General features: G+C 36.4%; 113 protein-coding genes, 1 tRNA gene and 1 riboswitch. Of the genes, 75 read left to right on the plus strand and 39 right to left on the minus strand.

What is annotated here, in order from left to right; genetic code table 11:
* Positions 1-154 precede the first annotated feature (154 nt).
* Together B8967_RS15260 and B8967_RS15265 are read left to right on the plus strand one after the other, a co-directional pair.
* Positions 155-589 (plus strand): GNAT family N-acetyltransferase, encoded by a 435-nt coding sequence (locus tag B8967_RS15260; protein WP_084086659.1) that lies wholly within the window; start codon positions 155-157, stop codon positions 587-589.
* Positions 589-1,056: a GNAT family N-acetyltransferase gene (locus B8967_RS15265; protein WP_084086660.1), complete on the plus strand. Its 468-nt coding sequence runs from the start codon at positions 589-591 to the stop codon at positions 1,054-1,056. The genes B8967_RS15260 and B8967_RS15265 overlap by 1 nt, the downstream gene beginning before the upstream one ends.
* On the opposite strand, the gene B8967_RS15270 is transcribed toward B8967_RS15265, so the two are convergent.
* From B8967_RS15270 to B8967_RS15280, 3 genes are all read right to left on the minus strand, one after another.
* On the minus strand, positions 1,030-1,929 hold the full coding sequence (locus tag B8967_RS15270) for a LysR family transcriptional regulator (protein ID WP_047493969.1): 900 nt from the start codon (positions 1,927-1,929) through the stop codon (positions 1,030-1,032). The two genes, B8967_RS15265 and B8967_RS15270, sit on opposite strands and share 27 nt — an antisense overlap.
* A gap of 254 nt (positions 1,930-2,183) precedes the next feature.
* A complete protein-coding gene (locus tag B8967_RS15275) occupies positions 2,184-3,071 on the minus strand; it encodes an alpha/beta fold hydrolase (protein ID WP_228406211.1) in 888 nt (295 codons plus the stop codon).
* A gap of 365 nt (positions 3,072-3,436) precedes the next feature.
* Complete coding sequence (locus tag B8967_RS15280; RefSeq protein WP_084086851.1) at positions 3,437-4,183, minus strand: metallophosphoesterase family protein; 747 nt, start codon at positions 4,181-4,183, stop codon at positions 3,437-3,439.
* Positions 4,184-4,443: 260 nt separating this feature from the next.
* On the opposite strand from B8967_RS15280, the gene B8967_RS15285 reads away from it, so the two are divergent.
* From B8967_RS15285 to B8967_RS15310, 6 genes are all read left to right on the plus strand, one after another.
* Entirely contained in the window at positions 4,444-5,058 is a 615-nt protein-coding gene (locus tag B8967_RS15285) for an NAD(P)H-dependent oxidoreductase (RefSeq protein WP_047493965.1), read from the plus strand.
* A complete protein-coding gene (locus B8967_RS15290; protein WP_084086662.1) occupies positions 5,058-5,942 on the plus strand; it encodes an NAD-dependent epimerase/dehydratase family protein in 885 nt (294 codons plus the stop codon). The genes B8967_RS15285 and B8967_RS15290 overlap by 1 nt, the downstream gene beginning before the upstream one ends.
* A 2-nt stretch (positions 5,943-5,944) precedes the next feature.
* Positions 5,945-6,232 carry a putative quinol monooxygenase gene (locus B8967_RS15295; protein ID WP_084086663.1) on the plus strand — a complete coding sequence of 96 codons (288 nt, stop codon included), beginning with the start codon at positions 5,945-5,947 and terminating at the stop codon, positions 6,230-6,232.
* Between the two features lie 80 nt (positions 6,233-6,312).
* Positions 6,313-6,987, plus strand: a complete 675-nt coding sequence (locus tag B8967_RS15300) for a type 1 glutamine amidotransferase domain-containing protein (protein ID WP_084086852.1) — start codon at positions 6,313-6,315, stop codon at positions 6,985-6,987.
* 174 nt (positions 6,988-7,161) lie between these two features.
* Entirely contained in the window at positions 7,162-8,145 is a 984-nt protein-coding gene (locus B8967_RS15305; protein ID WP_047493995.1) for an aldo/keto reductase, read from the plus strand.
* A gap of 78 nt (positions 8,146-8,223) precedes the next feature.
* Positions 8,224-9,192 carry a cyclase family protein gene (locus B8967_RS15310; RefSeq protein ID WP_143330531.1) on the plus strand — a complete coding sequence of 323 codons (969 nt, stop codon included), beginning with the start codon at positions 8,224-8,226 and terminating at the stop codon, positions 9,190-9,192.
* Positions 9,193-9,458: 266 nt separating this feature from the next.
* Here B8967_RS15310 and B8967_RS15315 read toward each other — a convergent pair whose 3' ends face one another.
* From B8967_RS15315 to B8967_RS15325, 3 genes are all read right to left on the minus strand, one after another.
* Positions 9,459-9,902, minus strand: coding sequence for a carboxymuconolactone decarboxylase family protein (locus B8967_RS15315; RefSeq protein WP_047493948.1), 444 nt, complete (start codon positions 9,900-9,902; stop codon positions 9,459-9,461).
* Positions 9,903-9,909: 7 nt separating this feature from the next.
* Positions 9,910-10,338, minus strand: coding sequence for a DoxX family membrane protein (locus B8967_RS15320; protein WP_228406213.1), 429 nt, complete (start codon positions 10,336-10,338; stop codon positions 9,910-9,912).
* A gap of 63 nt (positions 10,339-10,401) precedes the next feature.
* Positions 10,402-10,974 carry a Crp/Fnr family transcriptional regulator gene (locus B8967_RS15325; protein WP_047493945.1) on the minus strand — a complete coding sequence of 191 codons (573 nt, stop codon included), beginning with the start codon at positions 10,972-10,974 and terminating at the stop codon, positions 10,402-10,404.
* 65 nt (positions 10,975-11,039) lie between these two features.
* On the opposite strand from B8967_RS15325, the gene B8967_RS15330 reads away from it, so the two are divergent.
* The 4 genes from B8967_RS15330 (at position 11,040) to B8967_RS15345 (ending at position 14,881) form a co-directional block, all read left to right on the plus strand.
* Positions 11,040-11,405, plus strand: coding sequence for a DUF1304 domain-containing protein (locus B8967_RS15330; protein WP_047493942.1), 366 nt, complete (start codon positions 11,040-11,042; stop codon positions 11,403-11,405).
* Between the two features lie 540 nt (positions 11,406-11,945).
* Complete coding sequence (locus B8967_RS15335) at positions 11,946-13,196, plus strand: quaternary amine ABC transporter ATP-binding protein (protein ID WP_084086665.1); 1,251 nt, start codon at positions 11,946-11,948, stop codon at positions 13,194-13,196.
* A gap of 1 nt (position 13,197) precedes the next feature.
* Complete coding sequence (locus tag B8967_RS15340; RefSeq protein WP_047493936.1) at positions 13,198-14,025, plus strand: ABC transporter permease; 828 nt, start codon at positions 13,198-13,200, stop codon at positions 14,023-14,025.
* Between the two features lies 1 nt (position 14,026).
* Positions 14,027-14,881: a glycine betaine ABC transporter substrate-binding protein gene (locus tag B8967_RS15345; protein ID WP_084086666.1), complete on the plus strand. Its 855-nt coding sequence runs from the start codon at positions 14,027-14,029 to the stop codon at positions 14,879-14,881.
* A 66-nt stretch (positions 14,882-14,947) separates the two neighbouring features.
* Here the strand turns inward: B8967_RS15345 and B8967_RS15350 are convergent, their stop codons facing one another.
* Entirely contained in the window at positions 14,948-15,337 is a 390-nt protein-coding gene (locus B8967_RS15350; protein ID WP_047493989.1) for a winged helix-turn-helix transcriptional regulator, read from the minus strand.
* A 169-nt stretch (positions 15,338-15,506) separates the two neighbouring features.
* Between B8967_RS15350 and B8967_RS15360 the strand changes: the two genes are divergently transcribed.
* Complete coding sequence (locus tag B8967_RS15360; protein ID WP_084086668.1) at positions 15,507-16,496, plus strand: quinone oxidoreductase family protein; 990 nt, start codon at positions 15,507-15,509, stop codon at positions 16,494-16,496.
* Positions 16,497-16,499: 3 nt separating this feature from the next.
* Positions 16,500-16,976: a cupin domain-containing protein gene (locus B8967_RS15365; RefSeq protein ID WP_084086669.1), complete on the plus strand. Its 477-nt coding sequence runs from the start codon at positions 16,500-16,502 to the stop codon at positions 16,974-16,976.
* A gap of 270 nt (positions 16,977-17,246) precedes the next feature.
* Here the strand turns inward: B8967_RS15365 and B8967_RS15370 are convergent, their stop codons facing one another.
* Both B8967_RS15370 and B8967_RS15375 read right to left on the minus strand, forming a co-directional pair.
* A complete protein-coding gene (locus B8967_RS15370) occupies positions 17,247-17,708 on the minus strand; it encodes a thioredoxin domain-containing protein (RefSeq protein WP_084086670.1) in 462 nt (153 codons plus the stop codon).
* Entirely contained in the window at positions 17,705-19,774 is a 2,070-nt protein-coding gene (locus B8967_RS15375; protein WP_084086671.1) for a TonB-dependent receptor plug domain-containing protein, read from the minus strand. Before B8967_RS15375 ends, B8967_RS15370 begins: the two co-directional genes overlap by 4 nt.
* A 123-nt stretch (positions 19,775-19,897) precedes the next feature.
* Here B8967_RS15375 and B8967_RS15380 point away from each other — a divergent pair, with 123 nt between their 5' ends.
* From B8967_RS15380 to B8967_RS15420, 9 genes are all read left to right on the plus strand, one after another.
* Positions 19,898-21,049 (plus strand): homogentisate 1,2-dioxygenase, encoded by a 1,152-nt coding sequence (locus B8967_RS15380; protein ID WP_047493917.1) that lies wholly within the window; start codon positions 19,898-19,900, stop codon positions 21,047-21,049.
* Positions 21,050-21,371: 322 nt separating this feature from the next.
* On the plus strand, positions 21,372-22,883 hold the full coding sequence (locus tag B8967_RS15385; RefSeq protein ID WP_047493914.1) for a succinate CoA transferase: 1,512 nt from the start codon (positions 21,372-21,374) through the stop codon (positions 22,881-22,883).
* A 199-nt stretch (positions 22,884-23,082) separates the two neighbouring features.
* Positions 23,083-24,357 (plus strand): acetyl-CoA hydrolase/transferase family protein, encoded by a 1,275-nt coding sequence (locus B8967_RS15390; RefSeq protein ID WP_047493911.1) that lies wholly within the window; start codon positions 23,083-23,085, stop codon positions 24,355-24,357.
* Between the two features lie 136 nt (positions 24,358-24,493).
* A complete protein-coding gene (locus tag B8967_RS15395) occupies positions 24,494-25,285 on the plus strand; it encodes a hypothetical protein (protein WP_084086672.1) in 792 nt (263 codons plus the stop codon).
* Positions 25,286-25,522: 237 nt separating this feature from the next.
* Entirely contained in the window at positions 25,523-26,653 is a 1,131-nt protein-coding gene (gene hppD, locus B8967_RS15400) for a 4-hydroxyphenylpyruvate dioxygenase (RefSeq protein WP_084086673.1), read from the plus strand.
* A gap of 70 nt (positions 26,654-26,723) precedes the next feature.
* Positions 26,724-27,185, plus strand: coding sequence for a hypothetical protein (locus B8967_RS15405; protein ID WP_084086674.1), 462 nt, complete (start codon positions 26,724-26,726; stop codon positions 27,183-27,185).
* A gap of 62 nt (positions 27,186-27,247) precedes the next feature.
* Positions 27,248-28,495, plus strand: a complete 1,248-nt coding sequence (gene fahA / locus B8967_RS15410; protein ID WP_084086675.1) for a fumarylacetoacetase — start codon at positions 27,248-27,250, stop codon at positions 28,493-28,495.
* A 98-nt stretch (positions 28,496-28,593) separates the two neighbouring features.
* Positions 28,594-29,010 (plus strand): GxxExxY protein, encoded by a 417-nt coding sequence (locus B8967_RS15415; RefSeq protein WP_228406215.1) that lies wholly within the window; start codon positions 28,594-28,596, stop codon positions 29,008-29,010.
* Positions 29,011-29,096: 86 nt separating this feature from the next.
* Complete coding sequence (locus B8967_RS15420) at positions 29,097-29,921, plus strand: flavin reductase family protein (protein WP_047493892.1); 825 nt, start codon at positions 29,097-29,099, stop codon at positions 29,919-29,921.
* Positions 29,922-29,981: 60 nt separating this feature from the next.
* Here the strand turns inward: B8967_RS15420 and B8967_RS15425 are convergent, their stop codons facing one another.
* A complete protein-coding gene (locus tag B8967_RS15425) occupies positions 29,982-30,497 on the minus strand; it encodes a hypothetical protein (protein WP_084086677.1) in 516 nt (171 codons plus the stop codon).
* A gap of 67 nt (positions 30,498-30,564) precedes the next feature.
* Positions 30,565-31,404 (minus strand): alpha/beta hydrolase family protein, encoded by an 840-nt coding sequence (locus tag B8967_RS15430; RefSeq protein ID WP_084086678.1) that lies wholly within the window; start codon positions 31,402-31,404, stop codon positions 30,565-30,567.
* 70 nt (positions 31,405-31,474) lie between these two features.
* On the opposite strand from B8967_RS15430, the gene B8967_RS15435 reads away from it, so the two are divergent.
* The 8 genes from B8967_RS15435 (at position 31,475) to tenA (ending at position 38,827) form a co-directional block, all read left to right on the plus strand.
* On the plus strand, positions 31,475-32,248 hold the full coding sequence (locus tag B8967_RS15435) for a HipA family kinase (RefSeq protein ID WP_047493885.1): 774 nt from the start codon (positions 31,475-31,477) through the stop codon (positions 32,246-32,248).
* Positions 32,235-32,618 carry a DUF3037 domain-containing protein gene (locus B8967_RS15440; protein WP_047493883.1) on the plus strand — a complete coding sequence of 128 codons (384 nt, stop codon included), beginning with the start codon at positions 32,235-32,237 and terminating at the stop codon, positions 32,616-32,618. The genes B8967_RS15435 and B8967_RS15440 overlap by 14 nt, the downstream gene beginning before the upstream one ends.
* Before the next feature lie 21 nt (positions 32,619-32,639).
* Complete coding sequence (locus tag B8967_RS15445; protein WP_084086679.1) at positions 32,640-33,671, plus strand: alpha/beta hydrolase; 1,032 nt, start codon at positions 32,640-32,642, stop codon at positions 33,669-33,671.
* A 210-nt stretch (positions 33,672-33,881) separates the two neighbouring features.
* Positions 33,882-35,723 carry a carbon starvation CstA family protein gene (locus B8967_RS15450; protein WP_179140069.1) on the plus strand — a complete coding sequence of 614 codons (1,842 nt, stop codon included), beginning with the start codon at positions 33,882-33,884 and terminating at the stop codon, positions 35,721-35,723.
* Positions 35,724-35,769: 46 nt separating this feature from the next.
* Positions 35,770-35,863: riboswitch (TPP riboswitch) on the plus strand.
* Positions 35,864-35,930: 67 nt separating this feature from the next.
* Complete coding sequence (thiM, locus tag B8967_RS15455) at positions 35,931-36,728, plus strand: hydroxyethylthiazole kinase (RefSeq protein WP_179140070.1); 798 nt, start codon at positions 35,931-35,933, stop codon at positions 36,726-36,728.
* Positions 36,725-37,360, plus strand: coding sequence for a thiamine phosphate synthase (gene thiE / locus B8967_RS15460; RefSeq protein WP_084086681.1), 636 nt, complete (start codon positions 36,725-36,727; stop codon positions 37,358-37,360). The genes thiM and thiE overlap by 4 nt, the downstream gene beginning before the upstream one ends.
* Positions 37,357-38,190 (plus strand): bifunctional hydroxymethylpyrimidine kinase/phosphomethylpyrimidine kinase, encoded by an 834-nt coding sequence (gene thiD / locus B8967_RS15465; protein ID WP_084086682.1) that lies wholly within the window; start codon positions 37,357-37,359, stop codon positions 38,188-38,190. Before thiE ends, thiD begins: the two co-directional genes overlap by 4 nt.
* Complete coding sequence (tenA, locus tag B8967_RS15470; RefSeq protein WP_084086683.1) at positions 38,177-38,827, plus strand: thiaminase II; 651 nt, start codon at positions 38,177-38,179, stop codon at positions 38,825-38,827. Before thiD ends, tenA begins: the two co-directional genes overlap by 14 nt.
* A gap of 72 nt (positions 38,828-38,899) precedes the next feature.
* Here the strand turns inward: tenA and B8967_RS15475 are convergent, their stop codons facing one another.
* Positions 38,900-41,677, minus strand: a complete 2,778-nt coding sequence (locus B8967_RS15475; protein ID WP_228406217.1) for a TonB-dependent receptor plug domain-containing protein — start codon at positions 41,675-41,677, stop codon at positions 38,900-38,902.
* Positions 41,678-42,158: 481 nt separating this feature from the next.
* Complete coding sequence (locus B8967_RS15480; RefSeq protein ID WP_047493862.1) at positions 42,159-44,489, minus strand: ATP-dependent helicase; 2,331 nt, start codon at positions 44,487-44,489, stop codon at positions 42,159-42,161.
* Positions 44,490-44,776: 287 nt separating this feature from the next.
* On the opposite strand from B8967_RS15480, the gene B8967_RS15485 reads away from it, so the two are divergent.
* The 3 genes from B8967_RS15485 to secG all read left to right on the plus strand — a co-directional run bounded on the left by B8967_RS15485 (position 44,777) and on the right by secG (position 48,791).
* Positions 44,777-46,090, plus strand: a complete 1,314-nt coding sequence (locus B8967_RS15485; RefSeq protein WP_084086685.1) for a M16 family metallopeptidase — start codon at positions 44,777-44,779, stop codon at positions 46,088-46,090.
* 7 nt (positions 46,091-46,097) lie between these two features.
* Positions 46,098-48,128 (plus strand): M16 family metallopeptidase, encoded by a 2,031-nt coding sequence (locus B8967_RS15490; RefSeq protein ID WP_084086686.1) that lies wholly within the window; start codon positions 46,098-46,100, stop codon positions 48,126-48,128.
* Between the two features lie 309 nt (positions 48,129-48,437).
* On the plus strand, positions 48,438-48,791 hold the full coding sequence (gene secG, locus B8967_RS15495; RefSeq protein WP_047493852.1) for a preprotein translocase subunit SecG: 354 nt from the start codon (positions 48,438-48,440) through the stop codon (positions 48,789-48,791).
* Between the two features lie 51 nt (positions 48,792-48,842).
* Here the strand turns inward: secG and B8967_RS15500 are convergent, their stop codons facing one another.
* Both B8967_RS15500 and recR read right to left on the minus strand, forming a co-directional pair.
* Entirely contained in the window at positions 48,843-49,682 is an 840-nt protein-coding gene (locus B8967_RS15500; RefSeq protein WP_143330540.1) for a glycosyltransferase family 2 protein, read from the minus strand.
* Positions 49,678-50,289: a recombination mediator RecR gene (gene recR / locus B8967_RS15505; RefSeq protein WP_047493845.1), complete on the minus strand. Its 612-nt coding sequence runs from the start codon at positions 50,287-50,289 to the stop codon at positions 49,678-49,680. The genes B8967_RS15500 and recR overlap by 5 nt, the downstream gene beginning before the upstream one ends.
* A 423-nt stretch (positions 50,290-50,712) precedes the next feature.
* Here recR and B8967_RS15510 point away from each other — a divergent pair, with 423 nt between their 5' ends.
* From B8967_RS15510 to B8967_RS15530, 5 genes are all read left to right on the plus strand, one after another.
* Positions 50,713-51,318, plus strand: a complete 606-nt coding sequence (locus B8967_RS15510) for an LURP-one-related family protein (protein WP_047493842.1) — start codon at positions 50,713-50,715, stop codon at positions 51,316-51,318.
* Positions 51,319-51,338: 20 nt separating this feature from the next.
* Entirely contained in the window at positions 51,339-51,830 is a 492-nt protein-coding gene (locus B8967_RS15515) for a hypothetical protein (RefSeq protein ID WP_047493839.1), read from the plus strand.
* Positions 51,831-51,955: 125 nt separating this feature from the next.
* Entirely contained in the window at positions 51,956-53,398 is a 1,443-nt protein-coding gene (locus tag B8967_RS15520) for an aminoacyl-histidine dipeptidase (RefSeq protein ID WP_084086688.1), read from the plus strand.
* A 79-nt stretch (positions 53,399-53,477) separates the two neighbouring features.
* Positions 53,478-54,059: an LOG family protein gene (locus B8967_RS15525; RefSeq protein WP_084086689.1), complete on the plus strand. Its 582-nt coding sequence runs from the start codon at positions 53,478-53,480 to the stop codon at positions 54,057-54,059.
* A gap of 120 nt (positions 54,060-54,179) precedes the next feature.
* Positions 54,180-56,330 carry a prolyl oligopeptidase family serine peptidase gene (locus B8967_RS15530; RefSeq protein WP_084086690.1) on the plus strand — a complete coding sequence of 717 codons (2,151 nt, stop codon included), beginning with the start codon at positions 54,180-54,182 and terminating at the stop codon, positions 56,328-56,330.
* A gap of 75 nt (positions 56,331-56,405) precedes the next feature.
* On the opposite strand, the gene B8967_RS15535 is transcribed toward B8967_RS15530, so the two are convergent.
* Both B8967_RS15535 and B8967_RS15540 read right to left on the minus strand, forming a co-directional pair.
* A complete protein-coding gene (locus tag B8967_RS15535) occupies positions 56,406-56,735 on the minus strand; it encodes a 2Fe-2S iron-sulfur cluster-binding family protein (RefSeq protein WP_084086691.1) in 330 nt (109 codons plus the stop codon).
* Between the two features lie 12 nt (positions 56,736-56,747).
* Positions 56,748-57,803 carry an NAD(P)/FAD-dependent oxidoreductase gene (locus B8967_RS15540; protein ID WP_047495207.1) on the minus strand — a complete coding sequence of 352 codons (1,056 nt, stop codon included), beginning with the start codon at positions 57,801-57,803 and terminating at the stop codon, positions 56,748-56,750.
* A 153-nt stretch (positions 57,804-57,956) separates the two neighbouring features.
* On the opposite strand from B8967_RS15540, the gene B8967_RS15545 reads away from it, so the two are divergent.
* Positions 57,957-58,727 carry a DUF3108 domain-containing protein gene (locus B8967_RS15545; RefSeq protein WP_084086692.1) on the plus strand — a complete coding sequence of 257 codons (771 nt, stop codon included), beginning with the start codon at positions 57,957-57,959 and terminating at the stop codon, positions 58,725-58,727.
* 270 nt (positions 58,728-58,997) lie between these two features.
* Here the strand turns inward: B8967_RS15545 and pheS are convergent, their stop codons facing one another.
* Both pheS and B8967_RS15555 read right to left on the minus strand, forming a co-directional pair.
* A complete protein-coding gene (gene pheS / locus B8967_RS15550) occupies positions 58,998-60,008 on the minus strand; it encodes a phenylalanine--tRNA ligase subunit alpha (protein ID WP_047495215.1) in 1,011 nt (336 codons plus the stop codon).
* Positions 60,009-60,135: 127 nt separating this feature from the next.
* Positions 60,136-60,795: a YceI family protein gene (locus B8967_RS15555; RefSeq protein ID WP_084086693.1), complete on the minus strand. Its 660-nt coding sequence runs from the start codon at positions 60,793-60,795 to the stop codon at positions 60,136-60,138.
* Positions 60,796-60,870: 75 nt separating this feature from the next.
* On the opposite strand from B8967_RS15555, the gene B8967_RS15560 reads away from it, so the two are divergent.
* Positions 60,871-61,806: a sulfate/molybdate ABC transporter ATP-binding protein gene (locus B8967_RS15560; protein ID WP_084086694.1), complete on the plus strand. Its 936-nt coding sequence runs from the start codon at positions 60,871-60,873 to the stop codon at positions 61,804-61,806.
* A gap of 319 nt (positions 61,807-62,125) precedes the next feature.
* Here the strand turns inward: B8967_RS15560 and B8967_RS15565 are convergent, their stop codons facing one another.
* Positions 62,126-62,470 (minus strand): zinc ribbon domain-containing protein YjdM, encoded by a 345-nt coding sequence (locus tag B8967_RS15565; protein ID WP_047495223.1) that lies wholly within the window; start codon positions 62,468-62,470, stop codon positions 62,126-62,128.
* Positions 62,471-62,747: 277 nt separating this feature from the next.
* On the opposite strand from B8967_RS15565, the gene B8967_RS15570 reads away from it, so the two are divergent.
* The 14 genes from B8967_RS15570 (at position 62,748) to B8967_RS15635 (ending at position 76,902) form a co-directional block, all read left to right on the plus strand.
* On the plus strand, positions 62,748-63,953 hold the full coding sequence (locus B8967_RS15570; RefSeq protein WP_047495226.1) for an RsmB/NOP family class I SAM-dependent RNA methyltransferase: 1,206 nt from the start codon (positions 62,748-62,750) through the stop codon (positions 63,951-63,953).
* Between the two features lie 169 nt (positions 63,954-64,122).
* A complete protein-coding gene (locus tag B8967_RS15575) occupies positions 64,123-65,790 on the plus strand; it encodes a GLPGLI family protein (RefSeq protein WP_084086695.1) in 1,668 nt (555 codons plus the stop codon).
* A gap of 319 nt (positions 65,791-66,109) precedes the next feature.
* Entirely contained in the window at positions 66,110-67,777 is a 1,668-nt protein-coding gene (gene asnB, locus B8967_RS15580) for an asparagine synthase B (RefSeq protein ID WP_047489066.1), read from the plus strand.
* A 325-nt stretch (positions 67,778-68,102) separates the two neighbouring features.
* Entirely contained in the window at positions 68,103-68,915 is an 813-nt protein-coding gene (locus B8967_RS15585; protein ID WP_047489069.1) for a hypothetical protein, read from the plus strand.
* Between the two features lie 141 nt (positions 68,916-69,056).
* Positions 69,057-70,463 carry an MFS transporter gene (locus tag B8967_RS15590; RefSeq protein ID WP_084086696.1) on the plus strand — a complete coding sequence of 469 codons (1,407 nt, stop codon included), beginning with the start codon at positions 69,057-69,059 and terminating at the stop codon, positions 70,461-70,463.
* A 263-nt stretch (positions 70,464-70,726) separates the two neighbouring features.
* Entirely contained in the window at positions 70,727-71,602 is an 876-nt protein-coding gene (locus B8967_RS15595; RefSeq protein ID WP_047489074.1) for a pirin family protein, read from the plus strand.
* Positions 71,603-71,851: 249 nt separating this feature from the next.
* Entirely contained in the window at positions 71,852-72,163 is a 312-nt protein-coding gene (locus tag B8967_RS15600; RefSeq protein WP_047489077.1) for a GNAT family N-acetyltransferase, read from the plus strand.
* A gap of 55 nt (positions 72,164-72,218) precedes the next feature.
* A complete protein-coding gene (locus B8967_RS15605; protein ID WP_084086697.1) occupies positions 72,219-73,118 on the plus strand; it encodes a pirin family protein in 900 nt (299 codons plus the stop codon).
* A gap of 24 nt (positions 73,119-73,142) precedes the next feature.
* Positions 73,143-73,682, plus strand: coding sequence for an NADPH-dependent FMN reductase (locus tag B8967_RS15610; protein ID WP_047489085.1), 540 nt, complete (start codon positions 73,143-73,145; stop codon positions 73,680-73,682).
* Positions 73,675-74,253, plus strand: coding sequence for a TMEM175 family protein (locus B8967_RS15615; protein ID WP_047489088.1), 579 nt, complete (start codon positions 73,675-73,677; stop codon positions 74,251-74,253). Before B8967_RS15610 ends, B8967_RS15615 begins: the two co-directional genes overlap by 8 nt.
* A gap of 1 nt (position 74,254) precedes the next feature.
* The gene (locus tag B8967_RS15620; RefSeq protein WP_047489091.1) at positions 74,255-74,473 is read left to right on the plus strand and encodes a (4Fe-4S)-binding protein; all 219 of its coding nucleotides are present in this window, start codon (positions 74,255-74,257) and stop codon (positions 74,471-74,473) included.
* Entirely contained in the window at positions 74,473-74,868 is a 396-nt protein-coding gene (locus B8967_RS15625; protein ID WP_047489096.1) for an OsmC family protein, read from the plus strand. Before B8967_RS15620 ends, B8967_RS15625 begins: the two co-directional genes overlap by 1 nt.
* Position 74,869: 1 nt before the next feature.
* Entirely contained in the window at positions 74,870-75,157 is a 288-nt protein-coding gene (locus tag B8967_RS15630; RefSeq protein ID WP_002984420.1) for a GNAT family N-acetyltransferase, read from the plus strand.
* Between the two features lie 185 nt (positions 75,158-75,342).
* Positions 75,343-76,902 (plus strand): sodium:solute symporter, encoded by a 1,560-nt coding sequence (locus B8967_RS15635; protein WP_047489099.1) that lies wholly within the window; start codon positions 75,343-75,345, stop codon positions 76,900-76,902.
* Between the two features lie 105 nt (positions 76,903-77,007).
* On the opposite strand, the gene B8967_RS15640 is transcribed toward B8967_RS15635, so the two are convergent.
* Positions 77,008-79,236, minus strand: coding sequence for a reprolysin-like metallopeptidase (locus B8967_RS15640; protein ID WP_179140071.1), 2,229 nt, complete (start codon positions 79,234-79,236; stop codon positions 77,008-77,010).
* A 331-nt stretch (positions 79,237-79,567) separates the two neighbouring features.
* Here B8967_RS15640 and B8967_RS15645 point away from each other — a divergent pair, with 331 nt between their 5' ends.
* The 3 genes from B8967_RS15645 (at position 79,568) to B8967_RS15655 (ending at position 82,027) form a co-directional block, all read left to right on the plus strand.
* Positions 79,568-80,086, plus strand: coding sequence for a hypothetical protein (locus tag B8967_RS15645; protein ID WP_084086855.1), 519 nt, complete (start codon positions 79,568-79,570; stop codon positions 80,084-80,086).
* A 108-nt stretch (positions 80,087-80,194) separates the two neighbouring features.
* A complete protein-coding gene (locus B8967_RS15650) occupies positions 80,195-81,049 on the plus strand; it encodes a transketolase (protein ID WP_262484699.1) in 855 nt (284 codons plus the stop codon).
* Between the two features lie 30 nt (positions 81,050-81,079).
* A complete protein-coding gene (locus B8967_RS15655; protein WP_047489107.1) occupies positions 81,080-82,027 on the plus strand; it encodes a transketolase family protein in 948 nt (315 codons plus the stop codon).
* A gap of 70 nt (positions 82,028-82,097) precedes the next feature.
* Here the strand turns inward: B8967_RS15655 and B8967_RS15660 are convergent, their stop codons facing one another.
* From B8967_RS15660 to B8967_RS15680, 5 genes are all read right to left on the minus strand, one after another.
* A complete protein-coding gene (locus B8967_RS15660; RefSeq protein WP_084086699.1) occupies positions 82,098-82,700 on the minus strand; it encodes an outer membrane beta-barrel protein in 603 nt (200 codons plus the stop codon).
* Positions 82,701-83,162: 462 nt separating this feature from the next.
* Complete coding sequence (locus B8967_RS15665) at positions 83,163-83,678, minus strand: hypothetical protein (RefSeq protein WP_228406220.1); 516 nt, start codon at positions 83,676-83,678, stop codon at positions 83,163-83,165.
* The gene (locus B8967_RS15670) at positions 83,653-84,135 is read right to left on the minus strand and encodes a hypothetical protein (protein WP_084086700.1); all 483 of its coding nucleotides are present in this window, start codon (positions 84,133-84,135) and stop codon (positions 83,653-83,655) included. Before B8967_RS15670 ends, B8967_RS15665 begins: the two co-directional genes overlap by 26 nt.
* A gap of 33 nt (positions 84,136-84,168) precedes the next feature.
* On the minus strand, positions 84,169-84,711 hold the full coding sequence (locus B8967_RS15675; protein ID WP_047489114.1) for a DMP19 family protein: 543 nt from the start codon (positions 84,709-84,711) through the stop codon (positions 84,169-84,171).
* Between the two features lie 41 nt (positions 84,712-84,752).
* The gene (locus B8967_RS15680; protein WP_084086701.1) at positions 84,753-85,286 is read right to left on the minus strand and encodes a DUF4303 domain-containing protein; all 534 of its coding nucleotides are present in this window, start codon (positions 85,284-85,286) and stop codon (positions 84,753-84,755) included.
* 607 nt (positions 85,287-85,893) lie between these two features.
* Here B8967_RS15680 and B8967_RS15685 point away from each other — a divergent pair.
* From B8967_RS15685 to gwsS, 6 genes are all read left to right on the plus strand, one after another.
* Entirely contained in the window at positions 85,894-86,088 is a 195-nt protein-coding gene (locus tag B8967_RS15685; protein WP_084086702.1) for a TIGR04139 family peptide modification target, read from the plus strand.
* Between the two features lie 94 nt (positions 86,089-86,182).
* The gene (locus B8967_RS15690) at positions 86,183-87,091 is read left to right on the plus strand and encodes a hypothetical protein (protein ID WP_084086703.1); all 909 of its coding nucleotides are present in this window, start codon (positions 86,183-86,185) and stop codon (positions 87,089-87,091) included.
* Positions 87,088-87,990, plus strand: coding sequence for a grasp-with-spasm system ATP-grasp peptide maturase (gene gwsG / locus B8967_RS15695; RefSeq protein WP_084086704.1), 903 nt, complete (start codon positions 87,088-87,090; stop codon positions 87,988-87,990). The genes B8967_RS15690 and gwsG overlap by 4 nt, the downstream gene beginning before the upstream one ends.
* Before the next feature lie 8 nt (positions 87,991-87,998).
* Positions 87,999-88,181 carry a hypothetical protein gene (locus B8967_RS15700; RefSeq protein ID WP_084086705.1) on the plus strand — a complete coding sequence of 61 codons (183 nt, stop codon included), beginning with the start codon at positions 87,999-88,001 and terminating at the stop codon, positions 88,179-88,181.
* Positions 88,182-88,336: 155 nt separating this feature from the next.
* Positions 88,337-89,209 (plus strand): hypothetical protein, encoded by an 873-nt coding sequence (locus B8967_RS15705; RefSeq protein ID WP_084086706.1) that lies wholly within the window; start codon positions 88,337-88,339, stop codon positions 89,207-89,209.
* A 255-nt stretch (positions 89,210-89,464) separates the two neighbouring features.
* Positions 89,465-90,535 carry a grasp-with-spasm system SPASM domain peptide maturase gene (gene gwsS / locus B8967_RS15710; RefSeq protein ID WP_084086707.1) on the plus strand — a complete coding sequence of 357 codons (1,071 nt, stop codon included), beginning with the start codon at positions 89,465-89,467 and terminating at the stop codon, positions 90,533-90,535.
* Between the two features lie 37 nt (positions 90,536-90,572).
* Here the strand turns inward: gwsS and B8967_RS15715 are convergent, their stop codons facing one another.
* From B8967_RS15715 to B8967_RS15725, 3 genes are all read right to left on the minus strand, one after another.
* Positions 90,573-90,950 (minus strand): hypothetical protein, encoded by a 378-nt coding sequence (locus B8967_RS15715; protein ID WP_047489138.1) that lies wholly within the window; start codon positions 90,948-90,950, stop codon positions 90,573-90,575.
* Between the two features lie 68 nt (positions 90,951-91,018).
* Entirely contained in the window at positions 91,019-91,489 is a 471-nt protein-coding gene (locus B8967_RS15720; protein WP_047489141.1) for an Lrp/AsnC family transcriptional regulator, read from the minus strand.
* Between the two features lie 134 nt (positions 91,490-91,623).
* Positions 91,624-96,414, minus strand: coding sequence for a translocation/assembly module TamB domain-containing protein (locus B8967_RS15725; RefSeq protein WP_084086708.1), 4,791 nt, complete (start codon positions 96,412-96,414; stop codon positions 91,624-91,626).
* 4 nt (positions 96,415-96,418) lie between these two features.
* Between B8967_RS15725 and tsaD the strand changes: the two genes are divergently transcribed.
* Genes tsaD through B8967_RS15740 form a run of 3 tightly spaced genes read left to right on the plus strand, consistent with a single transcriptional unit; the run spans position 96,419 to position 98,519 of the window.
* A complete protein-coding gene (gene tsaD, locus B8967_RS15730; protein ID WP_047489148.1) occupies positions 96,419-97,435 on the plus strand; it encodes a tRNA (adenosine(37)-N6)-threonylcarbamoyltransferase complex transferase subunit TsaD in 1,017 nt (338 codons plus the stop codon).
* On the plus strand, positions 97,432-97,827 hold the full coding sequence (locus tag B8967_RS15735) for a hypothetical protein (RefSeq protein ID WP_047489151.1): 396 nt from the start codon (positions 97,432-97,434) through the stop codon (positions 97,825-97,827). Before tsaD ends, B8967_RS15735 begins: the two co-directional genes overlap by 4 nt.
* Complete coding sequence (locus B8967_RS15740; RefSeq protein WP_084086709.1) at positions 97,824-98,519, plus strand: RsmE family RNA methyltransferase; 696 nt, start codon at positions 97,824-97,826, stop codon at positions 98,517-98,519. The genes B8967_RS15735 and B8967_RS15740 overlap by 4 nt, the downstream gene beginning before the upstream one ends.
* On the opposite strand, the gene B8967_RS15745 is transcribed toward B8967_RS15740, so the two are convergent.
* From B8967_RS15745 to B8967_RS15755, 3 genes are read right to left on the minus strand one after another with little or no spacing between them, the layout of a single operon-like run.
* On the minus strand, positions 98,516-99,370 hold the full coding sequence (locus B8967_RS15745; RefSeq protein WP_084086710.1) for a hypothetical protein: 855 nt from the start codon (positions 99,368-99,370) through the stop codon (positions 98,516-98,518). The genes B8967_RS15740 and B8967_RS15745 overlap by 4 nt on opposite strands.
* Positions 99,370-99,801 (minus strand): hypothetical protein, encoded by a 432-nt coding sequence (locus B8967_RS15750; protein ID WP_123863359.1) that lies wholly within the window; start codon positions 99,799-99,801, stop codon positions 99,370-99,372. The genes B8967_RS15745 and B8967_RS15750 overlap by 1 nt, the downstream gene beginning before the upstream one ends.
* A gap of 4 nt (positions 99,802-99,805) precedes the next feature.
* A complete protein-coding gene (locus tag B8967_RS15755) occupies positions 99,806-100,474 on the minus strand; it encodes a TrmH family RNA methyltransferase (protein ID WP_084086711.1) in 669 nt (222 codons plus the stop codon).
* Positions 100,475-100,555: 81 nt separating this feature from the next.
* On the opposite strand from B8967_RS15755, the gene B8967_RS15760 reads away from it, so the two are divergent.
* The 6 genes from B8967_RS15760 to B8967_RS15785 all read left to right on the plus strand — a co-directional run bounded on the left by B8967_RS15760 (position 100,556) and on the right by B8967_RS15785 (position 105,068).
* Positions 100,556-101,572: an asparaginase gene (locus tag B8967_RS15760; protein ID WP_047489167.1), complete on the plus strand. Its 1,017-nt coding sequence runs from the start codon at positions 100,556-100,558 to the stop codon at positions 101,570-101,572.
* A 55-nt stretch (positions 101,573-101,627) separates the two neighbouring features.
* A tRNA-Ser gene (locus B8967_RS15765) sits at positions 101,628-101,714 on the plus strand.
* A gap of 215 nt (positions 101,715-101,929) precedes the next feature.
* On the plus strand, positions 101,930-102,343 hold the full coding sequence (locus B8967_RS15770; protein ID WP_084086712.1) for a hypothetical protein: 414 nt from the start codon (positions 101,930-101,932) through the stop codon (positions 102,341-102,343).
* 337 nt (positions 102,344-102,680) lie between these two features.
* Positions 102,681-103,223, plus strand: coding sequence for a helix-turn-helix domain-containing protein (locus B8967_RS15775; protein WP_047489172.1), 543 nt, complete (start codon positions 102,681-102,683; stop codon positions 103,221-103,223).
* An 86-nt stretch (positions 103,224-103,309) separates the two neighbouring features.
* Complete coding sequence (locus B8967_RS15780; RefSeq protein WP_084086713.1) at positions 103,310-104,224, plus strand: hypothetical protein; 915 nt, start codon at positions 103,310-103,312, stop codon at positions 104,222-104,224.
* Between the two features lie 115 nt (positions 104,225-104,339).
* Positions 104,340-105,068 carry a hypothetical protein gene (locus tag B8967_RS15785; protein WP_143330532.1) on the plus strand — a complete coding sequence of 243 codons (729 nt, stop codon included), beginning with the start codon at positions 104,340-104,342 and terminating at the stop codon, positions 105,066-105,068.
* A 68-nt stretch (positions 105,069-105,136) separates the two neighbouring features.
* Here B8967_RS15785 and B8967_RS15790 read toward each other — a convergent pair whose 3' ends face one another.
* Positions 105,137-107,521, minus strand: a complete 2,385-nt coding sequence (locus tag B8967_RS15790) for a TonB-dependent receptor (RefSeq protein ID WP_228406222.1) — start codon at positions 107,519-107,521, stop codon at positions 105,137-105,139.
* Between the two features lie 420 nt (positions 107,522-107,941).
* Between B8967_RS15790 and B8967_RS15795 the strand changes: the two genes are divergently transcribed.
* Positions 107,942-108,745 (plus strand): DUF2490 domain-containing protein, encoded by an 804-nt coding sequence (locus B8967_RS15795; protein ID WP_084086715.1) that lies wholly within the window; start codon positions 107,942-107,944, stop codon positions 108,743-108,745.
* Between the two features lie 103 nt (positions 108,746-108,848).
* Here the strand turns inward: B8967_RS15795 and B8967_RS15800 are convergent, their stop codons facing one another.
* Positions 108,849-109,544, minus strand: a complete 696-nt coding sequence (locus B8967_RS15800) for a hypothetical protein (RefSeq protein WP_084086716.1) — start codon at positions 109,542-109,544, stop codon at positions 108,849-108,851.
* A 330-nt stretch (positions 109,545-109,874) separates the two neighbouring features.
* Here B8967_RS15800 and B8967_RS15805 point away from each other — a divergent pair, with 330 nt between their 5' ends.
* A complete protein-coding gene (locus tag B8967_RS15805) occupies positions 109,875-110,306 on the plus strand; it encodes a MoaF-related domain-containing protein (RefSeq protein WP_143330533.1) in 432 nt (143 codons plus the stop codon).
* Between the two features lie 29 nt (positions 110,307-110,335).
* On the opposite strand, the gene B8967_RS15810 is transcribed toward B8967_RS15805, so the two are convergent.
* The 5 genes from B8967_RS15810 to B8967_RS15830 all read right to left on the minus strand — a co-directional run bounded on the left by B8967_RS15810 (position 110,336) and on the right by B8967_RS15830 (position 115,245).
* Positions 110,336-111,868, minus strand: a complete 1,533-nt coding sequence (locus tag B8967_RS15810; protein ID WP_084086718.1) for a M20/M25/M40 family metallo-hydrolase — start codon at positions 111,866-111,868, stop codon at positions 110,336-110,338.
* Positions 111,869-112,010: 142 nt separating this feature from the next.
* The gene (locus B8967_RS15815; protein ID WP_084086719.1) at positions 112,011-112,889 is read right to left on the minus strand and encodes a hypothetical protein; all 879 of its coding nucleotides are present in this window, start codon (positions 112,887-112,889) and stop codon (positions 112,011-112,013) included.
* A gap of 4 nt (positions 112,890-112,893) precedes the next feature.
* Positions 112,894-113,709 (minus strand): hypothetical protein, encoded by an 816-nt coding sequence (locus tag B8967_RS15820; protein ID WP_084086720.1) that lies wholly within the window; start codon positions 113,707-113,709, stop codon positions 112,894-112,896.
* The gene (locus tag B8967_RS15825) at positions 113,703-114,953 is read right to left on the minus strand and encodes a radical SAM protein (RefSeq protein WP_084086721.1); all 1,251 of its coding nucleotides are present in this window, start codon (positions 114,951-114,953) and stop codon (positions 113,703-113,705) included. Before B8967_RS15825 ends, B8967_RS15820 begins: the two co-directional genes overlap by 7 nt.
* Positions 114,954-115,017: 64 nt before the next feature.
* Positions 115,018-115,245: a hypothetical protein gene (locus B8967_RS15830; RefSeq protein WP_084086722.1), complete on the minus strand. Its 228-nt coding sequence runs from the start codon at positions 115,243-115,245 to the stop codon at positions 115,018-115,020.
* Between the last annotated feature and the right edge of the window lie 98 nt (positions 115,246-115,343).

A 115,343-nucleotide genomic window follows, 5' to 3' on the forward strand; every position in this document is an offset into this window, starting at 1 on the left:
ATTCTATTTGATGAGACTTACTGAAAATCTTTGATTTTCTTGCGCCTTAAAAACAGTCCTGCTTATTAAATCTTTACGTCTTTGCGTTTTCCCAACACATTATAAACTCTTTTTCCTAACTTCTAATTTTCTATTTTTGCCTAAATTTTAAATCATGTCACATCAAATAAGGCTTGCCACTTCCGAAGATTATCCGAAAATCATGGAAATATGGGAATCTGCTGTAAAGGCTACCCACGATTTTCTTTCTGAAGAAGATTTTACGTATTTCAAAGAAGCCATTCCAAGGGACTATCTACCCAACCTGGAGGTCTATTTAATTATTGAAAATGGTGAAAGTAAAGGATTTTCATCTGTTGCTGAAGGTAATTTGGAAATGCTTTTCATCCATGATGAAGTCCGTGGGAAAGGCTATGGAAAGGTTCTTTATCAATTCATGAAAGAGAAAACAGGCCTTACCAAAGTAGATGTTAACGAACAGAACCCCCAAGCCATTGGATTTTATGAGAAGATGGGTTTCCAACCAGTAGGAAGATCAGAAAAAGATGGTTCAGGAAAGGAGTATCCAATCATTCATATGAGTTTGTAATGGAAAATTTCATTTTCACCCGCATTGAATCAGATTCGGAAATTCCCTATAAGCTGCTTTTATTAGCAGATGAAACTGTAGAAGCTATTGACCGATATATTTTCAACTCTGACATCTATCTTTTACAGGACGGCTTGCAGGATGTTGCTGTTATGGCATTGTACAAAAACAGTGATACCGAACTGGAAATTAAAAATATTGCTGTTGTAGACCCTTATAGAAACAAAGGAATCGGAAGTATTTTGATAAATAAGGCAAAGGAAATTGCAAAAGAATATTCCTATAAAACGCTGACTGTTGGAACCTCGGATACAGGCATCCAACAGATCAGATTTTATGAGAAAAACGGGTTCATCAAAAAGGGTATTCTCAAGGATTTCTTTATTGAAAATTATCCTGATCCTATTTATGAAAACGGATTACAAATGCGGGATATGATTTTACTTACCCATCATCTTGCGGAATAGTCCTTTAATATGTTCTATTTCCGATTGATAGTTGGTCTTTTTTCTGCATCCGAAATAGAGGGTATTTTCCAGCTTTTTCTTCCCTTCCCAAATAAGTTTTACATCTCCGCTCTCAATTTCATTCTTACATAAAAAATCAGGAATAACCGCTAACCCGGCTCCTCCTTTCAGACAGCGGATGATTGAATTTAAATTCGGAACAATGAAATTCGGGCGAAAATTTGGCTTATGCCCAAAGTTCAATGTCCAGAACTGGAATAGATGTTCCATATCTCCCGTGGTTCCATACCATTTTTCTTTTTTCAGCCACTCTTCTATCTGTTCCCCATCCTTTGTTTTCAAAATCTTTTTAAAACTATCTGTATCGACCTCTTTTCCCCCTACCAAAACAATTTGTTCAGAAGAAAAAGCCTCATGTTCTATATTAGGAGAAGATCCTTTTTTAGGAGTGATGATAAGATCTAATATTCCTTTATCCAGCTGGTCAAGCATTTCCGGATATTCTCCAAAGCTGATGATCAGATTAAAAGGCAAAGAAGAAACATATTGCTCCAAAGTCGTCTGAAAAGTTTCAAAACACATTCCCACACTGATGGTTGGAGTATGTTTTTCCGTAGATTTCTGAAAATTTTTCTCTACATCTTCCAGTTTGGTAATAGGCTCAGCAACTGCGTTGAATAATACTTTACCACGCTCTGTTGGAATCATCTTCCTACCCGTTCTGTCAAACAATTTATATCCCACATAAGCTTCCAGTGAACTTAAATGTAAACTCACCCCTGGCTGTGAAATGAATAAAGCATCAGCTGCCCCAGTCAATGTCCCGGTTTTATAGATCGCCTTAAAAGTACGATACCATTCTAAATTGACCATAATTTAATCTATTAATATTCTGATGTAAAAGTACAAAATAATTATAATACTAATTGCTATTTTAATAATATCAGGAAGCTTGAAATTGGAAGAGAGAAGCTCATATGCTTTCTAAACAATAATAACTGACTTTATTGATTTTACTGATCATTTAAATTACTTAACCCGATAACAACAATACATAATCTCTTCAATAGCAACTGCAAGCTTCACTCTCCCATCTTCCGCCCTTCAACTTTCCTCTAAAATTTTGATTACTTTAATACATGAATGATTGTATTCTGAAATTTTTCCGGTTCATCTTTATGTATCTGATGTCCTGAATTTTCGAATAAAAACAGATCTTTTCGGGGTGCTTTTACTTTTCTAAAATAGTCAGTTGTAATTCTCGTGGAAGTTTGAACATCGTTTTTACCCACAAAGAAATAAATAGGACAATCCACTTTTTTTAACGTCTTGGGCAGGTCAATATTCATCACTTCATTCCATGCAGGTGACCAGGTTTTTGACCATTGAAGAAATCCTTTTTTGAAATCCTCACCGGTTACATATTGTTTTCCGTCTTTATAAAAGAGCCATTTTCTTAAATAAAACAGGTCCTCATCTACCGTGAATGGAATATGTACACTTCCTAGCTCTTTAGTGGCAACAAGATCTTCTTTAAAATGATCTTTTAAAATCTGAAGCAATTCTTTCTCACTTGCTAACTGGCTTACAACAGGATTTACCGCAAAATAAGCATGCAACAGTTCAGGATGATTTCTGACGATGTAGAAACCTAAAGCGTTCCCCCATGAGCTTCCTAACAGATATATTTTCTCCTGTTTTAATTCTTTTCTCAGGAAATTGATAACCTGATAAGTATCTTTCCCCATCAATTCAACGGAAGGCTGGACTGGTGAAGGATTTAATTCCAGCGTTTTTCCGGCATCTCTCTGATCCCATTGAACAATAGTGAAACTGTTTTTTAAAAGGTCGGTAAAAGAATTTGCATTTTTCCGCATTGAGCTTCCGGGTCCTCCTGATAAAAAGAGCAGTATAGGTTTCCCGGAGTCATCTGTCTTAATATCTATAGCTTGTTTTATTCCGCCAATTTCCGGAGTAAGCAAAGTGTCTATTTTTCCTTTGTGTAATTGTGACATACAAAATACTGATAATAGTAAAAAAATAAAAAAGCTTGTTTTTTTCATGATTTCTAAATTTTAATTTGACACAAATATCCTTCAGAGAATTTTCAGAAAAGACCGAATAAAAAAAGTCGAACTGATTTTAATAAAAAAATGAGTTCGACTCCCTGCAAATCAAAGTTCGAATAATTACAAAACACTGTAAATCAAACACTAAAAAACATAATTAATCTTTACTTGACAGTTCCAAAAAAGCTCAGTATAATCCAATATTTTCAATCTATAAAATTTTATTATCCCTTTTATGAACCGGGAATGTCTCAATAGCACAAAAGAAATGTGGTTCTTCTCAGAACTATACACTGTATATTCAAAAAAAATTAAGACATTGATATCTGTTCATTTCTTAGAAATGAGGCATAATAATCCGGAATTTCACTTTCTTCAATCCGGCGGGCTGTTTCATCAAGCGGATAGCTGAGTTGTATGATCTCCGGAATAATCTTTTCTTCATCCAAAGTTAAAATTAAATAGGAAGCTAATCTGTTCTCTTCCTTAGAGCGCCCTACAGAGCCACAATTAAGAGCCCAGCTATTATTTTCAAACTGTTTTTTAAATGATAAATGGGTATGTCCCATTACAATAACATCAGATCTGGATTCTTCCAACATTTTTATAAAAACCTCATCGCTTTCAGATTCATACAGATAAGTATCATTACTCGATAAACTTGAGTGCACAAGTTGAATATTCCAGTGCTTCTCCCCTATCTTATAATTTAACTGCAAATGAAAAGGGAGCTCAGAAAGAAACTTCTTATTTGATTCCGTAATGTATTTTTTAGAGTGATCAATTGCAACGAAACGGGCAAAAGTTTCTTCTTCGGTATGCTTAGATAAGGGAACCACAGGAATATCGAAAGCAATTCTTTCGTCATGGTTTCCCATTAGACAGGGAATATTCAGGTCTTTAATTTTTTCAGTAACTTCATTTCCCCAGGGAGCAAAATCTACAAGATCTCCCAAACAGAATTTTTGACGGATTCCCCTTTTCTCCATATCCTCTAACACCGAATCCAACGCAGGAAGATTTCCATGCACATCACTAAAAACTGCAATCTGTATCATATTCATTCTGTTTATCATAACAAATGTACAAGAGAGAAAGGAATTTTGGCTCAGATAGGAGATGACATTTTACCATAAAACCATGAATGGTCAGTTTTGCTGCATAAATCCAATTGTGAATTTTTACACAACGAACAAAACCAATGAATCCAAAAAACTAAAACTATCATTATTATAATACTTCGGTATAATTTATACTATTTTTATTATACAACCATCCATCCTAACTTTGCATCATAAAATTTAAACAATCATAAAAAATGAAAAAAGTATTAATCATCAACGGAGGGCAAAATTTTGGACATTCCGGAGGAAAATATAATGACACTATCGCAGAAAATACATTAGAGGTTCTAAAATCATTTGATAACATAGAAGTACAGATCACCAACGTAAGTGAGGGTTATGATAAACATGAGGAAGTAAAGAAATTTGTTTGGGCAGATTATATCATTTACCACACTCCGATCTGGTGGTTTCAGCTTCCGAATGGTCTTAAAAAATATATTGATGAAGTTTTCACTGCAGGTCATGCAAAAGGAATTTATATGAGTGACGGGAGAAATGCAGAAAATCCGCAGATCAACTATGGTACCGGAGGAATGCTTGGCGGGAGAAAATATATGCTGACAACAAGCTGGAACGCTCCCGCAACAGCCTTTACACTTCCCGGAGAGTTTTTCAGTGAGAAAAGTGTAGACGAAGGACCATTATTTGGGTTCCATAGAATGAATGCCTTTGTTTCTTTAAAAAAAATGGAAAGCTTCCACTTTCATGATGTGGAAAAGAATGCCAATATAGAACGTGATATGAAGCTTTACAGAGCGCATGTTAAAAACGTATTTGAACAGGAACTAAAACCACAATTAGCCTAATGGAAAAAATACTCATAACAGGAATTACCGGTTATATTGGTGGTACTGTTGCAAAGAAACTATTAGAAAAAAACTACAGCGTAGCAGGGCTTGTCCGCAATGCAGCCGCTGCAGAAAAGCTACAGCAGTTAGGAATCGAACCTATTATAGGAAATATACATGACGAAGCCATTCTGAATGCTGCGATTTCTCATGTTGATGCCGTTATCCACACTGCTGATTCCGCTGATGATGCCTATGCTGCAGACAGTTTTATAAATGCTTTGGAAGGGAGTGGAAAAACTTTTATTTTCACCTCAGGCTCAGCCATTTTCGGAGGAAAAGAAAATGGAGAAAAAAATGACTTTATTTTTACAGAAGACTTCCCTCTGAATCCAAGGCTGGAAATGGCGTCAAGGGTATTAATCAATAATTATGTGCTTCAATCCGCCAAAAAAAATATAAGAAGCATAGTCATTGTACCGACCATGGTTTACGGAGAGGGATTAGGTCTGAAAAAAGACAGCATTCAGCTTCCGGCTTTAATCAATTTATCCAAAGAAAAAGGATTTGGAGTTTATTTTGGAAAAGGTGAAAATATATGGTCGAACCTTCACGTTGAGGATTTAGCCGATATGTATATACTTGCTTTGGAAAAAGCAAAACCCGGTTCAATATACTATGCAGAAAACGGTTCTTCAACAATCAAAAATCTGGCTGAGCACATAAGCCTGCACTATAAATTACAGCCTGCACAATCTGTCAGCATACAATCTGCTGTAGATCAATTTGGTCCCGCGGGTGGATATTTTGGATTTGCATCAAACAGTTTATGTAATTCCGATAAAGCAAGAACAGAATTGGGATGGACCCCTCAATATAAATCAATCGAAAATTTTATTTAATTATGAAAATTTACCTTACAGCAATAATAAAATCCAAAGAAGAGCATCAGGCAGAAGTACTGGAAGTTCTTCAGAATATGGTAAAAGAAACAAAAAAAGAAGAGGCTTGCGAGTTGTATACCCTTCATCAGGGGATTGAAGATAAAAACCAGTTTATTTTCTATGAAATCTGGAAAAGTGAAGAAGGGCTGGCACAGCATAATCAGCAGCCTTATATTCAGGCTTTCGGAGCTTTGGTTGATATAAAGCTTCAGGAGAAACCTCAAATTTATATCACGAATATTATTTAATTATGAAAAAGCTGGCACTTTTATGTCTTAGCCTGTTCATGATAGGATTTATTCAGGCACAACACCAAAAAACGAGTCATATGAAAAAGAAAATTTTATTTGTCGTAACCAGCCATGATAAGAAAGGCAATACGGGTGAAGACACAGGATACTATTTGGGAGAAGTTTCTCATCCATGGGAAGTTCTTCACCAGGCAGGTTATGAAATCGATTTTGTAAGTCCTAAAGGCGGAACTCCTCCGGTAGATGGATTCGATTTAAAAGATCCTGTCAACAAAGAGTTTTGGGAAAATAAAGAATATAAAAACAAGATTGATCATTCCTTGACTCCATCTCAGGTTAACCCTAAAGATTATTCAACAATCTTTTATGCAGGAGGACATGGAGCAATGTGGGATTTCGCAGATAATACTGAATTGGCAGATATCGCTTCAACTATTTATGAAAATGGCGGTATTGTAGCAGGTGTATGCCACGGTCCTGCAGGCCTGGTAAATATTAAGCTTAAGAACGGGAAGTACCTCGTTGACGGTAAGAAAATCAATGCTTTTACCAACGAAGAAGAATCTGAAGTAAAATTGACAGATGTTGTTCCTTTCTTACTGGAAAATAAACTGAAAGAAAGAGGAGCTAAATTTGAAAAATCAGGTCTTTGGCAGAATCATGTAGTAGCTGATCAAAGAGTGATTACAGGACAGAATCCACAATCTGCAAAAAGCGTTGGAGAAGCAATTTTAAAAGAATTAAATAAATAAGAACTCAGTTTTAATCCTCAAAACCTAACACTTAAGAAGTACTTAAGTACTCTCAAAAACCTTTACTACTGTCACAATTAAAACTGTAAGAGCTCTCTCTTCCTTAGAGGTGGTAAATCAAAGATTTGAAGGAGTGGTTTTAATAGGGATAAACAAAATTTTAAAATAAAAAAAATGGAATATAGAAAATTAGGAAATACAGATTTAGAATTATCAACCATCACACACGGGGCTTTCGCCATCGGTGGCAATATGTGGGGAGGTAATGAAAAACAGGATTCTATAAACTCTATTCATGCATCGCTGGATCACGGGGTAACTTCTATCGACACTGCACCATTCTATGGTTTCGGATTGAGTGAAGAAATGATCGGGGAAGCCATCAAAGGGAAAGACCGTTCAAAAATCCAATTACTTACAAAGTTTGGTTTAGTATGGGACGGAAGCAACAATGGCAAAGGAGAATTTTTCTTTGATGCTGAAGACGAAGGGAAAACAATCCCTGTTTATAAGCTAGCTTCCAAAGAAAATATCATCAAAGAAGTTGAAGAAAGTTTAAAAAGATTAGGTACAGATTATATTGATCTTTTACAACTTCACTGGCCGGACAGCACTACTGCGATCAGTGAAACAATGGAAGCCATGGAACTATTAATCCAACAGGGAAAAATCCGTTCTGCAGGAGTAAGTAACTACAGTGTAGCTCAGATGGAGGAAGCCAACAGAACTTTGAAACTGGCAAGCAACCAGGTCTCTTACAGTATGCTGAACCGTAGTATTGAAAATGATCTTGTTCCTTATTCTTTGGAAAACAATTCAGGAATTATCGTATACAGTCCTATGGAAAGAGGTCTTTTAACAGGTAAATATTTCAAAGAAAACAAATTAAAAGACAACGACCACAGAAACGGTTATTTCTCCCAATTTGATGTAAATAAAGTAAAAACGTTCTTAGAAAAAATAGAACCTATTGCTCAGGAAAAAGGAGCCAGCCTTTCTCAGCTGGTGTTAAGATGGACAACGCTGCAACCTGCAATCACCGTAGTATTGGCAGGAGCAAGAAATGCTCAGCAAGCTATCGAAAATGCAAAGACAATGTCTATTGATCTTTCACAGGAAGAATTGAACGTTATCAATTCTGCTTTGAGCGAAATATAATATAAAGCTGGAAGTACGATCAACATACTGATAAGAACTTCCAGCTTCATTTCTCTTACCTCATAAATCATAAAAAAAATGAAAAAGAATCTGATCAAAATGTTCGGATTAGTCACCCTATTGACTATAAACAGCGTAACATTACAGGCTCAAACCCTGGTCAATCCTGAAGATCAATCGTGGTACCCTTCTGCTTACGGGGCACAGGATGAAATAGGAGCCGCTAACCTGTTGACCCCTGAGGTAGTAAAACAAGCTTTAGGACTGGTAAAACAAGGTAAAACACTTGCTCTTGCTGTTCCTATTGATAAAAATCTTCCCGCTTTCAGACACAGAAGTTTCAATTTATACAATATCCAACCCGGAGAACAGGCCGGAAAAAGTATAGGCCCCAATAAATTCACCTTCAATGATGAACTGGTAAACGGCTGGACCGGAGTGGGAACACAGCTTAATGGTATTGGGCATATCGGTATTGACAATATCTACTACAACGGAAATAAAGCTACCGATTTTGTAAGTGTAGAAGGTGTAAAAAAACTGGGAGTCGAAAAAGTTCCTCCTTTTGTTACCCGAGGTATAGTCCTTGATATGACCGCTCATTATGGAAAATCAATCGTTCCGGGAGGTACAGAATTTACCGTAGATGATGTTCAATCAGTTTTAAAGAAACAGGGACTGAGTTTAAGAAAAGGAGACATCATTCTTTTCAATACCGGATGGCTTGAACTGATAGGTAAAGACAATAAAAAGTTTCTGGAAACAGAGCCGGGGATCGGGATGGAAGCCGCAAAATGGCTTGCAGATCAGGGAATCGTTGCTTTTGGTGGTGATACGTGGGCTTCAGAAGTCTATCCAAATCCAAAAAGTAAGGAAGAATTTCCAATCAACCAATTTATGCTCGCCAAAAAAGGAATCTACAATCTGGAACTGATTGACAGCCGCCCATTGGTAAAACAAAAAGTATGGGAGTTTCTGTTTGTACTGGGACAACCTTTATATGTAGGATCTACTCAGGTGAATGTAAACCCTGTAGCTATCTATTAAATTCATTACGTATTTCTCAGCAATAAAGGAACTTATAATATGCTGTAATAAACAGTGAGACAAAGTGATTCGTGTTTTGAAAAAATAAGACTAACCCATAGAATTTATTTTTAGAATTAATACCTGACAAGGACCACTCCGCCTCATTGTGTTTACATAAAAAGAGCTTTTCAGTTTTGAAAAGCTCTTTTACAAAGTAAACGACAAGCAGTGACACCGACCTCATGAACTTCCTTCTCCATGTTTCCAGCTTTCTTACTTTATTTCTATTTTGCAATCGGAAGATGAGTACTTACCGCAATTCTGTTCCATGCATTAATGGTTACAATAGCCATGATGATCTGTGCGATCTGATTTTCATCAAAAATTGACTTGGCTTTTTGGAAAGTCTCTTCTGTCAAACCTGCATGGCTGATCAAAGTGATCTCTTCTGTCATTTCCAAAAGTACCTGCTCTTCTTCTGTAAATAAATCTTTGGCTTCTCTCCACCCGTCAAGGATAAAAATTCTTTGAGGGGTTTCACCATATTTAATGGCATCTTTCGTGTGCATATCAAGACAAAAAGCACATTTATTAATCTGTGAAGCCCTGATTTTAATTAATTCTTTCTGAATGTGGTTTAAAGAAATAGTCTGTAGGTACCCTTCCAATCCCATCATCGCTTTATACGCTGCTGAATCTACTGTTGCAATATTTAATCTTGCGCTCATTATGATATTATTTTTTGGTTAATTGATCTATACTAAAGGAATATTGTTGCTGAGAAGCCAATAAAAATGCACCTGCACATCCTACCCAAACAGAATAGTCAAGAGGGGCTTTGATCCCCAATGCAATAGTCATTGACACCGCAAAAATCAACAAGAGAAAACCGCTTCCATATGCCGCAATTTTTGTTTTAAAACCTAAAATCAGCATCAGTGGAAATAGGATTTCCAAACATGTTGCAGCATATGCCGACACAGTACTTAAAGCTTCGGGAAGAAAAAATGTCAGTTTTCTTGTGTATGCCTCAAAATTGGCCATATTTCCCCATGCAGCGTTGGTACCCCAAAAACCCAATCTGTCTGCTATTGCAGAGAGCATAGTCACTGAAAGTGCTAATCTTAAAAATAACTGCGGAAATTGATTCTGTTGATCTGTCATTGTATTGGCTTTTAATAACATGACAAATTTCCAAATTATAAATGGTAAAAAACTTAAACTGGTTTAAGATCGTAATTTTGCTCTGATTTCGCTGAGATATTCCGGAGTAAGATTTAAAAAGGAAGCGATCAGATATTGTGGAATCCTTTGAATAAACCAAGGGTATAATGTACTAAAATGAACATATAATTCTTCTCTGGACATTTCATACAAATATCGTATTCTCCTCTCTGATGCAGCATAAGCTCTTTGATAAATCATTCGGAAATAGCGCTCCATAATAGGATGTTTCTGCAGTAACAGCTCCTGGTTTTCCAGATCAATGACCAAAATAGAAGAATGTTCCACTGCCTGAATAGAAAAATCAGACTGTATTTGTCTTTCATAAGCAAATGTATCTGTGATCCACCAGTTTTCTATAGCAAATTCAGTAGTTTGCTCTACCCCTTTTTCATTGATGAAGAATTTTCTTAGACAGCCTTTATTGACAAAATACATATGTTTGCAAATTTCTCCATTAAGCATTAAGTTTTGCTTTTTTCTGACTTCCAGTACCTTAAAAAAAGAAAGAATAGAAACATATTCCTCTTCGGTTACACTGATAAATTTGTCTAAATGTATCTTAAAACTATCCATCTTTAGATTTAAATACTCAAACTTAACTTTATTTTTTTAGTTTTACAATGACAAAATCGTAAATCATGGAACTCATTGCTAAAATTCTAATAGCAGTTGTTGCGTTAGAACATATCTATATTCTCTGGATGGAAATGTTTGCCTGGGAAACAAAAGGTAAAGAAGTTTTCAAAGCAGCACTGCCTGCAGAAATGTTTAAGCCGACTAAAGGGCTTGCAGCCAATCAGGGCCTGTATAACGGCTTTCTGGCTGCCGGACTCATCTGGTCATTTCTGATCAAAGACCCTCAATGGCAGGATAATGTGGCATTATTCTTTTTAGGATGTGTAGCTGTAGCTGGAATTTATGGGGCGATTTCTGCTACCAAAAAGATATTTTTTGTACAGGCACTTCCCGCAATACTGGCAATTATTGCTGTTTTACTGAAATAATTTCATCGCCCATATTCTAAAAAATTTTCTTAAAAATATTGATTCTGTAAGTGCTCTTTTATCTTGAATGATAAGGGTAAAATTGCTATGAATATCTTGTTCCATCATTAGACTTAAAACCAGCTTCTTAAGGCTCAAAAAATCCATTTAATATAAAATTTGTAAATTTGCACCGTCATAAGAAATTGATATACAGATTTTTTATGCTGATCTGCATTTTGATGGAATGTAGAAATTCAAGTTGTTCAGTACACATATCTTTAATTACTTCATCAATAATTTAATTGTAGAATCTATGTAAAAGATTAATTTCTTTTTACATGATACACTCTTTTTCTAGAGTATAATCTATTGACATATTTAAAATAAACATAAGGCCTGGGGTCTTTATGGTTTTATTTTTTTGTGAAAAGCTTCTATCACCAGAAGCTTATATAGATGTTTTTTACTATTACCATCAACAGAACAACTAAGATAAAGGCATAATAATAAATTGGTTTACAATTTCTTATATCATTTATTAATTGAAAAATTCTGAATATGGAAAAAAATGAAAACAGTAGAAAAGTAAAACTTAAAGTTGAAGATCTGACTATTATTTTTGGCAAAAACAAAGAAAAAGCACAGGAACTTTTAGACAAAGGTTTTTCCAAAAAGGAAATTCTTGAAAAAACAGGTTGCACGGTAGGAATCAACAAAGCCAGTTTTGAAATCTATGAAGGTGAATTCTTTGTGATTATGGGATTATCAGGAAGTGGAAAATCCACTTTACTACGCTGTCTTAACAGGCTGAATGAGCCCACTTCAGGAAAAGTATTTATCAATGAAGATGATATTACCGGTAAAAACAATAAAGAGCTTCTGGAAGTAAGAAGAACGGGAATGAGTATGGTATTTCAAAAATTTGGATTACTACCCCATCATACTATTTTAGACAATGCAGGTTTCGGCCTGGAAATCAGGGGAGAAAATAAAGCTTCCCGTGATGAAAAAGCTCAGAAAGCACTGGATATTGTGGGATTAAACGGCTTCGAAAACCAGTTTCCTTCCCAACTTTCAGGAGGAATGCAGCAGAGAGTGGGATTAGCCAGAGCTTTGGCCAACGACCCTGAAGTATTGCTGATGGATGAGGCTTTCTCCGCACTGGATCCTTTGATAAAATCTGAAATGCAGGATCAAATGCTTGAATTGCAAAATACATTGCAAAAAACCATTGTTTTCATTACACATGATTTGGACGAAGCCATTAAAATTGGAGACCGTATCGTCATTATGAAAGATGGTGTCATAGAACAAATAGGAACAGCCGAGGATATTTTAACCAATCCTGCCAGTGACTATGTAAAAGCCTTTGTAGAGAAAGTGGATCGTAAAACAATTATTACCGCTAAATCTTTGATGTTTGACAAAGCTACAGTAGTGCGTTTTAGAAAAGACGGACCTGAAGGTGCCTTAAGAAAAATGAGAGCAACAGGTTTAGAAAACTTACCTGTTGTAGATTTTCAAAATAAATTTCTGGGGTTTGTCACGCTTAATGATATCGTCAGAATTGCAAAGAAAAAAGAACCCACGGTAGAATCGGTTATCAACAGCAACGTTCCTTCCGTTTATCCGGAGGTGACTGTAGAAGAAATGTTACCGCTAATTTCCGGAAGTAAATCAGCCATTGCCGTGGTAGATGAAAACAATAAATTCTTAGGTCTTATCACCCAGCTATCTCTCATCATAGAAGCTACAAAGTTTAACGAAGAAGAGATCATTGAATTAAAAGAAATCGCAAACAATCAATAAGATGAATAAAACTATAGATATAGGTCAATATGTAGAAACTGCAATCAATTGGCTCACAGAAAATGGAAAACCTGTATTTGATATTATAAAACATGTAGGAAACTCCTCTATTATGGGGATTGAATGGGTTTTGGTAAACACTCCTTTTTATGTTATCATTCTCTTTTTTACGCTATTGGCATTATGGAAAGCCGGAAAAGGCATCGCTGTGGTGACTGTAGCTGGATTGAGTTTAATATTTTTAATGGGATTATGGAAAGAAACCATGGAAACCCTTGCCCTTATTTTTGTAGCAACTATTACTGCATTGATCATTTCAATCCCTTTAGGAATTTGGGCTGCCAAAAGCAAAATAGCCGCAAAAATTATCCGCCCATTACTGGATTTAATGCAAACAATGCCCGCATTTGTCTACCTGATTCCGGCTGTATTATTTTTCAGTATCGGTAAAGTTCCGGGGGCTTTTGCAACGATTATTTTTGCGATGCCACCAGCCGTAAGGTTAACGACATTGGGAATTGAAGCTGTTCCGAAAGATATTGTGGAAGCAGCGAGGGCTTTTGGAGCTACCAACCGCCAGATATTATTTAAAGTAGAACTTCCTTTAGCCATGAAAACGATTTTAACAGGGATCAATCAAACGATACTGTTATCCTTATCTATGGTCGTTATTGCAGGAATGATTGCTGCAGGCGGTTTGGGTGAAAAAGTACTGGAAGGAATCAATAATCTGGATATCGGATTAGGATTTGAAAGTGGATTATCCGTTGTGATTTTAGCTATTATCCTCGACCGGATTACTCAAGGATTTGTAAAGAAAAAACAATAAGATGAAAAATTTAAAATATATATTTTTTCCAATTTTAATGGGAATATGCTCTATATTGAATTCATGTGAAAATATAAAAAACTCTAAATATATCACCATCGGGATGGTAGATGGCTGGGCAGAAGATGTTGCCATGACGCATGTTGCCAAAGCTATTTTGGATCAGCAGGGATATCATGTTATTATTCAAAAAGCTTCTACAGATATGATTCTGGCTTCGATGAATAATGAAGATACGGATCTTTTTATGGGAGTTTGGCTACCTTACACGCACGCTAAAAAGGTAGCTAAGTTTCCGGGATTAGTGAATATAGGAACAAATTATGATAGCGGCCGTATAGGATTGGTAGTCCCGGAATACATTCCTGTTAATTCCATTGAAGAGCTTAATCAGCATAAGGATCAATTCAATCACAGAATCATTGGAATTGAGAAAGGAGCAGGACTGACATCCGGAACAGATCAGGCTATTATCGACTATACACTGGATTATAAACAAATCAACTCTTCTACCATTGCCATGATCACTGAATTACAGAATGCCATACAACGTAAACAATGGATTGTTGTAGCTGGATGGCAACCTCACTGGATGTTTGGAAAAATGAAACTTAAGTTTCTTCATGATCCTAAAAAGGTATTTGGTGAAGCTGAACAGATTAAAACTTACGCCAGAAAAAGCTTTGGTAAAGATCATCCGGAGTTGACCAAATTCTTTGCTAAAGTACATTTTGATGATGAACATATGGCTGATCTTTTACTCAAAATGGAACACAGTAAAAATAAGGAAGCCACTGCCATGAAATGGGTGGAAGAACATCCTGAACTGGTAAAATTATGGCTAGATAAAAAGTAACGGACCGGTACTATTACCCCATCTAAAATCCTCAACTCTTCAGGAGTCTGAGGATTTTTTTGTCATCTATGATTCAGAAGAATTCATGGATTCTTTGATCTTCTCCCGATGGAGTATTCCCCAATTAACCAATGTCTCCGTCACCGGAAATACCGATTTCCCATATTCGGTAACAGCATAAGTAACAGTGATGGGTTTTGTATCCTGAATCGTCCTCGTAATAAGAAGGTTGATTTCCATTTCTTTCAGTTCTTTGCTCAGCATTTTAGCAGAAATTCCTTCAATGCTGCGCTCCAGTTTTTTAAAATGAATTTTCTGATCAGGCCTGTTGGTCAGGTATCGCAGGATCATCAGTTTCCATTTTCCGCCTAATACATCCAGACTATCACGCATCGCGAACAATTCTTCCGTGCAGCTCGCTTCTCTTTCTATTCCGTTTTCAATGATTTTTGCCATAATAGTTTCATGAAGGTAACTAGTTACCATTTGTTAACTAGTAGCAAATATAAACTATTCCCTCTTTACATTTGTGTATCAAATGAACGGGGTGAAATCGCTATGATTTCTCAAATGCAAACAGATGATCTTGCGATTGCATATGACCTTAAAAAAAAAATATCAACATATGAAAGTAGTTATTTTAAATAAAAATTTCCAACTGGAAGATGGGAATATAGAAATACCACAGGTAAAAAGTAATGAAGTTTTAATTCAGATCAAAGCAAGTGGCTTCAACCCCATCGATTATCAGATGCTGGAAAATGAACTGGAGCGAAAACTGATCAGTTCACCAATATTGGGCCGGGAATTGTCCGGAGTTATTGTAGAAAAAGGAACGGAGGTCTCTGAATTCAATGTTGGAGATGAAGTTTTCTCAGGAAGTGGTTCTATGGGCAGCAACGGAACCTATGCAGAATATATCAGTGTTCCGGCAGCCATTGTTTCTCTCAAACCTCAAAATATATCCTTTGAACAGGCCGCATCTATCCCATCCGCTGGCCTTACATCTCTGCAGATCTTTAAACGGTTACAATTAAACCCCGAAAATACCATTCTTGTAACAGGCGCTACAGGAGGGGTAGGCTCTTTCCTGATCAAATTATTACTGGCTAATCATATCCGGAAGATCATTGCAACGGTTGGCAGTGAAGCCAACAGACAAATCCTTCTCAATATGGGGCTGGAAAGCCATCAAATCATCAACTATAAAGAGGAAAACCTTATTGAAAACCTTTTAAAAGCAAATAAGGGTCAGTCTTTCGATATTGGGATAGACCTGGTAGGCAATCATATGTCAGAAGTCACGGCCAATGTATTAAAGATCAACGGAGCTTATGTAGACGTTACCGCCCTGGTGACTAAAGAGGCCCATGAGCACCTTTTCAACAAAGGAAGTTTGATTATGAATATCTCCAATTACACCTACAGTATGGTGAAAGATTATGGATATTACAAAAATAGCTTGGAGGAAATATCAAAACTTATTGAGAGCGGAGCTATTCTTCCTCCGCAATATAAAACTATAGGGAATTTATCCTTAGAAACGGTCCTTCAGGCTCATTCTCTTCTTAAAAACAATCAGGCCCAGGGCCATAAACTCATTATGAAACATTAATTTATGAATAAAATACCAAGACGCATTGTAACAGGAATTCAAAGCGGAAAATCTGTTATTATCGAAGATCAGCCTGTAGCAAATGCAGTAGAACATTTCCCCGGACTTATTATTTCCGATGTATGGAATACCCAACAAACGCCGGCAGGCTTAGACTTTGAAACCCCAATTCCTAATACCGGATTTCCGCAAACGCCAAAGAATGGAACCTACTTTCGATATGTAGTGGTACCTCCGGATAAAGGTCTGGGGATAGAATGGAAAAAGAATGAACCTCATCCGATGATGCATCAGACACCGACACTGGATTATATTATTATTCTTTCCGGTGAACTCTACCTGATCATGGAAGAAGGCGAAACACTTCTGAAACCGGGAGATATTGTCATTCAGAGAGGAACCAATCATGCCTGGAGCAACCGCTCAAACGAACCGTGTATTCAGCTGGCAGTGCTAATAGATGCAAGTGCTCAGGGGTAGAATAATTGAAAGATTTAATTATTTAAAAATTGAAAGATTGAAGTAGTTCTCACTAATTTCAAAATACGTTAAAGAAAAAATCTGCGGGAAATGAAAAAAACTTTTAAGGTTGGGCAAACGCAAAGGCACAAGAAATCAAAGGTTTTCAGCAAGGATTTACAAATATAGTATTAGGAATATACAATTTTATCACAGCTAAAATCCTTGCACCTTAAAGCATAATAAAAAGAAAAAATTGCGCCCTTGCGTTTTCCAACAAAAACCACCCACTTACAAAGCAGAAATTTCCAACAGCTTCTGTTTCATTTTTTCAGCAGTAAACTGTCCCTCATGATAATAGACCAATTTTTGGTTTTTATCCAGAATGATCCACAGTGGATATACAGGCTGATCTTTATTTTTTGACAATGCCAGTACCAACTCATGGATTCCTGAGCTCCCATTGGCTAAATAATTAAACTCATGATCCTGAAAATAAATTTTTTCTTTTGTCTTTTCTGCTTCAAAATTGATAAAATAAAAATGGTCATTCATCATTGTAACAAGGTCTTTATCTTTGCTCAAACGGAAAGATTCAATTTTACAAACCGCACACCAGTCTGTATAAAGATGAATGACAGTAGGCCTGGCATCTTCTTTTTGCAAAACCTCTACTTCAGAAAAAGTGCCTGTCTTCATCTGAGACAGATAAAAACAGGGCACTAACATTAAAAATAAAGCTAATTTTTTCATTTCAAAGTATATTTTACTCCCAGGAACCCTCTGATACGCTGCATAGGAGCATACCCATAAGCCGTATCAAAAGTATAATGATTGGGATTGCTGATGGGATCATCAGCATGTTTATCAAATGGGTCAAACGGTCTCATTAAAGGATCTTTGGGAGTAAAATTGAATAAATTTTTCACTCCGCAATACACTTCAAAGCCGGATTTAAAGCTTTTTGAAACCTGAATATTGGCCAAAGAATAGAATGGTGAATATTCGGGACGGAAGTCGTTAGGTAAAACAGGAAGTCTCATGGGACCATAAAACTGCCCGGTAAAATCTACCGTCAGATTACTTGGGAATTTATACGTCAGGTTATAGGTTCCGCTCCATTTTGGAGCATGCAGTTGTTGTGTTTTCTGATTTTCATTATCAAATTTCTGATATACGTCAAGATAAGTTACTCCTAAGTTGACACTTAAAGGAAAGCTGAAGCTGAAATCTACATTCAGGGAAGCTCCTCTTGAAATTCCATATCCATGAAGATTATCATAAATAATTTTATCAGGATCAGAATCAAAATCACCTACAATTTTATTACTGAAATAGGTATAAAATGCAGAAGCATCAAGATTCACCATACGGGTACCCATAGGAATTTTCCAGATATAGTTCAGGTTTCCGTTAACCGACCTTTCAGGTTTAAGATCAGACTTTACGACCACTTCACGGGAACCCGTTAAGGCTGCATGATCTTCGGTAAACAAGTTCACAACCCTAAACCCCGTTCCAAAGTTGAAACGCAGAGTATGGTAAGGATTCGGTGAAAATTTCCATGCTAATCTTGGGGAATGCACCGAGTGATGTACTTTATCATAATCATATCGGTAGCCCAACAGCAGCGTATTTTTATCATTAATTTCCCACTGGTCCTGAATAAATGCTCCCCAGATCGGAGACTTCATCGGTGCATTGGTGATTCCGTCTGCTCCCAGCGTTCCCGGTGTATTATCATCGTAAAAAGTTCTTTTGAAGGTAAGTCCGGCCGTGATATCATGTTTCCCAAAACTTCTGTCCCAATACGTTTGTACAAAAGCCACTTTTTGAAGTGCATTAAATGGATTAGCTCCATAAAAAGAATTCTGGTCATGATAATTGTAAGAAAACTGAGTGACAATATGCTCTTTCATAGGCCATTCATACAAACCGAAAACCTCTGCTCTGTTGGTATAAATACTTTCTCCATATACTTCATCACTTCCCCGGTAGGATTTATTCCACTGCATTTCTCCTCCGAAACGGTCTTCATATAGATATCTCATAGCAAAGCTCGCCTGGCGGTTTTCTTTTCTTTTAAAATTCCATTTGTTAAAAACAGAAATTCGGCTCTGTAAAGTGGTATCGGTAAAATTATCTTTATTCTGATCTATTTTTTCCTGAAAACTGAAATAATTTAAACTTAGCAAGGACGCCGCGTTTTTCCCTACATTAAACTTTGTAGAGAGGTCCAGATTATTCTCACTCCATGTCGTAGTCATCAGATCCACGCTCAATTTTGGGGCTGTCAATGCGTTTTTGGTAATAATATTGATTACTCCGCCCATGGCTTCAGAACCATAAATAGAAGAAGCCGGACCTTTTACCACCTCTATCCTATCCACCAGGCTGTTCGGAATTCCACTTAGACCATATACCGTAGAAAGCGAACTTACTATAGGCATTCCGTCAATCAGAATCATGGTATAAGGACCCTCCAGTCCATTGATGTGAATATCCCCCGTATTGCAAACGGAACAGTTTAGCTGAGGTTTTACTCCATTTACCATAGCAATGGCTTCAAAAATACTTGGAGTAGGGTTCTTCTGGAAAAATTTCTGGCTGTAAATCTCTACTGCCACAGGACTTTTGGATCTGCTCATCGGTTTTATGGTTCCGGTAACCACTACATCTTCAATACTGCTGGTTTTAATTTCTCTTTTTGAAATTCTGGTTGAATCTATGTTTTTATTTTGATGTAAACTTAAGCTGTCTGTCTCCTGAGAGAAACAATAGGATGATAAAAAAGTAATAGAAAATAATATTCGTTTCATGAAATTATAATTGTTAGACAAATCTAACAATTATTTTTGAAACACGAAACACTATGTTGAATATTTTGGTTGAGTCAATTCGTGAAAAATGATTAAATTTGAGAAACTACATATAAAAGTAAAATGAGATATCATTTATCGGGAAACATCCCACCAAAAAGACATACCATCTTTAAGTCTCCGGAAGATAAATTTTACTATGAACAGCTTTTCGGAACAGAAGGCTTTCACGGTATCTCTTCTCTGCTATACCACATTCACCGCCCTACACAGATAAAATCAATTGGGGAGCCTAAGGATGTGACACCGAAAATTGCGGTAGAAAAAAATATTACCCCAAGAATGTTCAAGGGAATGAATGTCACTCCTGAAGATGATTTTATGGACAGCCGAAAGATCCTTTTGATGAATAATGACCTGAAAATGGGATTGGCAAAGCCGAGAAAATCAATGGATTATTTCTATAAAAATGCCGAATGTGATGAGCTTTTATTCGTTCATGAAGGAGCCGGTATCTTAAAAACATTTGTAGGAGATCTTGAATTCGTAACTGGTGATTATCTTATCATTCCGAGAGGAACCATTTATCAGGTGGAATTACAGTCTGAAAATACGGTGTTCTTTGTTCTGGAAAGCCACTCTCCTATCTATACTCCGAAAAGATACAGAAATGAATTCGGACAACTTTTGGAACACTCTCCGTTCTGCGAAAGAGACATGATTGCTCCTGTTTTCAAAGAACCTAAAGATGAAAAGGGAGAATTTTTAATTAAAGTAAAAAAAGAAAACCAGATTACAGACTTCATCTATGCAACACATCCATTTGATGTAGTAGGCTGGGACGGATATTTTTATCCTTATAAATTCAATATCAAAAACTTTGAACCTATTACAGGAAGAATTCACCAACCCCCACCGGTACACCAGAATTTTGAAGCTCATAATTTTGTAGTGTGCTCATTCTGTGCCAGAATGTATGATTACCATCCAATGGCTATTCCGGCTCCTTACAATCATTCCAATATTGATTCTGATGAGGTTTTGTTCTACACAGAAGGAGACTTTATGAGCCGTAACCACATTGACCTGATGGATTTCACTCTTCATCCGGGAGGAATTGTACATGGACCTCACCCAGGGGCTATGGAAAGAAGTATTGGTAAAAAATTTACTGAAGAATATGCCGTAATGGTAGATCCTTTCCGTCCTTTGAAAATTACAGAAGAAGCTTTGAAAGTGGAAGATCCGTCATACAAAACTTCATGGCTGGAATAATTGAAATGATTTTAATTCTTTAGGCTGAACAAGAAGAATAGCCCTTAAGTTTCATAAAAATGTTTAAAACACAGGTTCTGTGACTTTTAACCACGTTGAATCTTAAGTTTTGAGTTAAAAATTCTAATAGATGTATCTCATACTAAAGAGCCTAAACAATTTCATATAAAAAGTACTGCTGAATACATATAAAAGACCCTTTGAATGCTTTATTTAAAGGGTCTTTTTTCGTAAATTTGTGAGAGATGGTTAACATTTATAATCACCATTATTTTTCATAACGCATCCTAAGTAATGGTGGTTACCACAAAATCAAGATTACATGTTAGAAAGAATCAGATTAGAAAGTCTACACCAAAAAGTGACAACAGCTGAAAACGCTGTAAAAATGATTAAAGACGGTATGGTCATAGGATCTAGCGGCTTTACAAAAGCAGGTGACAGCAAAGCAATTTTGCCGGCATTAGCTGAAAGAGGAAAAACTGAAGATATTAAGGTCACTCTAATGACCGGAGCTTCATTAGGACATGGTACCGATGGCAAATTAGCAGAAGCTAATGTATTAAAGAAAAGGATGCCTTTCCAGGTAGATCCCATTTTAAGAAATAAGATTAATAATGGCGAAATTCTCTTCATTGATCAGCATTTAAGTGAAAGTGCCGAACTGCTTCACACTAAAAACCTACAGACTATTGATCTGGCGGTGATTGAAGCAGCTTATATTGAAAGAGATGGGAGCATTGTCCCTACAACTTCTGTAGGAAACTCAGTCACTTTTGCGGCATTGGCCAAAAAAGTCATCATCGAGATCAATACCGAAGTTCCTGAGGAAGTGTATGGTATTCACGATATCTACCAGGCTGAAGATTATCCTTACAGAAACGTTATTCCTATTGTCGCTCCATGGAACAAAATCGGAAGAAAAAGTATTCCTATTGATCCTGACAAAATTGAGGCTATTGTTTTTACCCACCTTAAAGACAGCCCTGCAGATATTGCGGAACCGGATGAAAAAACAACTGCTATTGCAAAGCACCTCCTGGGTTTCTTTGAAAATGAAGTTCTTCTGGGACGTCTTACAGACAGATTACTTCCTCTTCAGGCGGGAATTGGTAAAGTAGCCAACGCCGTTCTTACAGGATTTAAGGACAGTAATTTTTATGACCTTACTATGTTTTCTGAAGTGCTTCAGGACAGTACCTTTGATCTCATTGATTCCGGTAAACTAAGTTTTGCTTCTGCATCTTCCATTACGGTTTCTCAGGAATGCTATGAAAGAGTATTAGGAAACCTTTCAAAATACAGAGAAAAATTTGTTTTAAGACCCCAGAATATTTCCAATACTCCAGGATTGATCAGGAGATTAGGAGTCATTGCTATCAATACAGCAATTGAATTTGATATTTACGGAAATGTAAATTCCACCCATATTGGCGGAACAAAAATCATGAACGGAATCGGAGGGTCCGGAGATTTTGCAAGAAACGCTTACTTAAGTATTTTCGTAACTCAGGCTGCTTCCAAAGGAAACAATATTTCCCATGTGCTTCCAATGGTTTCTCATACCGATCATACAGAGCATGATGTTGACATTTTGGTTACCGATATCGGGCTGGCTGATTTAAGAGGCTTAGCTCCCAGAGAAAGGGCTCAAAAAATAATTGACCACTGTGTGCATCCTGATTATAGAGAAGAGCTGCAGTCCTACTTTGACAGAGCCTGTGAAAGAGGTGGCCACACTCCTCATTTACTTGAAGAAGCCTTTAGCTGGCATTTGCGATTTTCTGAAACAGGAAGTATGAAACAGAAAACTGAAGCTCCTATTTTAAATTAAGAAATTAATTCTAGCCTATAAAAAGACCGAATGCAGTGCATCCGGTCTTTTTGCTTTTTCTTTAAATTCTTTATGTTTAACATGATAAAAATCTTCTAATTCGCCTGAAATATTTAGAATAAGTAAAGACGATAAAGCTTATCTTTGAGAGAAGACAGGTGTTTTATGAGATAAAAAATTAATATCAAAAAAAAAAAATATGCATAATTACATAAGCGCTGAAGAAGCAATATATACTATAAAAAGTGGAAACAGGGTATTTTTCCATGGCAGTGCATGTACTCCTAACTACCTTATTGATGAACTGGCGAGACAATCTCATCGGTTGGAAAATGTAGAAATGGTTTCTATTACCCAACAGGGAAATGTAGAAATTGCAAAACCCGAATATAAAGACAGTTTCTTTGTCAATTCTTTATTTGTTTCCACACCGGTTCGGGATGCTGTCAATTCAGACAGAGGAGACTTTGTTCCCGTATTTCTCAGCGAAATTCCTATTTTATTCAGAAAAAATATACTGCCTCTGGATGTGGCTTTAATAACCGTTTCACCTCCTGACAGACATGGCTTCTGTACGTTGGGAACTTCTGTAGATATTGCAAGATCAGCAGTGGATACCGCAAAAATCATCGTTGCAATCGTTAACCCTAGAATGCCGAGAACTCATGGAGACGGAATGATCCATATCAGCAGAATTCATAAGCTCGTATGGCATGAAGAAGAGCTTCCCACAGTAGATTATGGTTCAAAAGTAGGTCCTGAAGAAATGCTTGTAGGAAAAAACGTAGCCGAACTTATTGAAGACAGGTCTACCCTTCAGATGGGTATCGGAACAATTCCCGATGCCGTTTTAAAGTGCCTGGGCAATCATAAAGATCTAGGTATTCATACCGAAATGCTCAGTGATGGAGTCATTGATCTTATTCAGAATGATGTAATTAACAACAAATACAAAGGCTATAACGACAATAAAACCATCACAAGTTTCTGCTTTGGAACCAGAAAATTATATGATTATGTAGATGATAACACTGTTTTTGCATTCAGAGATGTGAGCGAAGTTAATTTCCCCATTAACATCATGAAAAATAAAAAAATGGTAGCCATTAACTCAGCTATTGAGATTGATCTTACCGGCCAGGTATGTGCCGACTCTATAGGAACCATGCAGTATAGTGGTATCGGAGGACAAATGGACTTTATGAGAGGAGCAGCATTGGGTGAAGACGGAAAACCAATTATTGCCATCACTTCAAGAACCCGAAAAGGAGTTTCCAGAATTGTCCCATATCTTAAACAGGGAGCAGGGGTAGTTACTACCAGGGGGCATATTCACTATGTAGTTACGGAATATGGAACTGCTTACCTCTATGGTAAAAACCTTCGCCAGAGGGCACAAGAGCTGATCAGTATTGCGCATCCGGATGACAGAGAAATGCTGGAAAGAGCCGCTTTCGAAAGATTTAAACATTAATAATCAAACAGATAATCTCTTAAATGTTGTTTTTATTTAGAATCAAAAAAATTTTTCCATGCCAGACTCCATGAATCATTATAAAACATTAACATTTTGGCAGTATATTTGATAAAATCATTATAAAACAAGGAAATTGAAAACGATATATAATTCGATACGAGAAGAAGTTGAAAAGCATTCGAAGGTAAGGAATTCTGTTTTGGGGAATGTGAGTGAATGGAAAAGAAGCCATTATATTATCCTTTCCGAAATTATTAAAGAAGAATTATCTGAGGCTGAAGAATTGAAGGGAGGGAAAAAATTTGAAATAGGAAATACTATTTCACATGTTACTTTACAACGTTTTTTTGAAAACGATTACCAGGACAAAACCCATAGCGATCTCAGATTTTTAAAAACTCTGGACAAGATATGTATCTTTCTGGGATACAAAGATCTTAATGATTACATTCTTTCTATGAGGCATAAAAAACAGGAAGATAAGGAAGCCGATGATCATTCATTTCTAACCCAAATGGTTTATGATTACTGTGCCACCGCTTTTGAGTTTTACAAACAGTTTCCTAATCATAATACCGATATCTTTAAAGATTTGGTATTTAACGATTCCCCTTTTTTAGAAAGGGCATCATTATACAGTAAAGAGCTGTGTGACAAAGATTTTCAACTGGTCACAAAAAACAATCGGTCCAATTACGAAGTTTTTGACATCCACATTGTTACAGATGAACCTGATAAAAAAATACTGGAGTCTCAGGAGTTCTGGAATCTTCTGTTCAAAGTAGGAGAAACCGGCGAAGAGCATTTTGTCAATCAGCTGAGCACCCAAATTTACTTTATCAGAAAGGTAGATGACACCTGGAAGATCTGGGATAATTACAATCCTGATGCAGGAAGCTTAAACAGGAAAATAGAAGTTTTATAAAAATAAGAAAGCCGCAGAAAATCTTCTGCGGCTTTCATGTTCGAAATATTATTTTTCACTTGTCTTTTGTATTACAAATGTAGGAGGTCCATTCTAAACCTAAGAAACTTAAATATACTTAAATGAACTCTTCTTTAACTTTATGTTAAATAAACACCAGGATTTCTGTTTATTATTTTCCCTATGTCCAAGATTTTTGTAATTTGCATACCAATAAAATAAAAGTAAAAAGAAAACATGTCAACACTAACATTTGCCGAAAAAATTGCTCAAGCAGAGAATTTTTTACCGATTAACGGTACAGATTATATTGAGTTTTATGTAGGAAATGCAAAACAGGCTGCCCATTATTATAAAACCGCTTTCGGTTTTCAGTCTGTAGCTTATGCGGGTCCTGAAACAGGAGTAAGAGACCGTGCATCTTATGTTCTTCAACAAGGAAAAATAAGATTGGTCTTAACTACCGGACTTAAGTCTGACTCTCCAATCAGTGAGCACGTAAAAAAACATGGTGACGGAGTAAAAATTTTGGCACTTTGGGTAGATGATGCCTATGCAGCTTTTGAAGAGACTACAAAAAGAGGTGGAAAGCCCTATTTAGAGCCTGTAACACTTACTGACGAGCATGGTGAAGTAAGAATGTCCGGAATCTATACTTACGGAGAAACGATTCACATGTTTATTGAAAGAAAAAACTATAAAGGAGCTTTCATGCCAGGATATGAAAAATGGGAAAGCAACTACAACCCTGAAGAAGCCGGTTTGTTGTATGTAGACCACTGCGTAGGAAATGTAGACTGGAACAGAATGATTCCTACCGTAGAATGGTATGAAAAAGTAATGGGATTTGTGAATATCCTTTCTTTTGATGATAAACAGATCAACACAGAATATTCTGCTTTGATGTCTAAGGTAATGTCAAACGGAAACGGATTTGCAAAATTCCCTATCAATGAGCCTGCAGAAGGCAAAAAGAAATCTCAGGTAGAAGAATACCTTGATTTCTATGAAGGAGAAGGGGTACAGCACATTGCTGTTGCTACAAAAGATATCATCCACACAGTCACGGAATTAAAAAAACGTGGGGTAGAATTCCTTTCCGCTCCTCCTGAAGCTTATTATGATATGGTTCCTGAAAGAGTAGGTCATATTGATGAAGATCTTAAGAAATTACAGAATTTAGGTATACTTATTGATCATGATGAAGAAGGGTACTTACTTCAGATTTTTACCAAGCCTGTAGAAGACCGCCCTACCCTATTCTTTGAAATCATTGAAAGACATGGTGCACAGAGTTTTGGTGCCGGAAATTTTAAAGCGTTATTTGAAGCACTGGAAAGAGAACAGGACAGAAGAGGAAATCTTTAATTTTACAGTATATACTAAGTTTTGTCAGGATGCAAAGTCTTGACAAAACTTTTTTATAAAAACACAGCATATGAAAAAAATTTTAATAGGAACTCTATTCCTTGGAACATTGGGCTTAAAAGCTCAATATGGAACATTGGATGCAATTCTTACCAAACTTGAAGAAAGAAGAGGCATCAATCAGAATCTCGACAATGTAAATATTGAGAATAAAAAGTTTGTTTTCATTAAAGATGAGGCAGACCACACGGAAAGAGATTTTATTATCATCAAAGGAAATAATGCTACTTATGTAGAAGTTTTTGATGATAAAGCTACCGGGGAAAGCAGTTCCAATGTTTTTACAGGTGACATCATCAGAAAGAAAAACATTATTTCTTTAAGAGCAGATAAGCTTGAAGATAAAAAAATTCCACTGCCGGTAACTAAAACCCTAATGCTCACCAAGCAAAAGGATATTCTTTATCTCATTGATGTCAATACCAGAGACCGATGGATTGATGAAGAATCCTACTCGAAAAAGGCAAAATAAATATCTTGAAAACAGCTGTTTCTCAGGGTGCTATTTTAATCTAACTTAAATCTAATAAACTTATGAAATCATTTGTAGACTATTCCTCAAATTCGGATTTTTCTATACATAATATCCCTTTCGGAGTCGCAGTTTTTAATAAAGAATATATCGGATGCTGTACAAGGATCGGAGATCAGATTATAGATCTGGCAACCTTGTATGATCTTGGATATTTTGAAGACATTGAAGGATTGGATGACAATGTTTTTGAAGCATACACCATCAACGAATTTATTGAACTGGGTAAACCGGTTACCAATGCTGTTCGTACAAAAATTCAAACGCTATTACAGGAAGGTTCTGCTCTTTCAAAAGACCAGAAAACCATTGAAGAAGCATTTTATGATCTTGACAAAGTGAAAATGATGATGCCTCTTCACATTCCCAACTACACTGATTTCTACAGCAGCATTGAACATGCTACCAATGTTGGAAAAATGTTCCGTGATCCTGCCAATGCTTTATTACCAAACTGGAAACACTTACCGGTAGGTTACCATGGAAGAGCCTCTTCAATTGTAATTTCCGGAACAGACATTAATCGTCCTAAAGGACAGATGAAACCTGCAGATGTGGAAAAACCTGTTTTTGGCCCTTGTAAACAATTGGATTTTGAACTGGAAATGGCCTTCATCATCAACAAAAATACTGAGATGGGAGAAAGCATTTCTACAAAAGACGCTGAAGATGCTATTTTTGGAATGGTAGTGTTCAACGATTGGTCTGCAAGAGATATACAGTCTTGGGAGTATGTGCCATTAGGTCCATTCCTTGCTAAAAACTTCGGTTCATCTATTTCACCATGGGTAGTTACCCTTGAAGCCCTGGAACCATTCAGAACCGCTTCTCCTATACAGGATCCTGAAGTGTTAGACTATTTAAAATTTGAAGGAGACAAAAACTACGATATCAATCTTGAAGTTTATATCCAGCCTGAAAATGGGGAACAAAACCTCATCAGTGAAAGCAATTACAAACACATGTACTGGAATATGACACAACAGCTGGCTCACCACACTGTAAACGGATGCAACGTTGAGGTAGGTGATCTGTATGCCAGTGGTACCATCTCAGGAAGCGATCCAAAATCTTTCGGTTCTATGCTTGAATTGACATGGAGAGGACAAAACCCTTTATCATTAAGCAACGGAGAAGAAAGAAAATTCATTGAAGACAATGATACGGTTACCATGAAAGCATGGGCTGAGAAAGATGGTGTAAGAGTAGGTTTTGGTGAAGTTTCAGGTAAAATTATCCCAACCGTATAATAATTATTTAAACACTTTAGTTTTTTAAGCTAAGTAATAATGGAAAAATTGAGTTCACTTTAGTTTTTGAAAATCTGCGATTTTCATTTTTTTCTCACATGATGATTACTCAAAAATTGATTAATGAGCTATCCTACAAAATTGTTGGCGCTTGTATAGAAGTACATAAACTAGCGGGTCCTGGTTTGTACGAAGAGGTTTATCATCAATGTTTAGAAAAAGAATTTGATCTGTTAGGTTTAAAATATCAAAGTGAACTTGAGATTCCATTTTCCTATAAAGGAAACCATATAAATTGTAAGGTAAAATGTGACTTTTTAATTGAAAAATTAATCGTTTTAGAGTTAAAATCAGTTGCCGAAATTCATCAAATTCATAAAGCACAAACTATAAACTATATGAACCTTTTAAAAGCACCTCGTTCAATTTTAGTCAACTTCAATGTTACAAACCTTTACCATGAAGGTTGTGAATCCTTTGCGTCCAAAATATTTAAAGATCTTCCCAAAGAATGAAAATCGTAGATTTTCAAACTTAAGTGTACTTCAATAAAACGTAATAAGAAATAACTAAAAATAACTTAGGTGTTAAAAGTAAAAATATGAAAACAGTAATCCCCTCTGAAATAACGTCCGTACAGCTGCAAACCATCATGCAGACCGCCGTGTCACCGCGCCCGATTGCATTGGCTTCTACGGTAGATAAAAATGGTACGATCAATTTATCACCATTCAGTTTTTTCAATATGTTCAGTACCGTTCCTCCGATTTTGATTTTCTCACCATCGAGGAGAGTGCGTGATAATACGACTAAACATACCCTGGAAAATGTTCTTGAAGTTCAGGAAGTGGTGATTGGAACAGTAAATTTTCCAATTGTTCAGCAAATTTCCTTAGCTTCCACAGAATATGAAACCGGAGTCAATGAGTTTATAAAATCAGGGCTGACAATGAAAGATGCTGATTTGGTACAACCTAAGTTGATTGAGGAATGTCCGGTCAATTTTGAATGCAAGGTTTTAGAAGTAAAATCTTTGGGTGATCAGGGAGGAGCCGGAAATCTTGTGATCTGTGAGGTTCAGAAGATTCATATCAGAGAAGAATACCTGAATGAGGCTGGAAACCTGGATCAGAAAAAACTCGATATGGTAGCCCGCCTAGGAGGCAACTGGTATTCCCGAAGCAATGAAAACAGCCTTTTTGAAGTTCCAAAACCTCTGGTTACAAAGGGAATTGGATTTGATCTTCTGCCTGATTCTATTAAATACAGTAAGATTTTCACAGGAAATGACCTTGGAATGCTTGCCAATGTAGAAGTATTGCCAACAGGAGACTTTCATGCGGATGAACATATTCATGCAGATGCACAGAAGCTATTATTGGAAAGTAAAATTGAAGAAGCCTGGATAGTACTAACGATAAAATAAAAAAAGCCTGAGATTTCAGGCTTTTTTATTTTAAATGAAGAAGGAAGCTTATGCTCCTCTTTATTTTGCTTTCAGTGTTTCTGAAACTGTAATTTTACCTTTTTCGGCAAAGTCACTTACTTTTCCGTTTTTATCAATCGCCACATTCAGGTTATCATTCTTTGCATCATAATAGATGGAAGTGGAATACCCCGGGCAATCATGTTGCTTACATCCGTTCAGCTTATAGATTCCGTTCTCTGAAACAACAGGGCTTTCTACATTAAAGAATTTTACCATTTCAGCATACTCAGAGCCTACCACTTTTTTCAATCTTTCTGTCAGGCTTTTGTCTTCAAACAACTTGATATCATGCGGATATTTACCTACATTTTTAGTAATAATATTGTCTGTAGAGGCTGTACCCTGGGAAGGAACAGCTACTGAGTCTGTTTTTGGAATTCCTGTAGAGTCTTTAGGCATTACAGTAGCTAATGTATCTCTGCTTGCTGAGGATTCTGTTTTAGTTTCTTTTTTACAAGAAACAGCTGTTGTCAATAATGATAAGGCGAATACGCCTGCAATAAGTTTATTCATAATTAATTTATATGGTGGTTACTATCATAACGGGATTTCTGATATATTATTTCTGATATTGAACGTATTACATCTTTGCTTTTATAAATTCAATACATTTTTCTGCTGCAGTATTCAGATCTTTTGGTAAGTCATTTTCTGTCCAGGGCTCCTTAGCTCCAAAGGTATGATTGGCATTTTCAATAAGAAACAGTTCAGAGTTCGGATGAAGCAGGTGAAGATGTTCTGCCTGTTTTACTTCTACCGCTTCGTCCTGTGTTCCATGAATAATTAACATATGGACTTTGGCCATTTCTGTAGCTCTTTCCACATCAAAACGGTTTACATTTTGTTCAAAATCCTCATAAAATTGATAGTAATGAGGCATTTCCTGTTTTGTCCGTCCATTCAATGCATAATAAACTCCTTCCTGCTTCCAGTTCGCTAATGCTTCATCTTTAGGGAAACGTTCCAGGGTATCTACACTGGCCAGGGTAATCAATCCATTGATCCTTTCATCTTCAAATGCTTTAATAATAGAAATCCCCCCTCCTCTGCTGTGCCCCATTAAAATTATTTTCTGATCATCTACCTGAGGTTCTTTGATAAAGTGATCAATTACCACACCAAGATCGGAAAGTTCCTTGGAATAGTTATTATTTCCGAAAGCCTCAAGGTCTGCAAAATTATGGGAATCCCCAACCGTTGTTCCGTTGTGAGAAAAGTTGAATTTTACAAAGAAAAAGCCGGCTTTAGCAAATTTCTCAGCCATTACATCCCATGCTCCCCAGTCCTTATAGCCTTTATAGCCATGAACAAATATTACTAAGGGCAATTTCTTTTCGGCATTCATATAAAAAACATCCGCAAGAAAGCTTCTTGTCTCAGTGTTTTCCAAATGTATATTCTTTTTGATAGTAAGATCCATACAATAAGAGAATTAATTTTAATCGAAATTTATGAAAAAAACTATTAAAAAATAACCTTATTTTTGCGGTATGCAGAATTTAAGAACGGTAACCGTCACGCGTTACATTCTGCCATTAAGAGAAGGAGGTTCACTACCTGCTCTGGCAGAAGCTGATGATGATTTCAAATATGTTTTAAAATTCCGGGGCGCAGGCCATGGAGTTAAAATGCTGATTTCTGAATTGTTGGGAGGCAAAATCACGGAAGCTTTGGGGCTTAAAATTCCTGAGCTCGTTTTTGTAAATCTTGATGCAGACTTTGGCAGAACAGAAGCGGATGAAGAGATCCAGGATCTGCTCAAGTTTTCTGAAGGCTTAAATCTGGGATTGCATTATCTTTCAGGATCTATCACCTATGATCCGGGAGTGTCTGTTGACCCTCTTCTGGCTTCAAAAATTGTTTGGCTGGATGCCTTTATTACCAATATTGACCGTACTTTTAAAAATACCAATATGCTGATGTGGAATAAAGAACTCTGGATCATTGACAACGGAGCCTCTTTCTATTTCCATCATTCGTGGCAGAATTTCGATACAGCCGCAAAAACACCATTCAAATATGTAAAAGACCATGTATTGCTTCCCAAAGCAAAAAAGCTGGATGAAGCTGACCAGTTTGCCCACAGCATATTAAATGATACTTTTTTCAGAGAAATTGTCAACACAATTCCTGAAGATTGGTTACATTGGAATGACGCTGATGAAACGCCTGATGAAATCCGTGAGATCTATTTTCAGTTTATGAAAACCAGATTAGAAAATTCTCAAATCTTTGTAAACGAAGCCAAAAATGCAAGAGGATAAAATATATGAATATGCGGTAATACGCTTAGTACCAAAGGTTGAAAGAGAAGAATTTTTCAATATAGGACTCGTTATGTTTTCAAAAAAAGAAAAATTTATCCGCGTAGCATTCCATTTGTGCCCTGATAAATTCAAGCTGATGCATAGCAAACTGGATTATGAGGATATCATTCAAAACCTGGAAAGTTTTCAGAAAATCGCTGAAGGAAATAAAGAGGGTGGTCCTATTGCACTGTTTGATATCCCAGAACGCTTCCGATGGCTGACCGCTGTACGAAGTTCAGTAGTGCAGACCTCAAGACCTCATCCCGGAAAATCCAGAGATTTAAATACTACTTTTGGTAAGCTTTTTGAGGAATTAGTAAAATAATATGCCTCAAAAAGACTCATTATGAAATTATCATACGCCATATCTATCAACAGGTTTTTTACAAACCTGTTTTTTATTGTATTTTTAAGTTTTTCGCATTTATTCTTTTCACAAACTTTTTCACAAAATCCAGCCCAGGCTTCGCGTGTAAAGACTACCCTGCTTCCGGAAATAGCCACTGTTTCTGAAAATATAATTTACAAAACCAACAAAAAAGGAAATCCTCTTCAACTGGATATTTATACGCCTAAAGGTAATGTACCCAGTAAACTTCCCGTATTGATCTACGTTCATGGAGGAGGATGGGTAGAAGGCGACAAAGTGATCCTTAAAGATGACTATGTAGAAAACACAATGGCCAAACTGATCGCAAAGCAATATGCAGTGATCAGTATAAATTATACCCTGTTAAATGACAGCACTCACTTCCCTCAACCTTTGGAAGATACCAAGGATGCCATAAGATGGGTCAGAAAAAATGCAGAAAAATATAATTTCGACACTCATAATATTGGAATTTTCGGGACATCTGCAGGCGCTCACCTTTCCCTGATGGCGGCATACACTCCAGATGATACATTTATCGGAAGTCCTGAACTTTCATCTTATCCTTCGAGTGTCAATTATGTTATTGATCATTATGGCCCTGCTGATCTGAATAAGCTTTTTCACACCAAAACAGGCACTATTCCCGTTTTTATGGTGGGATTACTATCAAAAAAGATTATCAGTTTACAAAAGAATCTGGTCAAAGGACTTTCCGGATATGATATAGACAAAGACCAGCAAAAGATAATAGAATATTTCAAAACCGTATCTCCGGTTAATGTTGTTTCAGGTGGGGTTCCTACTTTAATTATGCAGGGCAATAAAGACAAGATTGTCCCTTTAAGTCAATCAAAAAAGCTCTACCGAAGATTAAAAAGAGCAAATATCCAGACTTCCTTAGTGGTTGTGGATAATGGAGTCCACAGTTTCAGTACTACCGACAAACCCTATCTTGACAGGCTCACAGATCAGATGGTAGATTTCATCATTTCTCAGAAAAAATAATATATACACACAAAACAAGCATAACACACACATACAAACTGATAATCAATATTATAATTTAACAAAAAACACACACAAATAGCAAATTTGCTAAATTAGTATACATATCATCAATTTTTACACTTAAAATAATTAACTTGGCTAATATTTGAATTATTAATAACAAAATAGGATTCAATTTTAATTATTCACTACAAAAATCAAAATGATATGGATTTCCTGAACAATATCAATGCGCTTACTCTCATTTTTGCATCAGTCCTCATTTTTGCTATAGCTTATCGTGTGTATGGCATCTTTATCGCCAATAAAGTTCTTCGTCTCAATGACCAGCATACAACCCCGGCTGTTGAATTTGCAGACGGAAAAGATTATGTCGCTACGAATAAAAATGTACTTTTCGGACATCACTTTGCAGCTATTGCTGCTGCAGGCCCTTTGGTAGGTCCTGTCCTGGCTGCACAGTTTGGTTATTTGCCCGGTGCCCTATGGATCTTAATTGGCTGTGTATTGGGAGGAGGTGTACATGATATGGTGGTATTATTTGCTTCCGTAAGACATAAAGGGCAGAGTCTTGCCACCATAGCTTCAAAGGAGATCGGTAAAGCAACCGGTACGGTAGCAGGGTTTGCCATCTTATTTATCTTGATCCTTACCCTGGCAGGGTTATCCCTGGCATGCATCAATGCCATGCATGAAGCTTCCTGGTCTTTGTTTACAGTGGTGATCACAATGCCTATTGCAGTAATTATGGGACTGATCATGCGGTATAAAAAGAACAGTGTACTCTTTGCCAGTATTTTAGGCGGAATTCTTTTAATAGCGGGAATTATTGGTGGACACAGCCTCATGCAGAATCCCACTATGAATAATTTATTTTCGTGGGATATCAAGACCATTTCCATTGCTATTCCATTATATGGTTTTTTAGCTTCTGTATTACCGGTTTGGTTATTATTGGTTCCTCGTGATTATCTTTCTACATATTTAAAAATAGGAACGATCATTATGTTGGCTATAGGAGTTATTGTCATTCATCCTACTGTACAGATGCCGGCACTTACCGCTTTTGTAAACGGAGGAGGTCCTGTCATTGGTGGTCCTGTGCTTCCATTTATTTTTATTGTGATTGCCTGTGGTGCTATCTCGGGCTTTCATGCTGTCATTGCTACGGGAACAACTCCAAAAATGCTTAATAAAGAAAGAGAAATTCTTTTTGTGGGCTATGGTGCCATGCTTGTAGAGGGTTTTGTTGCACTAATGGCTCTCATTGCTGCATGTACATTAATGCCGGGGGATTATTTTGCCATCAACACTCCAAAAGAATCATATGACGCTTTTCTTGCAGCACATCCTGCCTTACATGGAGTAGACATAGATTATTATTCACAAAAGATTGGTATTGATCTTCATGGCAGAACTGGCGGGGCTGTTTCACTTGCCGTGGGAATGGCTCACATCTTTAATAAGATCCCTTATATGGATCAATTAACCGCATACTGGTATAATTTCGCCATTATGTTTGAGGCCGTATTTATCCTGACAGCCATTGATGCAGGAACAAGAGTCGGGCGCTTCTTTTTACAGGAAATGCTGGGTTCTGTGATTCCAAAATTCAATGATAAAAACTGGGTTCCCGGAATTATTATCAGCAGCCTTCTTTTCACTTTTGCCTGGGGATACCTGGTATACACCGGAAATGTAAGCAGTATCTGGCCACTATTCGGGATCAGCAATCAATTACTTGCCGCTTGCGGATTGATTGTCTGTACGACTATGCTGATCAGGATGAACAGAGGAAAATATGCTTTATGCTCGGCTATTCCGGGTGTTTTTATGGCTGGAATTACTTTTTGGGCCGGCTATATCCAGGTTGCTACGATCTATATTCCAAAAGAACAGTACTTATTGGCTGCTTTAGCAGTAACAGCTATGGTACTGATGCTTATTGTTTTTATCGGAGCTTTTATAAAATGGTATGAGCTCTTAAAAATCAATACTACGAAAACAGATTTTTATGGAGAACAGGTAAAGGAACTTGTGGAAAGATAAAATTACGGGGAAGGTTTTTGCCCGGTCTGATAATTTTTATACATTTGTTTTGCTTTAGGGGTATTCTGAAAAAGAATTGAGAGAGTCCCTTTGAACCTGATACGGCTTACACCGACGTAGGGAAAAGCAAAATTACATGACCCGCTCATGTGGTTTTTGTTTTGGATTTTTTCCTAAAGCTATTTTTATTTTAATGATAAGATAACAATGGAAAAAATACTTTGGCAGCAAGTGCAGCTTGTAAAACAAAAATCTCCCCTGGTTCACAACATCACCAACTATGTAGTCATGAACAATACAGCCAATGCCCTTTTGGCTGTTGGAGCCTCTCCCATTATGGCACATGCCCGGTCTGAGATCAAAGAAATGATCGGTATTGCCCATTCCGTAGTGATCAATATAGGAACGTTAGATGAATATTGGTCAGAGTCTATGCTTCTGGCAGCTGAAACAGCACATTCCGTAAATAAACCATGGGTTTTAGATCCTGTGGGTGCCGGAGCAACCTCTTTTCGTGATCAGATTTTACAACAACTCTTACAATATCAACCTAGTGTTATCAGAGGAAATGCCTCAGAGATTATTGCACTGGCCAAAGCTAATACCACTGTTACTAAAGGAGTAGATAGTACCGCTCAAAGTAATGACGCGGTTCATGCTGCTCAAATACTGATGCAACACTACCATTCAACAGTCTGTATTTCCGGTGAAACGGATATTATTATAAGCCCACAGCAGAGCTTTTTCATTAAAAACGGACATCCGCTTATGACTAAAGTAACAGGTCTTGGATGTTCTGCTACCGCATTAACAGGTGCGTTTATAGGTAGTGTGGAAGATAAAACATTGGGTGTTGCTGCTGCAATGGCATTAATAGGCATTGCTGGAGAACTGGCTGTCCAGCAAAGTAGAGGCCCCGGAAGTCTTCAGGTTAACCTGATTGATAAACTGTACAATATAACAGAAGAAGAATTCATCCAAAACCTAAAGATAGAACAAAAATGAGCCTGCATCCTTTCTCCTACCAACTATACCTTGTGATTTCTGAAGCTGATTGCATTGGAAAAAACTTTCTGACAGTTGCCGAAGAAGCCATCTTGGGCGGAGTGGACATTATCCAGCTCAGAGAAAAAAATGACAGTACCGAATTGTTCCTCCAAAAAGCCCAAAAGCTTATGGAAATTACAGAAAAGTATGGTATTCCCCTCATTATAAATGATCATATAGAAGTTGCTGGAAAAGTAAATTCTGCGGGTATTCATGTTGGGAACAGTGATACTGCACCTACTTTTTTAAGACAACTACCTTCTATCCAAAATAAAATCATTGGATATTCTATTGAGTACCTGGCCCAGCTTGAAAATGAACAGACAATGGTTTCTGATTATCTTGGTATAAGCCCTGTATTTAAAACACATACCAAAACAGATACCATTACAGAATGGGGGCTTGAAGGTGTTGCAAAAATCCGACAGCTTACAGAAAAACCGCTGGTCGCCATAGGCAGTATACATCTTGGAAATGCGAAGGAAGTCCTCAACGCCGGAGCAGACTCCCTTGCTGTAGTTTCCGCAATATGCAGTGCTGCAAATCCCCAGAAAGCAGCATATGAATTAAAAAATGAGATTTTAAAATGAAAAAATACAAATACCCGTCCGTATTGACCATTGCAGGTTTTGACGGAAGTGGTGGCGCAGGTATTCAGGCAGATATCAAAACAGCTTCTGCTTTAGGCTGCTTTTCCACCTCAGTATTAACGGCCCTGCCTGTACAAAATACACAGGGAGTAAGAACAATATATCCTATTCCTGTGGAAGCAGTAGCCGATCAGATCAAAGCGATTCTGGATGATATTTTTCCTGATGCCATTAAGATAGGAATGGTACATACTCCACAGTTGGTTGAGACTATTGTTTCCACATTATCACAGTATACAAGAATTCCGGTTGTATTTGACCCTGTAATGGTTGCTACCAGCGGGCATAGGCTTATTGAGGAGGAAACCATCACAGCGATCACAGAAAAACTATTTCCAATTGCTGATATCATTACCCCCAATATGGATGAAGCAGCAATTTTAGCCGGCATGAAAGTCGAAACGCTGGAAGATTTATATACTGCAGGTGAAAAAATAAAACAGTTAGGCTGCAAGAGCATACTTCTCAAAGGTGGCCATCAGGAAACCTCCACCATCACCTCTTTATTCTATGATGAACATGGACAATACCATACTTTTGAAACGCTGAAACTAAACACCAATAATACCCATGGTTCCGGCTGTACTCTTTCTTCTGCAATAGCTGCTTACCTGGCTCAGGGAAAAAGCTTATATGATTCTGTTTCTTTAGGACAGGACTATGTTTATGAGGCTATAAAAAACAGCATAGATGTACAGACAGGGTATGGCAATGGCCCTCTTAACCACTTTTTTAATCCTCAAAAACTCATCAAAAATGAAATGGTCTGAACAAACCTGGCAAACAATAGAAGAATATTATCAGTCTATTCTTAGCATGCCTTTTATCAAAGAATTATCAGATGGTTCCTTACCTCAGGAAAAATTCCGTTTTTATATGGCTCAGGATTCATTATACCTTGAACATTTTGGCAGAACCCTCTCCCTGATTGCTGCAAAAATCCCGGATCTCCAGGATGTTCTTACTTATATGCGATTTGCTGAAAATGCTATTGTAGTGGAAAATGCACTGCACGAATCTTATTTTAAAGATTTCGGACTTACAGATAAAGGTGTTTTACAGCCTGCCTGCCATCATTACATTCATTTTCTGAGAAGTACCGCTGCCTTAGAATCTGTAGAAATTGCCATTGCCGCCGTGCTTCCTTGTTTTTGGATCTACAGAGAGGTTGGAAATTATATTTATCAAAAACATAATACCATCAACAATCCTTATGAACAATGGATTGCCACCTATTCCGGAGAAGAGTTTTCAGCTGCCGTAGACCAGGCTATTTTCATCTGTGATACAATAGCAGAAAAAACCACTGAGGAAACACGAAAAAAAATGACCGAAGCTTTTATAACTGCCTCCAGAATGGAATATCATTTCTGGGAAGCAGCTTATGAATTAAAAACATGGAAGTAATTTCCTCCGTTTTCAGACATAAAAAAAGACTGTTCATTTTCAGAACAGTCTCCCTTCAAATTTTTATAACCATTAAAAATTAAAATTCAGTCTTGTGAAAACATATCTCCCGTTCTGCCCAAACTGAGAAGTAGAACGTGAATAAACAAACTGGTCATTATTAGTAGACGCAGGAAGGTTTTTAGTAGGATAAATATCAAATAAATTGTTTACACCAAGTGTCAGTCCAATGTTTTTGGTAAACTGATAGGCCAGAGAAAGATCCGTAATAATCTTGTCTCCAATCTGCTGATGTTCATTGAATCCGATAATTCCGTCTCCGTTGGCATCGATAATATCTGCTCCCGTTACTTTTCCGAAATACGTATTTCTAAGATAGAAACTCGCATTTTTCCATGAAAGGGTATGAGAAAGACTGGCCTTTACTCTCGGTACGGCTTCTTCCAGATATACTCTGGATTTTTCTGAGAAATACACTTTTTCAAGCTTTGCAGACTGTAGAAGTCCTGAAGAATGGATGTCTCCTACCTGTTTAGTTTGACTAAGATTGACAGCAAAGCTATTATCCAGTTTTAGACCTGAAAATCTGACATTATGCGAAATAACCACATCCACCCCTTTGGTTTCCGTATCAATAGCATTGGTAAAAAGCTGTGCTCCGTTAATACCTAAATCATCATAGACTTTTTGTGCAGCAGCAGGTACATCTGCTCTTAAAAACTGGTCTGTAAGAATAATTCTGTTGTCTATTCTCGTAAAGTATCCGTCTGCTGTAAAGGTCAAATTAACAGAAGGAATTTTATAGGTAAATCCTACACTTGCAGATTTTGAAGTTTCTTGTTTCAGTTTCGGGATTTCCAATAATCCTGCTACCGCCGAATCATTACTGAAAGTTCCTACTTCCAGAAGCTGATTGTTGGTAAATAAAGTAGAAGTTACATTATAATAAATCTGATGAATAGAAGGCGCTCTGAATCCTGTAGATCCGGCAAGCCTTACATTGAAATTGGGGGCTACCTTTATTCTTGAAGCCAATTTATAATTAAAAGTAGATCCGAAATCAGAATAGTTTTCATATCGCGCAGCTGCATCCACCAATAACCAATTGGTAAAATTAAATTCCACATCTGCATACGCTGCTACAGACTGTCTGTTTTTGTCTACTGCATTGGCAGGCTTAAATCCGCTGAATACCTGAGAGCCGCCGGGAAGTGCTGCCCCAAAGAAGTCGGTGGGCCTTTGAGAATTCCCCGTCCATACATTTCCTGAAGTATCATATGTAGCATAAGAAGCTTCCTCTCCTGCTGTTATTTTAAAATTTTCATAACGGTGTTCTGCTCCAAATGCAACATTGATTCCTTCCCAGACATCATATTTTTTTGAAAAATCCAGATTAATCGTATTTTGGGAAAACTTTAATCCTCCGGCCTTAAATTCATTGGGTGATGCAAAGCGCAAAGATGTATTTCCGGTATTCTGAATGGTATAAGTAAATGAGTTCTGCCCGAAAGTATTACTGAAATCAATATTCCAGCCATCCCATTTCCCTTTGATCCCCGCAGCCAGTGAAATATCCTGGATATCCGTTCCAATCTGAGGCAGATAACCGTTAGCAGACAGCCCGGTAAATGTTCTGCTTTGGTTAGGTTTTCTGTAAAACCCTCCGGAAGTACCATGTCTTAGGCTATATCCTCCGAAAGAATATACTTTCCAGTTATCATTGATCGGAACTTCCATATTGACAAAAAGCTGATGATTGTTCAGCTTAGACTGTCCTACCTGCATATTGAAATCCTTTCTTGTGAGTCCTCTGTAAGCAAGTTCCTGATCAGTAACATCAAAATTCAATAAAGACTGAAGTCCTTTCTGAATAACATTTCCGTTTCCGTCTTTTATATCCTGGATGGTAGATGCCCCCTGAATGGCAGCCTGCTGATCGGCAGTAAAGTAGTTTACCCCCTGAGCATACTGATGAATAGAGTTAATGATCTGTTGTGAATTCGGGGTGCTATTGATATTATTAAAAAGAGAGGAAAGATTAACCCCATTATTTAAAGCACGCTGTTCAATAGCATTATAGGCATTATAAATCGTTCCGCTTTCTGCACCGGCTCTTGAAGTAGGTTCTCTGAACTGAGAAGACCAGGTGATATTAAAGAAACCACCTTTTGTTCCTATTTTATTACCGTAATTCAAGTCTACCTGAACATTCTGACCGTCAAAATTTCCAGTATGGTCGTTGGCTGTAGGGGTCAGATTTCCTCCGTAGCTCACCTGCCCGGTTAATTTTCCGGTATCTTTTTTAAGCTCAAGGTTAATAACTCCGGCAATGGCATCTGAACCATACTGAGCAGCCGCACCATCTCTCAGAACCTCAATCCTGTTAAGGGCAAAAGCCGGAATAGCATTCAAATCTGTTCCTACCGTTCCTCTTCCGGGTGTTCCGTTTACATTGACTAAAGCTGAAGTGTGCCTTCTTTTTCCATTTACCAATACCAATACCTGATCCGGTCCCAATCCTCTCAGCTGAGCAGGATCCAGATGATCCGTCCCATCAGAATTGGTCTGAATTGTAGAAGTAAAAGAAGGAGCCAGTGCGTTCAGAATCTGCCCTATCCCAGATTGGGGAAGAATAGCCGAAGATTCTTTGATATTGAATACATCCACAGGAACCGGGCTGTCTACTTTTGATCTTGCTCCGGCACGTGAACCTAAAACCACTACCTCTTCTACATTATTCGTTTGTATGGTGTCTTTATGTACTTTTATACTGTCTTTTTCCTGGCCATAAGCATAGGATCCCAGAAAAAATAAAACAGAAGCTGAAAAAATAGTTTTTTTATTTCTCATATAGTTTAGAATTTGATTAACCATTTATGTTTTACAGGGTGCAAATGTAAAATATATTCACTAGTCTACAAAATCAATAGACTTTGTTTTTGTAAAAAATAATTATCGTTTCTTTCTATCCCTTATTAAAGTTAGATAAATTCAAAGAGATTTTAATAAAAAAATGATATTCAATAAAGACGGGCTTTAGCCCGTTCTTTGTAAAAATAGAAAACCATCCATTGGCTTTAGCCCAAACATAAGCCTGTATTATTATCTTGTGTACGTTGCCATTCTTAAGTTTGGGCTAAAGCCCATTTCTATTGAATAATGGAATGAGTCCCAGAAATAATAAATGAGTTGTTTTAGGAAAATGAGTTAAGATTTTAAAGTTGAGAGTGAATGGTCAATGATTGATTTCTGGTTGTAAAGCCTTGTATTAACAACAAAAAAACGGACTCAAAATTGAATCCGTTTTTCTATATCGATAGTACTATGAGTTCTAAATTTTAGTTAGTTTAGCATATTTAAGGATCAGGTTTTTCTCTCCTTCATGAATGAAAACAACTTTGGCCTTGATGTTTTGAGGATCAGTTCCGTCCAGAAAAGTCACCTGTCCGATTCCAAAACGGTCATGTCTCACTTTATCTCCTACTTCAATATCCTGAGAAGAAGCTCCACTAGGATTGATAATTTTAGCGGTACTTACAGGTTTTAGCTTTCTTACTTCCTGAGCCGGCTGTGATTGCTCTCCTTTAGCAATTGTCTTTTTCTCAACTTTTTTGAACGTCTTTTGTTCTGATGGATATTCATCAAAAATATTGGATTTAACCCCGGAATTATTGATGAATCTTTTTTCCATTGCCGGATTAATGAACTCGATAAATTCATCATCTATCTCACTCAAAAATCTCGAAGGTTCGGCATCTGTAATTTTTCCCCATTGAAAACGGGAAACAGCATAAGAGAAAAACACCTGCTTCTCAGCTCTTGTCAATGCTACATAAAATAATCGTCTTTCTTCTTCAAGATCTTCACGGGTTGCAGAACTCATGAAACTCGGGAAAAGGTTTTCTTCAAGTCCCACCAGATGAACTACCGGGAACTCAAGTCCTTTTGAAAGGTGAATGGTCATTAAAGAAACCATATCATCACCCAGGTTTTTATCCTGTGTATCTGCCGAAAGAGCAATATTTTCAAGGAAATTGGGAAGACTTGGATCTCCATCCTCAAGCTGCATCTGCTCTTCAATGAATCCCTGCATAGAGTTCATTAATTCCTGAACGTTTTCTACCCTGGAAATTCCTTCCGGAGTCTGATCATCTTTTAAGAATTTAATTAAACCACTTCGCTTTGCTACTTCCATGGCTACGCTATACGCAGTTTCGGTTTTCAATAACACCTGGAATGCCTTGATCATAGACCAAAAGTCATTCAGCTTGTTTAAAACACCATTGTTTAAACCCAGTTGAGGGGCATACATCGGAAGATTATCCAATACTTTTGACACAGAAACATTTTGAGCATCCGCAAAGACGATCAATTTATTCTGTGTGGTTTCCCCTATCCCTCTTGCAGGATAATTAATAATTCTCATCAGCGCTTCAGAATCATTTTCATTGACCAAAAGACGCAGGTATCCGATAAGGTCTTTCACCTCTTTCCTTTGATAGAAAGAAAGACCACCATATACTTTATAGGGAATATTTTTACGTCTCAAAGCATCTTCAAATGCTCTTGTCTGAGAGTTTGTTCTGTATAAAATAGCAAAATCGCTGTATTTTCTCTGATCACGGTTCCGAAGTTCCCAAATATTTCCGGCCACAAAATTCGCTTCATCAGCATCAGAAAGTGAGCGGTAAATTTTGATTTTATCCCCTTCTTCGTTATCACTGAAAACATTTTTCTTAAACTGCTGAAGGTTTTTTGCAATAACTACATTGGCAGCATTTACAATCGTTTGGGTTGATCGGTAATTCTGTTCCAGAGAAACCGTTACTGCATCCGGATAATCTTTTTTAAAGTTTAAGATATTATAGATATTGGCACCACGGAAAGAGTAAATAGACTGTGCATCATCTCCTACCACACAGATATTTTCAAATTTTGAAGCCAGTGCTTTTACAATAAGATACTGAGAATGGTTCGTATCCTGGTACTCATCTACCAAAATATATCTGAATCTATCCTGGTATTTTGCCAGAATCTCCGGAAAACGGGTTAATAATTCGTTAGTTTTTAACAGCAAGTCATCGAAATCCATAGCTCCATTTCTAAAGCATGCATCTACATATCTCTGATAAATCTGTCCGATAAATTTCATATTGGCCTTTTCATCCGCTTCCATCAGTTCCGGATTATTGAAATAAGCTTTTACCGTAATCAGGTTATTTTTATAAGTAGAGATTCTTGCCTGAACTTTCTTGGGCTTATAAAGATCAGCATCGATATTCATATCCTTCAGGACTTTTTTAATTACGTTCAGAGCATCCTGCTGATCATAAATAGTAAAGTTGGAAGGGTAACCAAGGTAATGAGCCTCTATTCTTAAAATCCTTGCAAAAACAGAGTGAAAAGTTCCCATCCAAAGGCTTCTTGCATTACTGTCTCCCACTACTTTTGCGATACGCTCTTTCATCTCACGTGCCGCTTTGTTGGTAAAGGTAAGAGCCAGGATATTGAAAGGATCCACCTTATTGTTGATCAGGTGGGCAATACGCATAGTAAGTACACGTGTTTTCCCGGAACCGGCTCCTGCAAGCACCATCAGAGGGCCTTGTAAAGAGGTAACGGCTTCATATTGTGATTCATTGAGTCCTTTCAGATAATCCATACTGCAAAAAAAATTTGGGAATACAAAATTAATGTATTCAGAGGAGAATTCAAACTTTGATTAGAGAAGTTAGAAATTATAGGGTCTGGAGTGGACATAAGAGACTTAGAGATGGGAAACTTGAGTCAAAACGCCACAACCGGCAGTTATAATTCATAAAGTTTGAATTAATGGATCAGCCAGGTGAGCTAACGATTCATCATTTACTTATTCTTTTTAGCTTATAACTCTATTTCTGTAACATTTAATTCACTTTTCCTACTAATTGATAAACAATTTCTAACTTTATGAAAAAGCGATTTCTCTCTGCTGCTGCCGTAGCTTTCTTCGGAATGATACTGAATGCTCAGCAAATCAAATTTGAAGAGTATGATCTTCCGAACGGTCTTCACGTAATTCTTCATCAGGATAATTCTGCTCCGGTAGTTACTACAGGGGTTATGTATCACGTAGGAGCAAAGGATGAAGTGAAAGGCAGAACCGGTTTTGCACACTTCTTTGAACACCTTTTATTTGAAGGGACTCCCAACATCAAAAGAGGTGAATGGTTTAAGATCGTTTCTTCAAACGGAGGACAGAACAATGCCAATACGACCAATGACAGAACGTATTACTATGAAACCTTCCCTTCCAACAACGAGCAGCTGGGTCTTTGGATGGAATCAGAAAGAATGCGTGCTTCTGTAATCAATCAAATTGGAGTGGATACTCAGAGAGAAGTAGTAAAAGAGGAAAAAAGAATGAGAATGGATAACCAGCCTTATGGAAATCTTTTCCCAACTATCCAGAAAAACCTTTTCACCAATCACCCATACAACTGGCCTACTATTGGGTCTATGGATGATCTTAATGCTGCGAAGCTTGAAGAATTCCAGGCATTTTATAAAAAATACTATGTTCCCAACAATGCTACATTAGTGGTGGCGGGAGACATCAAACCTGAACAAACAAAAAAATGGATTCAGGAATATTACGGCGGTATTCCCAAAGGAACTCTTTATCCCAAAGATTTTCCTAAAGATGCCCCTATCACTCAGGAAAAAGAAGTTACAGCAACTGATCCCAACATCCAGCTTCCGGCTTATGTTTTCGCATACAGAACACCGGCCAACAAAGAGAAAGATGCTTATGTATTAGATATGCTTTCTTCTTACTTAAGCAGTGGAAAATCATCTGTTTTATACAAAAAACTAGTAGATCAGGAGAAAAAAGCACTTCAGGTAGCTGCTTTTAACCAGGGACTTGAAGATTACAGTATTTTCGCATTCTTTGCTATTCCGATGGGACAGACTACCAAACAGACTCTACAGGCTGATATTGATGCGGAGATCAAAAAACTTCAGACGACTTTAATTTCTGATGAAGATTATCAAAAGCTTCAGAACCAGTTTGAAAATCAGTTTGTCAACCAGAACTCAAGTATTCAGGGAATAGCTGCATCGTTAGCTACTAATCACGTATTGATGGGAAACACCAATCTTATCAATAAAGAAATAGACATTTACAGATCTATTAGCAAACAAGATCTTCAAAATGCAGCTAAAAAATATCTGAATTCCAACCAAAGAATCATTATCAACTACGTTCCTGAGAAAAAATAATTTACCCATGAAAAAGCAATTTACCTATATAGCAGCGGCATTTTTATTTGCAGGAATGCTTTCCGCACAAAAAATTGACATCAATGCAATGCCAAAACCGGGGCCTACCCCTGCCATCAACATTGCCCAACCCAAAACCTTCCAGCTAAGCAACGGGCTTACTGTAATGGTTGTTGAAAACAACAAACTTCCAAGGGTTAATACAACTCTTTCTATGGACAGGCCTCCTTATTATGAAGGAAACATCGCTGGTGTAAGCCACCTTATGGCAGAACAGCTGGACAATGGAACCACGAACCTAAGCAAAGATGAGTTTAATAAAAAAGTGGACTTTCTGGGAGCTAATATCAGCTTTAGCTCTACCGGAGCCACTTCCAACTCGCTTTCAAAATATTTCCCGGAAGTATTGGGACTTATGGCTGATGCAATCGTTAATCCAAAGTTCTCAGCCGAAGAAATTCAAAATGCAAAGGAAAGAATTATTGAAGGCTTAAAAGCTGATGAAAAAAATGCATCTTCTATTGCCTCAAAAGTTTCTAATGCCTTGATATATGGAAAAAACACGTCAAGAGGAGAATTTGAAACGGTAGAATCCATCAATAAGATCCAGCTGGCAGATGTACAAAATATTTACAACAAATATTATACTCCGGATAATGCGTATTTAGTGATCGTAGGAGATGTAAAATTTGATCAGGTGAAACCTTTGATTGAAAAGGCTTTTGGAAACTGGAAAAAATCAAATACAAAATTTGCTGCTTTAGAACCGGCTTCCAATCTTTCTAAAACAGAAGTGAATGTAGTGGATGTTCCTACCGCAGTACAGTCTGTATTATCGGTAAGCAACCTGAACAGTCTTAAAATGAAGGATCCTAATTACTTCCCTGCTACAATAGCCAACTATATTTTAGGTGGCGGTGGTGAAGCCAGGCTCTTCATGAATCTTAGAGAAAAAAACGGGTTTACTTATGGCGCTTATTCCAGCATGACTGCAAGCAAATATTCTCCGGAATTTTCAGCTGAAACCAGCGTAAGAAATGAGGTTACGGATAAAGCTGTAAAAGAATTAATGAATGAGCTTAATGCCATTTCTACCGTAAAACCTGAAGAATTGGAAAATGCCAAGGCTAAATTGAAAGGTTCTTTCATCATGTCTCTTGAAAAGCCTGAAACAATTGCAAGATTTGCTGTAAACCAAAAAATTCAGAATCTTCCTTCAGATTTTTATACCAACTATTTAAAGTCTATTGACAAAGTAACAGCTGCCGATGTTTCCAATGCTGTGAAAACAACGATTCTTCCCAACCAAAGCAGAATTTTCATCGCCGGTAAAGCATCGGATATTTCTGAAGGATTAGAAAAATTAGGGTATCCTGTAAAATATTTCGATAAAGAAGCGAACCCCGTAGCAAAACCTGCGGCACAGAAAGTAGATACCAGTGTGACTATTGCCTCTGTTGCAGATAAATACATCAATGCCATTGGCGGTTTAGCAGCTGTTCAGAAAGTAACTTCCATCACAGCGGATGCCACTACCAAACTTCAGGGAATGGATATGAGCATGAAGCTTACTCAGGCCAAAGGTGGAAAAATGGCTATGGATATGAAAATGATGGGCAACACCATCCAGAAAATCATTTTTGACGGTAAAGATGGATATGCAGAAACCCAAGGACAAAAAATTCCTCTAAATGACAAGCAAAAGGCTTCTATGGCAGAGCCGGAACTTTTCCCGGAACTGACTTTTGCAAAATCTTCTGATTTTAAACTCGCAGGAATTGAAAAATATAATAATGAAGATTCTTACGTGATAAAAGGAGCTAAACAAACCTATTACTACAGTGTAAAAACAGGTCTAAAAACCGGAGAAATAAAAATGGGAGAAGGAGGTGCTATTCCAACCAGTTTTGCAGACTATAAAGATGTTTCAGGAGTAAAGTTTCCGTTTACCATCATCCAGAATATGGGAGGAATGGAAATCAATATGACTGTACAATCCTATGTGCTTAACCAGGCTAAGGATTCTGATTTTAAGTAAAATTTCAGATATATCAATAAAACGGCAGCAGAGAAGCTGCCGTTTTATTTTTGCCGATAAGATAAAATTGAAATTTGATCCGGAATCTGTATGTAAAAAGAGAATAACGTTCAAGCGGCCTTAAAGCAGTCTAAAGATGTAATGCATCGCCTGTTTTGCTGTTTATACTTTCTTTCCATCTTAAATTTTAAGCTCAAAAGTATTGTCTGATCTCTAAACTTTTGCACTTGATTCACATTTACTGTCATCTTTTTTTGTCGTTCAGTAAAAAAAGGTTAAATTTGCCCATTCAAAAAGATATCAGAATTAATGGATACTATATTTACACTATTGATGGTTCTTATTATGATTGCCAGTGTTTTATTGGTGATTGTTGTTATGGCTCAAAATCCTAAAGGAGGAGGCCTTTCCAGTACATTCGGAGGTGCATCATCTGCACAGTTCGGAGTACAAAGAACCAATGATTTCATGGAAAAAGCAACATGGACTCTAGGCGGAACAATCATTGTTCTTATTCTTTTAAGTGTTGTGATTACCGGTAAACCGTCACAAGCGGCTCCTGCACAACAACCTGTAAAAAAGGAAGCTCCGGCTAAGCAATCAGCTCCTGCTTCTTCTACAACTACAGCTCCGGTTCAGGCTCCTGTAACCCCAGCTAAATAAGAAAGTTATCACTTTACATAGAACAAAAGCAACTCAAATTGAGTTGCTTTTTTATTTTAGCTTGATCTTTTCAACCTGGTGCCGGAGTTTCAATCCTGCCTTTAAGAATGAATACTGTACAGGCTTTTCTTCTTTATAATACTTGTCAATGAAAATCTGCATGGCTCCATAAAACCTTTTCAGATAGACATCATCTTTAATGGTACTTTCACCTTTATGATGAAGGATGGAAGCCTTACCATAATAATAGTTTGTATAATGATTTCTCAACAATGTATAGCAAAGGTCTATATCTTCCCCATACATAAAATAAGCTTCATCCAGCCCACCAATCTGTTGGTACACTTCATTCTTAATCAATAAAAAGGCTCCTGTTATGACTTCTACTTCAGCAACAGCATACTCCTCAATATCACTTCTGTAATATGATTTTGAATTATTTTTCTTAAAATTGACAAACAGCTTCTCAAAAGAATTAAACATATCCGGTACTGATCGTTTACTTTCAGGCAGAAAATCTCCCTGAGCGTCATGCATGCGTACCCCAAGGCACCCGAAATCAGCTTTAGAATCTGCAAAATCCAGCAGCTCCCTCATATAAAAGCCCTCCAATTCTGTATCCGGATTAAGGAGCAAAACATATTCTCCTTTCGCTAAACTGATCGCCTGATTATTTGCTTTGGAGAATCCTCCGTTAATCTCAGAAGAAATAAAATGCACCATTGGAAATTCCGCAATAAGGTCTCTCCAGGAGGTATCTGTAGAAGCATTATCCATAACAATAACCTCAAAATCCACTTCTTTTATATACTTTTGGATAGACAAAAGACAGTTTCTGAGTAATTGGGTAACATTGTAGTTAACAATAATAACAGACAACTTCATATTAATCCTTTTCGTTGTACGGTAACCTGTTGATAATAGATCTTCCCAATGAAATTTCATCGGCATATTCCAACTCATCTCCTACTGAAATTCCTCTTGCAATGCTTGAAAAATTTACATTAAAATTTTTGAATTTTTTGTAAATATAATAAGCAGTGGTATCTCCTTCCATGGTGGCACTCAAAGCAAAAATAAATTCCTTAACCTTGGTTTCATTTAATTTTCTTTCAATACTTGGAATATTCAGCTGGCTTGGTCCTACTCCTTCCATTGGAGAAATCTTCCCTCCCAAAATCAGATATTTCCCTGTATATTTTCCAGTATTTTCAATGGCTATCACATCTCTGACATCTTCAACAATGCAGATCAATTCACCGTTTCTCTTCTCATTACTGCAAATCTCACAGATATCAAAATCAGAAAAATTATGACATTCCTTACAGTACTTAATTTCATTAACCAGATTAATCAGTGAGTTCCCAAGGCTCACGGCTCTTGAGTTCGGCTGTTTCAATAAATGTAATGCTAATCTTAAGGCTGTCTTTCTGCCAATCCCGGGTAAACCTGAAATCTCATCAACCGCCTTTGCCAGCACTTTACTTGGGTAATCCATAGATACAAAAATAAGGATTATAGTTGAGGAAAAGTGATAATTTATCAGTTATAATTATGAATTATAGATGACGAAACTCAGGTTCTGCGAAGGAAAAATGAAAGGGGATAATCAGACAATAATCAATAGGCTTTGCTGTTCTTTATTTTTTAAAATGTATAATGTATAATGTATAATGTATAATGTATAATTAATATTTGATATTTGATATTCAAAAATTCTTTTTTACGTACATCCGAGGTCTTGATTCTTGATTCTTGATTCTTGACTCTTAAACACCTGGCTCCTTACTCTCAATTTCCACGCCCATCCCATCTATCTACCCTATTTACATTCTACAGCAAAACATAACTCCCCTCCTATACCCTATAACTCTAAAAAAACCTCTATATTTGCGGCCTAATATGAAAAAAATACACTAACATGGTACTTAAAAACTTAAATTATCCACTGGATTTCAAATTCAAAATCACTACATTAGCAAGTGACTTTAACATTACTGACAAGAATGGAAATTATGTCGCGTATGTACGTCAGAAAATGTTTAAACTAAAGGAAGATGTTGTTGTTTTCAATGACGAGACTAAATCTAAGGAATTGTTCAGAATCAGAGCTAATAAATGGATTGATTTCAATGCTTCTTATTCTTTAAATGACCTTATTGACAATAAAAACTTCGGCAGACTGGCAAGAAAAGGAATGCGTTCTATATGGAAAGCAAGCTATGATGTTCTGGATGCTAATGATCAGCCTAAATTTAAAGTACAGGAAGACAGTGCATGGGTAAGATTCTGGGATAGTTTTGTGGGCGAACTTCCTATTATCGGAATGTTTACCGGTTATTTCCTTAATCCTTCTTACACCGTAACAGGTATTGATGGGAAAGCTTATTTTAAATTAAAGAAAATGCCTTCATTCTTTGGAAGAAGATTCCAACTGGATAGATTAATTGACATTGATGATGAAGAAGAAAGCTTAGTAATCCTTTCATTATTGATGATGACCCTTTTGGAAAGAGCAAGAGGTTAAGAATATAAAACCACAAACCAATGAAATACCTAATCATTTTTTTCTCTGCGTTTCTATTAGTAGCCTGTAAAAAGGATAAAGAAACAGTTTCAGGGACCGCTCCAGCCGATTCTTTAAGTATTGTGAAAGACTCTGCAGCAACAGATACTTCTTCAGGAAAAATTCTGGTTGGAAACATACCTTTTCCAAAAGAAATTAAAGAATGTTCATGTTATTTTGCCATTAATAAAGCTGACTTTGAAGCTGAAAAATACATCTATGCTGATGATGCCGGCAAAACAGCGTATATGAAACTTGACGGTAAAAGACTGGCTATGAACCTGATCTCTTCAAGCGATATGGAAGTGGATGAAGAACTGACCAAAGAAATAGAAAATGGTGATTATAAAATCTCTGTAAAAGGTAAAAAAATAAAAGGCGAAGAGGCTTTACTGTTTGAGGGCACGCTGACGATTGAAAAACCGGATGGAACGGTTTTCACGACACCTATCTACGGAGAATGTGGATGTTAATACAACAAAAAGGGTAAAAGGCCGATTCACAAATTAGGTTTTGGCTCATTTACAATTCATAAAAAATGCTTCTGTATCCTACGGAAGCATTTTTAATTTCGTAAATTTGAGAAAAATAAATTTCAATGGCATTATCTAATATAGAACCGCAGATAATCTGGAAAAACTTCTCCAAATTAAATGCAGTTCCAAGACCATCAAAAAAAGAGGAAAAAGTAATTGCTTTCATCAAAGGATTTGGTGAAGACCTTGGACTGGAAACTACTGTAGATGAAGTAGGAAACGTAATTATCAAAAAACCGGCTACTGCAGGAATGGAAAACCGTAAATCTATTGTGTTGCAATCACACCTGGATATGGTTTGCCAAAAGAATAATGATGTCAATTTTGATTTTGAAACAGAAGGTATCAAAATGGAAATTGATGGGGACTGGGTAAAAGCAAAAGGAACAACTTTAGGAGCTGATAACGGTTTAGGGGTAGCTACGATCATGTCTATTCTTGAAAGCTCTGATATCCCACACCCTGCTTTGGAAGCTTTATTCACTATTGATGAAGAAACAGGAATGACCGGAGCAATTGGTTTAAAGCCAGGTCAATTACAAGGGGAAATTTTATTGAACCTTGATACGGAAGAAGATGATGAGATTGACATAGGCTGTGCAGGAGGTGTAGACGTTACCATTACTCAAAGCTATGCGACGGAAGCTCCAAAAGGACAAACGGTAAGAATTGAAGTAAAAGGATTACAGGGAGGACACTCCGGAATGGATATCCACAAAGGATTCGGAAATTCAAATATTATTCTGGGAAGACTTCTTTACAGCGGTTTAGAGAAACAAAATATTGAATTGATCTCTATAGACAGCGGTGGATTAAGAAATGCTATTCCAAGAGAAGGTGCTGCAGTTATTGCGGTAAGAAACGCTCAGGAATTCATAGAAGAAGCTAAGGCTCTTAAAAAAGATATCTTAGAAGAATTCGCTTCAGTAGAACCTGGAATTCAGATTAATATTGAAATTTCCACCTCATCGGATAAAGCTATTTCTGAAGCTGATTCAAAAAAAGTAATTCTTACATTGAAGTCGCTTCATAACGGAGTATACAGAATGAGTCCGGATGTGGCAGACCTTGTAGAAGCTTCTAATAATGTAGCAAGAGTTGAATTAAAGGGAGGTGAACTTAAAATCTTAAACCTGACAAGGTCTTCTGTAGATTCGTCTAAATATTCTGTAGCAGAGCAATTAAAATCTGTAGCAGAACTAGCCGGAATGGATGTGGTATTCAGCGGTTCTTATCCGGGATGGAAACCAAAACCGGGATCAGAGATCGTGCAGCTTATGGAGAAAATCTACACTGAAAAATTCAGTGAGAAACCTCATGTAGTAGCTTGCCACGCAGGATTGGAATGTGGAATTATCGGAGCCAACTATCCTGAAATGGAAATGGTAAGCTTCGGGCCAACCATCAGAGGGGCACACTCTCCTGATGAAAGAGCTAATATTCCTTCTGCTCAGAAATTCTGGAGCTTTTTAAAGGATATCTTAGCTAATATTCCTCAAAAATAAAATGGTAATATAAACGATATTTAATATCCAAAGTCTTATGATTTTGGATATTTTTAATTTTATAAAAAGCATTTAAAATATGAAAAGTATAACAGTTTTTTGTGGCTCAAGTTTCGGGTCAGATAAAATTTATGAAGAACAAGCTTTTTTACTGGGCCAAACCTTAGCCAAGAAAAATATACAATTGGTTTATGGCGGTTCGGAAACAGGTTTAATGGGAACAATAGCCAATGGTACTTTAAGTGAAAACGGAAAAGTAACAGGGGTTCTTCCTCAATTTTTGCAATCCAAGGAAATCGCACACAAGAACCTCACTGAGCTTATTCTTGTAGAAACGATGCACGAAAGGAAAACCAAAATGAATGAGCTCTGTGACGGGGTGATCGTTCTTCCGGGGGGCTACGGAACCTTGGAAGAATTTTTCGAAATGATTACCTGGGCACAACTCGGACTTCACAAAAAGCCCATTGGTATTTTGAATATTGACGGTTTTTATGATGACTTGATCAAACTGGTTCAAAATATGGTCGATAAAGGATTTTTAAAACAGGTTAACAAAGATATGCTTCTAATCAGTAATACAATTGATGACCTGCTGGAAAAAATGAATACCTACCAGCCTCCTACGGTTGGAAAATGGATTTCTAAAGAGGAAGTTTAATTATAAAAAGAAGGAATATTTTTGGAGTATTCCTTCTTTTTATAGATCCATCATTATTTCTTAGACATAGTTTAGTATTTTTGCAATTAAATTTTTATCACTATCAAAAGAAATAATACCATGAAAAATGTATTTCTAACAGGCTGTCTATTTTTAAGCCAGATCGGTTTCGCCCAATTTAACTACCCAAAAACTCCGGAAAAACCTGCAACGGATGATTATTTTGGAAAAAAGATTACTGACAATTATCAATGGCTGGAAGACCTGAAAAGTCCTGAAGTAAAAACATGGTTTAAGGCCCAGTCAGACTACAGCCATATTATTATTGATAAAATCCCCAATCGTGATGCTCTTTACAATCGTATGAAGCAGGTTCAGGAAATGGGAGGCGACTCTTACGGTTACGCAACACAAAGAGGAAATCTTTATTTCTATGTTAAAACGAAAAAAAATGAAAAGCTCTCCAAGCTTTACGCCAAAGATGTTTCTACAGGAAAGGAAATGTTGATTTTTGATCCCGAAACCTATAAAAAAGATGCACAGATCACTAACTTCACGGTAGATACCAAAGGGAATCAAATAGCCTTATTATTCTCTAAGTCCGGGAGTGAGATTTGTGAGCTTAGAATTTTAGATTTAAAAACTAAAAAATTCCTTGATGATGTACTGGCTCCTATTTGGAGTGAGTTTAATTTTGAGTTCACCCCCGACGGGCAATATATAACCTATACTAAAATGAGTACAGGAGATCCCAATAGCAATATGCTTTTGAAAGAAATGAAGGCTATGATCCATCAGATCGGTACCAACCAGGACAAAGATATTGTATTGGGAGCAAGAGAAGAATATCCTGAACTTAGTATTCTGACAGAACAGTTTCCTGAAGTTTCCTTTAGTGATGATTATAAATCCATAATCTTAAGAATAGGTTCTACGAAATCAGAAAGCCCCGTATTCTATGCACCCTTCTCTTCCATTAAAGATAAAAAAATCAAATGGAAACAAATCGTAAAACCATCGGATGATATCGTACAAACGTTCATCAGCGGAGATCAACTGTTTTACCTTAGCCATAAGAATGCACCAAATTATAAAATAGGATTAACCAGTCTATCAAACCCCGATTTCGATAATGCTAAAGTTATCGTTCCTGAAAGCAGTTCTGTAATCACCTCTATTCACAGCTCTAAAAATTATTTAGTCTACTCACTAAGCAATGGAATTATTCAGGATAAGTACCTGATAGATCTTAAAACACTGACCAGAAAAAAAGCGCCTCTGCCTAGCGGAATCAATTATTCCGCTGCTCTTAATGCCCGTGAAAATGACAATCTACAATGTTATAACAGTAATTGGCTTACTCCTGCTACCTTTTACGATTATAGCCCTGAAAATGATAAAGCGATAAAAAGCAAGTATTTCAACGGAGACAGCAACTACCCGGATTATTATGCATCATACGAAGTAAAAGAAGTGGAAGTAAAAAGTCATGACGGAACCATGGTTCCTCTTTCTATTATTTATCCCAAAAACATAAAAATGGATGGAAGTACCCCTGCTTACATTACCGGATATGGCGGTTATGGAATATCTTCTACACCTCGTTTTTCCAATAGATTATCAGTATTGCTTGAGCAAGGTACAGTAGTGGCTGTAGCCCATGTAAGAGGAGGAGGTGAGAAAGGTGAAAATTGGCACAAAGACGGAATGAAAGCTAAAAAGCCTAATACCTGGAAAGACTTCATTGCCTGTTCGGAATATCTTGTTAACCAAAAATATACCTCTCCTTCAAAACTCATTGGAAATGGAGGCAGTATGGGAGGTGTTCTTATCGGAAGAGCCATTACGGAAAGACCTGATTTATTTGCCGTTGCTATTGCAGAAGTAGGAATGACCAATGTACTCCGTTCACAGAACTCAGCTAACGGAGCCAATCAGATTCCGGAAGTCGGAAGTTTAAAAGATCCTGAAGACACCAAGCACCTTATTGAAATGGACGCTCAAAGCAAGGTAAAAAAGGGGATAAAATATCCAGCTGTTATTGTCAGTACCGGAATGAACGATTCTAGAATTACCCCTTGGGAACCTGCAAAATTTGCTGCCGTATTACAGAACAGTACATCTTCCGGTAAACCTGTTTTATTATATGCAAATTATGAAAATGGCCATTTCACGAGTGATCTTGAAGTCGTCTTCAAAGAATATGCTGATATTTTTGCCTTTGCATTATGGCAGGTGGGACACCCGAAATTTCAACCGGCTAAGAAATAAAAGTAAATAATTCATAAAAACAAAACCCGTCCGAAATCATTCGGGCGGGTTTTTATTAAGATTAAAAAATATTTTCTAAGGATAAGGGGCAATTTCCACTTCAAGTCCTTCCATTGCATCTGCAATATGTAACTGACATCCTAATCTGCTGTTATCTTTCACATGGAAAGCTTCAGCCAACATAGCATCTTCTTCATCTCCCATTGGCTCTAAGCCCGGATCATTAATCACATACACCTGGCAGGAAGCACACATAGCCATTCCACCACATACACCAATAGTACCTTCTTCAGCTAATTCATACGAACGGATGATTTCCATTAGGTTCATGGACATATCCGTAGGAGCAATAACATCGTGGATTACACCTTCTCTATCGGTGATTTTAATATTAACATCTGACATAATTCTGCAAAATTAGTCAATTTTTTTCACAACAGCCTTCTCTGCTTCTTTACGGCTTCCGTCAAATCCGTCTACTCCACTTACCGTAGTATATTTCAATACGAATTTTTTCCCTGGATTTAATCTGTTGTAAACACTTTGACACATCAATGTAGCCTCATGGAAACCACAAAGAATTAACTTTAGTTTTCCAGGATAGGTATTGATATCTCCGATGGCATAAATACCATCAATATTGGTTTGGTAATCAAGAGCGTTATTAACAACGATCGCATTTTTCTCAATTTGTAATCCCCAGTTTCCGATCTCACCCAATTTTGGAGTTAATCCGAATAATGGAATAAAATAATCCGTTTCAATATCATAAGCTTCCTCACCATCCTTTTGTACAGTGATCCCTTCTACTTTTCCGTCACCTTTAATACCGATAACCTCAGCAGGAGTGATTAATTTGATTTTCCCCTGGTTCTTTAAATCCTGTACTTTTTCTACAGAATCCAAAGCTCCTCTGAACTCATTTCTTCTGTGTATCAAAGTAACTTCACTGGCTACATTAGAAAGGAAGATACTCCAGTCAAGAGCTGAATCTCCACCTCCGGCAATAACAACTTTCTTATTTCTGAAGTGTTCAGGTTCCTTAACGAAATATTCAAGTCCTTTTTCCTCATAATCAGCTATATTTTCGAATGTAGGTTTTCTAGGCTCAAAAGTTCCCAATCCTCCTGCAATAGCAATAGCCTTACATCTGTGAACAGTCCCTTTGTTTGTAATCACCTCAAACCATTCATCATCAACCTTTGTATAAGAAACAGCTGTTTCCCCTAAAGTAAAACCAGGCTGGAACTGTTTGATCTGCTCCATAAGATTATCCACCAATTCTCCAGCATTCACTGAAGGATACCCCGGAATATCGAAAATAGGTTTTTTAGGATAAAGTTCCGCCAATTGCCCTCCCGGTTGAGGAAGCGCATCGATAATGTGGCACTTCATTTTTAATAAACCAGCTTCAAAAACTGCAAAAAGTCCTGTAGGTCCTGCACCTATGATCAATATATCAGTGGTTATCATAATGTTTAGATAATTTAATTATACTTGTAACTGCAAATTTACTAATTTTAATGCGAAGCATATTTAATTGATTCTAAATAAAAACCTGAGATTTGTCAAATAACTATCTTTTAAGATATTAAATTTGGCAATATTTTTGTAAATGACATAACTATGAAGAAAATCTTAAATCTTTTTGCTGTATTTATATTCGCTTTGGGCTCGGCCCAGCTCAACAATATAGCAGATGGTGAATCTATTACTTTCAGAATCCACTATGGCTTTCTGAATGCCGGTAGCGCCAACCTTACCACCCAAAAAACCAACTACAAAAACATTCCTCACCTCTATGTAAAAGGTACCGGAAAAACTACTGGAGCTGTAAAAGCATTTTTTAAGGTGGAAGATTTATATGAAAGCTTCATCAATATAGAAACGGGACTTCCGAGTTTTTATGTAAGAAATGTACGGGAAGGAAGCTATCGTCAGCACTTTGAGACCGCTTTTAATCACGATAACAATACTTTGATACTAACTGATAAAAAAGAGCCTGCTAATGGCTCCAAGGTTATAAAATCAGTAAAAGGAGTTCAGGATATGCTATCCTCTTTTTATTATCTGCGAAGTAAAGCACCGGACGAATTAAAAGTAGGAACGGTCATCAATATGAATGTATGGATTGATGACGAAATGTTTCCTTTCCAGCTGAAAGTTACCGGAACAGAAAACCTGAAAACAAAATTCGGGACGATCAACTGTCTTAAAATTATTCCCTCTGTAAAAAGCGGAAGGGTATTTAAAGAAAAAGAAGGAGTAACGATGTGGGTTTCCAATGATTCCAATCACATCCCTATGCTGCTGAAAGCAGAATTGGCTGTAGGTTCCCTGAAAGCAAGTATTGATGATTTTAAAAATGTAAAATATCCATTAAAGTTTAGCAAATAAACTTTAGTTTTTTAAATAACAAGTGTCTGTAATTTTTTACAGACATTTTTATTTTCCCCATGTAATATATCCCGGATTTCAATTGTCTTTATTATAACAGCAGGAGAATACTGATGCTGTACTGATAAAGGAGTAAGAAGTAAGATCCCCCCCCTTTTCAGCAAACAGGACACGTGTAAATTTTTCAATAAGATCTGTTTTTAATTACGTTTTGTTTCTTAAGTCAGTAATTAAAAACAAAAACCTCCGGAAATTCCGGAGGTTTGTTTTTTATAAAGATTTAAACTGTTCTAATGTTCTGATATCATTTTCAAAGAACATTCTGATATCACTCATTTGGTAAAGAAGCATGGTAATTCTTTCAATACCCATTCCGAATGCATATCCTGAATATTTCTCAGAGTCGATATTTACGTTTTTAAGAACGGCAGGATCTACCATTCCACACCCCATAATTTCCAGCCAGCCTGTTCCTTTCGTGATTCTGTAATCGGTTTCGGAATTCAATCCCCAATATACATCAATTTCAGCACTCGGCTCTGTGAACGGGAAATAAGAAGGTCTCATTCTGATTTTAGATTTTCCGAAAAGTTCTGTTGTAAAGAACTGAATGGTTTGTTTTAAATCAGCAAAACTTACATTCTCATCAATATATAAACCTTCTATCTGATGGAAGATACAGTGAGAACGTGAAGAGATGGCTTCATTTCTGAATACTCTTCCCGGAGATAATATTCTGATTGGTGGCTGATTTTCTTCCATATAACGGGTTTGTACGGAAGAAGTATGCGTTCTCAAAAGGATATCCGGATTCTGCTCAATAAAGAAAGTATCCTGCATATCTCTTGCCGGGTGATATTCCGGAAGGTTAAGCGCCGTAAAGTTATGCCAGTCATCTTCAATCTCAGGACCATCCGCTACTGCAAATCCAATCGATTTAAAGATTTCAATAATTCTGTTTTTCACCAGATTGATCGGATGTCTTGAGCCCAATTCCAATGGAAAAGCAGGTCTTGTAAGATCTTCTTTTTCTATAACAACAGAAGATGCGGAAGCATTTTTCAAATCTTCCAATTTTACAGCCACAGCTTGTTTCAAAGTATTGATCTTCTGTCCGAAATCTTTCTTCTGCTCGTTAGGAACTTCTTTTAATGTTTCGTAAAAATCATTAAGAACTCCTTTCTTACCGCTGTACTTAATACGGAAGTTTTCTATCTCTTCTTTAGATGTAGTATTGAAGCCGTTTACCTCGATCAGTAGTTCTTCTATCTTTTCTATCATTATTTTACCCTTTCAAAATGTTTTGCAAAAATACGATTTTAAGTTTAATAATTAATTGACTCATAAAAAAATCTGCCTCTTTTTCGGGAGGCAGACTTCAATCACTTATTTCACTTAAATAAAAAAATTATTTCTTTTCTAAAGCTTTAACGCTGATCTGAAGAGTTACCTCATCTTTAAGAACCCCGTTTTCAGCCGGAGCCTGGAATTTCACCCCAAACTCTTCTCTTTTAATATCCTTCGGTTCAGTTGCTACGCTCACTTCGCCTTCTTTTACAGAAACATTGGCTTTAAACTGAACTGGTTTTGTAATTCCCTTAATGGTTAGGTTTCCATCTAAAAGCGTATTATAATCACCTTCTGTAGACGGTGTTACTTTTGTAATTTCATAAGAAGCTGTCGGGAATTTCTCTACTTCAAAGAAATCACCACTTTTAAGATGACCATTTAGTTTTCCTAAATCTTCAGGACTGTCTTTTAAATCCACGGAAGTTAAAGAATTCATATCAGCAACAAATTTACCGCTTTCCAGTTTTCCATCTTTTACGGTAACATCACCACTTTCAAACTTGATCGTTCCAAAATGGCTGGTATTTTCAGATTTAAATACCTTGTACCCTTTCCACTCAACTTTACTGTTTAGCGTATCCAAAGTATACTGGCTACCATCTTTGGTAGTGGTCACTTCATTACTTTCGCTGGTAAGCGGTTTGTCTTTTTTACAAGAAATGACAACAGCCGCCACAAATAAAGCAGGAATAGCTAATGAAAACAGTTTTTTTCTCATCTTTGATATATTTTTATTACTCCCGCTAATATAATAAAAAAAAATGTGTTTTCATAAAAACCTTACATTTGTAATATGCTATTAGAAATTAACAATTTATTTTTCTCCTACACCAAAGATAATCCCCTGTTTCAAAACCTTAACCTCAGGTTTGAAGAGAACAGAATTATTGCTCTTGCAGGAGAAAGCGGATGCGGAAAATCTACCCTTCTCAGCCTTATTTATGGGCTTTTTGATTGGGGAAGTGGCGAGATTATTTTTAACGGAACCCGGCTTTTAGGCCCCAAAGGAAATCTTGTTCCCGGGGAGTCTGAAATGAAATTTGTAGCACAGAATTTTGACCTTATGCCTTATGCTACCGTAGCCGAAAATGTAGGGAAATTCATTTCTAATATCAACTTAAATCAAAAAAAAGAAACTGTAATGGAACTCCTGGAAGTGGTAGGACTTCAGGAATTTGCTCATGTACTTCCTAAAAACTTAAGCGGAGGACAACAGCAGAGAGTTGCCATTGCCAGAGCACTTTCCGTACTGCCCAAACTGCTTATCCTGGATGAACCGTTCAGCAATCTTGATTTTCCAAGAAAAATTGAGCTTCGTGAGCGACTTTTCCGATATGTAAAACAACAGGGTATTTCTTTGATTATTTCTACCCACGAGCTTCAGGATATTATGCCATGGCTTGATCAGATCGTTATTCTTCAGGACGGAAGACTAATTCAGAATGACAGTCCCGAAGAGACTTACAGAAATCCTTACAACACATATGTTGCCAAGCTATTTGGTGAAGTGAATATCTTCAGTGAAGATGAAGCTCAGACGTTTGGGTTATCAAAGTTTTCTTATTATCCCAAAGAAATAAGAATCTCCCAAGATGGGCTTAATGCTGACGTGCTTGAAAGCCGTTTTGCAGGAAATTATTATTGGAACAAAATTATGGCGAAGGATAAGGAACTGATCATCTATACTGATGAAAAATTAGTGGATACAATTACGATAGCATTTGAATAAATACATTCAGTTTTATTGTTGGCTATTCACCCCCTCCTTTGCTTTACCAGCAGTCTTTATCAATATATAACTCAAAGATAATCTTACACTTATCCACAATTTGTGGATAAAAAAAATACAAACATAAGAAACTGTTTATGAAACTTTTTCTTACATTTGTATTTCCACAGCATAAGGAAATTTTTGGTTAATTCTCTTTCTGCCTTCCTAGACCAGACATTAGCAGTCTTGCAATTAGGTCTATTGAAAGAGTACACTGTCCAATCTTTTCCTTTTTTTATATCCGGACGATAAGCATCAATTTTTTTAAATCAATGGCTTATGCTTTCTTTACAAATTCCGACTTTAAAGCCATTGCTCCAAATCCATCTATTTTACAGTCGATATTATGATCACTTCCCGGTCTTAAGCGGATATTTTTCACTTTAGTACCAGCTTTTACAGGTTTTGGTGCTCCTTTTACAGGAAGATCCTTAACCACTACTACAGAATCTCCATCCTGAAGTTCATTACCGTTTGAATCCAATATTTTTCCTTCCGAAGCTGTTTCAGAAGCAACTTCTTCAGGGTTCCATTCATAGAAACACTGGGAACATACCATCATATTATCACTTGGATAGGTAAACTCCGAGCTGCATTTTGGGCAAAGTACTGTATCACTCATATTTTAATTTTTTGCAAAGGTAGAGCTTTTTGTATGATAGAGTCAAGACCAATGAGTAAGATAAAGGGTTTCGGATGTCAGATGTTAAATACTAGACGTAAGGGAAAGAATATTTTCAGAACATTCGAAAAGAATAATTGACAGTAAAGCAAATCCGTTATTCCATGGATTTTAAAACCTCAATTTAGCGCCCTTAATCTGGTAACCCGAAACCTGGACACCTCAAGTGTCAACTTTAATTCGTATTTTTGCAGATTCAAAACAGCGAAGCAAACTTATGGAACTTATTCACAGAAACTTAGCGATCGGAATTCACGATGCTTTACAAGAAACATTTTTCGAGAAAAATAAATACGCTGATAAAGTAATCGAGAGACTATTAAAAGCTAACAGAAAATGGGGAAGCCAGGACAGAGCCGTTGTTTCCGAGATTTTCTACAATATTATCCGTTGGAAAAAACGCCTTGAGTACTATATGGGCGAAGGTATAAAGCCCAACAATATTTATAAACTTATCATTGCATACCTGCTTTGGAGCAAGACTAACTATAAAAAGTTTGAAGAATTTGACGGTATTAAAATTGCTGACATTCTTACTAAACTTAAAAAGAATACAGTTCCTACAAAAGCAATAGAGCATTCTATCCCTGAATGGTTAGCAGAAACTCTTGAAAAAGAATTAGGTGCTAAATGGGAAAGAGAAATGATTGCCTTGAACGAACAGGCCCCTACAGTTCTTAGAACCAACTCTTTAAAAACAACTACTAAGGAACTTATTTCTGATCTTTCTGATGAAGGTGTTACAGCTTTCTCTATCAAGAATTATCCTGATGCCGTTCAGTTGGAAGAGAAAAAGAATGTATTCCTTACAACAGCATTTAAGGAAGGTTTATTTGAAGTTCAGGATGCATCTTCGCAAAAAATCGGTTATTTCCTTGATGTAAAAGAAGGTCAGAGAGTGATTGATGCTTGTGCAGGAGCAGGTGGAAAAACACTTCACCTGGCAGCATTAATGAAAAACAAAGGTCAGATTGTGGCATTGGATATCTTTGAATGGAAACTGGCTGAATTGAAACGTCGTGCAAAAAGAGCGGGAGCCCATAATATTGAAACCCGTATGATTGCTGATAATAAAGTTATCAAGCGTCTTCACGAGAAAGCAGACAGACTTTTAATTGACGCACCTTGTTCAGGCCTTGGTGTTTTAAAAAGAAACCCTGACAGCAAATGGAAAATTGATCAGGCTTTTATTGACAGAATTAAAAAAGAACAACAGCAAATCCTTCAGGATTACTCCAAAATGCTTAAAGTAGGAGGAAAAATGGTATATGCAACTTGTTCTATCCTACCGTCTGAAAATAATGGACAGGTAGAAGAATTCTTAAAAAATAATCCGGGATATAAAATGATCAAGGACGAAAAAGTAATGCCAAGTGAAGGGTATGACGGATTCTATATGGCTTTGATTGAAAGACTATCTTAGTCGTTTTCCCTACCCTATAAAAACAAAAGCTACTCCATTTTGGAGTAGTTTTTCTTTTTTTTAATACACGCATGTAACATTTCCGCTCTATTGTCTACCTATTCTATAGATTATAACCGTTTTGATGCTACGGAAAGTTAAAATAACTTTGTAGCAAATTCGTGTATTTATGTTTAGAAGAATTATTTTTTCCATTGTCACCATTTTCTTAATGAGTCTGATTTCTGCACAGACTTATGAAATCCAATATCAAAGTTCCTATAACGGGAAATTACAATCCGATCAACCTGCTATAATAGTTTGGGTTAACGGAAAAGAAAGCTTTATTCTAAACAGCACAATTAAAGAACAGAAAAGCAGTTATCCTTTTGAGGTGACCAAGATTGAGAGACCCTCCAATACAATTGTTTCCTATGGTTTTTTTAAACCCGGAGAAATTATTTCCAGTTCAGACACAGAGTCTGTAGGAAAACAGAATTTCGAACTCACCAGCGAAACCAAAAAGATCCTGGGTTATACCTGTAAAAAAGCCATTACCAAAGTCAATTCAAATACTATTGAAGTTTGGTATACCAACGATTTAAACCTTAAAGGCGGGCCCTCTGCTTTAGGACAGGATCTGGGATTGGTATTAGAGGTTGAGAGAAATAAAAATTCATTAATTACCGCCCATTCTATCAAGAAAATAAAAAATACAGGGATTGAAAAGATCATCAATACCCCTATACAGTCCACAGATGTATTAGGATATAAAGATCTGCTTTGGAAAAGCAGATTTACAACATTGAAAGTTTTTGATCAGGAAACGGTCAATTTCTCAGAAGCCTCCAAATCTGATGAGAAGGTAAAAAGATATGCCAACGGAACAATTATCCTTAAAAAGATTAAATTTCCTGCTATTGGGGAAGGCGAAAATATTTTTGCAGAGCTGAAGCAGCAATCGAACGGTGATGCCTACGACAGAACCGGAACTGTTTTTTTTATTCCACAAGACAAAGCATTATCTTTTTTGGATGGTTTAGAGAAAGGAATAAAAACACTTCCTGCCTTTGACAATGGAAACGGAAAACAGTACTACGGAGTATCGGCTACAAAAGATTACAATCCTGCCGTGGAAATGATGAGATTTTTTACTCCTTTTGGAATCCAGCAGTTTAATCATATCCAATTAAAAGGAAAAACCTGGCAAACTATAAATCCTTACCGACAGGATATTACAGAACTGAAACCTTCTTTATCGGGAAAGGAACTTTGGGTAGGAGTATTTATTGGTAATTATGATAAAGGCGGACACAAAGTCAGTCTCGAAATCACGATCCATAAAAGCGATCAGGCTGTTCATAAGAACAATGTGATTATTCCTTTATTCAATACCTTAAATATTATGGAGATGGCAGGTCAGGATTATTCTACGATGTTTAATAAAGATCAGGGTCTTTGGATTGATTTCACATTAGAAAGAGAAATAAAAAATGCTCAGCTGAGATACACTACTACCGGACATGGAGGTTGGGAAAACGGTGATGAATTTATTCCGAAAGTCAATACAATTTCTATGGATGGAAAAACAGTCTTTTCCTTTGTGCCGTGGAGAACAGATTGTGGTTCTTACCGTTTATACAATCCGGCTTCGGGAAATTTTCAGGACGGCCTTTCTTCTTCAGACCTCAGCAGGTCAAACTGGTGCCCCGGAACGGTTACCAACCCAAACTTCATTCCTCTTGGCGACCTGAAAGCAGGAAAGCACAGTATACAGATCAAAATTCCTCAAGGCCCTACGGAAGGAACAAGTTTCAGTTCATGGAATGTTTCCGGAACCTTACTGGGGGTACAATAAAAACAAAACCTTCTTGCATGAGAATTGCAAGAAGGTAAAAACACAAATGATGAAAAAAAATTATTTCGAGCCACAAAGTAAGGGTTAAAATTCATTAAATAAATTACCATATATTAATAAATATGTCATTTTTATTTTGTATATGGATATTAGAGACATTTGGCTAACGAAAAAAATTAATCAAAAACATGCAAATCGATACAAATAGTTAATATTTTTCTTTTTCAAAAACTATTTAATTAAAAAAATTAACTTTTAAACATTTTTTATTGTTATTTATAAACAACACATTTACTTTTGTTTCATAAATAATAAGAACATGTGTGGAATTGTATGTCTATTTGACGCCAAACAAAAAACCGAAATATTAAGACCTCAGGTTTTAGAAATGTCAAAAAAAATCCGTCACAGGGGACCGGATTGGAGTGGAGTATTTCAGGATGAGAAAGTTGTTTTTTCTCACGAAAGACTTGCTATTGTAGACCCTACTTCAGGAAAACAACCCTTATTTACGAAAGACGGAAAAGTAGTATTAGCTGTAAACGGTGAAATCTACAACCATAGAGAATTAAAAGAAGAATTTCCTGATTATGAGTTTCAGACTCAATCCGACTGTGAAGTGATCTTAGCCCTTTACAGAAAATACGGAAAAGATTTTGTTGAAAAACTGAATGGGATTTTTGCATTCGCATTATACGATACTGAAAACGAAGTATACCTGATTGCCCGCGACCATATGGGAATCTGTCCTCTATATCAGGGATGGGATAGAAACGGCAATTATTATGTAGCTTCCGAGTTAAAAGCACTGGAAGGGGTATGCAAAACAATAGAAACATTTTTACCAGGGCATTTAGTATACAGCAAAGATGGCAGCGAACTTCAGCAATGGTACACAAGAGACTGGGAAAGTTTCGATCATGTAAAAGATAACACCACTGATATTGCCAAGATCAGAAAAGGTCTTGAAGATGCTGTCCACAGACAATTGATGAGTGATGTTCCTTATGGAGTACTTCTCTCCGGAGGTTTAGATTCTTCAGTAATTTCTGCTATTACTGCGAAATTTGCAAGACAAAGAGTTGAAAGTGGTGACACTCAGGAAGCATGGTATCCAAGACTTCACAGTTTTGCTGTAGGACTTGTAGGATCCCCCGACCTTGCAGCGGCACAAAAAGCGGCAGAACATATCGGATCTGTTCATCATGAAGTCAACTTTACCGTTCAGGAAGGACTTGACGCTGTGCGTGACGTCATCTATCATTTGGAAACCTATGATGTGACAACCATCAGGGCTTCTACCCCAATGTATCTGTTGGCAAGAGTCATCAAATCTATGGGAATCAAAATGGTACTTTCCGGGGAAGGTTCTGATGAGCTTTTTGGTGGATATCTGTATTTCCATAAAGCGCCTAACGCCAAGGAATTCCATGATGAAACCGTAAGAAAACTGAGCAAGCTTCACCTTTACGATTGCCTGAGAGCCAACAAAGCATTAATGAGCTGGGGAATAGAAGGCAGGGTTCCTTTCCTGGATAAAGAATTTATGGATATTGCGATGACTCTTAACCCAAAAGATAAAATGATCAATATCGCTGAAGGTAAAATTGAAAAATGGGTATTGAGAAAAGCATTTGAAGATCTTCTTCCGCCCTCTATTGCCTGGAGACAGAAAGAACAATTCTCAGACGGTGTGGGATATTCATGGATCGATACTTTAAAAGAAGTAGCAGAAAAAGAAGTAACGGATGAAATGATGGCTAATGCAAAATTCAGATTCCCGCTGAACACGCCTCAAAACAAAGAGGAATACCGTTACCGAACTATTTTTGAAGAGCATTTCCCAAGTGAAACAGCAGCTGCAACGGTACCTTCTGTGCCTTCTGTAGCCTGCTCCACTCCTATTGCTCTGGAATGGGACGAAGCATTCAAAAAAATGAACGACCCAAGCGGAAGAGCTGTAAAAGTACATGAAACATCTTATTAAGATACAGGTTTAGAGCTTAGGTGATCGAGATTTGAAATATAAGGACAGATCAGAGTGAATGGTAAATCCATATTTATTAATTATGATATTATATTGATTCGTCATTCACTTGCAAAGCAAAATTCACCCTGATTTTGAAAGTTTTTTATTTTAACTTCCAGGTTCTATCATCTAACTTCTAATGCAATAATTTATCAATCCTGTAGCAATACAGGATTTTCTTTTGAATTAACGGCAACAATATCGACAGAATTTAGGTGACAATCAAAAATAATATCTAATAAATAATTATATTTGGAAAACGAAAATATCAATTATAAAAAAAATGAGAAGAAACCTTACTGTTTTGTTTGCCTTATTATCTATAAGTTTTGCTTTTGGACAGGGAAAATTTGGCAAATACCTGAATTCAAAAAAGCTGGCTTTAGCCTACAAAAGTGTGAAAGATGTTGATAAAGATGATTATTATCAACAATTCTACTGGCTGGTAAAAGCAGAACAGCTTAAAACGTATCCTCACCTTAAAGATGTAAAACCTGCAGTATTATATGAGTTTGTGAAGAAAGTAAATCCTCAGAACCCTACTAAAAAACTGGATGACAGAAGTAAAGAATTGAGAGCTACAGCAGAATTATCATTGAATCAATATTTTAAGAATAAAAAATTTGAAAACAATTCTGTTTTAATGTATAATCTTGAAACGTATGTAGATCCTTCTAAAGGACAATATTACACGAAAGTTGATCCGGAAAAAATCAAAGAACTGGTTCCAAAAGAATTGTTTGCTTTTAATTCTAACAACAGAAATATGGGAGAAGAGAAAACATATTATCTTTGGATCGATAAGAAAAAAGATGATTTCAACATTGTAGATATCATCCCTAACGAAAAAGAAGATAAGGCCTTCTACACAAGATTAAGACAATATCTTCCAAGTTATAAGTTCTCCAAATATGTTCCTTCTGTAAAAAAAGGAAACAAGTCCGATAAAACAGACGTAGATTATTATTATATCATGCCGTTTGAGCAGAATACCGATAATATTGAATACAAAACAAAAGATTTCAAAACTTATATTCTAAGCCAGTACAGAAAAGCCGGTGATGAGTGGAAAGGAGTAGAAAAACCTAGAAAATAAATCAAAAAGTCCTGTGATATCTCGCAGGACTTTTTTAATTTTATATGGATTTCTTTATCTAAAGATTCAAACTGCTTAAAGCAAGCATTTTTCTTCAAATAAATAAGCCTGGAAGATTTTAGATATTTCAGCCTATATAAAATGACAGAAGCGACAACTCCACAACAGACCTCAATAAAGAAAATTCTTCCACTGATCCTGGCTACAGCGATTTTTATGCAAATGCTGGATTCAACGATTCTGAATACATCTCTGCCCTCCATAGCAAAGGACCTTCATGAATCTCCGCTTAATATGCAGAACGCTATCATCAGCTATGTTCTTACCTTAGCCGTTTTCATGCCTGCCAGTGGATTTTTGGCAGACAGATTTGGAACAAAAAAAATATTTATTTTTTCTTTAATCCTATTCAGCCTCGGCTCTTTATTCTGCTCCTTGTCTCAGAACCTAACACAGCTTGTGATATCAAGAGTTGTTCAGGGAGTTGGGGGAAGTTTAATGACTCCTGTTGGTAAGCTGGCCCTCATTAAAACCTTTGATAAAAATGAATTGCTTAAAGCGATGAATTTTGCCATTATTCCCGCGCTTATCGGTCCGGTACTGGGTCCGTTGGTGGGTGGTTATATGGTTGATTATCTTTCATGGCACTGGATATTCCTGATCAATATACCCATTGGGATTTTAGGAATTGTTTTGGGATTAAAATTTATGCCGAATTATAAATCTGAGAATGTAGATTTCGACTTAAAAGGCTTTTTAATCTTTGCCGCCGCTTCTCTGTTGCTTTCGGTTTCGTTGGAACTTTTTGGAGATATACAGAACATCACCCCGGTCCTTCTGGTTTTCATTATGGGCTTCCTGTTTCTTTATTATTACTACAAACATGCAAGAAGAGAAGGAAATCCTATTTTCCCTCTGAATTTATTTCAGGTAAGAACATTCCGTGTAGGAATTGTAGGAAACCTTGCCACAAGACTTGGAATCAGCTCGGTGCCACTACTCCTTCCGCTGATGATTCAGATTGCCTATAAACAGTCTGCCGTTACTTCCGGATGGATCATTGCTCCAATGGCTTTAACGGCAATTTTCGGAAAGTCCTCAGTCATCAAAATTCTTGACAAATATGGCTATCGGCAGACCTTAATGATCAATACATTCATCATTGGAACCCTGATCTGTCTTTTGGCTATTCCTGACATCCATACTTCTTTATACTGGTTTGTTCCTATTATCGCAATTTTGGGGTTCTTTAACTCTATTCAGTTTACTTCCATGAATACAATTTCCATTGCAGATCTCCGGAATTTTCAAACCAGCAGTGGTAATTCTTTAATATCTGTCAACCAACAGCTCGCCATTGGTTTTGGAATTGCTTTCGGGCTGATTGTTTTAAAAATATTTGAAAATACAGATCTTATCAATGGTGAAATTCACAATGCCTTCCGCTGGACTTTTCTCACCGTAGGAATATTAACTATTTTATCCGGCTTTGTTTTCAGAAGGCTTCATATTTCGGATGGTAAAAATATGAAATCGAAGGAAGACTAATTCATTTTCAAAAGAAAATACATGCCTATAACACACATTATCTGTTATTTAAATAAAATTCAAAGCTCGACATTTTGTCATTTCTGGTTGATAAAGATGTATATCCATACCATATAATATCTCCATGCATCCATTCATTTACCCGGTAGTGTTCATCTTGCAATCATTTTGTGAGTACACCTGTATTTTCTTACGAACTTAACACAGATCAATGTATTTTAGTCTTAGCTATGGTATTTTTGTGTATATAAATCAACAATATTATGGCAACTAAAAAAGTAGAAATTGTAGTATCTCCTAGACCTGCACATTTTGTAGGTGACGGTTTTAGAGTTCATAATTTTATACCGGGAGTACATGGATTAGACATGAAAAGAATGGATCCATTCATTATGCTTGACTACAATTCAAAATTTCATTTTAACGGCACAGATACACCCAGAGGTGTAGGAGTTCATCCGCATAGAGGTTTTGAAACAGTTACCATTGCCTATAACGGAAAAGTAGAACATCACGACAGTGCCGGTGGAGGAGGAATTATAGGTGAAGGTGATGTACAGTGGATGACAGCTGCAAAAGGAGTTTTGCATAAAGAATATCACGAAACTGAGTGGTCAAAAAAAGGAGGAATTTTTCAGATGGTTCAGCTTTGGGTCAATCTTCCTGCAAAAGACAAGATGAGCAGTCCAAAATACCAGGCTATTGAAAATTCCAACATGGAAAGAGTAGATCTAGGGAACAATGGACTGGTAGAAGTTATTGCAGGAGAATATCAAGGACACAAGGGTCCTGCCACTACTTTCACTCCCGTTAACATGATGAATGCAAAACTTAAAGCAGGGGGAAAAGCAGAATTTAATTTCCCGGCAAACTTCAATACCACCGCGTTGGTGATTGAAGGAAGTATCATCATCAATGGAGAAGAAAAAGTAAAAGCAGATCATCTGGCATTGTTTAAGAATGAAGGCAACACTTTCACAATCGAAGCTACTGAAGATGCTGTTGTTTTGATTTTAAGTGGTGAACCTATCAGTGAACCTATCTATCCTCATGGTCCATTTGTGATGAATTCCAGAGAAGAAATCATGCAGGCTTTTGAAGATTTTAATACCGGAAAATTCGGTTACCTGGAAGATTAGCAGAATTAAATTTATCTTAATCTTTACTTATTCCTTTTTTACTAACTTTATATAATGTTAGGTTAAGCATAGAATGTTTATTTAATAGACTCAGTATTTAATAAACAATATTTAAAAAATTATTACAGTAGATAATATATGATTTGTTGACGGCCTTACAGACTACAGAAATCTGTAAGGTTTAGTCATCAGTCATTTTTATCCATCAGAGAAGATTTTCCAGCCTATCATTTTTTAATACCACAGTTTATGAAACCAGAATTTGAAAATATACCTCTTGTAAAAGCAGATACAAGATTTGAAATAGAATTTAACGGACATTATGCATTCATTGATTATCGCGAAACGACTCATCAAATTGCACTTATCCATACGGAGGCCGAGCCTGAGCTTGCAGGAACCGGGGCAGCGGTAGCCGTTGTAGAAAAAACATTGAACTTTATTGAGGAAAGCGGAAAGAAACTTTTACCATTTTGTCCTTACGTTTTCGCTTATATCAAAAAACATCCGGAATGGAAGCGTATTGTTGATGAAAAATTTGAAGGATATCATCAACTTTAATTCCATCCTACAAGTATTTCAATTAAATTAAACCATAAAAAAGTATCATTATACTATGTCAAATATTGGACTTATCATCGAAGAAAAAGCAGCAGATATCGGAAATTTCCTGGTAGGAAGACTTCTTCCTTTCCGTGAGAAAAGAGCGGTAGGCCCTTTCGTTTTTATCGACCATATGGGCCCTTCGGAGCTAAAAGATTATCAAAACCTCGATGTTCCACCGCATCCACATATTGGGTTATCAACATTAACTTACCTGCTTGAAGGATCTATTTTTCATAGAGACAGCATAGGAAGTGCGGTTGAAATAAAGCCCGGTGCTGTTAATTGGATGACCGCCGGAAAAGGTGTGGTACATTCTGAGAGAACCCCCGAATATTTAAGACACAACGATAAAAGGCTTCACGGATTTCAGATCTGGGTAGGTCTTCCAAAGCATCTCGAGCAGTCTGAACCTGCTTTTCACCACATCGAAGAAAATGATATTCCGGTTTGGGAAGAGGATGGAATTCAGTACAAACTTATTGCCGGTGAAGCATTTGGAAGAACATCTCCTGTTCCTGTACACAGCAAACTTTTTTTCCTTGAGATTAAAACAAAAGAAGCTAAAAAAATAAGCATAGGAAAAGATCTTTATGGGGAAGCAGCCATGTATGTTCTGGATGGAACAGTAACCACGGATGGAAACTCTTATGGATCAAAACAGCTGATGATTGCAAAGGATACAACACTTTGTGAATTCGAGATGAGTGAAAACGGAACGGTTTATCTTTTCGGAGGAGAACCTTTTGATGAAGAACGGTTTATATTCTGGAATTTTGTAAACTCTGATAAAGAGATGCTAGACCAAGCTAAAGTAAACTGGAACGATCAGAATCATGAGGCATTTCCTTTGGTTCCCGGTGACGAGCAGGAATACGTTCCACTTCCTAAAGCTATTTTAAACAGAAAATAAATTTAGTCAGCAGTATAAAAAACCATGAAAATATTAGCATTTGCAGGAAGCACCTCTTCCACTTCCATCAACAGAGAACTGGTAAAGTTTGTCTTAAAGGATTTTCAGGATGAAGAGATCAATTTTATTGACCTCAATAATTTCAGCATGCCTGTTTTTTCCGTAGATCTTGAAAAGAAAGGTTTTCCGGATGAGGCGCATCAGTTTCTCCAAGTGATTGAAGACTGTGATGTCATTATCTGTTCTCTTGCAGAGCACAACAGATCTTACAGCGCAGCATTTAAAAATGTTTTCGATTGGGCCTCAAGGATTAATGTAAAGGTATTTCAGAACAAGCCCATGCTTTTGATGAGTACCTCTCCCGGCGGTTATGGCGGCGGAAATGTAATGAATACAGCCAAAACGTTTTTCCCTCAGTTTGCAGCAGATATCAAGGATACTTTTTCATTGCCCAAATTTTATGAAAATTTCGACCTTGAAACCGGTGTTATCAATCCCGATATGCTGAATGATTTGAAAACTAAGATAGAAAATTTTAAATCTCAGGTAAAAGCTAATGAATAAAGGAAGGCTGGAGGCGTTCAGTGACGGCGTTTTAGCCATCATCATTACCATTATGGTACTTGAACTGAAAGTACCTGAAGGTAGTAGCTGGTCTAGTCTCAAGCCTCTTCTTCCTAAATTTCTAGCCTATATTTTCAGCTTTATCTATGTAGGAATTTACTGGAACAACCATCATCACCTGTTTCAGACGGTAAAAAAAGTAAACGGCAGTATTCTCTGGGCGAATCTTCACCTTCTGTTCTGGCTCTCTATGATGCCTATTGCAACAGAGTGGATTGGAACAACCCATTTTGCCAAAAATCCAGTGGCCGCATATGGTTTCGGGCTTATCATGGCTGCTATTGCCTACACCATTCTGGAGCATGTCATCATCCGGTGTGAGGGAGAAAATTCAAAGCTGAAAGAAGCAATACATTCGAAATATAAAGAATACATCTCTATTATATTTTACGTTCTGGGAATCGCTACTTCATTTTTTTATCCTTATATTGCCATAGGTTTTTATTATATCGTGGCTCTCATATGGCTGATTCCGGACAGAAGAATCGAAAAAACATTAAAAGAAAATTAATATGGAAACACACGAATATCCCAACGGCGACATTACTGTCATCTGGCAGCCTCAAAAGTGTATCCACTCGGCTGTATGTGTAAAAATGCTTCCTAAAGTCTATAATCCTAAAGACAGACCCTGGATAAAAGCAGAAAATGCAACACCTGGAGAACTTAAAGAACAAATAGATCAATGCCCGTCAGGAGCATTAAGTTATAAATTCAACACACAAAAATAATGGCGGTAACAGTAAAAGCTAGTTTAGGAAAAACAAAATATTATACAGAGGTAACAGCTGGTGATAATAAAATCATCACTGACGAACCTATTGATAAAGGTGGGCAGAACAAAGGTTTCAACCCTATGGAAATTCTGGCAACCTCTCTGGCTAGCTGTACAGCGGCCACTTTAAGAATGTATATCGAAAGAAAGGAGTGGGATGTGGAAAACATCAATGTAGAGGTAGAGCTTGAAAATTATCCGCTGACCAAAAGAGCAATTTTCAAAAGAGACATTACCTTTGAAGGAGTTCTGGATGATGAGCAGATGAAAAGACTGCACACTATTGCCGATGCTTGCCCTGTTCATAAAATACTAACCAACGATATAGAAATACTAACTAAATTCTCATAACATGATCGAAGTAAAACAAAACAACGACGAGAAACACGGAAGTTTTGAAGCTTTCATAGATGGAAGACGCGCAGGAATGATGACTTACACTTGGGCAGGAGAAGAAAGATTTATTATTGACCACACTGAAGTGGAAGAAGCCTACAACGGAAAAGGAGTAGGTAAAGAAATGCTTTTGGCAGCTGTAGATTTTGCCAGAAAGAATGGCAAGAAGATTATCCCCCTCTGCCCTTTCGCTAAAGCAAGCTTCCAGAAGAGTGAGGAATTACAAGATGTTTTAGTGAATTAATCACTATTCTCCACCCTTACCATATTAACCTTTCAGTACGTATCTGGAAGGTTTTTTATTTTCCTGTTTTAAATGCAAAACCTACAAATATTTCATGTTATCAACCTATAAAAATCGACTGTGAAGTAAATTCCTCATTCACGACTGATCTTTTTTATATATTTGCTGAAATTTAAAATATAAGCATGAATTCCGGAACTATCCTTTTGCTATTTGTTTTTATCTATTTCATCGGTCTTTTAGTGATTTCTTATTTCACAAGCCGAAATTCTGATAATCAGTCCTTTTTTATCGGTAATAAAAAAAGTAAATGGTGGCTCGTTGCATTTGGAATGATAGGAACCAGCTTAAGTGGGGTTACTTTTATTTCCGTTCCGGGAACCGTTGGAAAAATGACCGGCTCCGAATATATTTTTGGAGGTTTCGAATATTATATGATGGTGATTGGTTTTTTCATCGGGTATTTTATTGTTGCAGCCATACTCCTTCCATTGTATTATAAGATGAACCTTACTTCCATTTACACGTATCTTGGAAAAAGATTTAATGTGGAAGCCCATAAAATAGGATCTATATTTTTTATCATATCCAGAGCTATAGGTGCTACTGCAAGGTTATATCTGGTGGTGAATGTTTTACAGATATTTTTACTTGAGGGATTAGGTGTTCCTTTTTGGGTTACTGCTCTTGTGCTTTTGCTGATGGTTCTTTTATACACCTTTGAAGGCGGGGTAAAAACTATTGTGATTACGGATACATTACAGACCTCTTTTATGATCATCAGTTTGGTGGCGTGTATTGTCTATATTTTATCCAATCTGAATTTATCATTTGGTGAAGCCTATACTATTTTGGAACAGAAAAACTATACTCATTTTATCAATTTTGATCCCAATTCCAAGACATTTTTTTTAAAAACAATTTTGGGAGGAATCTTCATTACCATTGCTATGACGGGTCTGGATCAGGAAATGATGCAGAAAAACATCTCTGTGGATAACCTTAAGAACTCAAAGAAAAACATGCTGACTTTTGCAGGAACGCTTCTGTTTGTAAATCTTGCGTTCTTATTTTTAGGCGGTTTACTTTATCTTTTTGCATTGCAAAACGGAGCAGAATATGGAGTGATAAATTCTGAAACGGTGACCAATATTTTCGGATTTAAAGATGCGTCAGGAAATATAAAAAACATTATGGGTGACGACCTTTTCCCGGCCTTATCACTTCAGGGATATTTCCCGATGGCCATTTCCATCATTTTTATTATCGGTTTAATTTCAGCATTATTCCCTTCAGCAGATGGGGCTTTAACTGCTGTGACAAGCTCTTACTGCGTAGACCTTTTAAATCTTAATGAAGACAAAACCAAATCTGAAAAAGAAAAAAAACACCTTCGTATGAGAGTACATTTGATTTTCACCGTGGTTTTCTTTATCCTGATTATGGTTTTCAAAACGATGAATGATAAATCGATTGTCTATCTTATTATGGAAGTTGCCGGATATACTTACGGACCGCTTTTAGGTCTTTTTGCTTTCGGAATTTTTACCAAATTTAAAATATCAAGAAAATATTCTATTCTTACCGTAACCATTTTAGCTCCTGTCCTTACCTATCTGATCAATTTTGCGGTAACTTCTTATACCGATTACCGGATTGGTGTAGAACTGATTGTTCTGAATGGACTGTTGACGTTTATCGGGTTATGGCTGGTAAAGGATAAACAATATTTAAGAGTGGTTTAACCAGACTCATTGAGCCAGTATTAGCTCAATAACCTGATAAATAATAAAAATAATAAAGGCTGTTTTACTTGTAAAACAGCCTTTATTGTATAATTAATATGGTATTTATTCTTTAATCCATTTGATGGTTTTATCCATATTTTTAGTTTTAACATTAATTAAATAATCTCCTTTAATTAAGTGGGTTAAATTAAAGGTACCCACTTGATCATGATCCGCTTTATTATTGGACTTGCTCAATACCAATTTACCACTTACATCATAGATCGCAATATCATAGATTTCATTTGAATTGGTAAACTTGATATTCAGAAGGCCTTTGCTTGGATTAGGATATACTACAAATACATCGTTGTTTCCTTTAGTTTCGTTAACCCCTAATACCTTACTAATTGTGAAATTAACAGGGTTAATATTATAAAAGACATTTCCTTCTCCAGCAACCATAATTCTGGCTTGTGCCGTGCTCACATTAGGAATGGTTACAGTTTCAGAGCCATCATTTGGTGTAGAAGCTGCGATCGTGATAGGATACGTAAGACCACCGTCTGTTGAAAGTAAAATACTTACATTGGCACAACTTACAGGAGCTGCAGTTGTATTTGCTACATCCCAGGTTATTGTTTGAGAAGTGTCACCATTCCAGTTTACAGCGGAAGCAGGTGCTGTTACTAAGAATGGTCCTGAATTTCCGTCAACAGTAACAGAGGCATCATCATTGGCAACTCCGCCACAACCGGCATTATTATCTCTGACAGTCAGTCTGAATTCCATAGTTCTTCCATAGGATGGTAAAATTTCTCCTCTGGTAGAAACATTATTGATCACATCGGTAATTTGAGGAAAATATCTGTAAGGAACAGTAGTAGGCATAAATGATCTGAATAAAGGAGCATTTCCGGCTGGAGCATTCCAGTTTCCTGCCGGCCCCGTATCATTTTGTTCCCAGCAATAGGTAAGTCCATTATTTTCAGCATCTGTTGCGGAGCCTGTTAATTTAAACGGAGTACTCTTAGGAATGGTATAATTATTCCCGGCATTTACAATAGGAGCTGTATTGGCAGCAGGAATTGTTACCTGGCATGTTGATGACTGAACTGCTGTTGTGATAGACTGGAATGAACGGGTATGAAAAATAGAAATACTATTAGGCGCTAAATTATTTATACTGCCACAAATACCCGCATACGCCATAATGGTGATTCCGCTTCCGGGTTCTACAGCATTACTGCTACTACGATTGCCATTACAACTTGATGTGGTTGCATTAAAAGTATGAGGTCCCCAAAACTGGTGTCCTACTTCGTGAGCAACATAATCAATATCATAAGGATCACCAACAGGGTTAGATTTACCTGTAATTCCGCTTGCTTTATAATCAGGATCACATATGCCATAACTGGCTAATCCGCCGCCACCTGTACTAAATGTATGTCCTACATCATAATTTGCAGTTCCAATGATAGCATCAATTTGAGCCTGGCTTTCATCAATTAATGTATAGGCATCATTATTTCCTGCAAAAGGGTCTGTATTGGGATCCGTAAAGATAATACTGGTTTCATTAGGAATTAATACCAATCTCACAGCGACCTCCTGCTCATATACTCCATTCACTCTGTTGACTGTCGTTACAATCGCAGATAAGGTTTGAGCAACTGTAGGTGTGGCTAACCCTGTGGCGGCTTTTGCATACTCACCGGTACAAGCCACAGCAAATCGGAAAACTCTAATTTGAGTCCCTACGCTTGCGGTAACGGTTTTTTGTACGTTTTTTTTTTCTAATGGTGTATCCTCATCCTTTGTACCGCATATGCTTGGCTGCTTATCAATTAAATCACTTTTTTTGTAAATGATATAATTATTAACGTCATTTTTTACATAAGGATCAATATATGCATCACCGCCTACTACAGATTTTATCTGCGCGTGAAACCCGAGTTCCGTAAAATCCAGTTTTACAGTAGCATATGGGTCATCCACCCCCTGTCCTGTAAAAGTAACAATTTGAGGAAACTTATCGGCCAGCTGCGGAGCCATTACCGAAGATTTCCAAATTTTGAATTTTGCTTTGGTCCCGTCCGGCATAGGTAAGACAATAATAGGGGCTTTATCTTTAACATCATTATCTCTCAGTTCCGGAACTGAATTGAAATAACTTTTCATTCCAGCCACATCCAGTTTATAGGTAAGAAACTTCTCGGGCTGTACGGTTCTGTTTTCAGGCTCTGCTTTAATGGACCTTTCATTGATCCCGGTAAAAAAGTCCTGTGCTTTTCCCAGGGAAATGGATAGAATGAAGATCCCCAGATAAAATAGTTGTTTAATTTTCATATTCATGAGGTTTGGTGTAATGACTTAAGTGGTAAAAACAATATTTGAATTACAAATAATTATAAAAATAATAAAATTACAACAAACATCATATTAAAAAATAAGAAAATAATATAATTTCGTAAAAGAAACAAGGGTAAATATAAAGTTGCCGCAAAATATCGTTCCACCTTTTTTTGTTTTAAAAATTTAAACATCCTGTTTATATAAGAAGAATGGGTGCCTATTTTCTTCAGAATTAGTGATCGTAAGCTTCTCAGAATTGTCTATTTTAGATATCTTTGCAGCAGATAACAAGTATAACCACATTAAAAAAACAAAATTAAAAACTATGAAAAAATTTATTTCAATTTTCGTCTTCATATTAACCCTAGGCTTTGTGAATGCTCAGGATAATTTTGAAGTTTCTACTTTAAGAATTGGCCCATATAAGGTTTTCATGCCAAAAGCTGAAGCTGAAAAAATTTCCGGTACAAAACTGAAGACTTCAGACGGAGACAAAAAAAATATTGTAAAATACAGCGGCGAAACAATCCAAATTGACATTTTCGATAATTACATTAATGAGGCTAATCCAAGCGTTCCTTCCGTTACTTATATGACTACCTCCAGTAAAAAGTTTAAAACTAAAAGTGGAATTGGAGTGGGAAGTACCCGAGATGACCTTATCAATGCTTATAGAAATTATTCCAACTTTAGCGTACGCCCGGATTGGGATCAAAATGGAAAACCGATAAAGGATACCGGTTATTTCACCCTGGAAGACAGCGATGCAGGAACTCAATTAAATTTTAAATTTGTTAATAATATTGTTACTGAAATTTCTGTTTACCTCAACGAGGGCTGTTAAAAGCAGGGAAAATATACACATAAGTCAAAATCCGGGTTTTCATATCCGGATTTTTACATTTCCATAAGCCGGTAAAAAATTGTAAATTCGCGTGCAAATAAATCAGATATAATGAGTAAAAGTATTGAAGAGTTAAAATCTCTTACTACACAGATCAGAAGAGACATTTTAAGAATGGTTCATGCTGTTAATTCAGGCCACCCGGGCGGAAGTTTAGGTTGTACAGAATACTTCACAGCACTTTACGGAAAGGTGATGAACTATCATCTTCCTTTTACGATGGAAGGGAAAAATGAAGATCATTTTTATCTATCAAACGGGCATATTTCACCTGTTTTCTACTCTACTTTGGCAAGATTTGATTTCTTTCCGGTGGAAGAACTGAAGACTTTCAGAAAACTGGATTCAAGATTACAAGGGCACCCAACTACTCACGAGGGACTTCCTGGAATCAGAATCGCTTCAGGTTCTCTTGGACAGGGGCTTTCTGTAGCACTTGGTGTAGCACAGGGTAAAAAATTAGACGGAGATCAATCTCTTGTTTACACACTTCACGGAGATGGTGAACTTCAGGAGGGTCAGATCTGGGAAGCTTTAATGTATGCTGCTGCTAAAAAAGTAGACAACATTATCTCTACTATTGACTACAACGGACGTCAGATTGACGGAGATACAGATGATGTATTGAGCTTAGGAAATCTTCATGCTAAACTTGAAGCATTCGGATGGACTGTACTTGAGGAGAAAAACGGAAATGATCTTGAAGCCGTGATTGCTATTCTTGAGAAAGCAAAAACTGAAACAGGAAAAGGAAAACCTGTAGTAATCATCCTTCATACTGAAATGGGTTATGGTGTAGATTATATGATGGGAAGCCACGCTTGGCATGGAAAAGCTCCTAATGATGAGCAGTTGGATGCAGCATTCAAGCAATTGTATTTAGAAGCTCCGGCAGATTACTAATATCTTAACATCTCGATTAAAAAAATAAAAATGAAATATACATATACAGAAAAAAAAGATACACGTTCAGGATTTGGAGCTGGATTAGCAGAGCTGGCTGACAAAAACCCTAATGTAGTAGCACTTTGTGCAGACCTTATCGGTTCTTTAAAAATGGAGAAATTCATTGAAAAAGCACCTGAAAGATTCTTCCAGATAGGGATTGCAGAAGCTAATATGATGGGTATTGCTGCAGGACTTAGCATTACAGGAAAAATTCCTTTTACAGGAACTTTCGCTAACTTCTCTACTTCAAGAGTATATGACCAGATCCGTCAGTCTATCGCTTATTCTGGAAAAAATGTGAAAATCTGTGCATCTCACGCAGGTCTTACTTTAGGGGAAGATGGAGCTACTCACCAGGTTTTGGAAGATATCGGAATGATGAAAATGCTTCCTGGAATGACGGTTATCAATACTTGTGACTACAACCAGACTAAAGCTGCTACATTGGCAATTGCTGATTTTGAAGGTCCTGTATATTTAAGATTCGGAAGACCGGTAGTTCCTGTATTTATTCCGGAAGATATGCCTTTCGAAATTGGAAAAGGGATTATGCTACAGGAAGGTACTGACGTAACGATTGTTGCAACAGGGCACCTTGTATGGGAATCTCTTGTAGCGGCTGAAGAGCTTGAAAAAGAAGGTATTTCTTGTGAAGTGATCAATATCCACACCATTAAACCTTTAGACGAAGAGATCATCTTAAAATCTGTTGAAAAAACAGGAAAGATCGTTACTGCTGAAGAGCATAACTACCTTGGTGGTTTAGGAGAGTCTGTTGCGGGAATGCTTGCAAGAAAAAGACCTACAAGACAGGAATTTGTGGCCGTAAATGATACTTTTGGAGAATCTGCAACGCCTGCTGAACTGATGAAGAAGTATAAAATTGATGCTGAAGCTGTAAAAGAAGCCGTAAAAAGAATCTTAGCTAACTAGGAAAGTCTTTTCAATTATAAAACAAAGCCGTCTCAGTGAGACGGCTTTGTTATTTTTTTTTCTACAATAACTATTTCAATCCAAAGTTTTTAGAGATTCCTACTCCTACTTCTTTTCCGAAAGAAAAATTGAAATTGCTGCTGGTAGCATCAATGCCATCTGCTTTTAAATGGCTGTATTTAATTCCTCCAATATTGAAGTTTAGTCCAAATCCATTCTTGAAGTTGATAAATAATGCAGGGGTAAAGCTGGTATAAAACCCGTTAGATTTCACTTCACTGGTAGAACCCAAAGTAGTTGTTTTCATATTCTGATTTTGGTAACCAGCACCTAAATCTCCATAAACAGCGAAAATATCACCCAAAGGAACTGCATAACGAACGAATGGCCCAATAGCAAACTCGTTGGTTTTCAAGGTAGCAGGATTATTATTAAAAACTTCTTCTTGCTTCCCGGAAGTAATAACAGAATTGATACCTATTGTCCAATTTTTATGGAACTGATAACCTACCGTTGGAGTAAAAGTAAACGCTTCGGTACTGGATACTTTATCACCCATGAATTTATTATTGTTATTACTATACCCAATGTTTCCACCTACTAACAAGGAATTTTTCTGAGCACTTACCATTCCGAATACTGCAATAGCAGTCATAACTAAGATTTTTTTCATTTGTTTTGAATTTTAAGCATTTATTAACAATTAACATGCCAAATCACAAAATTAGTTAAATATAAATTAAAAAACCGACTCTCTTAACGCTTAAAAAAAAATAAACAACATGAACAAAATCAAACAATTATATAATAATAAATATTAAACACATACAATAAAGGGTATATGTCCAAAATAAAAATATTAACAAATATTAAGAAATTAATTAATATTTTATTCAACATTTAAAAATAAACCATTGTATTTATTAATTTATTTGCGTTTTAATTAATAAAAATGCACAACTCATTAATCATCAAAACTATAGCAGTTCCATAAAGAGAATCCTGATTTACAATCAGCTAATTTCATAAATAAAAACTCAGCGGTTTCTTTGAAACCGCTGAGTTTTTATTTATGATTATTCGTTAAATTATTGATATGCTCTCCTATACTATTTTTATCAGGACTTTTCAGTCATTATTTAGGCTGATTCACGGGAATTCCCACTGCCTGCAGTACCGGGCATAATACTTTTTCTATGTACTCATCTTCCCTCCTGTTTGAAGCCTTAGAACCTGAAAAATAATTACTGATTCTATAATTTTTCACAAACTGATTTCTTTTTTTTCCAATTGAAAAATAATAAGTACCCCATTCTTCATGGATAAAATAGGTCATTTCATCAAAGTTCATGATCTTTCTGGAAAAATACAGCTTTTTATAAATGCATTTCTGAGATTTATCAAAAATATAGGTTACCGGAATTCTGAAAATAAGATCAAACAGAAAGTAAATCATATAAACAACCCATAACCCCACAGCGATCTGAAAGGTATTCAAAGACATCTGGGTCCTGTAAAAGTAAATAACGGGAAGTGCCATAATCCCAGCAACAAGCCACCATACCAAAAAGCGGATAAAGCTGTATTGGGGCATTATACGGATTTCATTTCCGTCTTCCCTGAACCTATACCGATCTGCTACGTTCATCATTCAAATGATTACTATTCATAATATCTTCCGTCTCATTGATCATTTTCTGTATTCCTTTATGGGAAACGGCTTGCCCTAAAACTAATTTTTTATCTTTTCCATCTGCATGAAAATGGATGGAAAGAAGCACATTGGTGGTAATAAACCCCATATATTTCGTTGCCAAAACTTCAAAATTCGTAAAATCTTTTAGGTGATATGTTTTTGCGGGACTAAAAACGGTATGCTTTCCTGTAATGGTCTGCCGGTCCATATCAATGATAAACTTCTTTGTAAAGAAATTGATCGCAATAAGTACAACAACGGCTATCATCACATAGGATAACCATTTAATATCTATTCTGTAAAACAATATGGCAGTGGCAATAAAAAAGATAGCCACTATAAAAACAAACACCGGCTGGTTTTTAAAAGTGTACTGGTTGCCTTCTTTTTTGTAATATTTTAGTGTATTCATAATTAATATTTTCTGTTCTTTATTTGATTTGGATTAATTTTCCCTGTCTATTTCCCGTCCAATCAGCTTTTCCAGCTTCCCAAACATATTTTCAATGCTTAACACTTCGAGATCAGGGTGATTTTTAAGCCATTGAGCATTTAAATCTACGATATCCTCCTCCAGACTGTAGAATGAATCGTTTTTCAGTTTGTCTCTTGTTTTATTGGGTCCGAAATACTCGCTTTCTAAAAACTTCTGAAGTTCCCCTTCTTCTAAATTTTCTACCTTGAAACACTGCTCAAGAAATAAATCCAGATTTTTGTGAGCCCCTATTTTTTTTAGGCCATCTTTTATAATTCCGTTAAGTTCAGAGGACCATCCCGAATTCCAGACAAACTGGGAAAAATTCCCGTTTTTATATTGGGACAGATAGTAATCAATAAAGTAGCTGGTTATTGAATCTTCATGCATATGATCTTGTTCCATACCTTCTTCATTCAGCAGATTGATAACGGAAATATTAGAACTAATCACGTCATAAGGTTCGTTGCTATTGAAAGAGGTATCTGAAACAATTATTTTATTCAGTTTCATATTTTTATAATCTAAGGTGTTTTCTTACTCTATATTGGAGATCAGCTCCCCCATGTACCCATCCAGGTCAGGTATTCATTTTTATATTCATTATCGTTGAGCCTCGTAATGATATTTCTCAAATCTTCCGTTTCAAATTCATATTCTGAAACTGTAAAAAACAGGAATATATCTTCACCTGTAATCTGGCTAAAGAAATTCTCATTTTTAAGTTTTTCCAACACTTCAATACAACATGAATATAATTTGCTTTGAAATCCTTCAAACCATTTATCATCTTCATCATGTTTATCAAGTTCTGTTCTCAACTGAGTACAGATATCATTGAATTCTTCCTCTGCCCCATCCATCTCATATGTCCATTCAGCAGGTTCGTATTTATAATACAAAGCATCATCTTCATCTATATTTTCAAGCATCGCAAAGGTATTTGTGGCAGGACATACGGTCATAGCTCCCTCATCACTGTATAATGCAAAACTATAGATCTTCTCCGCACCATGCTGGGCATACATTTCCAAAAAAGCTTTCTTCGCCGCTTTTTCTATCTGTTGTTTTAAAATTTCGAAATCCATACTTCTTTTTTAAAGAGCCGATAAAAGTACCCTTATCCTATTAAACCAGCATACTAATTTTTATAAAGCTATGTCTGTTTTCAGGATTATAGCTACCTTATTCATCATTTCAAACCCTTATGTTAATGAATCCGAATCTTTGGAGGAGCTTAAAGTGAGCCATACTAATAAGATTTAATGCTTCAGAAAGACTATCTAAATGATGAATATATAACACAAAAACATTTCTAAAAACAACTTATCGGTAACCTTGCATTATTGTGTACAATTGAAATTTTTTCAAAGTTTCAAACATTATATGAATACTTATTGCCTTATCATTTCAATACCTTTTATATTTTCTTTAAGCTTTGAAATTCATTTAAAAACACGTACTTCCTTCACCCTTTAAATGTGCACATTTTCCTATTAAAATTGCAAAATAATTGCAAATCATATCCCTATCATGTGATGTATTTATATTTAGCTTTGAAAAATCAACGTTGATGGATATATTCTGCATATTTAATTGTATGTGTACAGTACAAAGTTAATATGGGAATAATCTATCCCCATGTCAGGGATTATATGACAGACAATAATACATTAACTTAAAAAATTCAAAAAAATGAAAAAGCTTACAGGAATGAAGAGTACATTCTCTTCTACGGAAAACAGAAAATTACAAAGAAAAGATTTGAAATCTATTCAGGGTGGTGGCGATGGTTACAGCTATGTAGAAACAGATTGTGGTGGTAACTGCTATGATAAGGAGACCTGGAAAGGTGGTGTAAAACAGAACACATTAGTAATAAATACATAATTATCTACCGAAAATAGGGGGTTTATCCCTCTATTTTTGTTTTATTATTAGAGTAATACTAAAACTTAACTAATACATCAATCTGCAAAAATCTATGAAAAAATATATTAGGAATTATTCTTCATGTATCTTAATTATTATTTTTTTAATTCTTTCTGCATGCAAGAACAGAAATTTAAATTATATCACCTATTATAACAAGGTGAATGACATAGACAGCATTTACCGTTTCCAGAAGGATACTCTAACAGTTATCAGACAATATAAAAAGCTATTCAAAAAATATCCACCAAAAAATCAGGACCGTATTCAGGAATATGAAACTTACATCAGGCTTGCCGACCAGCAACATAAAAACTTTGGTGGAAAAAAAAGCCTCTATAAGCTAATCCTTTTGGTTGCTCCTAATTGGAAATATAAAAATAAAGATGCCAGCTTTATTCAATTCTACCAAAACTATGGCATAGACAGGCAGGAAATGGAAAAAGAAATTTCACAATGGGAGAAAGGCCTTAATAAAAAAATGATAGATTCATTCACCATTGCATTTAAGCGTGACCAGGGTAGCCGTAAAGATTCAAACTATGAAGATTTGTTCAAAAATGACAAAAAAAATGCTGAAATGCTGAAATGGATGTTTGAGAATGAGGGATTTCCCAGTCTACAGAAAATAGGCTTATGGAATGGTGATTTTTTAATGCCTTCAGGTTCGTTATTGCTTCATATGGCTAATTATGAAGAATATCACCAATATTTCAAAACCAAAATATTAGAATATGTAAAATCAGGTGAATGCCCTCCCCGGGATTATGCTGCGATGATAGACCGATATTATCTGTATGTCCTTAAAAAGGACACTCCTTACTACATATATGTAGGACAAAATCCTGTAAAAGATTCTACAGCTATCAATCGTAACCGAAAAAGCATAGGATTGCCAAGTATGAAACACGGAAATGCTATTATTAAAGATTATAATAAAAAGAATAAAGCGGAAAAATGATTCTGATTATTTCTCAAAATAAAGAGATTACCACAACCGAAGTCATAAAGTGGTTGTTGAGAATGGGTAAGAGTTTTATTCGTGTGCATGAGGATGAAATTTTTAAAATTAAAACAAAAGAAAAACGGATCTTCCTGGAAAGCCAAAGAAACTGTTTCTTTCTTGATGACATTACCAGCGTCTGGTACAGAAGAGGAGGATTAGTTTTTGAGCATTTACATTACAAAAATGAATCCATCAATCTCAACATGAATGAATACCAACACTGGCTGGAAGATTATGTAAGGAAAACGTTAGAGTCTAAAAAACATATCAATAAGGAGAGCAATACCGATGTTAATAAATTATTAGTCCTGGAGCAGGCTCAGAAATTTGGCTTAGACGTCCCTGCTTATTTTCTTGCAGATAGTACAGACAAGGTGCAACTGGAAAGAACAATTATTAAGACTATCGGAGGAAATCCCAGGATGGAAAACATTCTAAAAGACTCTAGTGGCATGATGTATACAACAGTGGTTAAAGAACATGAAGATAAAAACTTCTTTATTACTTTCTTCCAGGAAAAAATTGAAAAAGATTTTGAGATCAGGAGCTTTTATCTGAATGGTAAAATGTGGTCCACAGCCATCTTCTCCCAGAATGATGAGCAAACCAAAATTGATTTCAGAAAATACAATGATAAAAAACCTAATAGAAATGCCCCTTATACGCTTCCAAAAGATATTGAAGAAAAAATTGATTCTCTGATGCAGTCTTTAGATCTCAACTGTGGTTCTCTTGACTTTATCAAAAGCGGAAACAAATATTATTTTTTGGAAGTTAATACTGTAGGACAATTTTTGGGATCGTCCGTCATATGTAATTATTCATTAGAAAAAGAGATCGCAGATTACTTATAAAGCAACGTATGAAAAAGAATTTTGTTCCAAAAGAAAAACATCCTCTCCCTCTTATCTATAAGCATGTGGAGGTTGTAAAAAATAAAGAGAGAGAAAAGCCATATTTCAATATTACCATAGAATGTGAAAAATACCAAACTGATTTCTATGTAAAACTAAAACCATATAAGTTCCTAGTAAGACTTATATGAAGTATTGCTCTATTTTCACCACAAAAGGATTAAAAGATCACCACATGAATCAGATTATCGTGCAACTAATGGTAGTGCATATGAAGGAAGAGTCATAGTCTGCTAGAGCTGTATAAGTAAAGAGAGGGAGGGACCCCTCTATTATTAATTAAGTTATGAAAAAACAAAGTGCAATTAGCTACAGTATTCTTTTTATTGTTTTGCTATCTCTTGCATCGTGCAGGAAAAATTATATTATCTATTATAATAAGGTCAACGAAATTGACAGCATCTACAGGTTTACCAATAATCCTAAGTTGGCTATTAAAGAATACCGAAAACTTTTTAAGGAATATACTCCCAAAAATCAAGATCGTATTGAAGAATATGCCACTTATATAACTCTAGCTGACAAATACAATGAAGATTTCGGAGGAAAGAAAAGCCTATATCAATTAATAACTTTAGTAGCTCCATATAATCATGAATACAAGAAATACCTTCCACTTTTTAAGAAATATGGAATAGATAGTACGGAAGTACAACAAAAAATAACAGAATGGAAACAAGGACTGGATAAAAAATTGGTTGATTCTTTCAGAATTGCTTTGATCCGGGATCAACAGGGAAGACCTGATGATACTGCACTGGTCAGGAAAAACGTAGAAAAAAATGCAAAGCTTCTTATATGGACATTTAAAAATGATGGATTCCCTACATCAAAAAAAATAGGATGGTTTCCTATGCCAACCTTTATAACCCATATGGTTGAATCTAAAAAACATTATCCTTATATAAGGGAAAAGTTATTGGAATTTGTTAAATCAGGAGACTGCTCACCCCGTGATTATGCGAGAATGGTGGATACGGATTTGGGGTCTCGCAACAATACTACATTATACGGTTTTAATATGATTCTTGTGAAAGATAGTATACAGACAGACCGCAATCGGAAAACCCTGGGAATACCGAGCATGAAACACAGTGCTAAGATAAGAAAGGATTATTTAAAAAAACTGAAAGAAAATGATACTCATTATATCGAATAACGGAGATACTACGACAATACAAGTCATCAAATATCTTTCGACAATGGGAAAGCAATTCATCCGCATACATGAAAATGAATTTTTCAAGATTAAGACCGATAAAAAATAAATTTCCACTCACATTTAAATTTATTGAAGAAGTTGGAACAAAAAATTCTAATGAAACAAGTATGATCATAATCTATAAAGATGCAAAATGCCTCAAACAGATTATCTTTTGAGGGAAAAACTAATAAAATCACTTACAAGACTCACATGAAATACTTCAATCTATTCAGCACTATTTTCATCACAAAAGGGGCAAGAAGAATCCTGGTGTCGGATTTACAAAGAAACACGTCAGAACTGTATCCGCTGGAGCTGTATGAGCTTATACAAGAACTTAAAGCCCATCCTATTGATCATATCCTCAGGAATTACGATCAGGAGTCCAGAGAGATTGTACAGGAATATGTAGATCTACTGCTTGAAAAAGAATATGGCTTTATCACCGAAAACGACTGGGATCATAATTTTTCTCCATTATCTTATGAATACAACGAGTACAGTACAGTTTCTAATGTTTTTATAGAGCTCGGGAATGTAGATATTTTGCATCAAGTAAAACATTCGATCGAAAATCTGGGAATCAGACATCTTGTTATTTTCTCTACAAGTCAATTTTCTTTTGATGAGCTTCTGAAGATTGACCAGTTGTTTACAAACACCTCTTTAGAAAATATTGAGATTTTCTCATCACATCATCACCAGCTCGATCATCATTATCTTGAAGAACTGAGTGAAAAGGTTTCCAGAATTCACAGCCTTGTATTCTACAATTCCGCCTCTTCATCTTTTAAAGTAAACAATAGGCTTAGATTTACCGTCAATTTCATACAACAGGATGTAAAGATATCTTCCTGCGGAAAAGTAGATCTAAAATATTTCAATACCAATCTTCCGAAAGTTCTTGAAGCTATCAATCATAATTCATGTTTACACAAAAAAATCGGAATTGATATCAACGGTAATATTAAAAACTGTCCTTTAATGCCGGAAATCTATGGCAATATTAACCACAACAGCCTTGAAGAAGTTTTGAAGCAGCCAGGATTTAAAAAATACTGGAATCTCACCAAAGATCATATAGAAACCTGCAAAGATTGTGAGTTCAGGAATATCTGTACAGACTGCAGAGCGTATACAGAGCTGACTCATATAAACAAAGAGGGACTGGATATATCAAAACCTTTGAAGTGTGGGTATAACCCTTATTCCGGAGAATGGGAAGAATGGACCCAAAACCCATTAAAATCAAAGGCCATTCAACAGTATAGAGCGCTGTAAAAAAACTCTTCCACTCTCACCCAATACAAAGTATCTGTTATCTGAAAAATTTCCATTTCGGAATAATAGCCAGCATTCCAAATCCTGTAAAAAGGAAAAGATTGGTAACATCAGTATATAAGAAAGTAGACAGGTAATAATTGTGCATAAAGAAATGCAGCACCAGCAATGCCGGGAACATAAAGATCCCCACTTTTCTGTAGAAGAACATCAATACCAATCCGATCATCATAAACAGATCAATGGAAAAGATAACGTAAAAGTACCATCTTGGAATTTCAAGGTATTCATGCTGTAAGTATTCATCCACATCAATTCCAAGTCCCATAATCGTAAATAACATCAGGGCAGCAAATGCCAGTACAAATCCCCATCCTTTCTTCGGATCTTCATCAAAATAGCTGTATTCTTCCATAGTACAAAAATAAAGAACTTATGAGAGATTTCATAAGTTCTTTTATAATAATTCGTTTAAAATTTGAATTAGATTGAGATCGCGTTGATCAGTCTGTTTTTGTCACTCAAGAACTCTTCCATAGAGATCATACTTTCTGTTCTCATTACATCCTGAATATCATCTATCTGGTAGATAATTCTTTTTGCATCTTCGGTGTTCTTAGCTCTTACTTTACAGAAAATATTATATTTTCCTGAAATAACGCTAGCTTCAATTACGTTAGGAATAATTGACAATTCTTTCAGTACTTCCTGAGTACGGTTTGATTTTGTCAAAAGTATCCCGATGAAAGCAGTGAAATGATAATCTAGTTTACCATAATCAATATTAAGAGATGATCCCAAAATAATACCTGCATCTTCCATCTTTTTCACTCTTACGTGAATTGTTCCAGCAGAAACATCCATCTGCTTTGCAATTTCTGTAAAAGGCATTCTTGTGTTTTCTACTAAGAAATCAAGAATTTTCTTGTCTATTTCGTCCAGTTGATAGTTCATATTAGTTAAATTACAATTTCTTTAAAAAATCTATGTATTTTTTGCAAATTTATAAAAAATAATTTAACTAAAAAAATTATATCAAACATTAACAATAATTAACACGGATGATAAAAATCATTAAAATATTCAGATTATTTCCCTGCTGATTTTATAGAATCTGTTTTTATTTCACTTTTAGCCTCAGAAGGTTTTTTATCTTTTTTCTTCTTTTTAAACAAAGAATTAAAGCTTTTACTCCATACAACTCCCATTCCATAGGCTTGATTAGCAGAACCGTTGGTACTTACCATACCAATGTTGGTAGGTTTTGAATACCCTCTCAGGACCAGCGTACCGTCATTCTTTTTAGAAAGATCGTACTCTATAGATCCCTCTCCGGAGAGATAATTCGTCTGTGTCCCCTCAGTTTTTGTTAACGGAATACCCAATCCTGTTTTCACATTTACCCTTGGTGAAAGAGCTACACTTACTCCTGCATTCGCTCTATCTCCGATATTGGCATTCTGATCCCCTTTTACGTAATTCAGGTCAATCTGGAATTCGTTACTCATGGTATTCAGAACAGATCCCAGCTGTTTAAGAAGCATATTATATCCGGATGATTCCGCTACGTTTCCAACATTAACTTCTACACCACCGGTATTGGATACATTAAAGGTACTCAATAGCAATACTGAACCAAACTGAAGAACCTTCTCCCCTTCCTGGCTCATTTTCGCGGCTAATGTTTCCCTTACCTGGCTGGAAACATCCATGGCGGTCACATCAAGATCTACTTTAGGATCTATCAGAGACCTGCTGATGTTAGCCTGTAATAAAATACTGATAGGCTGAAGTTTTCCAAGACTGAGATACTCTCCGGCATTGGAAACCATCCTCATGTAATTGGCTGTAATATCAAGGGTAGGCTTCATAGCATCACCATCCCATCTGATACTGCTGTTCTTTTCGATCTGGAACGTTTTATTAAGAATAGCTTTCGAAACAAAAGTTCCGTTATCTACTTTATATGTCCCGTTCATCGCTATATTCCCCTGTCTGTTCATCTGGAACTTCAATGGGTCAGCCGCTCCTTTTACGGTAATATTTCCTACATCATCACCAATAAGTACATTCACGGTGGTTCCTTTATCTATAGCCAGGTTAAAATCAATATTCATATTAGCCCCGGTCTTTTTCTTTTCTTCCAAAGTAATTAGTCCGTCTTTTCCTTCTTTCAGGAACCTCAGCATCTTAAACTCCTCTACATTGGATGTAGAGCCGGAATTAAAGGTAAAGGTACTTCCGTTAAGAGCCTTCATATTAGGGGTTGTAATACTCAATCCTGAAACAGGTCCGTCCACATAGAGATCTCCCTGACCGTATACTCTTCCCCAGAATAAGTCAGAATCCTTCTGAGTACTGTTCAGCACCAATAGATTGTCTGCTCTCATTACCAGGTTGACCCCCATTGAAGAAAGAGTTTCAAACTGAATCGCTCCGGAAATATTTCCTTTAGAATTCGATCTGCCATCATGTACCTCTATATTGTTAAGGATCGCAAGTCCCCGGGTCAGCTGAATGACAGTATCATCAAATGAATAGTCTACTCCCGTGAACAATAATTTCAATCCAAAATCTTTTAAGGCAATATCCCCACTATAATCAAGATTATTGAGTTTACCATTAATTTTAAGATCTCCCGTTGCTTTTCCTCTTAAATTTCCAAAAACCGTATGGACAAACTGTTGGGTAAATGAAAGATCAAAATCCCGCATTTCCGCTGTCAGGTCAATAATCGGCGAAGCAGTATTATTATTAACGGTACCCGTCAGATTCAGACTATTGTTTCCAAGTACACCTGCTGAATTTACTTTTACATCAATATCATAAACATTCAGTGAGAAACCGTTGGTGGCAGAAATGGAGATATCCCCCATATCATTACCATTCATTTTAATAGCATCAATATTAAGATCTACCAAAGGCTGGAGTGTGCTCTTATCCATTTTGATCTTTACACTTCCATTAGCAAGACCTTTTATATCCATACCATTCCCTCCGGACTGCATCTCCAGAAGTTTCTCTATGGCAAAATCATTAATGTCAGCATCTACATAGAAATCTTTAGCCGATTTAAACTGGGCTTCCTTAATAAACAAAGCACTTTTATCAGAATATACCCTCAGGTTTCTGATATCAAAGTCGCCGGTTTTCTTTCTATAGGTAATGGAATGATTAAGCTCAGGACTGGTATCTATTGCCCAGGTAACTTCATTGAATTTAACTTCAGTAGGCTCAAACCTGAAAACATAGTCTCCGGCAGCATCTGTAGACTGATCAACGTTGATAGCATATTCCTTGAGTTTATCTTCAATCTCATCTTCCGGACTGCCATGCTTAAATACTGTTGATAAATGCAGGGTATTGCTGTTTTCATTATTACCTTTAAGTTCAAAGTCTTTAATGACATTCTTATTATATATGACTCTGTTTATTTTGGCATACAATTGCTGATTAAGGTCTGCCGTATTAATTCGAACTTTAACACTATCCACCACAGCACTGTCTTTGCTGATATTTTTACGGTCATTAATCTTATAATCCGGGTTTGAGGCCGCTAAAGCCTTATCTGCATCTGTAATTTCATCTTCTTTTGTCATAATGTATTTCAAAGAAGAAGCATCCAGATTTAAAATTAAATTATTGGAATTGCCATCATATTCTCCTTCTACTTTAGCGCCATTAGGAAGTTTCAGATCCGGCAGAAAATAATTAACCAATCCCTGCTGTATATCAAAGTTCAAGGCAAAATTCTGCCCACGGTACAACTTTCTTGGCGGTGGACCTACCAATATTTTTCCTACTCCGTTTTCTACCATTCCAGCAAGATCTGCAAGACTGTATCTTCCAGAGATTTTCCCTGTGGCTGCTCCGGGAGCATCTACATCAATGACACGCCCTCCTCCATCAACAAATGTTTTTATTTTGGCATTGGGGATTGTATATTTTTGAGTTGCAGTAGCAAATTGAAGGTCATTAGCGTTTACATCTAAGGTAAGGTCATTAATAGAAGACATAGACATTTTACCATCTACCTTCCCGCTTACAATCTGGCTTCCCGGTTTGTTGGTAAAATAATTCATATTCAGATAACCTACATCTGCATTGACATCCATCGCAACTTTAGACGTGCTGAAATCGATAAGCCCCTTGATTGTTGCCTTCGCCTGATCATCATTTACCGTAATAAGTCCGTTGTATTTTTTATGATCCAATAAACCGTCAAGATACAGGTTACTGATCACCTTATCCATAATTTCAATACTGGCAATCTGAGATTTAGTAGTCAGACGCATGGTATTGACATCGAAGCTTTGTCCGTTAAGATCAAATTTACCCGAAATCAGCCCCACTGTTTTATTCTTAGTAATAACAGAGGTATTAAGATCTTTTACCTCAAGATACCCTGAATATTTCGGCATCGTACTGCTATACGCTGTAAGTGATAATTTGGATATTTTAGCCTGCCCAATTCCTGTCAGCAAATTACCGTTTTCCACATAAACCTGTTCCGGGGTTACTTTTGCTGTTCCATTGTACTTCAGTTTTCCAAAATCATCAGCAAAATTTTTCATTTTTTTAGAAATAAATGAAGGCATCATTGCTTTTAAATCCTTATAGGTAAAATCAGCAGAAAGATTTTTGGTTTCAATAGCAAAATTTCCTTTCAGCAGATTATCAACTTTCATAGTTTGAGTTGCAATATTGACATCAGGGTTTCTGATCAGGAAGTTTTCAAGATGAAACTTATTCAAAGGGCCTGTCATTTTTCCGGCAATATTGAATGGCTTACTGTTATCCCAGTTGGTTACAAAATAGCTGATGTCATATCCACTTACCTGACTTCCCTGTTTAATATTCATATCCCATCGAACTCTATCAGCAAAATCAGACCATGAACCATCATGAAGGTTAAATTTGACATCCCCCTGAAGTAAGGTATGATCGGTATTTAATGTTAAATCTTTTAATGATAAAAACTGATGGGTTAAAGAAAGTTCCGTTGAAAAAGTATCTACAATATGTGATTTCCCCCATCTTGAGGTCACAAATGACATATTGTTGATCAACGCAGAGACATTAGGACCATTAACTTTAAGATTTGGTGCTTTTAAATTAAATTTTGTAGCAGTAAGCCACTTCCCCTGTTCTCCCGGAGAATTCTGATTCACAATGGAAACTTTAGAATCAATAATCTGTATCCTGGAATTCAGCTCAAAGGGTTTCTTTTTAGGATCTCTTTTCTTACCATCATCAAAAAGTTCTGTAAACCGTACAAAATTGGAAATACTGTCTCCTTTATAGGTAATTACTTTTACATCGGCATTCACGAGGGTCAGAGAATTAAAGCTTAAAGAATTGCTTTTCCCTGAAATGGCATTTACCGCAAGAGATATCCAGTCTGAATCGGCTCGAAATTCACGTGCCGTAATAAAATTCAGGCCCTTATAATCCTTTACTTTTAATCCTTTGATGGTTACATTTCCGAAATAATTGACATCTACACTTTCTGTAGAAAAACCGGATTTAAAGTCATTGTTAACAAGCTTCAATGCCTGATTGGCTGCCCATTGTTTGGTGACCGGAAGATTGATCGTTATCAGGATTCCCCCCACAACAACAATTCCCAGCCAGAAAAGAATCAAAAGAAGCTTTGCCCACCAGGAATAGCTGGTGACGTCTTTCATTGCCTGCTTACCGAATTCTTCAGCTGTTTCTACAGGATGATGAATAGCGTCTGAAGCAAGTTCAGAGGCTTCTTTTACTGTTTCTCTAACCTTTTCCTCAACATTATCAACAGTTTTCTGTACCTGATCCCCTAGGTTTTCAGCTACAGATTTTTTATTCTCATTCTCGTTATTATTCTCTAACTTTGCCATTATTATGAGCGACTCTATAATTTTAGGTATTGAATCGTCTTGCGACGACACCTCAGCAGCTATCATCAAGGGGAATTCTATTCTTTCAAACATTGCCGCAAGCCAGGCCATCCATAAAGAATATGGTGGTGTAGTTCCTGAATTAGCTTCACGAGCTCATCAGCAAAATATTATCCCCGTTGTTGAAAAATCTTTTACTAAAGCAAATATACAACAAAATGCAATCTCAGCTATAGGATTTACACGCGGTCCCGGACTTTTAGGATCACTTCTTGTAGGAACATCATTTGCTAAATCTTTGGCAATGAGCCTCAATGTCCCTTTAATAGAAGTAAATCACCTCCAAGCCCACATTTTAGCCCATTTTATTGAGGATGCAAATCCTATGCCGCCAGCCTTTCCTTTTCTATGTCTTACCGTAAGTGGGGGTCATACCATGATTGTACTGGTAAAAGATTATTTTGAAATGGAAATCATTGGAAAAACAATTGATGATGCTGCAGGAGAAGCATTTGATAAAATAGGAAAGATTTTTGATCTGGATTATCCTGCCGGTCCTATTATTGACCGACTTGCCAAAGAAGGAAATCCTCATGCTTTTACATTTAATAAACCCAAACTAGAAGAATACAATTATTCTTTCAGCGGTATTAAAACATCAGTATTATATTTTATCCAGAAAGAAGTCCGAAAAAACCCGGATTTCATTAAAGAAAATCTTAACGACCTTTGTGCTTCGGTACAAAGATCTATCATTGAGATCTTAATGAATAAGCTTGAGAAAGCTGCTAAAGACCTCAACATCAAAGAAGTTGCTATTGCAGGCGGTGTTTCTGCCAATTCTGCATTACGAAAAGCAATGGAAGACAATAAGGATAGATTGGGATGGAATATTTACATTCCAAAATTTGAATATACAACAGATAATGCAGCCATGATTGCTATGGTAGCAAAATTGAAGTTCGACAAAGGTGAATTTACAGACCTGAGAACTTCAGCAACAGCAAAATATGATTTATGAAAATACTCTTAGAAGAAAAAGTACTCGGAACCCATTCTAAAAAGAACTCAAAATATTATTGGGTATTAGAAACTATTACGGGGAAAAATGATGATCCGGGAAATTCTTTAGATTACCTTCCATCGAGTTCTGAAAAAGGATATATTCAGGATGTAAAAGAGGAAATCATAGAAAAAATAAATGCAGAGAATCTTTTCAGTTTTCCTTACGCTCCAAAAGAAGGGGATTATTTATCTATTAAAAATAATTTAAGAAAACAGGAATACCTGAATTTAATTTTCATCAATAACAGTTGGAAAGAAGAGATTTTCATCTGTACTTACCGTGACTGTGATACAGACATTTACACTACAATAAAAACAGGAGTTGCATTCTTAACGCAGGATATATGAAACTATTTTACGGAGAAATAGAAGGTCAGAAGGTCATCATCAACGACGAGGAACAACAGCATATTGTAAAAGTTCTCCGCATGAGAGCGGGTGAAGATATTCATGTGACTGATGGAAAAGGGCGTTTAGCTTCTGGGAAACTTATCATAGAAGGTAAAAGAGCAGGTATTGAGGTATTGGAAATTAAAGAAAACCTGTCTGATTTCAACCCCAAGCTTCATATTGCTATTGCTCCCACAAAAAATATTGACAGGATAGAATTTTTCGTAGAAAAAGCTGTAGAAATGGGAATTTCTGAGATCAGCATCATCATTACAGAAAAAACGGAACGTAAAAATATCAATATTGATAAAATCAGAAAACAGAGTATTGCCGCGTCAAAACAAAGTCTAAGATTTCATTTTCCTATTATCAATGATTCTATTAAGCTATCTGATTTTCTGAAAAACATTGATCCTCAAAATACTTTTGTAGCACACTGCCACGAAAACCTGGAAAGAGTTGACCTTAACAAGATTCCGTTATCTGAAAATCATACCTTCCTGATAGGCCCTGAAGGTGATTTTTCTGAAAGAGAAATCGGATATTTATCCGAAAACAATATAAAAGCTGTATCTCTGGGTAACCAAAGACTGAGAACAGAGACTGCAGGCGTATTTGTTGCCGCCTGGAATTATAATAAAATGATTTAAGTGTTAAGTACTTTAGCTTCACCCCTTTTGAAAAGAGGAGGTAAGATGTGATACGGGAAGAAGATGACAAGAAGTAAATAGTTTGTATTCTCAAAATCTGCCAGTACAAACTTTGCTGTGTAGGTATGGAATATATAAAGAAACAGCATAAAAAAGGTCAGCAACTTCCTGTTAAAAGCTCCTAAAAAGCAAAGAAACTGAAGGCCAATTCCCATCACCGTCAATACTACCCAAAAGTTTTCATAGGCATATATTTCTTTCATCCAATCAGGGATTGCCATATCGGCTGCCCAATAATTATCATAAGTATTCAGCTTTGCTGCATTTTTATCCAGCCACGTAAGTTTGGGGGTATGCTTAATGATATTCTTAGCCGTCCCTAAAAACTTACCCATCCCGGCAAGCGTATAAGTCATCAAAACACCCAGATAGAAATATTGTACCAGTTTATAGTCTTTATCTTCAAGATTTTTGGGCAGTAAAAAAATACTGAGAAAATAAACCAGGATGATTACATGATTATCATGATGAACTCCAAAGTTAGCGGACAATGGAAGGTTTATAACGGCCATTAATAAAAAGATCATGATATTAAACACATAAGAAGGTTTAAAAACAGAAGCAATTATAAATGCCCCACAGGCAACAATAAGCCCGGTAGCCATAAATATCCCGGGAAACTCAGGAAATATCATTTTTTCGAACCCAAAAACAGGATCATAAATTTCTTTTGGCCTGTTTTCCAATTCAATAAACTTCAGAAATTGAACAGCCAGCCAATATAGACTGAATACTCTTAATACGTAATAAACCGTTTTATAATTAAATACGGTAAGCTGAGGGTAGTTCATTAAAGTCTCGTAATAATTTTTTTATCAATTTTCATCTTTTTTTCACCTATCTCACGGGGGCTGTATGTTTCTTTATACAAAAGATACTCCTGAAATTCAGGTCTTGTATCTTTGGCAAAAATCAAAAGCTTCTTCATATTTCCCTTTTTATCTTCATTGTGGTCAATCTTCCCGCCATAGGTGTTGACAATAAATTCCTCATCATTGGCTTCATAGCTCTTAACAGGAGTATTTAAAATCCTTATGGTATCACCATGATTGATTCCATAGAGTTTATATCTTTCTCCGGAAGCTTCTCCCCCACTTGGTACAGTAAATAGTTTCCAGCTTGCAAAAGGATATATTTCATTATAACCTTTTTCTTTAATGGCAAGACTGGTCAAAGACATAATAAGTGAAAAAAAGAATAAGTATTGGGTATATTTTTTCATCAGGTTATTGTATATTATGATCTTTACGGTACTTTGCCAGAATTTCTTTCCCGCTTTTTATAGAGTTCACAGCCCATCGAAGTTTCATTTCCAGACGTTTTTGATCATTCAGCTTATAATCAATTCCCGATCTCATCAGTTTCTGTTTCAGCTCATACATACAGATTCCTGCTGCTACGGAAACATTGAAACTTTTGGTAAGGCCATACATAGGAATAGCCAGTGTTTCATCTGCAAAATCTATTACTTCCTGAGAAACACCTTTCAATTCCGTTCCAAAAACAAGTGCGATAGGTTCCGTAATTTCATAATCAGGAAGCATAACTGCATTTTTTTCCAGGGATACTGCCAGTATTTTATACCCTCTGTCTTTGATATTTTGTAAGGAAGCTATATTCTTTGGGACTTTTTCAACCTCTACCCAGGTTTCGGCGCCTTTGGTTACCGTAAGGTTAGGATTAAAAACATTCTCCTCCTCCATCGCAATCACTTTGTGAAAAGCACAGGCTTCTACGGACCTTATAATAGCTGCCGCATTTCTGAACTGATACACGTCATCCATCACAGGAAGTATAAAATCTGAACTTTCCTGGGAGAAATGTTCAATTTTGGACAGTCTTTCGTCTGTTAAAAATTGTTTTAAATACTCAAAAGTTTCTGCTAAATCTTTCATCCATTTTCAAATCTTTGCAAATTAACGTAATTTTGGGCTATGAACCTTAACCTGCCTCAAATTCTTAATTAAAAATAGTACATGAAGCGAAAAGTCCTGCTCATCTATACCGGGGGAACCATCGGTATGGAAAAAGATTATGAAACCGGTAGCCTCCGCGCCTTTGACTTTGGAAATATATTTGAAAAGATGCCCGAAATGAAGCTCATGGAATGTGAGGTTTTTGTTCATCCTTTCGCCAAACCGCTGGACTCTTCAGATATGGGACCCGAGGAATGGAAAATTATTGCCAATTACATCCTTAAAAACTATAATGACTTTGACGGTTTTCTGATCCTGCACGGAACAGATACCATGTCTTATACGGCATCTGCATTAAGCTTTATGCTAAAGGGATTAAGAAAACCGGTGATCATGACGGGATCTCAGCTCCCTATTGGTGATCTGAGAACGGATGCTAAGGAAAATCTTTTGACCAGTCTTTATTACGCCAGCCTATATGAAAATGATGAAGCTGTTATCCAGGAAGTGGCGGTCTATTTTGAATACAAATTGTTAAGAGGAAACAGAACACTGAAATATTCTGCAGAGTATTTTGATGCCTATGCAAGTCCAAATTATCCTATTTTAGGGCAATCTGGAGTACATTTAAATATTATTAAAGACAATCTTTTCCGATGTGATCCGGCAGTAGAATTTCATGTTGATGAACATATTTCAGAAGATATTTTATTCTGGAGAATTTTCCCGGGAATGCACTTGAGCCATTTCAGAGAAATCCCCAAAATGAAAGTGCTTATTCTGCAGGTTTTTGGTTCCGGAACTATTTTCAGCAGTGAAAAAACCCAGGAAACCCTTCAGGAAATCAGAAATAATGGAACAGAAATCGTAGTGGTAAGCCAGTGTATTTCAGGGGGTATCTCCTTTGGAAAGTATGAGAACAGTAATATTTTCTCAAGAATAGGTGCTATCAGCGGCAGGGACATGACAGCTGAAACAGCCATTACCAAAGCAATGCACTTAATTGATAACCCTAATTACCCTGGAAGCTTTGCCGATCACTTTACAAGGAGTCTTTGTGGAGAAATTACAGATTAAATTGCAATAATAATTTGGATATTCAAGAAAATACTCTATTTTTGCAATCTCAAAAAGAAAGGTGTCCGAGTGGTTGAAGGAGCTACCCTGGAAAGGTAGTATACGGGTAACTGTATCGAGGGTTCGAATCCCTTCCTTTCTGCAAGTTAAAATAAGCCCATGCTAAAACAGCATGGGCTTATTTTTTGTGGGATATATCAAACCCCGAATACTTTCCATATATAAAAACAACGGATTATATATTCTTAAAGCATAGGTATTTATACTCAAAATTATAATTGGTTATTTGTACTCTACACCATCTGCTCTCTTCTTTGTTACTTTGAAATAGAAATAACCAACCAAACTTAAATTACCATGACAACAACCAGTGTAAACGCAAATTCATCCGGCCAGGTTCAACTTGGGGGCGGTGCCCAGTTCTGGGTTTATCTTTCCCCTCAAAACGACACCTCTGTAATGATCACTACATGGCGAGTAACATTCTCACAGGGAAATTGGAGCGATTCTATCTCCAGTGACAATCCTACCAAACAAATCCAAACCCCTAACCTTTCAGGGATCTTTGATATTAAAGTAGAACTATTAAGTGGTTCAACAGGCACCTGGCGACAAATTCCTCCTCAGGCAGGAAGCTACAATGAAATAGGATGCAATTCTAACTGTGCTTCCATGGTGGGTATTGTTGCTGACAACACTCATCCACTTATTGGTGCTATCAATGCGCATTTCTGGACAACCTGGGATGCTATGTGCAAAACAGGAAATTAATAAACTATTTATATTCCCCAATTGCCACAGTATTTTTTGTAATCATCAAGGTGTAGATTTATATCATACATTTTGTACCTGCAAAAAAACACTGGGGCAATTTATCTTTTATTATCGCCCAAAAACACCACAAAAAAAAACAACTGATATACAGCATATTATTCCATTCCCCATCACAATTAAGGAGGTAAATGCTAAAGTTGTTCACAAACAATCAACATGTTTTCCACAAGTTTCCCACAAAAAACATTTTACAATTCATTCGCTACTTATCTATATCCCTTTTTCGCTACTTTAGCAACTGAAAATATTATAAAAAACGGCCATTATATTAATCATGAAAAATCAGATCAAGATTTTGAGGGAAGCAAAAAATATGACCCAAAATGAGCTTGCTGAACAATCGGGTCTTTCTCTGCGAACGGTTCAAAGAGTAGAAGCCGGAGGTATGCTAAAAGGTTTCACACTGAAAGCTATTGCTCAGGCATTGGATACCCATCCCGAACATCTTATTGATCAGCCTAAAGAACAGGAGAATATCAACAGGGCAAAAATAATTAACCTCTCTATCTTATCGGGTATGATCATTCCGTTTGGCGGTGTCATCTTTCCTCTTATCCTAACCTACCAAACAAAAGATTCAAACAATAAAGAACTGGGAAAAAGTATGGTATGTATCCAAATTATACTGGCAACAGTTTTTTCAGCTTCGCTGATCATCAGTCCATTTATACAAAAGTTTTTCTCATGGAAGTTCCCACTTTTCATCATTCTCATCATGATGTTTCTTTTTGTAAAAATATTGATCATCATCAGTAATGGCATCAGTTTAAACAAAAAACATGATATTCATATCAAACTGAAAACCAATTTTTTATAATAAAAGTCATACAACTGTCGTACAAGTGTCGGCCTGTTTTTGTGTAGAAACAGATTTGTATTTCCGAATCTTGCACAAAAAACAGCATGAGAACTATCAAAAAAACGGCAGTGTCTATTTTAGGGATGATCACCCTATTACTATTGGGTGGTTATATTTATTTTGATCAAAAATTCACTCCGGAAAAGAACTACCTGAACATCGAAAACGAAAGCGGGAATATTCCGATCGTATGGCCAGGCAACCACAAATCTGCTTTGCTTTTACCCATTCATTTTCCGAAAGACTCCATAACTTATTATCTGCAATTTGATACCGGGGCCGCCTATACAGAATTTTACAGTCATTCAATAAAGAACTTGAAGGGAATTACAGTTCGTAATAAATTAGCTACCTCTTTGTTCTATATTGGAAAATCAAAGATCTCTTCTGATCAAATTAAAATTTCAGATAAGGGAAGAAAAACAGACCCCGGAGATTCTATTAAAATAATCGGGACGCTGGGAGCAGATATTCTTGAAAACAGGAAAACAATGATTAATTTTAAAAAGAACTATATTGTTTTCAATATAGCCCATGAACCGGCTGAATTTAAAAATAACCTCATCAATTTTAAATTCAAAAAGAGAAAAATTATTATCCGGGGAACTTTAAAAGGGAAAGAGGAAAAATTCCTGTTCGATTCGGGAACAAGTGCTTATGAACTGTTGACTAACAAAGAAAACTGGCAGGATTTAAAATTACCTCATTCCAAAGTGATCATAGAAAAAGCACAGTCCAGACCTTATATTTTAACCACTTACACTACTGAAAGCAACCATAGTATCCGTTTGGGAAACAAAGACATTCCTTTACATGAAATCACTTATGTGGAAGGATTTTCCCAGACCCAATATATGCTGATGAAGTTTTCCGGCATGACAGGAATGCTGGGTAATAAAATCTTTTTAAAAAATATAATCTACATTGATTGCACCAAAGAGAGACTGGGAATTGAATAAAAAGATGTTTTTTTAATCCATCCTTTTTACATTCTTTCTTTAAATTTGTCCTTCAATTATTAACAACTTCCTTGATTTTATGGGTACAAAATATTTACCAATCAAAATATACAATTTGAAAAAACTTATCTCTTTATTATTATTTTCAATGGTTTTTCTATTTCCTCAGCTTATAAAAGCAAGTGCTTACTGGATGGAAATACATGGATCAGGAAAAGTGAATGAAGTTGTCAAAATCCAGGTATGCTACGGTTTTATTGATGATTTAAGTGAGCGACACCGTACCAATGGTCCAGAGTTTAAGGAAATACAGCATTTTAATTTTTTTGTTCTTAATGATAAAGGGGAAAAATTAAAGATTGAATTACAGCCTAAAGAAGATCATTGGGAAGGGAGCTTTACTCCAGACAAGGAAGGAACTTATCGAGTATTAGGAATGAATGATCAGCTTCCTGTTCTTATGCGCTCCAAAAATTCACACGAAAATATACGCCCTATTGATTTTATGTGTGGCGCTTATAATGTGGGAAGTCATTCTGTCAGTAATATGATACCTGTTCAGTTTATGGATATTATCCTTCAGGAGAAAAATGGTATTTATACTGTTTTTCCTTATCGCAATTTGAAACCGGCAGAGAAAGGAACGCTTCTGCGAATATTTAACCCTGAAAACTGGGAGAAGAACATTCTGGTTAATGAAAGTCAGCAGGCGGTTTTTAAGCCTACTATGCCTGGGCTCTATGTCATCCGACAGGATTGGTCTGATAACACACCCGGAACTTTTCAAGGCAAAGCATATGGTAAAATACGATATCGCAATAACTACTGTCTTTGGATCAACTAAAATAATTAGATAAAAATATAAAAAGCCCTGATGAATGCATCAGGGCTTTTCTATGTATAATTTTCATTTTAGAATTTAAGGGAAACACTTCCAAGAAAACGTGCAGGAGCTTGTGGTGTTAAACGAACAGACCATGCTTTTTCATTGGTAATATTATCAAATTTCAATCCCACTCTATACTTAGGTTGATCATAGAAAATCCCTAAATCAAACATTTTATAAGAAGGAATAATCACTTTGGCAGTTTGTGTATTGGTCTGAAAAGAAGAAGATCCCATATTTCCACCACCACCAATTCCTAAGCCTTTCAGCTTACCTTGGGAAATACGATAACTGATCCAGAAATTGAACATATTCGCAGGACCAGATAATGCAGGTCTTAAACCATTAACGGAAGGGTTTGCATTGGTATATTTACTGTCATTATAGGCATAACCGGCAACAATATTCAATCCATCGAAAGGGTTAGCAGTTAGCTCCGCTTCTATTCCTTTACTAAGCTGTGTACCATCCTGAATTGAGTAATTAATATCATCAGGGTTGGTTCTTAAAATATTATCCACACGGATATTATAATAACTCAAAGTACCTACCAATCTATGATTGAAAACATCTCCTTTCACCCCAAATTCCAGTTGATTAGCATATTCCGGCCTGAAGGTATTACCGCTTATATCTACTCCACTAACATTATTAAAGCCATTCATATAGTTTCCAAATAATGAAAGTTTATTTTTAAGAACTTCATAAACCACTCCTAATTTTGGTGAAAATGCAGTCTGTCCATAAGGTCCTGACTGTGCTCCGCTATTACTCAACCCGCCTTTAATTTCCCCTGTAGTAATATCATATACTCCTTTGAACTGGAACCGATCGACCCTCAAACTAGCCATTACCATAAGCTGATCTGTAATATTAAATACATCCGAAACATAGGCTGCATAAGTATTATCACCATTATTTTCCTTTCTTATAGCAGAAGTTGCAGTAAGAGCATCAATTGTATTGTGATTTACTCTAAAGTCTGCTGAAGGATGAACAAAATTAAATACTTTAGTGTTTGTATGATAACGGTCAAAATGATTAGAATTATTATAATAATCCAGCCCTACTACCATTCTGTTTCTAAAGCGTCCTATATGAAAATCTCCGATGAAATTCTGTTGAATATTTGTTGCAATAAAAGAGGTAGTTCCTACCATTACCTGAGCACTGGCCGTAGAGTCTGTTTTTCCGTTGATCGCAGAGATATATCCATTAATCGTTGATCTGGCTCTTGATAGTATCGTTTGTGAAGTCCAGTTTTCCGAAACTTTGTAATTCAGTTGGGCAAAAATATTCATCATCTGTGTTTCATAGGCAAGATCATCACCTAAGAAATTTTTATAATAAGGAAACTTCATATCTGCAATAGACTGAGTTTTATTACTTCCAGTATAAGGGTTAAAACGTACGACGGAAGTTCCTTTTGCCTGATTGAATTCTACATCTAAAAGGAGTGCCATACGGTCATTGATTTGGTAAGAAAAACTTGGGGCAATAGCCAAAGAATTAGTGAATCCCAGATCCTGAAAACTTTTCTCAAAAGTTCCTGCAGCATTCAGACGAAAAAGAGCGGTTCTGTCTTTATTGACCGGTGTATTAACGTCCACGGTCAGTCGGTTATAGCTCCAGCTTCCACCCACATACCCTATTTCACCACCAAAATCATTATAAGGTTTTTTTGTAACGCGATTGTATACCCCACCATAGCTACTGGCAACACTTTTTCCAAATAAAGTTGCTGAAGGACCTTTAATAGCTTCTATACGTTCCAAATTTACAGGATCAATTACTGAAAAAGCGGCTCCAGCCACACCATTCCGCGCATTAGGTTCTGTTTCAAATCCCCTTGAACGGAATGTTACTCTTCCCTGATTAGCAATCATAGGTACTCCTGCACCAGGTACATTTTTAGAAATACTTCCCAGATCTACAGCCACCTGTTCCTGAAACAATTCTTTAGTAACCGTATTATAGACCTGAGGATTTTCTAAGTTTTTCAAGGGCAATCTGGCGACAAATCCGCTTTCTTTTTTGGAAAACCTATTGGTATTTTTCATAATAACCACTTCCTGAATGGCAAGGATATTTTCTTTTGTCAGCTGATAATCCAATGTTGTTGTCTCACCTGCCTTTACCTCAACCGGAAGACGGATCTCTTTACTTCCTAAAATTTGAAATTTTACAGTATAACTGCCCGTATTCAGATTCACAAAACGATAAACTCCCTCATCATCTGTCAGCGTCTGATGATCCGTACCCAATAATGAAACTGATATTGCTCTCAGAGGTTGCCCGTCAATCATATTCACTTTTCCACCAATTCCACCCTGTGTATCTTGTGCATACACTTTTACCAGATTTATCAGAGAAAAAACTAAGATGAAGAGGAGCTTGGTCCATTGCGGCATTTTAGTTTTTAAAAGTTTATTGGTGTTTTTTGTTTTTCCAGGATTGATTATTTCCTTTAACAGAGGTACATTTTCACTACATCGTATCATTTTTCCAGCCTTATTTAAAATAATTATAAATAAAAATGCAAAATAACAGAATACAAACCTCATTCACAATATTAATTTGAATTATTCTAAATAAAATAAATAATGCGGTCGCTGAACTATGATTCCATAAGAATTACAAATTCTATGTATTCCTAAATTCTTCCTAAATCATCGGCTAGTTTTGTCATGTTTTTAAATAGTATTAAAAGAATTTAAGTAAACAATGAGTGCGTAGCCTCTTATAACTTTGTAATGAGAAATACTCTTTTTGTAAGTCATTCATTCTTATGATCCCGCAGACATTAAACATTAATATTGAAGAAGTGATCCATGATGTGTAGTATAAAGAAAATTTTAGCAACCTTATTTTTAATTGGTTTTATAGGAAATACCTTAAAAGCACAGATCAGTCCACCAGGTTTGGGTGATGCCAATACAGCGTTATGGACAGCTTTTGGAGTAAAGCGTCAGCTGGATTCATTAGGAAAAAAGCAAGCTTTAAGCTATATTGCTATAGGCCGTAAAAGCAGTCCGGACAATGATAACCTCCTTTCCAAACAGGCTATTCTTGTAATAAACCATGAGGTTTACCATTCTTTTGCCCCACATCAGCAATACAGCTATGCTCTTAGCTATCGGCGTCAACCTCAATATGAAAGCAATGCCCCTTACGAAAAAGAAAGCACAGAACAGGAATTCAGGGTCTATGGAAGATATGCCTATACTTTTGATCTTGGAAAAAAGTGGAAATTAAAAAATACGGTCCGACAGGAATTCAGAAAATTTTTCGCTGCTGATTTTAGCAAAGTAGAAGAGGATTTCCAATTGAGAACCCGTATCAAAAGTCAGCTGACGTACAATCTATCACCAACAAATAACCAGAAATTAGCATTAAGTGCCGAAGCCCTTTTTTCTATAAGCCACCTTAACGAACCGGATCCACAGTGGACTTCTTTTGGATATCGTGAAATGCGTATTGCAGCCTATTATATGTTTACGATTCCCCACTCTCCTTTTACTGTAGACGTAGGCTATATGAATGACCTTATCAGAGATAGCAGAAGTATTCATCATGGAGGTGTTCATTATCTGGCAGCAGATATTATCTGGAATATCCCCTATCATAAAAACTAATCTATTTGATATCATAAAAAATCCCGATCATTCCTGATCGGGATTTTTGTTAGAAAAACCAAGGTTTTTCAACAATATAATTAGTATGAATATTTGGTTTCATTTAATTGCATAGGGTAAGGAACTGCCTACTCATCTGTACTTTAAATTTAGCTTCTGATTTCGAATGTACATAAATGGTATGCTCAAAGGCCTGCACTGTTTTCAGCTTCTGATCGATAAATTCTGCTATTTCTACAAGAGAGAAAATAAAATCCCGGTATACAGCCATATTGACCGTTTGTCCATAGTAAGGAAGATAAGCTTTCAGGAAAGGAACAGCCATTTGATGTTTGTTGTAGTTGATACAATATCCAACTCCTTCTCTGGAGGTTACAATGTCATGCTCATTGATATAATCCAGGATATTTTTACCACCATTCAGGGCATTGCTGTTTTTTGAACAATATCGGTTGATTTTATCCAGAATATGCTGGGCATACTCCATCATTGAAACGGTTTTCCATTCAAATACATGGCTTAGTCCTTTTTTAGATGATTTTCCATTTTCACAGCTTGTACAAAAAGAGATTCCAATTTTTTCATGATAAGGAAAAAAACAATCTTTAACCTCAATGGAAGCATCTGCCTGTACTCTATCTTCTGCAAAATTGTAATACAGATAAGGACTATATAAAGCTGCAAGAGCTTTCAGATAATCTGTTTCACTCGTATTATGATATTCTTCGAACCATTTTTCAAGGTTGTCGTAATAATAACTTTCAAAGTCTTTAAAGTTTAAGTAAAATGGCAATTCCATAGCTCTGTAATTTTGATAAAGCAAAGCTATTGTTGTAATGCGACAAAACTTGACGTGTTTTTATTTTTATTCTGACCAAAATCAATCTCTCTTAAAAAGTTTCAAAAAAAACAATCCTTTTTATCTACCAAATTAATAAATCGGATCATTTACTCTGTTTTACCTTTAAAATCTTCTAAACACTTTTGTAATCAACGAATAATCAATTCATTGAAGACTCAAACCTCATTAAAGCAAATTAGTTTTTATTTGTTTGTTTTATTAAACTTTCAGATATTTGAGTAAGGTCTACAAAAAGAAAAAACATAAAAAACAACTAAAACAAATCCGATGAATAAGAATTTATTAACCCTATTTCTAATAGTCATGACTTCTCTGGTTTCAAATGCCTGTACAGAAAATCCAAAAACTGAAAAGATGCAAGAAATAACGAACAAAACCGGCGATATGGTAAATATCCGGGATTTAATTGGCAGCACTTACGAATGGAAGTACAAAGAATATATTTATCATATCACGCTACTATCAGATTCAATGGTCCACTGGAAATTAATTAAAGGAGACTATCCCGGTGCCACTGAAGAAACGGATACATACGTGTATTCACCATTGGATCAGACTAAAATTTTCATCTCGTGGATTGAAAAAAGCGGATTGGGTATATCTGCTGTACTCGATTTTGAAACCATGAACCTTTACACTCATGGAAGTCAGAATGGGAGTTTATATGTTAATCCCGGTAAAATAAAAAAGATAAAATAGCAATACGCTACCCATTTGCATCAGGATAGCTACCTGTCATAGTTTTTCATCATATATTCAAAGTAATGGATCATCTTCAGATAGTTTTCTATACTGAGATATTCGTTGGTACTATGAATACTTTGCTGTTCCGAACTGTTGATTTTGATTGGCATGAACCGGTATACATTCTTGCTCACAATTTCATATTTTGCAGCATCTGTTCCCGCCATTGTAAGATAAGGAGTAACAATAGCTCCCGGATGAATTTCCTTGATTCCGGCTTGTATCAGTTGATATGCTTTGGTATTGGTAGGTGATATTTTTGAAGCTTCCCGTGTATTATCAATCTCTTCGACCTCAACATCGAACCCCTGTGTAAGTTTTGCAATATGTTCTCTGACATCTTTGACCGTATTTCCCGGAAGGAGCCTGAAATTAACAACAAATTCAACTTCCGGAGAAAGGACATTCGTTCCGTCGCTTCCTTTCATCATGGTTAAAGCTGTGGTGGTTCGTACCAACGCATTGGTTGTATTATTTTTGGTAAGCTGAGATAACAGCACGGGTTTTAAAAGCCATTGGTTGGCAATCGCAAGTCTGCTGGAGAATGGCATAGCGCCACCGATATTATCAAAAAACTCTTTGATTAGTGGGGTAATGACGGGTTTCATCTGATCATCTTCCAGACGCTGCATAATAACAGCAGCTTTTCCAATAGCACTTTCCATAGGAGGCATGGATGAATGCCCACCGAGTCCTTTTACTTTTATTTTCGCAGAAAGAAATCCTTTTTCAGCACATCCTACTACAGCAACATCAGAATCTATTCCGGCTACACTTCCTTTCTGCATAATCAACCCTCCTTCATCATATACTGCGTCAAACTTCAATCCTTTTTTCTTAAAATAATCAGCAATCTGAATAGCTCCTTTTTGTCCTCCTACTTCTTCGTCAAAACCGAAAGCAAGGTAAATATCACGTTGCGGAATTTGTTTACTTTTAATCAAATTGTTCATAGACTCCATCAGGGAGAAGAGCATACCTTTCATGTCTATTGCTCCTCTTCCATAAATTCTGCCATTGGCAACCACTCCTGCAAAAGGGGAATAATCCCAATCTTCAGCAACTTTTGAAACAGGAGGCAGCACTTTATCACCGGGACGGAATATATTTTCTTCTTTGTTTTTTATATCAGCATCTCCCGGAGGTACAACGTCCATATGGGATAGAAACAGGATAGGCTCAAGAACAGGATTACTTCCTTTCAGCCTGAATACCAATCCATATTTATTTACTTCAAAATTCTCTGTATTCTGATAAACCAATGGATATGATCTTTTTAGATATTCTTTAAACTCATCAAAAGGTGTATAGTTGAATTCTCCCAAACTCCCGGTGGATACCGTTGGAATTTTTATGCCGTTGGAAAATCTCATTATGGCTGAATCATTTTTCACAGGCTTCCATCCTTCTCCGGTTTCAGCTGTATTTTTCTTAAACGGATAAGTATACGTTTTAATAAGTAAGACAGCAACGAGGATAACGAGAATACCTAAAACGGTTAGAAGAGCTTTTTTCATGATCAACTGATTTTGTATGATGGTTTGGCTCTATAAATATAAGAAAGTCTTTTTGCTGCAGCAATAATTCCAGTGAGATATCGAAAATCAGAGAAAATGAAAACCAATTATGTGGAATATCTAAAAAAACTACTACCTAATTTTATGACATGGTAAAATGTCCTAGAAATACCATGGTAATATCTAATGTCTTTGCATCTAATGTAGAACCGTCGTGAATACAATTATCCGTAGGAGCTATATAAAAATCATAGGGTTTTTGTTCTATTTTAAGTACCGGATAGTCAGGGAAATATTTAAAAAAATACTCAATGATATTCTTATTGGTAATATTTTCTTTTTTTACATCAGTTTTTTTCTTCAGCATATTATAGATCTGGATCATGGTCAGATTGATAAATAAAAAATATCTTGATTCCTGACCAAGATTGATTGTTAGACGATTACCATGTCTGTGAGATGATCCAATTGTCATTTTCCGGTCGGAAGAATCTTTGTGAAGCCCAATGAACCTCATCTCATGCGGTTGGTATCCTTCCCGCAGATTCCTTCTGTCTACCGAAGTGGTTTCACAGTTAGGGTAACCGGCTGCAATACAGTGAAAAGAATAATCAGCAGAAAGGTCTTGTAAAAAATCATTTAATCCCCCATTCAGTCGGTCTACGATTTCTTTATTATTGTAAAAGCATTCAAGAACTTCCTTCTCACTGCCCGCACTATGAAGATTAAGCTGCTTACATAAACTTTGCAGTTCTTCAGGAATTCTCCCTATAGCAGCAGTATTATAATCTTTTAGAAAGCGGTCCGTCTGAATTCTGGATACAACCTGTCCCTCCACTTTCCCCCAATCTCTTTTGGGAAGATAAGCTTCATCTTCATATTGTGGTTCGAAATCTACTTCTCCAAATGAAACCTTGGTAGGCTGTCTGTATTTACTGGAATGACTGCCGGTATTAATTGTTACAGTTTCTTCAAATTTTCTGTCCGTACAAAAAATCTTTATTCCGCTTTTTAATTTCATAGTGTTAATAATTATCAAATTTTCCGGTGTAAACGATGGTGATATCAAATTCTTTATTTCCTAAAGTGCTTCCGTCATGGATAAAATTATCAGTGGGAGCAATATAATACTGATAAGGTTTTATTTCTAATCTGATTACAGGATAATCAGGAAAGTCATTTAAGAAATTTTCTACAATATTTTCTGTGGTTATTTTTCTTCTGTGGTATAGTTTATAAATTTGTCTTAAACTCAGGTTGATATAATACAGATAACGGGATTCGCTACTGATATTAATAGATATCCTGTTGTCCGACTTATAAGCTGTATGAGGGGTAAATTTCCGACTCTCATCAATATGCAGACCTGTATATCGGATATATTCTTTATTTATAAAATGAAAAGTGGTCGTTTCTCTGTTAGGCTGGGCTTTGGCAATACGGTGGAACTTATACTGCTGAACCGAAGATTTATTTTTCAAAAACTCATCCAGTTCTTTATTGATCTTCATAACCAGTTCTTCGTTCTCCTGAAATTTAGGTTCAATATCAAACAGACTTGTACATTCTGATAATTGTAACTTTTTAATAAGATTAATTACTTTTTGGGGAATTCTTCCCACAGAAACCGATTTTGACAGTGGATTAAAATGATCATTGGTCATGATAATGCTGTGCTCTTTTGGGGTAAGGGGCCTCCAGCTTTTTTTGGGAATAAAAGCATTACCGGAATATTCAACACTTGTAATATGCTCTGCCGATTCAGTACCGGTATTGATTAAGATCTGCTGTCCGATATTATCAATCCCGCTATTGTATAATTGAAGTCCTTTTCTTAACATACTAAACTAAATGATTTTAATTTGCTTTTTATTTCATCATGAGCTTTTATAAGTGATATTTCTTTTAGCTCTTCTACGATTTCTTCATAATGAGCCTCTTTAGCGTCCAAAGAAGCACAAACCTCATCCGGAAGACTGTTTACGATATCATTTTGAATATGAGAAACCAGTTTTATCATATCATGACAGTAAATGGTAGGGTTATCAAAACCTTCCTCATTGGAATAACGGTTTCCCAGGAACCCACCGCCACATATATCATATATCGGACAGGTCAGACATGTATCATTCACCATATTATGACTGTGAAAAAAGACCTCAAATAATGGATCATTATACAGATCGTCAATAGAATGGGTATGAATATTCAGGTCATTCCTAGTAATTCCTTCATAGCAGGCCCGGATAGAATCCGACACTTCCAGTGCTCCGTTTGTTTCCAAAACAGCGACACCATTGGTCAGCCTTCCCACCATTTGATCCCCTGTCTGCTCTCCCATGATCAGTTCAATCAACGTCCGGAAAAAACGTATCATAGGTCTGTCGCTATCTGTTTTCCATATCTCGAATATTTCAATAAGCCAATCAGCATAGGGAGTATGATGTAATGTATTTACTTTTAATTTTTCAAAACTATCAGGTAAATTGTCATAGTGCCCATCCGGTAATAACAGGTTAAAACTAGGTACTCCTAAATTTTTCACTTCCTGATAAAATTCTGAAGGAGAAATATTCAGATTAACAACAGACAGGATATTACTCATTCCATATTGTTTTCCAAGCTCTATGGCCTTTACTACTTTTTCATAAGATCCTTTTCCGTTATGAAATACGCGGTATCTGTCATGGTGTTCTTTGGGACCGTCCATGCTGATTCCCACCCGGATATTAAGTTCTTTAAACAGTTTATACCAATCATGGGTAAGGCTTACGCCATTTGTCTGCATTGCAAAGCCAAAATCCACATCTTTTACAATGGTTGTAAAAATTTCAATGGCCTGTTTATAATTTTCTTTACCCCACAACATAGGTTCCCCACCATGAAATACGATTTGAACATATCTTGCCTTCTTTTCCTGGCAATAGGTATGGAGTTTTTGAGCAAAAACTGTAATTGTTTCCATAGACATGAATTTAGGCTGAGAGAGATAGGTTTTATCGCCCAGATTATACATGTAACAGTAAGAACAATTGAGGTTGCATCTACTCGCAACCTTTAAAACAAATGAGACAATATTTTCCATAAATTTTATTTAAGAGAAACTCTCCATTAGCCGGTTTTTAGCTAATGGAGAATAAAAAGAGTACTTATACTCTTAAAAATGGATCATACTTGCTGTACGCTGCAGATCCGCCACCGCCTTCAACGGCAACATTGCAATTATCCAGTCCAATTCCGGTTCCAGGATTGGTGATCCCCTTTCCTCCGAAAACAGCTTTGTACAGATCCATCTTCTCTGTACCTGAAGATTGAATAGTTTCTTTTAAAATGCTTTTGTGCTCTAAGTTTGAAACTAGTTTAACTCTTTTTTTCATAAAAAAAATTTAAGATTAATAAAATAAATGCCATCAGTAAGGACATGGCAATCGCCCCTCATTTATAAAATGAGCAATTATTATAGTGTTTGTGTTGG

The sequence above is a fragment of the Chryseobacterium sp. YR221 genome (genome assembly GCF_900176315.1).
In the GTDB taxonomy this organism is placed as follows: domain Bacteria; phylum Bacteroidota; class Bacteroidia; order Flavobacteriales; family Weeksellaceae; genus Chryseobacterium; species Chryseobacterium rhizosphaerae.

What these genes read in the sequence shown, in the direction of transcription:
- B8967_RS15630 (WP_002984420.1), top strand. Translation starts at nt 74,870, where the DNA reads ATGATCGAAGTAAAACAAAACAACGACGAGAAACACGGAAGTTTTGAA.
- B8967_RS15485 (WP_084086685.1), top strand. Translation starts at nt 44,777, where the DNA reads ATGAAAAAGCGATTTCTCTCTGCTGCTGCCGTAGCTTTCTTCGGAATG.
- B8967_RS15565 (WP_047495223.1), bottom strand. Translation starts at nt 62,470, where the DNA reads ATGAGTGATACAGTACTTTGCCCAAAATGCAGCTCGGAGTTTACCTAT.
- B8967_RS15720 (WP_047489141.1), bottom strand. Translation starts at nt 91,489, where the DNA reads ATGAACTATCAACTGGACGAAATAGACAAGAAAATTCTTGATTTCTTA.
- B8967_RS15735 (WP_047489151.1), top strand. Translation starts at nt 97,432, where the DNA reads ATGAAAATACTCTTAGAAGAAAAAGTACTCGGAACCCATTCTAAAAAG.
- B8967_RS15760 (WP_047489167.1), top strand. Translation starts at nt 100,556, where the DNA reads ATGAAGCGAAAAGTCCTGCTCATCTATACCGGGGGAACCATCGGTATG.
- B8967_RS15305 (WP_047493995.1), top strand. Translation starts at nt 7,162, where the DNA reads ATGGAATATAGAAAATTAGGAAATACAGATTTAGAATTATCAACCATC.
- B8967_RS15795 (WP_084086715.1), top strand. Translation starts at nt 107,942, where the DNA reads ATGATGTGTAGTATAAAGAAAATTTTAGCAACCTTATTTTTAATTGGT.
- B8967_RS15585 (WP_047489069.1), top strand. Translation starts at nt 68,103, where the DNA reads ATGAGAAGAAACCTTACTGTTTTGTTTGCCTTATTATCTATAAGTTTT.
- gwsG (WP_084086704.1), top strand. Translation starts at nt 87,088, where the DNA reads ATGATTCTGATTATTTCTCAAAATAAAGAGATTACCACAACCGAAGTC.
- B8967_RS15570 (WP_047495226.1), top strand. Translation starts at nt 62,748, where the DNA reads ATGGAACTTATTCACAGAAACTTAGCGATCGGAATTCACGATGCTTTA.
- B8967_RS15830 (WP_084086722.1), bottom strand. Translation starts at nt 115,245, where the DNA reads ATGAAAAAAAGAGTTAAACTAGTTTCAAACTTAGAGCACAAAAGCATT.
- B8967_RS15525 (WP_084086689.1), top strand. Translation starts at nt 53,478, where the DNA reads ATGAAAAGTATAACAGTTTTTTGTGGCTCAAGTTTCGGGTCAGATAAA.
- B8967_RS15280 (WP_084086851.1), bottom strand. Translation starts at nt 4,183, where the DNA reads ATGATACAGATTGCAGTTTTTAGTGATGTGCATGGAAATCTTCCTGCG.
- secG (WP_047493852.1), top strand. Translation starts at nt 48,438, where the DNA reads ATGGATACTATATTTACACTATTGATGGTTCTTATTATGATTGCCAGT.
- B8967_RS15615 (WP_047489088.1), top strand. Translation starts at nt 73,675, where the DNA reads ATGAATAAAGGAAGGCTGGAGGCGTTCAGTGACGGCGTTTTAGCCATC.
- B8967_RS15715 (WP_047489138.1), bottom strand. Translation starts at nt 90,950, where the DNA reads ATGGAAGAATACAGCTATTTTGATGAAGATCCGAAGAAAGGATGGGGA.
- B8967_RS15575 (WP_084086695.1), top strand. Translation starts at nt 64,123, where the DNA reads ATGTTTAGAAGAATTATTTTTTCCATTGTCACCATTTTCTTAATGAGT.
- B8967_RS15425 (WP_084086677.1), bottom strand. Translation starts at nt 30,497, where the DNA reads ATGAATAAACTTATTGCAGGCGTATTCGCCTTATCATTATTGACAACA.
- B8967_RS15540 (WP_047495207.1), bottom strand. Translation starts at nt 57,803, where the DNA reads ATGATAACCACTGATATATTGATCATAGGTGCAGGACCTACAGGACTT.
- B8967_RS15740 (WP_084086709.1), top strand. Translation starts at nt 97,824, where the DNA reads ATGAAACTATTTTACGGAGAAATAGAAGGTCAGAAGGTCATCATCAAC.
- pheS (WP_047495215.1), bottom strand. Translation starts at nt 60,008, where the DNA reads ATGATAGAAAAGATAGAAGAACTACTGATCGAGGTAAACGGCTTCAAT.
- B8967_RS15415 (WP_228406215.1), top strand. Translation starts at nt 28,594, where the DNA reads ATGATGATTACTCAAAAATTGATTAATGAGCTATCCTACAAAATTGTT.
- B8967_RS15325 (WP_047493945.1), bottom strand. Translation starts at nt 10,974, where the DNA reads ATGGATAGTTTTAAGATACATTTAGACAAATTTATCAGTGTAACCGAA.
- B8967_RS15800 (WP_084086716.1), bottom strand. Translation starts at nt 109,544, where the DNA reads ATGGAATTGCCATTTTACTTAAACTTTAAAGACTTTGAAAGTTATTAT.
- gwsS (WP_084086707.1), top strand. Translation starts at nt 89,465, where the DNA reads ATGAAATACTTCAATCTATTCAGCACTATTTTCATCACAAAAGGGGCA.
- B8967_RS15365 (WP_084086669.1), top strand. Translation starts at nt 16,500, where the DNA reads ATGAATAAAATACCAAGACGCATTGTAACAGGAATTCAAAGCGGAAAA.
- B8967_RS15310 (WP_143330531.1), top strand. Translation starts at nt 8,224, where the DNA reads ATGAAAAAGAATCTGATCAAAATGTTCGGATTAGTCACCCTATTGACT.
- B8967_RS15680 (WP_084086701.1), bottom strand. Translation starts at nt 85,286, where the DNA reads ATGGATTTCGAAATTTTAAAACAACAGATAGAAAAAGCGGCGAAGAAA.
- B8967_RS15490 (WP_084086686.1), top strand. Translation starts at nt 46,098, where the DNA reads ATGAAAAAGCAATTTACCTATATAGCAGCGGCATTTTTATTTGCAGGA.
- B8967_RS15770 (WP_084086712.1), top strand. Translation starts at nt 101,930, where the DNA reads ATGACAACAACCAGTGTAAACGCAAATTCATCCGGCCAGGTTCAACTT.
- B8967_RS15300 (WP_084086852.1), top strand. Translation starts at nt 6,313, where the DNA reads ATGAAAAAGAAAATTTTATTTGTCGTAACCAGCCATGATAAGAAAGGC.
- B8967_RS15390 (WP_047493911.1), top strand. Translation starts at nt 23,083, where the DNA reads ATGCATAATTACATAAGCGCTGAAGAAGCAATATATACTATAAAAAGT.
- thiD (WP_084086682.1), top strand. Translation starts at nt 37,357, where the DNA reads ATGAAAAAATACAAATACCCGTCCGTATTGACCATTGCAGGTTTTGAC.
- B8967_RS15610 (WP_047489085.1), top strand. Translation starts at nt 73,143, where the DNA reads ATGAAAATATTAGCATTTGCAGGAAGCACCTCTTCCACTTCCATCAAC.
- B8967_RS15375 (WP_084086671.1), bottom strand. Translation starts at nt 19,774, where the DNA reads ATGAAACGAATATTATTTTCTATTACTTTTTTATCATCCTATTGTTTC.
- B8967_RS15330 (WP_047493942.1), top strand. Translation starts at nt 11,040, where the DNA reads ATGGAACTCATTGCTAAAATTCTAATAGCAGTTGTTGCGTTAGAACAT.
- B8967_RS15790 (WP_228406222.1), bottom strand. Translation starts at nt 107,521, where the DNA reads ATGCCGCAATGGACCAAGCTCCTCTTCATCTTAGTTTTTTCTCTGATA.
- B8967_RS15320 (WP_228406213.1), bottom strand. Translation starts at nt 10,338, where the DNA reads ATGACAGATCAACAGAATCAATTTCCGCAGTTATTTTTAAGATTAGCA.
- B8967_RS15340 (WP_047493936.1), top strand. Translation starts at nt 13,198, where the DNA reads ATGAATAAAACTATAGATATAGGTCAATATGTAGAAACTGCAATCAAT.
- thiE (WP_084086681.1), top strand. Translation starts at nt 36,725, where the DNA reads ATGAGCCTGCATCCTTTCTCCTACCAACTATACCTTGTGATTTCTGAA.
- B8967_RS15420 (WP_047493892.1), top strand. Translation starts at nt 29,097, where the DNA reads ATGAAAACAGTAATCCCCTCTGAAATAACGTCCGTACAGCTGCAAACC.
- B8967_RS15625 (WP_047489096.1), top strand. Translation starts at nt 74,473, where the DNA reads ATGGCGGTAACAGTAAAAGCTAGTTTAGGAAAAACAAAATATTATACA.
- B8967_RS15700 (WP_084086705.1), top strand. Translation starts at nt 87,999, where the DNA reads ATGAAAAAGAATTTTGTTCCAAAAGAAAAACATCCTCTCCCTCTTATC.
- B8967_RS15780 (WP_084086713.1), top strand. Translation starts at nt 103,310, where the DNA reads ATGAGAACTATCAAAAAAACGGCAGTGTCTATTTTAGGGATGATCACC.
- B8967_RS15450 (WP_179140069.1), top strand. Translation starts at nt 33,882, where the DNA reads ATGGATTTCCTGAACAATATCAATGCGCTTACTCTCATTTTTGCATCA.
- B8967_RS15265 (WP_084086660.1), top strand. Translation starts at nt 589, where the DNA reads ATGGAAAATTTCATTTTCACCCGCATTGAATCAGATTCGGAAATTCCC.
- B8967_RS15645 (WP_084086855.1), top strand. Translation starts at nt 79,568, where the DNA reads ATGAAAAAATTTATTTCAATTTTCGTCTTCATATTAACCCTAGGCTTT.
- fahA (WP_084086675.1), top strand. Translation starts at nt 27,248, where the DNA reads ATGAAATCATTTGTAGACTATTCCTCAAATTCGGATTTTTCTATACAT.
- B8967_RS15810 (WP_084086718.1), bottom strand. Translation starts at nt 111,868, where the DNA reads ATGAAAAAAGCTCTTCTAACCGTTTTAGGTATTCTCGTTATCCTCGTT.
- B8967_RS15380 (WP_047493917.1), top strand. Translation starts at nt 19,898, where the DNA reads ATGAGATATCATTTATCGGGAAACATCCCACCAAAAAGACATACCATC.
- B8967_RS15640 (WP_179140071.1), bottom strand. Translation starts at nt 79,236, where the DNA reads ATGAAAATTAAACAACTATTTTATCTGGGGATCTTCATTCTATCCATT.
- recR (WP_047493845.1), bottom strand. Translation starts at nt 50,289, where the DNA reads ATGGATTACCCAAGTAAAGTGCTGGCAAAGGCGGTTGATGAGATTTCA.
- B8967_RS15705 (WP_084086706.1), top strand. Translation starts at nt 88,337, where the DNA reads ATGAAAAAACAAAGTGCAATTAGCTACAGTATTCTTTTTATTGTTTTG.
- B8967_RS15675 (WP_047489114.1), bottom strand. Translation starts at nt 84,711, where the DNA reads ATGAAACTGAATAAAATAATTGTTTCAGATACCTCTTTCAATAGCAAC.
- B8967_RS15745 (WP_084086710.1), bottom strand. Translation starts at nt 99,370, where the DNA reads ATGAACTACCCTCAGCTTACCGTATTTAATTATAAAACGGTTTATTAC.
- B8967_RS15595 (WP_047489074.1), top strand. Translation starts at nt 70,727, where the DNA reads ATGGCAACTAAAAAAGTAGAAATTGTAGTATCTCCTAGACCTGCACAT.
- B8967_RS15590 (WP_084086696.1), top strand. Translation starts at nt 69,057, where the DNA reads ATGACAGAAGCGACAACTCCACAACAGACCTCAATAAAGAAAATTCTT.
- B8967_RS15820 (WP_084086720.1), bottom strand. Translation starts at nt 113,709, where the DNA reads ATGTTAAGAAAAGGACTTCAATTATACAATAGCGGGATTGATAATATC.
- B8967_RS15815 (WP_084086719.1), bottom strand. Translation starts at nt 112,889, where the DNA reads ATGAAATTAAAAAGCGGAATAAAGATTTTTTGTACGGACAGAAAATTT.
- B8967_RS15370 (WP_084086670.1), bottom strand. Translation starts at nt 17,708, where the DNA reads ATGAAAAAATTAGCTTTATTTTTAATGTTAGTGCCCTGTTTTTATCTG.
- B8967_RS15345 (WP_084086666.1), top strand. Translation starts at nt 14,027, where the DNA reads ATGAAAAATTTAAAATATATATTTTTTCCAATTTTAATGGGAATATGC.
- B8967_RS15260 (WP_084086659.1), top strand. Translation starts at nt 155, where the DNA reads ATGTCACATCAAATAAGGCTTGCCACTTCCGAAGATTATCCGAAAATC.
- B8967_RS15725 (WP_084086708.1), bottom strand. Translation starts at nt 96,414, where the DNA reads ATGGCAAAGTTAGAGAATAATAACGAGAATGAGAATAAAAAATCTGTA.
- B8967_RS15685 (WP_084086702.1), top strand. Translation starts at nt 85,894, where the DNA reads ATGAAAAAGCTTACAGGAATGAAGAGTACATTCTCTTCTACGGAAAAC.
- B8967_RS15620 (WP_047489091.1), top strand. Translation starts at nt 74,255, where the DNA reads ATGGAAACACACGAATATCCCAACGGCGACATTACTGTCATCTGGCAG.
- B8967_RS15405 (WP_084086674.1), top strand. Translation starts at nt 26,724, where the DNA reads ATGAAAAAAATTTTAATAGGAACTCTATTCCTTGGAACATTGGGCTTA.
- hppD (WP_084086673.1), top strand. Translation starts at nt 25,523, where the DNA reads ATGTCAACACTAACATTTGCCGAAAAAATTGCTCAAGCAGAGAATTTT.
- B8967_RS15475 (WP_228406217.1), bottom strand. Translation starts at nt 41,677, where the DNA reads ATGAGAAATAAAAAAACTATTTTTTCAGCTTCTGTTTTATTTTTTCTG.
- B8967_RS15350 (WP_047493989.1), bottom strand. Translation starts at nt 15,337, where the DNA reads ATGGCAAAAATCATTGAAAACGGAATAGAAAGAGAAGCGAGCTGCACG.
- B8967_RS15600 (WP_047489077.1), top strand. Translation starts at nt 71,852, where the DNA reads ATGAAACCAGAATTTGAAAATATACCTCTTGTAAAAGCAGATACAAGA.
- tenA (WP_084086683.1), top strand. Translation starts at nt 38,177, where the DNA reads ATGAAATGGTCTGAACAAACCTGGCAAACAATAGAAGAATATTATCAG.
- B8967_RS15750 (WP_123863359.1), bottom strand. Translation starts at nt 99,801, where the DNA reads ATGAAAAAATATACCCAATACTTATTCTTTTTTTCACTTATTATGTCT.
- B8967_RS15440 (WP_047493883.1), top strand. Translation starts at nt 32,235, where the DNA reads ATGCAAGAGGATAAAATATATGAATATGCGGTAATACGCTTAGTACCA.
- tsaD (WP_047489148.1), top strand. Translation starts at nt 96,419, where the DNA reads ATGAGCGACTCTATAATTTTAGGTATTGAATCGTCTTGCGACGACACC.
- asnB (WP_047489066.1), top strand. Translation starts at nt 66,110, where the DNA reads ATGTGTGGAATTGTATGTCTATTTGACGCCAAACAAAAAACCGAAATA.
- B8967_RS15510 (WP_047493842.1), top strand. Translation starts at nt 50,713, where the DNA reads ATGGTACTTAAAAACTTAAATTATCCACTGGATTTCAAATTCAAAATC.
- B8967_RS15315 (WP_047493948.1), bottom strand. Translation starts at nt 9,902, where the DNA reads ATGAGCGCAAGATTAAATATTGCAACAGTAGATTCAGCAGCGTATAAA.
- B8967_RS15275 (WP_228406211.1), bottom strand. Translation starts at nt 3,071, where the DNA reads ATGTCACAATTACACAAAGGAAAAATAGACACTTTGCTTACTCCGGAA.
- B8967_RS15530 (WP_084086690.1), top strand. Translation starts at nt 54,180, where the DNA reads ATGAAAAATGTATTTCTAACAGGCTGTCTATTTTTAAGCCAGATCGGT.
- B8967_RS15670 (WP_084086700.1), bottom strand. Translation starts at nt 84,135, where the DNA reads ATGAATACACTAAAATATTACAAAAAAGAAGGCAACCAGTACACTTTT.
- B8967_RS15655 (WP_047489107.1), top strand. Translation starts at nt 81,080, where the DNA reads ATGAAATATACATATACAGAAAAAAAAGATACACGTTCAGGATTTGGA.
- B8967_RS15435 (WP_047493885.1), top strand. Translation starts at nt 31,475, where the DNA reads ATGCAGAATTTAAGAACGGTAACCGTCACGCGTTACATTCTGCCATTA.
- B8967_RS15430 (WP_084086678.1), bottom strand. Translation starts at nt 31,404, where the DNA reads ATGGATCTTACTATCAAAAAGAATATACATTTGGAAAACACTGAGACA.
- B8967_RS15360 (WP_084086668.1), top strand. Translation starts at nt 15,507, where the DNA reads ATGAAAGTAGTTATTTTAAATAAAAATTTCCAACTGGAAGATGGGAAT.
- B8967_RS15515 (WP_047493839.1), top strand. Translation starts at nt 51,339, where the DNA reads ATGAAATACCTAATCATTTTTTTCTCTGCGTTTCTATTAGTAGCCTGT.
- B8967_RS15605 (WP_084086697.1), top strand. Translation starts at nt 72,219, where the DNA reads ATGTCAAATATTGGACTTATCATCGAAGAAAAAGCAGCAGATATCGGA.
- B8967_RS15520 (WP_084086688.1), top strand. Translation starts at nt 51,956, where the DNA reads ATGGCATTATCTAATATAGAACCGCAGATAATCTGGAAAAACTTCTCC.
- B8967_RS15755 (WP_084086711.1), bottom strand. Translation starts at nt 100,474, where the DNA reads ATGAAAGATTTAGCAGAAACTTTTGAGTATTTAAAACAATTTTTAACA.
- B8967_RS15270 (WP_047493969.1), bottom strand. Translation starts at nt 1,929, where the DNA reads ATGGTCAATTTAGAATGGTATCGTACTTTTAAGGCGATCTATAAAACC.
- B8967_RS15635 (WP_047489099.1), top strand. Translation starts at nt 75,343, where the DNA reads ATGAATTCCGGAACTATCCTTTTGCTATTTGTTTTTATCTATTTCATC.
- B8967_RS15555 (WP_084086693.1), bottom strand. Translation starts at nt 60,795, where the DNA reads ATGAGAAAAAAACTGTTTTCATTAGCTATTCCTGCTTTATTTGTGGCG.
- B8967_RS15535 (WP_084086691.1), bottom strand. Translation starts at nt 56,735, where the DNA reads ATGTCAGATGTTAATATTAAAATCACCGATAGAGAAGGTGTAATCCAC.
- B8967_RS15775 (WP_047489172.1), top strand. Translation starts at nt 102,681, where the DNA reads ATGAAAAATCAGATCAAGATTTTGAGGGAAGCAAAAAATATGACCCAA.
- B8967_RS15660 (WP_084086699.1), bottom strand. Translation starts at nt 82,700, where the DNA reads ATGAAAAAAATCTTAGTTATGACTGCTATTGCAGTATTCGGAATGGTA.
- B8967_RS15665 (WP_228406220.1), bottom strand. Translation starts at nt 83,678, where the DNA reads ATGATGAACGTAGCAGATCGGTATAGGTTCAGGGAAGACGGAAATGAA.
- B8967_RS15445 (WP_084086679.1), top strand. Translation starts at nt 32,640, where the DNA reads ATGAAATTATCATACGCCATATCTATCAACAGGTTTTTTACAAACCTG.
- B8967_RS15560 (WP_084086694.1), top strand. Translation starts at nt 60,871, where the DNA reads ATGCTATTAGAAATTAACAATTTATTTTTCTCCTACACCAAAGATAAT.
- B8967_RS15295 (WP_084086663.1), top strand. Translation starts at nt 5,945, where the DNA reads ATGAAAATTTACCTTACAGCAATAATAAAATCCAAAGAAGAGCATCAG.
- B8967_RS15285 (WP_047493965.1), top strand. Translation starts at nt 4,444, where the DNA reads ATGAAAAAAGTATTAATCATCAACGGAGGGCAAAATTTTGGACATTCC.
- thiM (WP_179140070.1), top strand. Translation starts at nt 35,931, where the DNA reads ATGGAAAAAATACTTTGGCAGCAAGTGCAGCTTGTAAAACAAAAATCT.
- B8967_RS15545 (WP_084086692.1), top strand. Translation starts at nt 57,957, where the DNA reads ATGAAGAAAATCTTAAATCTTTTTGCTGTATTTATATTCGCTTTGGGC.
- B8967_RS15690 (WP_084086703.1), top strand. Translation starts at nt 86,183, where the DNA reads ATGAAAAAATATATTAGGAATTATTCTTCATGTATCTTAATTATTATT.
- B8967_RS15805 (WP_143330533.1), top strand. Translation starts at nt 109,875, where the DNA reads ATGAATAAGAATTTATTAACCCTATTTCTAATAGTCATGACTTCTCTG.
- B8967_RS15385 (WP_047493914.1), top strand. Translation starts at nt 21,372, where the DNA reads ATGTTAGAAAGAATCAGATTAGAAAGTCTACACCAAAAAGTGACAACA.
- B8967_RS15825 (WP_084086721.1), bottom strand. Translation starts at nt 114,953, where the DNA reads ATGGAAAATATTGTCTCATTTGTTTTAAAGGTTGCGAGTAGATGCAAC.
- B8967_RS15480 (WP_047493862.1), bottom strand. Translation starts at nt 44,489, where the DNA reads ATGGATTATCTGAAAGGACTCAATGAATCACAATATGAAGCCGTTACC.
- B8967_RS15335 (WP_084086665.1), top strand. Translation starts at nt 11,946, where the DNA reads ATGGAAAAAAATGAAAACAGTAGAAAAGTAAAACTTAAAGTTGAAGAT.
- B8967_RS15290 (WP_084086662.1), top strand. Translation starts at nt 5,058, where the DNA reads ATGGAAAAAATACTCATAACAGGAATTACCGGTTATATTGGTGGTACT.